We start from the raw sequence: 115,343 nt of genomic DNA, 5'->3' as shown, positions 1-115,343 counted from the left end.
AAAGGCAAATGACGCTTTACAAAGTGACCGCGTCAATCGTGGAGGAGCAGCATGAGTTTTTCATGAAGGGAATTACAGGATTAAAACCTATGACACTGAAGGATATTTCGGAAAAACTTCAGCTTCATGAATCAACGATCAGCAGGGCGACGAGCAATAAATATATCCAGACGCCGCATGGCCTCTTTAAACTAAGGAACTTCTTTACTAGAGGGTTACACCGCGTGAACAGCCCATCAACCGAATCAACGGCCACCATCAAAGAAAAAATAAAGGTCCTGATTGCCGATGAAGATAAAATAAAGCCTTTTTCAGATCAGAAACTTTGTCAAATATTCGAAAATGAAGGGACGAAGATTTCCCGCCGCACTATTGCAAAATACCGTGAAGACCTCGGTATACCGGGATCTTCAAAACGGCGCAGATTTTAAAATCAAACCGAATTTTTAAGAAGACTCTTACAAATGAGAATCTATTGTAAGAGTCTTCTATATTTTCCACCCCTGAACCAGGGGCTTAATAAACAGTTTTGGAATCATAATATATCGGTTTATTTATTCCCCCATTTATCCTCGAAAATAAGTTCATCCATCAGCCTTCTTTTTTCCCAATTAGCAAGTTCAAGAATGGGTTTATCCGGATATTGATCCGTATAGCCAATCGACAGGAGTGCAACAGGTTCTATATGCGGCGGAATCTCCAAAATATCACGAATATCATTTTTCTTATAAAAGCTTACCCATCCCATTGCCAATCCTTCCGCATAGGCAGCCAGCCACATATTTTGAATGGCGCAGGCAGTGGATAGGATATCGGTTTCCGGAATGGAGTTCCTCCCTAAAACATGGGAGCCCCCCCGTGTCGGGTCGCATGTAACACAAATTGTATACGGTGCTTCTTTTAACCCTTCCACTTTCAAACTAAGAAACTTATTTTCTTTACCTCCTTCATAATGAATGGCTAGGGCCCTTCTTTCTTTATCCGCTGCCCATGCCAAACTGTTCTTGGTTTCCTGAGACGAAATCACGATGAAACTCCAAGGCTGCATGAATCCTACAGACGGCGCATGATGTGCAGCATCCAAAATTCTGCGGAGTATATCCTTTGAAATGGGCTTTGGCAAAAAACTCCTGATATCCCTACGGTTATAAATGGCTTTATATACGGCAGCTTGTTCTTCATTAGTAAACATAGTTTCCCCCCTGTTTCCGGCTCCCCGGAAATTTATCTAAACATACAATATATTTTATAGGTAAACCCTTACAATTAAAATATCCGCTGGCTCAGCTCATTCCGTCCACAACAAGATCCGCTCTTTCTTGAGGCCTTTGCACACCCACATAGAGATCTTCATGAACCATCCAATTATCCTCCCACATTTGACGCGCATCTTCACCATCCCGCTCAAGGCCACGTTTCAAACGCTGATCACGGGGACATTCCACCCAAATCGTGAAATCATGGTACCCTGCCAATTCTTTACGGATGGAATACGTTCCTTCTATAATCACAAGGCCCCCAGCAGGAACTTCATGCCATTCGGCCATAGTGTCCGTTTCCCAATCATACCTTTGATATCTTGCTTCCTTCCCCTTTGTAAGCGGTTTTAGGATTTGGTTACAAACCCGTTCCCAATCATAATCCGCCCCGATAGGCTTTTGGGATGGAGGCAGTTGAGCCCTTTCCGATGACGGCAAATAAAAATCATCCATATGAACGGCCACGCTACCTGGACATTCTGCTTGGATACGGGCAGCGAGTGTACTTTTTCCAGATCCACCCCGGCCATCTATAGCCAATATATAGAGTGAGCGTTTTTTGGAAATTTCGTGAATTTCAGCTATAAGACTGCTGATCGTATACTGTCCATTAAGTGTTGGAAAGTTCATAAGCATTCCCCCCTATATACTTATTTCTATTAATCCTCCCTTAAACTCCTTCCTTGAGGGGGATAATTTAAAAAAATAAGAAGAAGGTGCTGATATTGAATAAAAACCAATTTGCCCCCAGCTTCATGTCTGATTAAAGAAACAGAGGAGGAAAAGGGCCCCTTTCCCTCCTCTTCATGGAGAAACTGTCTACGATCAAACGGCTAGACTTTCCATGTAATGGACTTGAAAACTTCTTGTTATAGACATATATATCGGAGAAAGGCCTTCGAATGTTCGAATGCCGACTTGATGCAATGTCATATAATGACCATCGATTTGAATACGCCATTCGGATCTGCGATTGAAACCTGATCAGATCAGCAAATAAAACGGCTTAGCGGCATTATGCTGCCAATTGGGGACTTGCCGAAGAAAATGATTTGGCTGATACCGACCTCTTTCTCGCAGATCCTGAACTTCAACTTAGCCTCCATGGATACTAATGGCCGCTTCCCAATAGGTTTTCCTGTTCTGCGAGCATTACGGCTATCTTATCCTGGATTGCCGTAATGCCTTTTTCTTCTACAAAATTATTCAAAATGATTGAAAATATGATTTTTTCCCCTCTTTTGGTCGTCACATAACCTGATAAGGAGCTCGTACCTGAAATTGTCCCTGTTTTCGCGCGGACATTCCCGGCTGCAAGTGTCCCTTTCATCCTCTTTCTAAGAGTACCGCCCACCATCCGATTTTCGTTGCCTGCAATCGGTAAAGCATTCAAGTAAGCAGGAAACCACGATTTTTCCTGAATGGCATACAGCAGCTTCGTTATTTCATTCGCTGGAATCATATTGACTTGGGAAATTCCAGACCCATCACGCATCATGATCGTTTGCATATCGAGACCCATACTCTTCAGCTGATTTCGAGCAACCTTCAAACCATCCTTCCAGCTTCCCTCCCCATCTGCCTCTTTGCCCATTTCCTTCACCAAAACCTCGGCATGGCTGTTATTGCTCAATTTCATGAAAGGAATAAGCAGCTGTGAAAGCTTCATGGACTGATGAGTGGCAATCATATGCGCTCCTACTGGCGTTTTCCCTTTTTTCCTTTTTCCCAACACTTTAATTCCATATTTCTTCATTGATTTTTCAAATAGGCTCAAGGCATATTCTGTGGGATCTTCCACCGAGACCCACTCTTTGGTCACCCCGGCATCTTCCGGAATGGTCCCGGTCACCGTAATGACTTGTGTGCCATGAGACCGTTCGATTTCAATCTTATTATTAGCATCTGCCGATACAGTTTTCGTTTTGTTGATGGCCTTCACGTAATCGGTTTCAGGCTCCAGCTTTACCGTTGCCCTCTTTCCAGCCTTTTCCCCAGGAGCTAACTCCACGATGATGGTACCGGTATCGTAATCTTCATTCGGGGAAGCAGTTAAAGCCGAAACGGCTGCACCGTAATATTCCTGTTCATCGCCCCAAACTAAGTCTTGAGAATAACGAACATCATCATACCAAGAATCGTCCCCTATAAGATCCCCGTGAACGAACTTGACTTGCCTTTGCTTCAGTGAAGCTGCCAGCTCATCAAAATCCTTTTCCAATAATGTGGGATCCCCTTTTCCCTTCAGGTATACATTCCCCTGCAGAACATGGCCAACCTGCACTCCTTTTATGTATAGTTCCGTTTGAAAAGTATGATCTTCCCCTAAAGTTTCAAGCGCGGCTGCTGCTGTCAAAAGCTTAAGATTCGAAGCAGGCCGCAATCTCGTTTGCGATCCCCGTTCATAAATCATTTCCCCCGTTTCAGCTGAACGGATGGAAATTCCCGTCAACGCCCCAGCCAATCCTGGCGATTGCTCCAATGTTCGTTGAATTTCCTGCCCTAGGTTTCCATCATCATTTGCAGCCTGCATCGATTCTCCATTAAAAAAACAAATCAAAAACAGGAAGAATATAAAACTCAACTTCCTTTTATACGTCAAACCTATCACTCCCACTCTAGAAACTAACCACTTCTATCTTGTCCATTATTCGGTCATATAAAAAGAAAAGATCCACTAGAAAACTCCTTATTTATACATACTCGGGAAACTGCAGGATTATTCGCCCGCCACTCCACGGTATGCGGCTGCATAGTTTCTATACATATACCTTTAATAGGGAACTTTTTTGCAAGATAATCCGTATAAGTATAAAGACATAGTAAGGAGTGAATATATGTATTCCAAGATACAGCCACCAACGAAGAAAATATCCAAAGAATCAGTGAAGGTGTGGCGGATAACTGAAGCCATTACCAATCTCATTATCCTCGCCGTCCTTGGCCTCCTATTATTTGTTGATGATTATTTCACTTGGAAAGAATGGATTGGATGGATTTTAAACGGACTTATCGTATTATCTTTTTTCCATGCTATCTGGTCCATCTTCATTGAACCGATACTTTTGCAAAAGTATTGGCGATACGACGTGAACGAAGAATTCATTCAAACAAAACGTGGAGCCTGGAATGAAACGCATGAACTCATTCCGATGACGAAGGTTCAATCCGTCAAATTGAACCAAGGACCGTTTTTGCGAAAATACAACCTTTATTCCCTAAGCATCGGAACAATGGGCGACTCTCATGACATACCGGCCATCCCCGAGAAAGAGGCGTATGAATTACGAGATAAAATTGCCCATTTCGCAAAAATTAAGGAAGTGGATTAATGATGGAAGAACACGCAAAACGATTACACCCTTTCAAAATCCCTTTCGAATTTTGGAAATTGCTGAAAGGAAATGTATTTTTCATAATCATGCTTTATGTCCTGAATTTCGGTTCTGAAAAGATGTATATGAAGGTACTCCAAATCGGCTTTCTAGTTTATTTGGTTTGGAAAGTCATTTCTGTCATCCTTAGATGGTATACATACAAATACCAAATCAAAGAAGGTACCTTATACATCACTTCAGGGCTTGTCTCGAAATCGTATCGAACTGTCCCGCTTCATAAGGTTCAGAATGTCCAGCAACGCACGACGTTATTTCATAAGATTTTCAGATTGACCTCTTTAACATTCGAAACGGGGATGACTGGTGATCAGGGTAGCGTACCTTTCGAGATGATTTCCCGAAAAGAAGCCGAACGGCTTGAGGGGGAATATGCCTCAAAACAGGAACTTCCGGTTATTGATATTTCCGAAGAACGAATTGCTGAGGATATGGAACCAGCCATTGAAAAAACGATCCATTTCACTCCTAGCAAACATGATGTGCTGAAAGCTTCCTTTACATCACTCAGTTTCCTGGCTCTTATCCCGATATTGGCTACGTTATATAATACACTCGATGATTTTATTGATTTGGAGAACACCGAAGGGTTTCTTGCCAAGTTATTGGATACATGGTGGATCATTACCATCGTTATTGCAGGCCTCATATGTGTCGCCGTTGCCTTCGGAATCGTTTCCACATTCGTTAAATATGGAAAATATGAAATTTCATCCGATCACGAGCGCATATATATCAAGAAAGGTGTACTGGACGAATCCGCTTTTTCCATTCGGAAAGAAAAAGTACAAGCAGTCGAAATCACCCAATCAATCATTAAAAGAGTGCTGGGGTTGGCAGAAGTGAAACTGATCAGTGCAGGAAGCACCGGTGATGAAGAGCTGGAAACGAACACCCTCTATCCCTTTTTATCAATTGAACGGGCATATGGGATGGTAGAAGAGATTTTACCCGCTTACAAAGTGGAACGATCAATGAGGTCACTATCGAAACAGGCCTTCAAAATCCGAATGCTGCGACCTAGCTTTTTCTGGATTCTCACAACATTGGCGATTTATTATTTCAAACCCTCCCTATGGTATATCTCGCTGATTCTACTCGTCCTCATTTATACATTGAGAATAATGGATTACAAAAATAGCCGTTACTTGTTAAATGATGAGTTCATTCAGTTCAAATCCGGAAGTTTGGAAACATCACTATTCATTACCAAAAGAAGCAAGGTCATTCAAATTGAGGTGGAACGTTCGAAGCTGCAAAAGTTTTTCGGGCTTGCCACAATTGAAACGATCAACCGCTCCAAGCCTGTACACCATACAAAGCTCCAAGATGTATCCGTTGAATATGCAGACGAGTTTTACACATGGTATATGAACAGGACAAAAAATATCCAATTCGAATAGTATTCAATGAATGAAAGAGTTGACAATGGCAGTCAGCTCTTTTTTAATCCACTATATTCCACCCCCTTCCCACCTTTGCACTTCACGACAAAATTAATATTGGAATTTTCTAACTTGTCCCTTCAAAAAAAGCGAAAGAAGACCGAAATATCAAATAGAAGTCAAAATTAATTAGAAGTATATAAGGAGAATTTTACAGATGATAAGACTGACAGACTGGTATTTTAATTCGCTAAAAAAACAAATATTGATTCCCTTTTTAGCTTTGATCATGATAAGCGGAATGGCCATTTCCTACATGAGCTATAAAAATAGTATCGAGTTGACGACCCAGGAAATTACCGGATCGACGGAAGAGCAAGTCAAGTCAATAAACGATTCTTTCGAGACCTTCTTTCAAAAAACGGAAAATCAATTGGATAGGATCAGTAAGTATCCTATCCTGAGTACTTATGATAAGAACCCCAAATCCATAATGGATGAGTTTTCCCATACACAGTCAAGCAGTTCTGAAATAAATGGTCTATACCTTGGCACCGAGAAAGATGGAAAAACATTAATATTCCCTAAAGCGGATTTGCCGGCTGACTTCGATCCGAGACAAAGGGATTGGTATCAATCCGCATTAAAACAAAAAAACAAGACCATTTGGACGGAACCTTATACTGATCAGGCTACGAATGAACTTGTCATTACGGCAGCAAAGGCCATATATGATGATCGTGATGAATTAATAGGCGTGCTAGGTGTCGACATCTCAATCGATACATTGATCTCGATGGTCAATCAAACGAAATTCGGCGAAACGGGCTATACGGTTTTGCTTAATCAGAAAGGGTCATTCGTTACACATCCAGACAAGGAAAAAATTCAACAGGATATATCAAAGGAAAATATTTTCAAAAAAATGAAAGGTGAATCCGGATCAATGATCGAGGAATTTGAAGGGAAGAGCCGGATCGTCGGATACGCCACAAATCCTACCACCGGATGGAGAATAGCAGGGGTAATGGAGGAAAATGAAGTGAAAGTCCGGGCAAGCCCGATGATAGTCGAAAATGTCATCACACTGTTGATTGTCTTTACCGTCACTGCACTATCTGCCATCTTCATCACCCGTTCTTTAACGAATCCCATTAAAAAGCTGCAGGAATCCATACGGAAAATGGCTGACGGCGATTTCACCTCCTGGAATTCCATTTCCAGAAAAGATGAGCTTGGCCAACTTGCAGAAGACATCAGCTTAATGACCAGGAATATGAGTCATATGTTAGGGGTTGTCAACAACCTTTCCGATAAAGTATCGGATTCCTCCATGACGCTAGTGGCCAGCGCCGATGAAAATTCAGCGGCAGCTAACGAAGTGGCCATGACGATGGAACAAATAGCAGCCGGTGCCATAGATCAAATCGAAGTCGGGCAGAATAACGAAATGGCCGTAAAGCTATTGGCTGACAAAATCAATGATCTTGAGGCGCAAACGGGAAAAATGGCCACGGAATCCGAAAATATGTTCAAGGCTTCCGAAAACGGAATCACTCAAGTACAAGGCCTGAAACAACAATTCAATGAAACGTCCCAGATATCCAATAAGATGAGCACGGCAGTCAAATCATTGGATGCACGATCCAATGATATCAGTGCGATCGTAAAAACCATAAGCGGGATTGCAGGACAAACGAATTTACTCGCCCTGAATGCTGCCATCGAAGCAGCGAGGGCTGGTGAACACGGAAAAGGGTTTGCTGTTGTTGCAGATGAAGTGAAGAAATTGGCCGAACAAACGGAAAAATCACTGAAAGAAATCTCTGAAATCATTCAAACCATGCAAACAGATACAACCAATACCGTTCATTTGATTGGTCAAGTCAATCAAAAAATCCATCTTCAGGATACTTCTGTAACGGATACGGAAAATGCTTTCAGTCACATTGCATCCATCATCACGACCACATTCAGCAATTTTGACGAAATAAAAGAGATGATGAACGATATGGTAAACGAGGTCACACGGATGGCGGGCAATGCAGAAAAATTAAATTCAATCAGTCAGGAAACTGCGGCAGGAACTGAAGAAGTATCAGCTTCCGCAGAACAAACGAATGCTTCCATGGAACAATTAAATGCCCTGGCTAGTGAATTGGATGCCCTATCCCAGGAAATGCACAAAGAAATAAAGAAATTCACATTCTAATCAAAAAAAGGACGGCCCCCTAAGGGAACCGTCCTTTTTAAAAGTACGACTTATAGAGTTCTTCTGCCATTCGTCAGCGTTTCATCGGTTTCGGTTATTCCCGAGTAAGAAGAACTGGATTTTCTAGCATCCGAATCGACTAACACAAGCAATTTGCCGCTCTTTACATCCGCTTCATAACGATTCGCTTCGTCTTCAGGTATGCCCATTCCGATTAATGTACCGGCCAATCCTCCTGTTCCAGCGCCTACAGCCGCTCCGGCTAATGTTGCAGCAAGCGGTCCAGCAGCCAGTACCGGCCCGATTCCCGGAATCGCCAACGCACCCACACCTGCCAATAATCCGGCAGCACCGCCCAAAATGCCTCCAGTCGCCGCACCAGCTGCGAGCCCCTCTTCAACTTTTGTACCCGTTTCTTCATTCACTGCATTTAATTCTTCTTTATCTTTAGCTACCACTGAAATATCTTCACGATTATACCCTTGGGCCTGTAATGACTCAACAGCCTTTATGGCTTCTTCTCCAGTTTCATATACACCAATTATACGTTTATCCATATCTATCATCCTCCTTAAAGAATGTAAATTGTCGCTCCCCCTTTACATACCCCAGGGGATGAAAATGCTAAACGTTATTTAACAGGAAAATATTTTCGAGTTAACCCTTACTCAGAAAGGGTATATATAATAGTAGTATGCATATTTTAGGAGGTTTTCTTTTTGCTCATCGAGTTACTTAAAGATTTAGTATCCATCGACAGTTCATCGAAAGAAGGAGCCAACCAAGCGGTAGATTACTGTGCGGACTGGCTTAAAGATCAAGGACTTACCGTGAATGTGATCGTAAATAACGGTTATAAAATGCTTGTTAGCGAGATTGGCAGCGGAGATAAAACCCTAATTTGGAATGGCCATGTCGATGTTGTCAGCGGTACGCCGGATCAATTTTTCCCTGAGGTTCATGAAGGAAATTTATATGGACGCGGAACAGCCGATATGAAAGCTGGGGTTGCAGGGATGATGTGTGCATTTACCGAACTGAAAGATAAGGACTTAGGTTTAAAAATCCAGCTACAGATCGTATCGGATGAAGAGATTGGCGGGTTGAACTGTTCCGGATATTTAGCGAAACATGGTTATCGGGGGGACTTTGTAATTTGTGCTGAACCGACGCAATTGGGAATCGGACTCCAGGCAAAGGGTGCCCTTCGTCTCGATATTGAAGTATCCGGCAAATCTGCACATGGAAGCCGTCCATGGGAAGGCGTGAATGCAATTGAAAAGGCCTATGATCTCTATCAAAAAATAAAGGAACTTCCATTCACCCGGGATCATACTCCCCTTTACTCTTCCCCTTCACTTAACCTAGCAAAAATAAAAGGCGGGGATGTCTATAATAAGGTACCGGATGCTTGTTTGCTAAGTCTTGATATTCGTTATCTTCCTACGCAAACAATGGAAGATATCATTGCTCAGATCGAAAGTGTGACAGGAAAAAATGTTCACCTTAATATGTACAGTAAACCTGTAAAAACCGAAGAATCAGACCCATTCATCACTTTGCTCCGACCGATTATCGAAAGAAACACCAAGCAAGACGCTGTCATTTTCGGACAACATGGCTCCGCAGATACCGTCTTTTTTGCGGCATATGATATCCCAGCGATTGAATTCGGACCAAAAGGCGAGAACTGGCATGGAGATAGGGAATGCGTCAATCTTGAATCAGTAGCAGTCTATCAAAAAATGCTGGTCGATTTCGCTTCTGAATTTGTTTTACATTAAGCCAAATCATGAAAAAAGCCTGCATATAGACAAAAAGAAGTCTATCTACATTTTAAAAACAAAGTTGATTGAAACAAAAGGTGCGAGACTCCTGCGGGAAAAGCGCGTCCAAGGAAGACCCCACAGCCGCAAAGGCGCCGAGGAGGCTCCCGGACCGCCCGAGGAAAGAGAGTGCCTGGAGTGGAAATCAATGTTCGAATTTTAACAAGCTCTCAACTTAGACAAACTCGATTTTCATCGATTTTGTCTACAGGTTTGAGCCGACATCACATAGATGTCGGCTTTTTCCATGTTCCGCATATCCTCTCCTACTAAAATAAACAGCATTCAATCGTCTAATATTACGTTGTTTTTTTACAAAATATACAGGACTTTAAAACCAGGGATTTCACATCCATATATTACCTAATTAAACAGGATACGCCATTACATCAACACTGTTTAACAAAAATACGCTTATACTGACATAATAAATAATATATTTACATTTAACAGATAAGTACTTTTGACCTAGTTTATATTACATTTATTTATCAAGGGAAACCTTTTTGTAACACAATTACTATTCCACCGAAACATTATTGTCATAAAGACCTGTTATTCTAAATCTACGATTTAAAACAAAGGAGACTATTCATTTTGAAAAAAATACTACTTCCACTATTCACTGCTTTCTTTTTGGTATTTAGTTTTTCCGGAGTTTCATCGGCTGCTACTACTACATACAAAGTTAAAAGCGGCGACACACTATGGGGTATCGCCAATAAACATAATATAACAGTCAATCAACTCAAAAGTTGGAACAACCTGAAAAAAGATAACATCCATCCAAAACAAGTTTTAAAGGTCAAGAAAACATCGACCTCTGCTAAACCTAAAGCTAAAGCAAAAACATCATCATCATCCAAGAAATATAAAACGATCACGGTGAAGGCAACAGCTTACACTGCGAACTGCAAAGGCTGCAGCGGGATTACAGCATCTGGTCTTAACTTAAAGAAAAACCCTAACGTAAAAGCCATCTCGGTCGACCCTAAGGTCATTCCACTAGGAACAAAAGTTCATGTAGAAGGATACGGGGATGCCATTGCGGCAGATAAAGGCGGCGCAATCAAAGGGAATAAAATTGACGTCTTCTACTCTTCTCACTCAAAAGCTATCAATTGGGGCAGAAAAACCGTTAAAGTAAAAATCTATAAATAATGATAAGCACCAGCCTGAAACCTTTCAGGCTGGTCTTTTGTTTTTCCCATTCTTACAAACATCTAAACAACCAGTTGACCTTCAAACGGAAATATTTACTGAAATTTCAGTCAATGTTATGATTAGTACATCTTAATCAAAAGAGAGGTGTACGCTTTGAATATTGTCATTATAGGGGCCGGGGCACTGGGCTCCTACTTTGGGGGCAGGTTGCAGCAGACCGGACAGGATGTTCAATACCTTGTCCGAAAAAACCGCGCCAAACAATTGAAGGAAAACGGGATCAGCATAACCAGCCCACATGGAAACTACCAATTCAACGACCTTCATATCACAGAGAATGTAAATGACATCGAAAAGGTCGACCTCGTGATTCTCGCCGTAAAAGGCCAGCATCTGCAAGGCACCCTTACAGATTTAAAGGTGCTTGTTGAAAAGGGCGCAAAGGTTCTCCCGCTTTTGAATGGATTGGAGCATATATCCATTTTACAGGAGGCGCTGGGCGATGAAGCCGTCTTAGGAGGAAGTGCCTTCATCATCGCCACCCTTAATGAAAAAGGGCATGTCATTCACTCCAATGAAAATCACGATTTAATCTATGGCCCGCTTCATCCGTCACAAAAAAAGATATGTGATGAATTCGGACAGGCGGCGGGATCAGCTATCATGAAGGTAAGCAGAACGGAAAACATATTGATCAGGATGTGGATCAAATACATGTTCATCACCGCGTTTTCCGGTGTGACAACAGCATCGAACCTCCCTATCGGCACGATACGGAGATACCCGGAAACCAATGGATTGCTAGAAAAGGTCCTTGTTGAAATGAAGGAGCTTGCAAATGCTTATGACGTCGGAATTACTGTGGAGAATATTGCTCAAGCGTTGGAAAACATGGCAGGCTTACCTGATGAATCCACCTCTTCGATGCACCAGGACCGCCGGAAGGGCCTAACCCTCGAAGTGGAACATTTACAGGGCGGTGCACTGCGCCTAGCCGACAAGGTCGGTTTGAAACTTCCTGTGATCGGAACCCTATATGCACTAATAAAACCATTTGAAAATTGATTTTCGCCAATACCGGTTCTCCACCGGTATTTTTTTTTACGGCTTAGTAATCTCTTTATATCCTAATCTTCACTTTTAATTCCTCTTCAGTTATTCAAAATCCCCAAGACCAAAAAGAACAAAAAGAAAACAATATCACCAAAAGAATATTCTGATTCTTTCTTCTGTTACACTATTATCAAGTTAAGAAAGCGTTATCATATAACAAAGGAGAATGCCCCTTGAAAATATTAAAAAATTTAACAGTTCAGGTCATCATCGGTATCATTCTGGGTATAACAGTCGGTTTCTTCTTCCCTGCTTTCGGTGAACAACTAAAGATATTGGCTGATTTATTTATTAAAATGATTAAAATGGTCATCGCACCAATCATCTTCTTAACCGTCGTAATCGGAATCGGCGGTATGGGTGATATGAAAAAGGTTGGCCGCATCGGCGGAAAGGCCCTGCTTTATTTTGAAATCGTTACCACTTTCGCACTTGCCATCGGAATCATCGTGGTCAATCTGCTGGGACCTGGTAAAGGCTTTAACATCGATTCAGTCGAGGGCGGAGATGTATCACAATATACGACAGCCGCTTCCGAAACGGAACATGGCGCCGTTGCTTTCATTTCTAATATCATTCCTGATAATGCCGTTGCCGCACTGGCTGGCGGAGACTTACTACCTATTCTATTCTTTGCCGTATTATTCGGATTATCGATGGCAGCAATGGGACCGAGAGTGCAGCCAGTCGTTTCTTTCTTTCAGCATATTGCCGACATTTTCTTCGGCATCGTCGGTATGATCATGAAAGTTTCTCCATTAGCCGCATTTGGAGCAATGGCTTATACAATCGGTAAGTTTGGCCTTGGTTCTTTATCCTCGTTAGGACAATTAATGGGCAGTGTTTATATCACAATGGCACTTTTCATCGTTCTTATCCTTGGCTCAATTGCAAAAATGTATGGCTTTAATATTTTCAAGTTCATTGCCTATATAAAAGAAGAGATCCTCTTAGTTTTAGGAACCTCCTCATCGGAATCCGCCCTGCCAAGCGTGATGAAAAAACTCGAAAAATACGGTTGCTCAAAATCGGTAGTCGGTTTGGTTGTCCCAACCGGTTATTCTTTCAACCTTGATGGCACTTCCATCTACTTATCCATGGCTGCGATTTTCATCGCCCAAGCCTATGGTGTCGATTTAAGCATCTGGCAGGAATTGACCCTTCTAGGGATCTTGATGTTAACATCCAAAGGTGCTGCCGGTGTAACGGGATCCGGTTTCATCACACTTGCTGCAACATTAGCTGCCTTCCCAATGATTCCAGTTGAAGGAATGGCATTACTGCTTGGAGTCGACCGCTTCATGTCAGAAGCACGCGCCATCACAAATCTAATCGGTAACAGTGTCGCTACGGTGGTCATTTCTAAATCAGAAGGTGAATTCAATCCAAACCAAGCCATCTCAGATGATATGAATGAAGTGGCTGTTTCATCGGAAAAATAATCGAACCTTGAATGAAGAGGTGTGCAGCTTGCACCTCTTTTTTTTGTGTATTCCTCCCTTTCTAGCAACGAATAGCCAATTTTCTATAAATAGCCAAACAAATAAATTTCAGAATCACTGAAAAGTGTTTATACTTTTATGTAACAGGTAAAAGTATAAAGTTAGAAGTTTAGTAGTTTGATGGATTTAACCAAATTAGGAGGTTTTATCATGAAGGATTACGGATTATTTATTAACGGTGAGTGGTCGGATTTTGGATTGGATAAAATTGAAGTGAGAAACCCGGCAACGGATGAAGTAGTTGCCACCGTTCCTAAAGGCGGTGCAATTGAAGCGGCGAAGGCTGCAGATGCCGCATATGAAGCCTTTACGGGCTGGGCTGCACTCTCAGTCTACGAACGTGCTGAACTAATTTGGAAATGGCATCGATTGATTGATGATCATAAAGAAGAACTGGCAAAAATCATGACTGAAGAGCAAGGAAAGCCCCTTAAAGAAGCTCTTGGTGAAATGACATATGCCAATGGCTTTTTATCTTGGTTTGCCGAAGAAGGAAAAAGGGTGTACGGCGAAACGATTCCTGCTTCCGTGTCCAATAAGCGGCTTTTCGTTACTAAACAGCCTGTCGGAGTTGTAGCTGTCATTACGCCTTGGAACTTTCCTGCAGCCATGATTACAAGAAAAGTGGCACCAGCGCTTGCCGTCGGCTGTACAGTCGTCATTAAACCGGCAAACCTGACTCCCATAACAGCTTTAAAAATGGCTGAATTAGCCGAAAAAGCTGGCATTCCAAAAGGGGTCATCAACGTCGTGACAGGAAAATCCTCAGAAATCGGCGAAACTTGGCTTCAAGATACGAGGGTTCGTAAATTGACGTTTACCGGTTCTACAGATGTCGGCAAAACCCTGATGAGGGGCTCCGCAGACACGGTAAAGAAAATCTCGCTAGAACTCGGAGGTCACGCACCAGCAATCGTTCTTGAGGATGCCGACCTTAATAAAGCGGTTGATGGCATCATCAGTTCAAAGTTCCGTAACGCAGGACAAACATGCGTCTGTTCAAATCGCATTTATGTCCACGAAGCCATTCAAGAGGCCTTCATCGAAAAGCTCGTTGCCAAGGTCAAGGAACTAAAGGTAGGAAATGGACTGGAAGATGGCGTCGATATCGGTCCGCTTATCGATCAAAATGCAGTGGATAAGGTTCAAAAACAAATTGATGAAGCAATCAGCAGCGGCGCTAAGCTCGAAGCTGGCGGTAAATCAATAAGCGGCCTTTTTCTTGAACCGACTGTATTGTCCAACATTGATGACAGCATGCTCTGCATGAAGGAAGAAACATTTGGTCCACTAGCTCCCATTGCCTCCTTTAAGACTGATGAAGAGGCAATCAAGAGGGCAAATGACTCCATCTTCGGTTTGGCAGCTTACGTCTTCACTGAAAACATCACAAAGGGCATCAAATTCACCGAGGCACTTGAATTCGGTATTGTTGGCTTGAACGATGGACTTCCTTCCGTTCCGCAAGCTCCATTCGGCGGATTCAAGCAAAGCGGACTCGGCCGTGAAGGCGGACACCAGGGCATCGAAGAATTCCTGGAAGTAAAATATATTTCCTTAGGTTTGTGACCTATTTACCCCAATAAGAAAACGGGCCCGACTCAATTGAGTCTGACCCGTTTTTTCATTCCAATATATCTTCTTCAAGCTTTTCCTCTTTTCGGATCCTGATGAATTTTACGATATTCAATACAATCGTTTTAACAACAGAGTAAGTAGGAACCGCCAAAATCATGCCGATGATACCGGCAATGTTTCCGGCGACAAGCAATAGGATGATGATGGTAAGCGGATGTGTGTTCAATTTCTTCCCGATGACTAACGGTGAAATGAAATTACCATCCAATTGCTGAATGACCGTTACAACCAGAATGACCAATAATGCCTCTGTCGGTGAATGGATCAACGCCACAATGACGGCAGGAGCGGCTCCGATAAACGGACCTACATATGGAATGATATTGGTTACAGCGCCAATCAGCGCGAATAAGAACGCATAAGGCAACCCAATGATTAGATATCCGATGAACGTTCCGATCCCGACAAACATGCAAACAAGCATCTGCCCTTGTATGTATGTAGTAAGCGTCCCGCCAGTTTCCTGAAGTACTGTTAAAGCTGGTTTTCTATAGCGAACCGGTACGAATTTCATAATGGCGGCCGGAAGCTTATCCCCATCCTTCAACATATAAAACAGGATGAAAGGAACCGTTACGACAACTAAAGTGATATTCGTCACCACGCTGAAAACGGAAGTTAAACTGTTCGTTATATTACTAGGTAAGTTCGTCAAATATTTTTGCAGCGAATCCCCTACTTCTTGCAGAGGTACATAATCTTGTTCCACCGTCCATAAAAACCATTTTGACTCCGCTGAGTCTTCAATGAACTTCCTTGTTTGATTGAAATAATCCGGAAGGTTATTGAGTAAATCCGTAACCTGTTTGGAAAGTGACGGGCCAACCAGACCGACCAGTAAACTAATCAACCCAAGGAAAAATACGTAAAGCAATAAAATCGCCAATCCCCTTGGCACTCTTCTTTTAACGAGGAAATCAACAGTGGGATTGAACAGGAAGTAGAGAAAACCCGAAATCAAGATTGGAAAGAACAATGTAGATGTAAAAATGACTATTGGTTCAAAAAGAAAAGAAATCTTTGTACCAACATAAAAAAGTAAAGACAATAGTAATAACTCTAACGTCCAAAAATGCAGTTTTTGCTTGAACAAATTATCTCCTCCACTATAAGCAATTCTATTTAACTCCCTATTTCTAAGGAAACAACATCATAAATGCGAAAAATCCTATGTATGATAATCATTCATTGTTAGCAGTTTACCATATTTCTATAACTTGGATGAATAATTATATATAAAAATAATAGAAAAAAGCCTAAAGATACAGTTCCCTAACTTTTTGATGGTTAAGCATCATTTTACACTTTAAATCTGTTATTTGTCGCAGGAAAAAGAATCAATAGGAAACACCATACAAATTACTTAGGAGAAATAATCTATTTACTTTTCAATATTCCATTGATGACGAAAGATTCATTGGTTTTCACCTATTCCGGACACGGACCCAATAAAAAAACCCCGCTTTTTATTGGCGGGGTTTTGAGTCTTATTTTTGATCTTGAAGAACCGCTTCAAGCATCGTACCGTTTTTAGCTAGGTTCGTATGCCATGAAAATGCTTTTTCAAGAATGTGCGGAGTTTGATGCCCGCCCGTTTGCGCAACAGCTTCAGTGAAGTATGCACGTAGCTGTGGTCGGTAATCAGGATGAGCACAGTTTTCTATGATTAACTCTACGCGCTCTTTTGGTGCCAAGCCACGTAAATCAGCGATCCCTTGCTCTGTCACTAATACGTCCACATCATGTTCAGTATGATCCACATGAGAAACGAAAGGAACGATACTGGAAATTTTGCCGCCTTTTGCATATGATTTCGTTACGAAAATTCCTAGGCGTGAATTACGGGCAAAATCTCCTGATCCGCCAATTCCATTCATCATTCTTGTCCCAGAAACATGTGTCGAGTTTACGTTACCATAGATATCACACTCTAACGCTGTATTGATTGAAATCAAGCCCAAACGACGGATGATTTCAGGATGATTAGATATTTCTTGTGGACGAAGAACTAGCTTATCACGGTATTTTTCAAGCTCACCGTAAACTTGTTTCCCTTTTTCTTCAGCTAATGTAATCGAACACCCTGAAGCGAATTTAACCTTTCCAGCATCAATCAGATCAAATACCGCATCTTGCAGCACTTCTGAATAAACTTCCAAATCTTTGAATTCAGAATCAAGGAAGCCAGCGAATACTGCATTTGCCACTGAACCTACACCCGACTGAAGCGGAGCAAGGCTTTCAGTTAAACGGCCAGCCTTTATTTCTCCACGAAGGAAGTTAATGAGGTGGTTGGCGATTGTTGCAGTTTCTTCATCCGGCGGCACGATTGTGGAAGGTGCATCAAGATCTGTAGAAACGACGATTCCCATTACTTTTTCGGGATCAACCGCAATGCCGATCGATCCTAGGCGATCACTTGCTTTAGTCATAGGAATCGGTTCGCGTTCCCCTTGTTTAGCCGGTGTATATATATCATGCATCCCTTCCAATCCTTCTGGATGGGATACGTTCAATTCAATGATCACATGTTTAGCTTCTTGAACGAATATGGCTGAGTTGCCTACAGAAGTTGTCGGGATGATCAATCCATCTTCCGTAATCGCCAATGCTTCGATGATTGCAAAATCGATTGGTCCGACAATGCCTTGACGAACTTGTTCAGCCGTATGAGACAAATGCTGATCCACATAAGTTACTTCATCAGCATTGATTTTATTACGAATGCCTTTATCCGCTTGGAACGGCAAACGTTTATTTATGATACCCGCTTCCGCCATATGTTGGTCGACTTCCGGTCCTAATGAGGCACCAGTATAAACGTCAACTTTGAATTTTTCAGTTTTAGCTCTTTCAACTAGAGCCATCGGAATAACTTTAGCATCACCAGCACGGGTAAATCCACTCATACCGAGTTTCATCCCACTTTTAATCCATGATGCTGCTTCTTCCGCTGTAACTACTTTCCCCTTAAATTGTTCGTTGCGAATTTTTTTGAAAACGCTTTCGTTCATACAAAAGACCCCCATTTTTCGCTTTTCTTACACTTAATTTTACCAATCATGTGTAATCGTCACATTCATTTTCGAATGAAAAGCCTTAAATTGGGCATAAACCAGCATTTCTTTCACACAAAGGAGAATCACTAAAACCCCAAAGCCCTCCTGAATTGACTTGCATATGTTTGACTGACCTGGATTTTTGAGTTGTCTTTCATTATCAATAAAAATGTAGAATGGAAATCAGGGAGGATCTCTTGTATATAGTTGATATTGACGATGTACGAACGGTGCACACGAATGAATAAATCACTAGGTAAAATGAATTCCAATTCACTTAAATTCATTTTATGAAATCCACTCACACGTTCGGACTGAATTTTAGTTTTCCTATTTTGAGCTTCCAAATACATAATTTCATCATATGGAAGCGGTATCCAGCGATCATCTGTTTTAATGGTCAGGAATGATGTCGGTAAAATCAATGGCTTTGACGGCAAGATGGCCGTTACCGCCCCTAAAGGGTTGCCCTCGTCCATGATAGGAACACTCAGCCCATAGTAAGGTACGCCAAATACATTACTTTCAACTTGCACCCCTATTTTTTTACGGATGCTCAGCGCTTTATATGTCGCCGTATTTTCACTGATTAAATCACCTGGTTTTATTCTTAAGTCCACTTGTTTGCTCGGTTGATAATAAATGTATTTTTCGGAATCAGCCACAGAAATTGAAGCATCCTTCGGTACAAACTCCCTGATGATATTTAAAACGGATTCGACCGTAAATTGATCCATTTCCTTTCACCCCTTAAAAGAACATATTAATAATTCCCCTATTTTTAAGCAGGGCATTCATGAAGTAATTCATAGTTTTTTGGTAAACTTACATTTTTTTGAATTCACTTTTCGGAAAATTAAAGAAAAATTGAAGTAACTAAGCAAAAAGCGTCGAAAAAAGCAAAAAAATCGTATTTAAATTTATGTCCTTATTCATTATAGTTGGAATGCTCCCCGATTTCCATGGGGGATTCAAGAAAAAAGTTTCCTTATTATACAAACATTTAAATATCAAAATCCAGCGGACATCAAACAAAAAAGCCGCTCTCCCCTAGGATAACGGCTGAAAGGTCATTTTTTTGAAGGGGGATTTTGAAACGGGGAATTTAATCGGAGTGATAACATCTCTTCTAAGTTTTTCAGTGGCAATTCCAATAAAAAGGGTCGGTCATCAGGTTGATATACATCCTCTGAAATGAGCGTATTAACGATCTTCTGTTTTTTTGCATTAACAATTCGGACCAGTCTCCCCATTTTCAGCTCCCTTTCTTTAATCTTCTGTATCCGGCGGAATTGATCACAGCATCAGATGTCATTCTTTAGCGCATCATGACCTTCTTTACCGGTACGGATATTCACAACATTCGCCAATTCATATATAAAGATTTTACCGTCACCCGGTTTACCGGTACTCAAGAATTTCCTTGCTACATCCACAACATCCTGAACTGGCACTTCACACACGACGATCTCGATTTTCATTCGATCATGCAATGACATTTCACGATTTCTGCCTCTATATGTTTCCACATAACTTTTCTGAAGACCCGTTCCTTTTACTTCCGATACTGTCATTCCACTTACCCCTATTTTCGCAAGTTCCGCTTTGAATTGTTCAAATTGGATAGGACGTGTAATGATTTCTATTTTCGTTAAAATCTCGGACATATGGGCACCCCCTTTTAGATTGATTCGTGATAAGCTTTTTCTCCATGAAGTGTAAGATCAAGCCCCATTGACTCATCTTCTTCACTGACACGCAACGGTACGAAAAGGTTAATGGCTTTAGCAACGATATAAGTGACTACGGCAACGAAGATATAGGTCGCAATGATCGCTACAAGCTGCTTCCACAACAAGTTGAAATCTCCATAGAATAAACCATTTGCACCGCTTTCGTTTACGGAAGTTGTCGCGAACAAACCTGTAGCGATGCCACCCCAAGTCCCGCCGATCCCATGTAATCCGAAAGCATCAAGCGCATCGTCGTAACCCAGTTTATTCTTCAGGAAGAATACGCCCCAGAAACAAACGGCACCGCCGATGACACCGATGATGATTGATGATGCGGGCGTTACGAATCCGCAAGCGGGTGTAATGGCCACCAAACCAGAAATGGCTCCGGATACTGCCCCCAGCAATGTTGCCTTTTTATTAGCCATATACTCGACGATCAGCCATCCAATGATACCAGCAGCTGCTGCAACAGCTGTATTAACGAATACATTCATCGCCACTCCATTGATTGTCAGTGCGCTTCCGACGTTGAAGCCGTACCAACCGAACCAAATTAATGATCCTCCAAGAAATGTTAAAGGAAGATTATGCGGCGCACTGTCCCCCGACTCTTTCCTTTTACCTAACATGATTGCCAATACCAAACCTGCAACCCCTGAAGATATATGAACAACGTTGCCACCTGCAAAGTCAAGTGTACCCAGTTCCGCTAACCAGCCTCCACCCCATACCCAGTGTGCAACGGGAGCATATACGAATAAAGACCATAGGATCGTAAAAATCAGGAATGCTGAAAACCTCATCCGTTCGGCAATGCCACCAGCTATGATAGAGACCGTTAAAACGGCAAAAGTCATTTGGAATAACATGAACAAACTATGGGGAATTGTTTCGCTGTAAGGTCCAGGTGCAAAACCCACATCCTTTAAACCAACCCAGTCCAGACCGCCCAGAAGTGAATTACCAGGTGAAAATGATAATGAATACCCAATCAGCACCCAAAGAATAGAAATGACAGCCAGAGGCATATAACTATGCATTGCCGTATTCAAGACATTTTTACTTTTTACCATCCCTCCATAAAATAGGGCAATCCCTGGTGTCATTAGCCAAACCATCATCGTCGCCAAAAACATGAATACCGAATCTGCCATTTGCATACTGTTTTTCCCCCTTTTTATATATGTTATGTTTATTAACACTATTATGTTATATTTTTTATCATATACTTAATTTTCTAATAATTCAACTTAATTTTTGTGTTTTTCAGAATAAATGTTAGATTAAATAACATCAATAAGAATAAAGGATCGGCAAATTTGATTTTATTGGTTTAATAGTTACTTTTCCGCATCTTCACGACTCCACGTCTGTCACATTTTACCCTCCACTTCACCCTCGAAAAAATCATTAAAAAAAGGGCCCTCCTATTGAGGACCCTTCAATAAATATTCATTAACAGCAACGAGACACTTTCCCACCCTTTGCGTTATACCGTTCATCCTGGGCTTCGCAGAAAAATTCTTTCCTGGTTTTCACGGGATCTTCAGGATGATGCTTTTTCATATGTGCCACATACGTATCATAACTTGGCACGCCGACGAGCAAACTGACGAATTGCTTTCTGTAGCTGAGAATTGTAATTATTCTTTTCAACATCGCTTTCCCTCCCTTATGACGACCTTGATACATAAGGCGCTTCATGTAAATCTATTTTCTGGTTCTTCAAGACTTTTATCCATAACCTAATGGCAGAAATCAGGACCGTGATCACCACGATCATGAAGATGGCACATAGGGCAGCATCCACATAATCATTGACGATAACCCGCTTCATCTCGGCCAGATTGGCTGCCGGAGCAAGAACTTCCCCACTATCATAAGCCGCTTTAAATTTATCCTTATGTGCTAAAAAGCCAATTGCCGGGTTTTCGTGGAACAGCTTTTGCCACCCTGCCGTCATGGTCACTATCAACAAGAATGTAGTGGGCACAAGAGTGACCCATGTGTACGCTTTTTTGCCCATTTTGAAAAGGACCGTCGTCCCAAGCAGCAACGCAATGGCGGAAAGCATCTGATTCGCGATTCCAAACAATGGCCAAAGGGTATTGATTCCGCCAAGAGGATCAATGACCCCTTGATAAAGGAAGTAGCCCCAACCGATTACACAAATGGCAGTCGCAATTATATTAGGCAGCCATCTATTCGTTTCGGCAAATGGTTTGTAAAAGGTGCCGATGATATCCTGTATCATAAAACGTCCCACCCTGGTTCCTGCATCAATGGTGGTCAATATGAACAATGCCTCGAACAGTATCGCGAAATGATACCAGAACGCCATCAGGGACGCCCCCCCAATCACTTGCGAGAAGATATGGGCCATGCCGATTGCAAATGTTGGAGCTCCTCCAGTACGGGATATAATGGTCTCTTCCCCAACATCGTCCGCAAGGCCGGTAATCATCTCAGGTGTCACAAGGAAACCCCAATCAGATATCGTAGCAGCCACTTGCGCTGGTTCCGTTCCCACAACGGCCCCCGGGCTGTTAATGGCAAAATAGATACCTGGCGTCAATACACAGGCGGCAATCATCGCCATGATGGCTACAAAGGATTCAGTCAACATCGCCCCGTATCCGATTGGACGTGCATGCGATTCACGTTCAATCATTTTAGGAGTCGTACCTGAGGAAACGAGTGCATGGAATCCCGATACCGCTCCACAAGCGATCGTAATGAATAGGAACGGGAATAAATTTCCGGAAAATACAGGTCCCGTTCCATCGATGAATTGAGTGACGGCAGGCATTTCAAGGCTCGGCATGACAATAAAGATACCAAGTGCAAGTCCGATGATCGTACCGATTTTCAAGAATGTACTTAAATAATCACGCGGTGCCAATAACATCCATACTGGCAAAACGGAGGCAACGAAACCATAGACAATCAACATGATGGCAATCGTTTCCCCGTCGAAAGTGAACATCGGCGCCAATGTTGCGCTCTCGGCTACAAAGCGGCCGAAATATAACGCGAGCATCAAAAGTATGATTCCGATAATCGACCCTTCACCAACCCGTCCCGGCCTTATATAACGCATGTAAATGCCCATAAGGACTGCAATCGGTATGGTCGAGGCAATCGTGAACATTCCCCACGGACTGCCCACCAGCGCTTTTACGACAACCAGGGCAAGTACCGCCAGTAAAATGATCATGATACCGAGGATACCGACCATCGCTATCAAGCCTGTAATCGGTCCAATCTCCTCTTTGATCATTTCTCCCAAAGATTTGCCGTTACGGCGCATCGAACCGAAAAGAATGATGAAATCCTGTACGGCACCAGCCAAAACAACTCCGACTACAAGCCATAGCGTCCCTGGCAAATATCCCATCTGAGCTGCAAGGATGGGGCCTACGAGAGGTCCGGCTCCGGCAATTGCTGCAAAGTGGTGGCCAAACAACACCCATTTGTTTGTAGGTACATAATCTTTCCCATCATTATTCGCTTCCGATGGAGTCTGGCGATTGTCATCTAGCTCAAACACTTTCCGTGCAATGAATTTACTATAAAAGCGGTATGCAATTGAATAAACACAGAGTGCCGCAGTAACAATCCACATGGCATTGATGCTTTCCCCCCGGTTTAGCGCAACGAAACCAAAACTCACCGCACCCAATGCAGATATGATCCCCCAAAGAATAATAGACTTAAGCGCTTTCATTTTTTTCCATCTCCTCTCTATCGATCTAGTGTACAACTATAAAAAACCTTCATTTATTAGGGGCCAGGGCTGTATTTCTCCCCGTACCCATTAAATTTAAAGAATTTTATATATATTCTGAATTATATGTTACCGTAAGGTTTTTTAGCAATAGCAATTTAGTCAATTTGTAAAGTATTTTCCATTATTTTGTCGATAATTCCCTCTTTTCCCACTTTGGTGGAATCAATGATTTTCATGCTTTATAAAAATCGTATTGTGTGAACGCATTTTTAGAAGGTTCATCATTAAATGAACGGGATGCGATCCGTTTATGATGCTCATTATGGGACCAACACAAAAAATGTGCGCCGGATGGCACACATTTTTTCTTTATCCTATCTGATTTTCCCTTAATGAGCTGCGGTTTAGATCGTAATAAAAACCCCTCTGCCGCAACAATTCATCATGGGATCCTTTTTCAATGATCCTTCCTTCATCAAGTACGAGGATTTGATCACTTTGCTGAATTGTATTCAATCTGTGGGCAATGACAAAACTTGTCCTTCCCTCCATCAAGCGGTGTAATGCTTCCTGAATTTTAAGCTCGGTTATCGTATCTATGCTACTTGTCGCTTCATCCAAAATCAATAAAACGGGATCCGCTAAAATAGCCCTGGCAATTGATAATAGCTGGCGCTGCCCCTGACTTATTCCACTGCCATCTTGATTCAAGATGGTATCGTATCGATCTGGCAGTTTCATGATAAAGGAATGGGCATTGGCAAGCTTGGCTGCATTCACCACTTCTCCATCTTCTGCCTCCAGCCGGCCGTAGCGGATATTTTCACGAATCGTACCTTGAAACAAGAAGGAATCCTGTAAAACGAAGCCCATATGCTTACGGAGACTGGACCTCGTCACCTGTTGGATATCCTGGCCGTCAATCAATATCCGGCCGCTGTTCGGCTCGTAAAAACGGGCAAGAAGATTAATGATCGTGGTCTTACCTGCCCCCGTGGGACCTACAAGCGCGATGGTCTCCCCTTTTTTTGCATGGAAACTAACATCATATATCGTTTGCTCTTCATCATTATACGAAAAGGAAACACCCTCAAAGTCCACCTCACCGCGGACTTCACGAAGTTCAGAAGCCTGTTTCTCATCCACTTCTTCTTCTTTTTCATCAAGTATGGCGAAAACCCGTTCAGCACCGGCAACAGCTGAGAGGAGTGTATTGAATTGGTTAGCCAGGTCATTGAGCGGACGGGTGAATTGCCTTGAGTACTCGGTGAAAATGACAATGACCCCGATGGAAACCGTACCTATGCCATTCAGCGCCAAAAACCCTCCGACAGCGGCTATTACCGTGAAACTTAAGTTGTTCAGTAAATTCATCAGTTTTGGAATCAGCCCTGAGTATGATTGTGATAGGAATCCGGCTTTCTTTAAATTTTCACTCCGGATGATAAAATCACGGATCACTTTATCTTCCTGTGAAAAAGCCTTTACGATCCGTTGTCCGGAAATCGTTTCTTCTATAAACCCATTCAGTTCTCCAAGGTTCTTCTGCTGTGCTTTAAACAGCTTTCCCGTCCTGTTCGTTATCCACCTCAGACCGAAGAACATGAGAGGAACGATGAATAAGGTTAGAATAGTTAATAAAGGGCTCAAATACAGCATGACTCCGATCGTCCCGACAAGTGTCAGCACACTTGAAAAGATCTGGATGACGGAACTATTCAAAGTGGAACTGACATTTTCAATATCATTCGTGACCCTGCTCATCAACTCCCCGTGCTGACGCCGATCAAAAAAGGGAATGGACAACTGGTGAAGCTTTTTGAATAGTTGATTGCGCATCGCATAAACCGTATCCTGTGCAATTCCAATCATCCAATAATTCTGAAGCCACATGGATAGGGAATAAAATATGTAGACTCCGAGAAGCCCTAAAAGAAGGCTGATCAGCCCCCCGCTATCTCTTGTGACAATATAATCATCAATGGCCATCCCAACAAGAAAGGGGCCAAGCAATCCCAAAACCGAGCTTATCAGTACCATGAAAAGGACACATAATAGCAGGCTTTTATTCGTTGCCAAGTAGGGAATGATCCTTTTTACCGTATTCCAGGAGTTGACCGGTTTAGACTTTGCCTTATCGGGAGATATTCTTCGACTCAAGCGAAATCTCCTCCTCCCCAAACTGTGAGCGAACGATTTTTCGATAAAGATCGCTTGTTTGCATCAAATCCTGATGTTTCCCCAGCGCAAGGACTTGACCGCTTTCCAGCAACAAGATTTTGTCAGCCTCCATGGCTGTACTGATTTTTTGTGTAATGATGAGCGTTGTGCATGTATAGTCCTTTAAAGCGGCAAGCAATTTACTTTCCGTCTTCAAATCCAGCGCACTTGTACTATCATCCAGAAGGAGAATCTTCGGTTTGCGCACCAATGCTCTTGCAATCGATAAGCGCTGTTTTTGCCCTCCAGACAGATTCACTCCTTTTTGCCCTAACTGGGTTTCATATTGCTTCGGAAGTTTCATTACGGTCTCATGGACCTGAGCATGCATGGCCGCAGCCATGATTTCCTCCATCGAGGCACCCTCTTTTCCCCAAGCGACATTATTTTTTATGGTCCCCGAAAAAAGCAGGGCCTCTTGCGGTACATAGCCAATCCTGTTCCGCAGCGAATTCAAGGGAATATCTTTCAGATCTTGGCCATCAATTTGAATGGAGCCGCTTTCAACTTCATATAATCTCGGAATCAGCTGAAACAGTGATGTCTTCCCTGATCCTGTCGCTCCTATGATGGCAAGCGATTCTCCTGGATCGATGGAGAAGGTCAGGTTTTTCAATATCGGGGTTTCGGTTCCAGGATAGCGGAAAGATACATCCAGAAACTTAATGCCTCCCCCATTGACGGCCCCACTCTTGCTTTCCGCCTTACCTTCATCAATATCTATCGGGGTTTCAAATATTTCCGTCACACGTTCCGCTGAAGCCTTTGCACGGGAAATGACCATGATCAGCCATGAAAAAACGGAAAGGGATGCCGCAATCCTCGTGGCATAGTTGACAATCGCCACAACTTCCCCTACCTGTATATCTCCCGTTGTTATAAATTCACTTCCAAGCCAGAGAATGATCAGAATCGCCACATTCATGACAAGCATCAGCACAGGCATCGTCGTTTCAATTAAACGAAGGGAAGACACAGTCTTTCTTTTCAACTCTTCATTCGCATCGTCAAATCGGCCGATTTCATGCTCCTTACGAAGAAAAGCCTTGATCAAGCGCATGCCTATCAGGTTTTCCCTCATGACTCCATTGACATTATCGAGTTTTTTCTGGACGAGCTTAAACAGCTTAGCCGCCCGTTTCATAACCCATCCCAAGAAGAAAACAAGAACCGGAATTGAAATGACCAATACGAGGGATAATTTCAAATCGACCGCAATAGCCATGATCGCTCCGCCGATTACGATCAACGGCGCCCTTGCCATGATACGCAAGCCCATAAAAACCGTATTTTGAAGTTGGGTCACATCATTCGTCATCCTTGTGATCAACGAGGAAGTCGGGATATTATTCAAGTTCGCAAAAGAAAACGCCTGTATTTTACCAAAAAGGCTTGTCCTGACATCATGTCCAAAGCTTTGACTTACATGTGATGCCGTAAATGAATTAACGATCCCGCCAAGAAATGAAAAAACGGAAAGTCCAACCATGACACTTCCCCATTTAATCACCACCGATAAATCTTTCTGCAAAATGCCATCATCAATGATTTTTGCTATAAATAGAGGTTGTAATAGCTCTACCCCGAGCTCGACAATCATTAAGGATAAAGCAAGAATGATCAAAAGCCAGTATGGCTTAAGAAATGAGGACAATTTTTTCATCTATGGCACCTTCGATTCTCCGTATGTAAATAGCATCTTTTCATCCTCTCATTATACATTTTTATACAGATTTTTTAAAAGATTTTAACTGTTTTAAAGCACTGGTAAATATCTTGATTTTTTTTGTAAATACCCTTGACAAATAACAGGAAATAAGCGAAAATTCTAATTGATAATGATTTTCAATTTCATTATCGATCTCTGAAATTTGATAAGCAATTACGATATTCTCTTATCGTACCCTTTTGATATTGTACATAGATACAATGTCGCCCCGGCTTCTCTGTGCCTAGTAAAATTATATGCTCATTAGCGAATGCAAGTCACTAGAATATTGCCCCCTCTTTATTCAAGTAATTTATTCACATTGGAAGCATATTAGGCAGCCGGGGATTATTTTTTTCAACTATTAAACTTACATATATGATTAAAGGAGCAGGATGATCATGAAACTAGAAGATATCATTAAAGAACGGCGCAGCATCAAACGATTTAAGGACATTCCTGTTCCTATTGATACCATCCAATCATTATTGGAAACTTCAACATGGGCACCGAACCATAAAATGACCCAGCCATGGCGCTTCGTCGTGGTGCATGGTGATAGCCGTTTAAAACTCGCAGAAGCAACACGTGCATTCATGGAAGGCAAAGAGAAGGACCCTGAAAAGAAAAAAGCAGCCGGACAGCGAGGATATAATAAACTCATAGGTGTACCGATGTTTGTCGCAGTGATCATGGAAGAGAATCCGAATCCCATGACACGTGAAGAAGATTATGCGGCTACAAGTGCCTTGATCCAGAATTTCAGCCTGCTTGCCTGGGAACAGGGAATCGGGATGATATGGGAAACATACGGCATGATACACAGCATGGAGTTTCGTGAAGCTTTGGGCGTGAAACCAGGCGAGAAGATTGTCGGCAGCCTTCACGTTGGCTATCCCGATATGATTCCTGCCCCTCGTCCAAGGAACGCGATCGATCAACTCCTGACCGTCATGGACTAACATAAAAGGAAGGCCTCCAATCTTCCAGTTGGAGGCTCAGACTGTAGACAAACTCGATGAAAACCGGGTTTTCTACAGTTTTTTTATGGCTTTTTTGAACGTCGATTTCCGCTCCAGGCACGCGCTTTTCCCGCAGGAGTCTCGTGCCTTACACTCCAATCACATATAGATATAACTTATTCCTACATTTTTTTGTATTATATAGAAGTATTTAACCAGGTAATAAGGATGCTTTTTAAACATGATTCTATTCAGCAAGATCAACTCGAAGTAATTACTTAAATCAATTGGTGCCAGTGAATCATTTAGCTCGTAAACTTGATGTGCCATTATTTGGTGCAAGATATGTATGAGGTTGAACGTCCCTTTTTATCCGTTTCAAGAGCGTCAACTCCGTTCTCCTCCAATTGCTTTAGCCACCTGAAAACAAACGCTCTGAACCCTACAGCGCGTCTGTTAGCTTGGAATGATTATCCCCACGGTCATTGCCACTACCATAAAGAACCAGATGAAAAAAATCCAGCGTATGTATAGTGATTAAAAGATCAATCACAAAAAACCCCCTTCTAAAAGGAGGTCCCTAAACGCTCATACTCAAAAGAACTCGTGATATAATGCCTGAATTGCCGTCTCTTCGTTGTGCCCTTTCACACCGAACATCATGCTTACCTCCGAAGAGCCTTGATTGATCATCTCAATATTCACCTTTGCTTCAGCCAAGGCTTTTGACGCTCTTGCCGTTGTACCGACATTATGGCGCATTCCTTCCCCTACAACCATGATCAAGGCAAGATCATGTTCCACATTCACTTCATCGGCATGAAGCTCTTTCTTGATTCGGGAAATGATTTTCTTTTCGGCATCCCCTTTCATCTGGTCCTGCCTTAGAATAAGCGTCACATCATCGATGCCTGATGGAATATGCTCATATGAAACTCCATAATCCTCGAGGATGTGCAGCAGTTTCCGGCCAAAACCAACTTCCCGGTTCATCAAATATTTGCTAATGTAAATACTGCAAAATCCTTTATCACTTGCAATCCCAATAACTGGCCCGTTCGTATTATCCCGTGTATTCACAATGCGGGTCCCTTGTGCCGCCGGATTGTTCGTATTCTGGATATGGACAGGTATTCCCGCCCGGAATGCAGGAATCAGCGCCTCATCATGAAATACCGAGAAACCTGCATAAGAAAGCTCACGCATCTCACGATAGGTTAGTTCCCGGATTCCCTTCGGATTGGAAACCACATTTGGATTCACCGCATAAACGGCATCCACGTCCGTAAAGTTCTCATACAAATCAGCTTTGACCCCATTAGCAAGAATCGAACCCGTAATATCGGAACCGCTTCTTGAGAAGGTTAACACATCACCATCTAACGTATATCCGAAGAATCCTGGGAATACAACGATTCCCGGCTCATCACGCAGAGCATATAACCGATCATAAGACTCTGGCAGCACCCTGGTGAATCCACCTTCATCCGTTACGATCAAGCCTGCCTTCTTCGGATTGATATACTGTGCCTCCACTCCAAGGCTTTGGAAATAACCTGCGACCAGCTTCGCATTATTATCCTCGCCACCTGCCTTCAAGGCATCCAGATAGCGCTTTGGGTTAGTTTGATCTGCATGCAGCAGCGCCATTAAATTTTCATGAATCCCTGTGATGACACTCTCGGATATATCCAACTCTTCCGCAATGCTCGCATAGCGGGATACAACATCTTCTATCAAATGCTCTCCGTTATCCCCGCGCAGCTGCTGTTCCGCAGCTTCAATCAATAAATCCGTCACCTTTATATCATCGGAATTGCGTTTACCTGGAGCGGAAACGACCACAATCTTCCTCTCTGGATCAGAAACAACAATTTCGAATACCTTCCTCAACTGATCACCTGACGCAAGTGAACTTCCACCAAACTTTGCAACTTTCATCTCGACATCCCCTATTTTCGTAAATATTCTGTCAAAATTAACACTCCCTATTATTACGCTTTTTCTCGAAACAATCAAGTGCAAATTCCATTATAGGAGGACATTTGTACTTTTAAAAAGGACAGAATGACAGGACCACTGATCGAAATTAGCTATAAACTAAAAAAAGACAACAGGCATATGCCCATTGTCCCTCCTATTCTTTAGCGATTATCCACGGTTTCCGGGTATAAGTCATGATTCATCAAGCGGTAATTCGCCATTTCCTCATACTTCGTACCTGGTTTCCCATAATTCGTGTAAGGGTCGATGGAAATTCCGCCCCTAGGTGTAAACTTGCCCCAGACTTCAATATATTTAGGGTCCATCAATTCGATTAAATCATTCATGATGATGTTCATGCAGTCTTCATGGAAATCACCATGATTGCGGAAGCTGAATAAGTAGAGTTTCAAAGACTTACTTTCCACCATTTTCACACTTGGAATATAGCTGATGTAAATGGTAGCAAAGTCCGGCTGGCCCGTGATTGGACATAAACTAGTGAATTCCGGGCAATTGAATTTGACGAAATAGTCCCGGTTCGGATGCTTGTTATCGAATGACTCAAGGATTTCAGGAGCATAGTCGAATGTATATTTTGTTCCTTGATTCCCAAGCAGTGTGATATCTTTTTTTAATTCTTCTTCTTTTCTTCCAGACATGAAAAGTCCTCCTAATCCCACATTTCAGGGAGATTCATAAAATGGGCCTCTATATAACAAAAACCATATCTCCTCAAAGATATGGTTGATTCGCAAAAAATATCAAAGCCATAGTTTTTTTAAGAGGGTGATGCTATGAACCTCTCCCGTTTATCGGGAAATATTTTAAAATTGTCATAGTAAATATAGAAAAAAATATCTAATCTGTCAATCATACATTTTAAATTTGGTTTGATTCCTAAGGGCATTCAGCTTAAAATGTAGAAGAAGTTTATCCTACATGAAGGAAGAGATTAAGTCAATGTGGATTTTTGCAGCACTCATCACGAGTTTATGTTTCGGAATCAATAACAGCATTTTTAAATGGAGCAGCGGAAAAGGGTATTCCAAGATACATATCCAATTTTTCTTTTATTTTTCAGCTTTTATTTTGTCCATTGTTTATGGAGTATTAATGGATGGTTTGCAGCTGAACTGGCTGTCCATCATGCTTGGTGCAGCAATTGGTGTACTGAACGCCAATGGTAACATCCAGATGGCAAGCGCCTTTGAAAAAGGTCCGGCAAGCTTGACATCTCCATTAATCGCAGCGAATGCCATATTCCCCATTCTCTGTGCAGCTTTAATTTTTCACGAACATATTTCTTCCTTGCAGTGGAGTGGAATCGCCTGCATGTTTATCGCTACATTAGTCATCCAATATACACCTAATGCAAAAGGTAATCATCAATATGTCCCATGGATGATGCACACATTACTCTCCATCTTATCTTTTGGTGTGCTCGGCATTCTTATGACGACATCAACACGTCTTCAATTAAACTCCCTTGATATCCTTGTATCAATGTATGGAGGCGGAATGCTTTATCTTCTTTCGGCTCTAGCCTTTAAAAAAGAAAAAATCAAGCTAAAGGAAGTCAAAATCGGTTCCTTAGTAGGCTTTTTAAGCATGATAGGCTATGGATGTTATTTCTTTGCGTTGAACACTGGCATAGCAAGCATCATTTTCCCAGTCGTCAGCCTGAACTGTTTGGTTGTCGTATTCGCTGGATGTTATATATTCAAGGAAAAACTAAAAAACTATCAAATTGCTGGTGTCCTTGCAGCATTAATCGGTATTATTTTAACTAAAATATGAATATAGTTCGTTTTAAAAAAACAACCTGGCTGTCATGTATACAAGCCAGGTCGTTTTTTAAAAAACCTGAAAATGGGGCATGTCAAAAAAAAGTGTTGACACTTCACATAAAATATCAGATAATTTTGAATATTAACTCTCACGATTTTAGCTTTTGAAATGTTTGATTATCCTTCTGCTACGGGTATAAAAGAAATAGGTACAACCACCTCATTTAATTCTGAATTAGGAAAGGAAAGATGCATAATGGTAAAAGTTACAGTAACAGTTGATTTCCAAGGAAAATCTTATCAAACTAACGTCCTTGCTAAACCGGGTACTGATCATGAAGTAATTTTACAACAAGCCCTCCATCAAGTTGAAAAACAATGGAAAGCATAAAAAAGCAGGCATCGCAATAGATACCTGCTTTTTTATTCCCTTAAATACTATCCCAAATACTTTTCATATGCACGATTAACGACCCTCTTGCAATCCCCTCCTACTTAATAACACTTTTAATTGTTTTTTTCAAAAGTCACTAAAATCAAGATGCCAGTTTGTGTACCAGAATTTTTATAATGAAAAAATATCTTTGAAATGGAGTTATATTAAAAGCCTTATAAAAAAGAAGGTATTTTTTAGGCGCGTCTCTGCTGTAGACAATTTAACCGTTAATTTCCACTCCAGGCACTCGCTTTCCGCGGGCGGTCCGGGAGCCTCCCCGGTGCCTTTGCGCCCGCGGTGTCTCCCTTGGACGCTTTTCCCGCAGGAGTCTCGCACACCCGCTCCAATCAACTATGTTTTAACCCTTTTGTTTACAAACTCAAAGACGGTCTTTTAAGGACCGTCTTTTTAATGTTCTATTAAACTAAATTTCTTATTAATGGCATGGAACGTTCTTGGAGGCTATCGGAAAACAGACTATAAGAAATGAGCTTCTTCTTGTACTGTTTAACTACATCCACGCGGTCGCTGTAAATATATACAAATAACCTAACATCCTTTTTGCCTCTTTTAGTATCAATGACCAATGGAGTCCCACTATTTTCTGGATGTAAAAACAATTCCTCATTCCCCGGGAATATATGATTTTTCTTCAAAAATTTAGCGCTATTAAAATAATTAATAACTTGAATTTTTTCTTCACCTTCCAAACGTTTTCCGTCAAAGGTTACGATCGCATTCCCGCCACTAATTTCTGAATGTATTTTAAATTTACTGATAATCCAATTAACTGCATCTGTTGGAAGACAGGAAACCAATATTTTTAACAAACTTAAGATGATTGTCACAATCAAAACCGGCAATGTCAATTCATCATCTCCGCTACATTTATTAATTAATTCTTATATAACTTATTATATCAAAAGTGGCTGATCGTTTTCTTAGTTGATGTGTCCGTTCTATTAGCGTTTTACCCCAGTAACACATTGCACTTAAACACACGGGAATGCTTCAAAAGTGAAAATCCCCATTTATAAATATAATGTTGTGAAATGGTTATACTAAACAAATGGATTCAGCCACATCCTTGTTACACAAACTTCCATGAATGAAATGGATAGGCCGGTATAAGAATTAACATACAAAAAAAACTGGACGTCATCAAGACGCCCAGCTTTTCCAGAATCGATTATTGGTATCCCCAAATCATTGTTAGCATTGTACCGAAAATTGTAACCAATGCAACGAACAATCCGTAATAAACGTTTGTGTAAATCGATGCTTTATCTTCAGACTCTCCTGCATGCATGAACATAACAAATTGAAGTGCTGCTTGCATGAAAGCTGTAACAAGTAGGATGATCACAGCCATTTTAAGTGAGAGATCAAACACAATAACTGATAATGCGACCAAAGTCAGAACTAGCGAAAAAGCAAATCCCATAACTTGGCCCCGTGGGAATAATTCTTTCATATTACATCATTCCTTTCAGGTAGACGAAACTGAAGATGAAAATCCAGACAACGTCCAAGAAATGCCAGTAAAGTGAAAAGATGAAAGCCTTGTTTGTTGTCTGTGGAGTCATACCTCGTTTTTTAATCTGCATGGTGATGAAGGTTCCCCAGAATAAACCAAGTGTAACGTGAGCTCCATGCGTACCTAGTAGTGTGAACAAACTAGATAAGAAAGCACTTGTTTGAATCGTTGCTCCTTCATGTACATATTCCACGAATTCATAAATTTCGACTCCTAAAAAGCCTAAACCAAGAATAAGGGTGATAATGAAGAAACCAATCGTCGCTTTCTGCCTGCCAAGTCTCATCGCATTGATTCCAAGACCTATGGTAAAACTACTAGTTAAAAGAAAGATTGTTTGAAACATTAGTGTTGGGACTTTAAAAAGATGTTCCCCTGTTGGACCATTTCCAGTACCACCAACTAAGACAAAATAAGTGGCGAACAGTGTAGCGAAAAGAGCTATTTCTGCTCCTAGGAAAATCCAGAATCCAAAAATCTTTAAGCGATTTTCTTCCGTGCTATATTCAAGTGGCAGCGAGTTATCTATTTTCATTACTTAGCACCTCGCAATTTATTTTCAGTTTCTTCGATCTCTTCAACAGAGATATAACGTCCGTGATCTTTTTCGAATGAACGGTGAATCATACAAGCAAAGATACCGATCGTTGCAATGATTGCAATGATCCACATGCTGAATACCAATGCAAAGCCCCAAACGAAGAAGATACAGCTCATGATAAACGGCACGCCACTGTTATTTGGCATATGAATCTTTTCTACTTTACCGCCAAATAATTTAAAGCCTTTTTTCTTTGCATCCCAGAATGCTTCTGTAGAAGCAACTGTTGGCACAATTGCAAAGTTATATTCAGGGATTGGTGTATGTGTAGCCCACTCTAGAGAACGTGCATCCCATGGATCGTTTGAGATATTTCTTGATGCATAACGAGTACTCCAATAGATATTGTACACAATAAGTGCAAAACCTATTGCTAAACCAATCGCTCCAACGAAAGAGAGCATATTCAATGGACCATATCCTGTTGATTCAGAGTACGTATACATACGACGTGCCTGCCCATCTAAACCAGTGATGAACATCGGGAAGAATGTTACATTAAAGCCGACTATAATGAACCAGAACGACCATTTTCCAATTTTTTCGCTCAACATGAAACCAAACATTTTTGGCCACCAGTACGTGAAACCGGCAAGTACGGCAAATACAGTACCAGGGATTAAAACGTAATGGAAGTGAGCTACTAAGAACATTGTATTATGGTATTGGTAGTCAGCACTTGCCATGGCAAGCATAACCCCTGTTACCCCACCGAGCGTGAAAATCGGAATGAAAGCTAAAGAGTATAGCATTGGAACGGTAAACACGATTTTACCTTTCCAAAGTGTGAACAACCAGTTGAAGATCTTAACACCAGTCGGCACGGCAATTGCCATCGTGGTAATCGAGAAGATTCCATTAACCATTGCACCGTGGCCCATTGTATAGAAATGGTGAGCCCATACAATGAAAGATAGTGTAGAAATAGCTACCATGGAGATAACCATCGAATTATACCCGTACAGGTTACGACGTGCAAATGTCGATATGATTTCACTGTAAATACCGAAAGCTGGAAGAATAACTATATAAACTTCAGGATGTCCCCAAACCCAGAACAAGTTTGCCCAAAGCATATCGCTACCGCCATTGGCCATCGTAAAGAATTGAGTTCCGAATAGACGATCCATTGTCATCAACGCAAGTGCCACTGTCAATACAGGGAAAGCGAAAACGATAATGAAGTTTGTAATCAAGATAGACCATGTGAACATTGGCATTTTCATTAAGTTCAGGCCAGGTGCTCTCATTTTCAAGATGGTCACGATAAAGTTGATACCAGTCATTAATGTACCAATACCTGCGATCTGAAGTGAAATCGCGTAATAGTTCGAACCGACTGATTCACTGAAATCGTTACTTGCCAGCGGGAAGTAAGATGTCCAACCTGCATCAGGAGAACCACCGACTACGAAAGAAATGTTAAATAGCATTGCCCCCATGAAGAATAACCAGAAGCTTACTGCGTTCAGACGTGGGAATGCTACGTCACGCGCTCCAATTTGTAATGGTGTAACAATGTTCATTAACCCAATGATAAATGGCATAGCCATGAACAGGATCATGACGACCCCGTGTGTTGTAAATACCTCATTATAATGCTGTCCATCCAAAAGACCGTTATCTGGAATAGCCGTTTGAGCACGCATCATAAGAGCATCGACGCCACCGCGGAAAAGCATAAGCAGTGCTGCCAAGATGTACATGATACCAATACGTTTATGGTCAACAGTTGTTAACCACTCACGCCATAAGTAACCCCATTTTTTAAAATAGGTAATTCCGGCAACAACCGCAATCATGGTTAAACCAATGGCAACCATGGATGCATAAATCGCAGGACTTGGATGAGGTACGGCAAATCGATCAAAGTAATCCATACTTTTGTGACTCCTTTCAGGAAAATATTCCTTATCTTGTAAACCTAGTTGTTTTATCGAACGAAATTAATTCTTAGTGATTCATGTTGCTGTGTTCTGAATGTTCCTCGTGTGAATCCTTGGAATCATGTTCTTCAGTATCAGAAGATCCGTGGTCATGACCAGCATTTTCCCCTTCAGGAGCTGGTGAAAACTCTAAGTGAGTTCCAGTGTATGTGGATTGTCCCACATGACCAGGTTTTAATAATTCATTGAATTTTTCCTCAGTAATCGGTTTAGCAGTAGCTTTAATTTCATCTACCCACTTATCGTAATCTTTTGCTGACAATGCATTAACGTTGAACGTTTGCTGAGCAAAACCTGAACCACTGAAGTTTGAATTTCGACCCATATACTCACCTGGTACATCAGCTGCTAAGTGCAACGTATTAACCATGTCCGACATCGCGTATTTTTGTCCTCCAAGTTGCGGAATCCAGAAACTTGAGATTGGACCGAATGAGTAAAGTTTAAATTCGATTGGTCGGTTAGTCGGTATAAACAGATAGTTGACCGTTTCGATATCTTCTTCCGGATAACTAAAATGCCACTTCCAGTTGGAAGATGAAGCGTAAATAACTAAAGGTTCTTGATCTCCGTATCCTTTAGGTGTTGCCTCAACTTCATTTGTTGTTTTAACAGTAACAACGGATAGGAAAGCGACGATTATAATTGGGATCGCAACCCAAATTATTTCAAGAACCTTACTTCCTTCAATATGAGGCGGTTCATAATCATCACGTTGTTTGGAAGCACGATATTTCATTATCATGAAGATATACAGTACCATAACGACAAGGACGACAAAGGCCATTGTCCATATCGAAATCATAATAACATCTGCTTGTGTTGCAGCTACTGGCCCTTTAGGGTCCAAGACCATTAATGGGTTATCGCAACCGGTTAGCACAGTGGCAATAGTAAAAAGTATAGTTAATAGAGCCCATTTTATTTTCATAGTACTACCCCTTTCTTACATAATAAAATTCCAATTGGTAATTATTCGGACAAAGTGTTACCATGTTCACAAACCCCGACATACCAATATTAATCCCAAGTCTAAAAAAAGACAATACAAAGTGACATCTGTCACATAAAGTTCAATAAAGAGCAGTAAGAAGATGGTAAATGAACGGAAATGTTCGAAAATCTTCAGCAAATGAAATATAATAATTGTTTAATAACATACCTATGGAATTCACTTATCATTCCAGGATTGCATATATTACCGGTCCACTATCCATTTATTATTACTCTAATATAATGAAATGAAAATTTCACATTATATTCTCCGTGTTTATTGCCTCAACCTCCCTCAAGAATATGAATGATATTACCTATCCTGTCAAGTAGGTATTTATCGTTGGAAAACATGATTTAAAACGGATTTTTTACACTCGGCCAGGGAAGTTGGTAAATGGTAGCCGCATTGGATATGATGTTGAATCCATGCTTCCAAACTCTATTGATCCAACACTGGTCAATATTATATGTATATAAGGAAACAACGAGTGGGTAAATTGGGCTCTTTCTCCTTGCAATACTTATTGCCCTTTCAGTATTCCTAACGAGCCGTTTACCAGTAGTCATAATTCATGGGTCGGCCAAACTTGTTGCAACTAGTGATGTTTATCGGTCAGCAGGACAGGTCTGAATTACAGAAAAGGACATTTGGTTGTTCATTAAACTTCGCCTTTGTAACCCACACTTCCTCATTGAATGAAACTTCAAGTAAAAATGCAAAAAAAACCACGAGAAAAGGACTTTTAAAAAATGTCCTTTTCTCGTGGATATAGTTCAAAGTTTAAAGTTAGAACTTCCTGCGTTCGGGCAGTTCGGTTTGGATATCCGAGCACATCGTGTGTATTCCATTAAATGAAAGGGTTGGTCATATTTTTGATACATAACGAGTGCAGTATATTGTATTGAATTAAAAAGTAGCCAACTGATAATTAATCCAAGTCCTCCACATAATGAAAGCGCATTCAATCATTCGGATCACTTTGACTCAAATTCTTTAGACAGGCGTTCATCCATGTTAGTAAATCTGATGATAGAATGCTCATTATGCTATATTCCTCGTTTTAGTTACTGAATTCTGTACTTCTTTTTGTTTGAGTGTTAGCCTTTGATTTCATTTTTATGATTTTAGTTGTTTCCGGTACAATTCTTTCACCTTTATGTGTTTTCATTACCATTTCTTCTGTCAGGACAAAAAATATACCAACTAGAAAAATTGCAGCTGCGCTTAGTGTGATGGCGATTCCAACGGAGGTAAATATATAATCTTTATTGTAATCGCTTACAATGAAACTTAAAGCAAAAATAATAATTCCGATTACACAACCTGTGCCCGATACCCATTTCACTGCATCTAACATCTTCTGATTAGCTTCCATAATTTCATCCCCTTTCTTTCTATTTTATGACATTTCACAAATTTGTCAAATCTTTTCTATATTTTAACATATTCACAATGGAAACCTTGACAAATAGAACACGCTACTATTAGCTTTTAGGTATTAAAGACTATATGAAGAATCTAAAAAACAGTGCAAATACACTATCTATTTTTCCGATATTAACCTTGTGTTTACTATTAAAAACTTCTAAATAAAAGGCCCCTGATGAATGATCAGGGGCCTTACCTCTTTCTATGGTTTTTGCAAGGTTATCGTTACCGTTTTCTCTTCAGTACCTCGGTATACTTTAATTTTTACTTTATCGCCGATTTTCTTATCTGTATATAAGTATTTCCTTAATGCTGCGGAAGTATTTATTTTCGTTCCATCAATCTCAACAATGATATCCTGTTGCTTTAGCCCTCCATTCGCCGCAGCCGATCCCGCTTCTATACTCGTCACCATTACACCGGACTTTACGGCTTCAGGAACATTTTGAATGTAATATTGCGGCAGTTCTTCCATACTGGCCAAGCTGACTCCTAAATATGGACGTGTGATTTTTCCATTTTCAATCAGTTCCGTAACAATCGGAATCACATCATTACTTGGTATGGCAAACCCTAAGCCTTCCACACCGTTTTCAGAAATCTTCAGACTGTTTATGCCGATCACTTCCCCAGCGGTGTTGATCAATGCACCGCCGCTATTGCCAGGGTTGATCGCTGCATCGGTTTGAAGGACATCAAGTGCCCACTCCCCGTCCGAGGTATCGACTGAAATGGTGCGTCCGTTGGCACTGACGATTCCTTGTGTAACCGATCTTGAAAAATCAAGTCCAAGTGGGTTGCCAATTGCCAATACTTCTTCACCTGGACGCATGCTATCAGAATTCCCGAATTTAATTCCCTCTGGTGCTTTCGAGGCATCAATTGTCAAAACCGCTAAATCCGTCAAAGCATCGGCCCCGACAACAGCTGCCGTTGCCTTTTGTCCGTCATACAATGAAATTTCGACTTCCTTAGCTCCTTCAATAACATGATTGTTCGTGATGATATAGGCTTTCCCATCAGCTTTTTTATAAATGACCCCTGAGCCAGTTCCGCTCTCAACCGTTTCGCTCTCCGTGCTTTGCCGCTGGTACGGGTTCTGGCTTTGCATCTCCTGTAAATTCACGACCCCTACAATCGATTTGGATGCTGATTCGACCATCTCTGCCCTATCATTTGAATCCGTACTTGTCGATAACTTTTCCGCCGTGACATTTTTATCCTTTTCAACACTGTCCGTTTGCTGTACACCTGCCGTTTCGGTTGACTCATTCACTGAACTTTTCCCTTGATCTATAAAGTCTCCGCCAAATAGAAATACAGATGATGTAACCATAGAAGCAACCGTTCCGGAAACAAGGCTAGTTATCCAGAGAGACTTACCCTTTTTCCGTTCTGCCTTGATTCTGACTTGCTCCTCACCATTATAATTCTCCATCTTTATCCCTCCTATGATTGTCCTTTTTTACTTGCCTCAATCATAAACAGGAATTATTAAAAAATCCTTAAGAAAATAAAGAATTCGGCTATCCTTTAACAAAAATCATAAAATTTTATCGAATCCTGTATGTTGCCGTACAACAAAATAAAATGGCCACAACAGGGGCCCCCCATTCGACCATTCATTTATCCTTACATGACTTCATAAACTTCTTTGGTCTCCTTATTCACACCATACCAGCCCCAAGTGGTTTTGTGTCCGCTTTTCTGACTAGGTTCATCTACCTCGAAAACATGAAAAATATAATCTCCCTTTTCGGCATCATGATCATATTCGATTTGCAATTGCGAAAAGTTTTCCATATCCACGTAATCCCTCACAAGCTTCTCCGCCTGAGATTTACTTAATGAACGATCCGAATCCTTGCTTCCTTCTTTGCCTTTTGTATCCGTTGCCGCCTTATCTTCTGCTTTGGATTCTTCCTCGGTTGTTTCCTCCGTGGACTTCACTTCATCATTGCCCACTACTGCTTCTATCGTGGCGGAGTCTGATACCGGGTGCATTTCCGCCGCCTTTGAAACCATTTGCTTACCTTCCCGGTATTTTGCTTTATATGCGGTTGCTTCTTCAAAATCTTTTTTGGCCGATTCAAAATCCTGTTCGTCGTATTTCTTCATTCCACTCGCCAGCAAACCTGAAAGATCCATTAACTCCCTTGATTTAGGTGTTTTTGCTTCTTTATAAGCTAATTCAAATGCCTCGTGGGCTTCTAAATAATTTTCCTCATTCAACTGACTTTTCCCTAAATCCATATTGGAATCATAATTCCTTGTTACGCAGCCTGAAGCAATCAACACAAAAAAAACAACCATGATTGACCTCTTCACTATATCACCACTCCATTTACCATATTATTCTGTAAATCCATCTTAAACCATTTGATAAGGAGTCCGATACCTTTATTTCCTATCTTTTTCATTAAGGAAATGTTTACTTCATGATTAACTTTTTACAAATAGTGGTACAGAATAGATAAATGCCGGAAAGGGTGATGTGCAGAATGATACAGGAAAAACATACCTACCATGTCGATTTGGTCAGCGGTGACGTACTCGGACAAAAACTTGAAGAGAATCCGAGCTTTACGGTGCACGCAACTGATGAGGAACTTGCAGAATTGAAACAATGCTTGGAGGAACACCGAAAAGATGACCTGGAGGCATATGCCCGATCACATGTGCCCTACCTTCTCTATCATCATGACCGGGCAAATGATAAATACGATGCAGCCATGAAAAGGCTTTATGCCTTAATTTATAAATTAGGGGATGAAACGGCACGAAATCATATTGAAGAAATTGGCATATTGAAAGATAACAAATTCGAGGGAAATGAAGAAGTGCAAAATTTCAAATAAAAAATAGAACAGAACCTGAAATTCAAAGGTTCTGTTCTTTTATGATCAGTTTTCCAAAAGGTTTTCATTCCCTTGTGAATCACTATGCATTTTTTGAGGAAAGTATTTTTAATCTACATATTTATCCTTCAAATAATCCGAACCGATACCGCCAATAACCATCAAAGCAAATGGTAAAAAACTCGCTAAAACTGGCATGCTCTTTAAAATGGTAATATCCGTGCCAGCAAATTTGTTAAGACCAAAAATAATTAATTTAGACACTAACAAAAATGCTCCTATTAGTAACAAGATATCAAAAAACATTTTCCAATTTGGAAATGCTAACTGCTTACTTTCCCGTATTATTTTTTCTTTCAATTCCTCGTCACTCCTTAATAATTCATCTACCGTAATCTGAAATAAATCACTCAGATTAATGAGTACTTCAATACTTGGATAATTTTTTCCCGTTTCCCATTTGGACACAGATTGGCGACTCACATGAATCTTCTCTGCAAGATCATTTTGTGACCAATTTCTTTTTTCCCGTTCTTTTTTTAAACGTTCGCTAAAAATCATAATGAGTTCATCGCCTTTCCTACGCCTAGTATTGTGAGATGAATCGTGCAAAGTAAAGATAGTAATAAGCGCAATACTATGCAACCTATGAGTGACACCGAGGAAAACCTTGATATATCAAGGGTATCCGTTTAACTTTATGGAACTGCTGCAGAAAGAAAAAATTTAAAAAAATAGCAGCCGTTAACAAGAAAGTGGCAGAAAAAAACCTTGTAAGATCGCTTCCTAATTTCACGAATCATTTTTTGTGGCTTTTGCAATTCCCAATTCTTCAGTATGATTCCGTTAGTAAAAAAACTTAACGGAAACTGTTCTTTATAGATATCTTTTCCTCATTATTTGCAGTTCAAATGAAGGTCATGTTCCTGCATCGTTTTAAAGATAGTTTTTACCTTACCTTGAATATATAATTCTGCAAAGGATCATACGTTAAGAAGGCCCCCGATGAGAGGCCTTCTTCTGGAACAAACTCTATTATTAGTTGTAGAAAATAGCTTTATAGGGTCCAATCGATAAGCAATCCAGCTTGAGCTAATCCACCGCCGAAACCATATAATAGAACCTTCTCACCACCACGGAGCTTCCCTTCTTTTATCCCTATTTCCAAAGATAAGGGAATTGTTGCTGAAGAAGTATTTCCATACTCCACTAAGCTATATAAAGTTCGTTCGATTGGAAAGCCGCTTCTTTCACATATTGACTCGATCATTCTTAAATTTGCACTATGCGGTACGAACCAATCAACATCATTCAATTGATATTCTGCATTTTTCACCACAGTTTGCATTCCTTTTGGAACGGTCGTGACAGCCCATTTATAAACCTCACGTCCGTTTTGTACAAGGTTGCCGCTATCATTTAAGTCTTCCCCATTTATGCGTGTCGACAGGTTTGTACTATATAAATGTTTTCCGCCTTCACCCTCCGAATATAAATGTGAAGAAAGAAAACTTGGCTGTTTTTCATCATATTCTACAAGAACTGCTCCTCCGCCATCTCCAAATAAAATACAAGTGGCTCGATCTTCATAGTCCATAAGTTTTGATAAAGTATCCGCTCCAATAACTAGGATTTTCTTATTTAATCCCGATGTTACTAATCCATTAGCTACATGGAGCCCATAAGTAAATCCTGCACAGGCAGCGTTTAAATCAATAGCTCCAGTATTCTTAATGCCTAGCTTTGCTTGGACTAAAGATGCTACACTTGGAGTGTTGAAATCAGAAGTAAAGGTACAGACAATGATCATATCAACATCTTCGACAGATTTATCATACCGTTCCATTAAATCCTTTACAGCTTTATAACCTATATCACTAGTAAACTCCTCTTCATGTGCAATTCTTCGTTCTTTAATACCGGTACGTTTAACAATCCATTCATCATTGGTTTCAACCATTTTTTCTAAGTCTTTATTTGTTAACCTTTTTTCAGGAACATACGAACCTATCGCAGTAATACGTGCTTTGGATTTGAACATAGAATAGCCACCTCGTGTGTATGAATTGCATCATTTTATAACTTGATATTAACACCTGGTACTAATTATAAAGCAAAAAAAATCTTATGCAACTAACCGTTACATTAAAAAAAGAGCGGGCGGGGCAAAGCAACTTTAAAGGAAAGCACCTGTTAGTTCAATACAATCTTTAGAGAGAATGCCAAAAGTCATCTTCAAGACATTTCCTCTAATAATATTAAATTCTGCTTGCCTTACTGAACTTATCAAAAAAGTCCATACTACTAGTTGATGCAGATCTTATTTATGATGACGACAGATTTGATCTTGCCTTTCGAGGTTTTGTTCGACTGCATATGTAGTGCCCCATTCACACATTGTATTTAATACAGGTACAAATGATTGACCTAACTCAGTTAAACTATATTCTACTTTTGGTGGTACTACTTTATATACTTCTCTTCGGACAAGCCCATCTCTTTCCAGCTGCTTTAATTGGTCGGTTAAGACTTTCTGGGTTATGGCCGGTATTAGAATATAAAACTCTTTTGTCCTCATTGGTTTTTGACTCAGAAAAAAGAGGATTAAGCATTTCCACTTTCCTCCTACAGTATTCATGAAAATATTTATTCCCGTATTTAGACTCTTCACTCCTCATTCCTCCTGAATAGGCACATAAAGGTGGCTATGCCACTTTATTGTGCGTTATTTTCTTCTACATCATGGGTCCATTATACTCTGATTATAAAGCAAATATAACATTGGGAGTGAACATGATGAGTGTAAGAGAGACTATAGAAAAAAGACGTTCCGTAAGGCAGTATGATCCCCATTATAAAATTAGTCCAGAAACGTTGGCGGCACTTATTGAAGGAGCCAGTAAATCGCCTAACGGAAACAATATTCAAGCAACACGATACCTGGTTATAGATGAACCATATTTAAAGAATTTGTTACTGCCCATCGCTTTTAATCAACAACAGGTAATTGAAGCCTCAGTACTGATTTTTATACTAGGTGATTATCAAGCATTCGAAAAGGAAAATATCATAATGATACATGAGGATGAGTTCCAAAAAGGTTATTTTGACGCATCAGTAAGGGATTATCTAACAAACGCGGCGATCAATTATTATCTAAATAAATCAAAAGAAGATTTAAAGGTTGAATTAATAAGAGACGCAAGCCTGGCGTCAATGTCATTAGTTTTATTGGCGAACGAGGCAGGTCTTGAAACCATTACAATGTCCGGGTATGATTCCGAACAATTAAAGTCAGCCTTAAACATTTCCGATAGGTATTTAGATGTTATGCTTATTGCCATGGGGAAAGGAATGAAAGAAGGTCACAAAACAGTAAGACACGACGTTAGCAAAGTCATTTATAAAAACAAAATATAGTGAGTGTATTGGAAAGAGGGCTAAAAAGAACCCTCTTCCTCTTTCTTCTTAATCTTTCGTAAAACTTTAATGTTTTTGCTTATAATAGGTTACAGCGAGTGCAAGGGCCAGCACTGTTCCTTTGACGATATCCATCGCATAATACGGAACGGACATCATGATCAGCCCATTTTGTAGGATTCCGATCAGGACTGCTCCGACAAAGGTTCCAAACGCATTCGGTTTTCCCGCTCCCAAAACGGAGGAACCAATGAAGGCTGCCGCGACGGCATCCATTAAATAGGGTGACCCTGAATTGATTTCCGATGTCATGACCCTTGAAGCAAGGACAATCCCCCCGATTGCAGCAAATAGAGCCGAAAGCAGATAGGCAAGGATTTTGTATTTATTAACCGATATCCCGGAAAGTCTCGCCGCTTCCTTATTCCCCCCAATAATGTACATATAACGACCGTGCTTCGTATAAGTCAAAAAGATATGGGTCGCTATCACAATGACGGCCATGATCAGGATTATCCACGGTACCTGGCCAATTTTGGCGAAAAACGGGCTGATCAGTCCTGTTGCGAACGTCCCGTCTGGCATGACCATATTTTGCGAAACCGTAGCCCCTTTTGTATAGGTAAGGGCAATTCCCTGGATAATGAACATGGTAGCCAAAGTCATCAGCATGTCGGGAATTCTCAATTTAACGATCATGAATGAATTCAAAGCCCCTACGAAAAGTGAGGCACCGACCGCAGCTAATATGGCGATGAATGTATCCTGGGAAAACCAGACAAACATCGAGATGACGATGGCATTGGCCAATGATGCGACGGAGCCGACGGAAAGGTCGAAGCCATCCACGGTCAGTGATATCGTAATGCCGATCGCAATGATGGTCACGATTGAAATGGAACGCAGGATGTTTATCAGGTTAGACGTTTGGATGAAAGATGGATTGGATACGGCGAAAATTCCAATCAGAATGATAATCGTCAATATTGTGCCGTATTTATAGAAAAAGTCGAATAGTTCCACCTTTTTCTTCGCTTTCGCTGTCTGTGTAACAGGAATGGGTATGCTCATCCTATTTACCTCCTGTTGAATAGAATAGTAGTTCTTCTTCATTCGTTTTGCTTGTTTCTAATTCGATGACAGTGCTCCCGTCATATAACACATAGGTCCGGTTGGTAAGGCCAATGATTTCGGTAAGCTCGGAGGATGCATAAATGATCGCTTTTCCATTCCTTGCAAGCTTTGCAATCAATTCGAATATATCCTTCTTGGCTCCGACATCGACCCCTTTCGTTGGTTCATCGAATATGTATACATCCGCATCTGCCATAAGCCATTTTCCAATCGCAACTTTTTGCTGGTTACCACCGGATAGGTTTTCGACCTTCACTTCCCCTGAAGGTGTTTTAATGCCGAGACTTGCGATCATTTCCTTCGCCTTTTCCTTTTCCGCCTTACGATCGACGACACTGAATGTTTTGCAGAATTTGCCGAGACTGGCTGCAGTCAAGTTTGCCGAGACTGATTCCTGTACAAGGACCCCTTCTTTCCTGCGTTCCTCAGGTACAAGTGCCAGCCCGCTTTTTACTGCTTCATGCGGTGATTTCAGAGAAAGCTTTCGACCATTCAGGATGACTTCACCCGCTGTGATGGACGTATGACCAAAAAGGGTTTTACACAGCTCCGTTTTCCCAGCCCCGACCAGCCCAGCCAAGCCGATTATCTCGCCTGCTTTAATATTCAGACTGACATTCTTAACTTTCTCGGCATCTGACAATCCGTTCACTTCCAGAATTACGTCTCCAATCGAAGCATTCACTTCAGGAAACTGTTCATCCATGGTTTTCCCGAGCATGTTCTCTACCACTTCGGTACGGGTTATGTCCTCGATTTTTCGACAAGTGACACGCTCCCCATTCCTCATGATCGTAATTTCCTCACAGATTTCAAAAATCTCAGGCAGACGATGTGAAATGAAAATGATTGCCACGCCTTTTTGCTTTAATTCATTTACAATTCGAAAAAGTTCTGTCGTCTCCGTATGACTTAACGGAGCAGTTGGCTCGTCGAGAATCAGGAATTTGCATTCTGTCGAAACGGCTCTTGCTATCAGGACCATCTGTTTTTCAGCCAAGGTCAGGTCTCTAACCAACTTTTTCGAAGGGACATGAATTTTCATATCTTCAAGAATAGAAGTGGCTTTGTTGTGCAGTTCTTTCCAATGTACCCTTTGTTTTTTTCCCATGTTTTGGACCATATCATTCAACATTACATTTTCCCCAACTGTTAAATAAGGGATAAGGGCGGTATCCACTTCCTGATGAACTATTTGAATGCCCTGTGCCTGAGCAGCTTTTGGCGAGCGGATATCCCGCTTCATCCCATCAATAAAAATGTCACCTGAATAATGAACATGGGCTCCCGATAAAACTTTCATTAACGTCGATTTCCCTGCTCCGTTTGCACCGACCAATGCGTGGGCTGTTCCTGATTGTACGGAAAAATCAACATCACTTAGCGCCTTCACCCCCGGAAATTCAATCGAAATCATCTTCATTTCTAGTTGCTTGCCCATGTCCATTCCCCCTTATAGAACAGACACTCCCTTCGCTGGAAAGAGAGTGTCTCTTTTTATTTTTTATAATGATCTTTCAAAACCTTCATCCAATCTTCTTCAAATTCCGTCGATACACCCCAGCCATCGACAATATCAGACAGGTTTGCCATGTTTACCGCTTCTTTTGAAGCTTGGATTTGCTTTTGCGAAATGAGTGATGCCTCCAAATCATATGTTTGCGGTGTTTCTTCACCCGCTAATTTTTTAGCCAATATCCTCATATTCACTGCACCGATCAACTTGGGATCGACTGCTGCCGTGTAGGACCAAGAGCTATCAGCCGATTGGATTTCCTGGAGATCTGCATTCGAAACATCAATTCCATATATCTTCACTTCATCGCGGCCCGCTTCTTTAATCGCCCGGGCTGCACCGATAGCAAAGGCATCCCATGTTGCGAAAATGGCATCCAATTTACCTTTAGGGTATTTATTCAGCATTGCGGCTACAGCATTTTGTGTCTGAACCGAAGTATCTGCGGATGCCACTCCGAATCTTTCGACTTCTTTAATCCCGGGATTTTCTTTTAGTTTTTCCTGATAGACTGCATTTCTTCTTACCATTGGAGGAAAACCATCCACCCAAAGATATGCAATTGCCGCTTCACCTTTCTGTTCTTTTATCAGTTTATCGAAAGCCAATGTTGCCAGCGCTTCATCATCTTGTGAAGTTAATGTCACGCCCTCTATTTTAGATAGATCGCTTATTGAATCGAATGTGACAACGCTTTTACCTGCATCAACCAACTTCTGAACGTCATTTACAGTTGCGGCATCATCACCATGTGAAATGATATAGCCGTCGTAATCTTCTTCCAAAGCCTGTGCTATCGCATCATGGTATTTAGCCGTATCACCATTGGCTGTGTACGTATCGACCTGAAACCCCAGTGCTTCTCCTTCTTCTTTCGCCCCCGCCAGGTATTGGGCAGTATGATCATCACCGCCAATTTTACGGATCACTTTGATTTTGGCTCCATCGCCATCAGCAAATCTCTCCGGGACATTTTCAAATGATACTTTTTCTTCTTTCTTCGATTCTGTGGAACTCTGCCCTGCAGAGCAACCCGTTAAAAGCAAAGCCGAAGCGATGGCAGAAATGAATATCCCTTTAATAGACCTTCTCATCTTGTTCCCCTCCATGTTTTCTAATTAGTCTTATCAGTTAAGTCGGTGTAAATCCCAAAATAAAAACCTCTCTAATATAGAGAGGTTTAATCGGCTGTTTTGCAGACTTGTCCCTCTCTTATCTGTCAAAACATTTCTGTTTTGCAGGATTTAGCACCAATTCCTAATGGAACGGTTGCTGGGCATCTTAGGGCCAGTCCCTCCGCCACTCTTGATAAGAGATATATTGTGTTACGTTTTCGTAATTATCACTTTATAGGGATATAGTCGTAAAGTCAATAGATTTTTGAATATTTGAAATGTTTCCTGTTATTTTTATTTTCTTTGGAGCTGGGCTAGACGCTTTTTCTCGATTTTTTCAAGCCTCTCCAACTGCCTTAATTTCACTTCGAACAACGTGATCGGATCACGGTAAACCTCAGGATTTTCTTTCATATGCTCCAATGCAGCCTGGTGGTCTTTTATTTCAGTCTGCGTCTGCTCTATCGTTTTTTGAAGTAAGGCAAATGAACTGCGATAGAAAAGTGAGATGTCCCGATCCAATGATTTTTCAAACAATCCAAATTGGGTTAGGAAACGTTCCGTGATCATTTCGGCAACATCCAGGTAATCTTCACTTTCCAGGTATTTCTTGTAACGATTGTACATATTGGCCTTATTTTGCGGTATCGCCCCAAATAGCTTACCTGCTCCTTTGAGCAGCAATTGTGATGGAGTCCTGCGCAAAAGGATATTAACGTTTTCGATGCGGATACTGCTTGTCATCCGGTCGGCATCACGGCGCCAGTCATCCAATACCCTGAAGTCACCTGCCAGTGTAATCCGTTCTTCTTTGTATAATTCATTGAATCCGGCACTCATCTCATCCATGAACTGCTGGCTTTGTGAGAACTCCATTTGGGAACTGGCAATCCAGTCTTGAAGAGAACGGTAATATTGAGGCATGATCTTGTCAGAAATGAAGTTTTGAATCCGCTCATTCATTTCCTGGTTTAACTGTACATGGACCTGACTGAAATCACTGCTTTCCGTTAACGATTTAGAGCAATCCCTCAGTAATTCAGGAATTTTTGAATAAAGCTGACTTTTCACTTCGTCCTTAAGCGAACGATACGACCTTATGATATTTTCACTTTTTTCTTTTTCCAGATCAGCCAGTTGATTGACCGCTCCATTCAGTTTCACTTCCATCTGCTCATTCCAAGAGATGGAATGCTCGCATTTCCGCTCATTGGCTGTCCGTTTTTCTAATAGATAAGATAAAGTTTTACGAATGAATGCCAGGATTTTTTCAGATCTTCTTTCCTTCCAATTATCATCTTGATAATTCGATTGAAGGAAGGCTGAAAGGTCCTTCAATTGCTGCCTGCTGTCATAATGTTTGGAGAAAGCGAACACTTTCGCATTCGGGAAATATGCATTCACTTTATCCCATGTTTCGTCTTCCATCCGGACTGCGACCTGATCACTGTATATCGTATCCATTTTATTTAATAGGAAATGGATCGGCAGTTTAGGTGCCATCATTTGAATTTCCAATAACAGATCCCTTTCGCTGCCGGTGAAAGGAGCCCGGGCGTCAAGAACGAACATCAGGCCATCACTGCCATGTAAATAGCCTTGGAAATCGGATTCCACGCTTTGTTCCCCATTGAAACCCGGTGTATCCAATAATCGCAAATGATTATTTCTTAGGTAGTCACTGATGATTGTCACATCGACTATAGTCCCGCGCTGACGGCGTGTTTCATCCAAATCAGTTAGCTCCTCGACAACTTTGCTATCTGTATCGGTAATTTCAAGGATTTCCAAATCATCCCCGTCTTTGACACTGACTAGGGAAGAATGGTCCTCAGCAGCAATGCTCTCTCCAACGATTGACTGAATAAAGGATGTCTTGCCATTTCCTGTACTTCCTGCAAGAAGGAGATTGAAATTGCTGGTATCTTTAAGCCCCTCCACCATCCATTTAAGCTTATTTCCAACCCTTAAATCATTATCTTCAGCCCACTGGATAATGGAATTGAACAGTTTCTCTCCCGCTTCCAGTCCGCCTCCCAATTTAGGCGATTTCGAAAGCAGGCTCTCCGCATCCTGAATGACCAGCGCATTAATCGTATCCGGGAAGATTTCATTCCAGGACAACGTGGATGCCGCCGCAAACAGCGAAAGCTCCCCGTCTGCGATTTTGAGCCAGTTTTCCAGCAACCTTGGCACGACAGGACCTAATTCTTTGATTAGATGCGTTCCTTCTAACAAACCTGCATATGCATCCCTGTAATAGACGGAAAGCTCATCCCATACATCCGCATGGTTCAATTCGATGGTATCTATCAAATTATTAATCACTCTTAACCATTCGAAATAAGCATCCGTATATTTATAATTTTTCCAAAGGGCAACCGTCATTTTCTCGAAACGTTCCTGGTCGAGTGTGTATAGCGAACCAAGGACAGTTGAGAAATAATCCGGCTCCATCGATTGGGCAACACCCTGCTGGATATACGTTTTCAGCACATCGAACCAGCCCATTGACTCTGTACGGATACTTTCATTCGCCGCTAATACCACCGCACTGTTCCAATCCTTTTGTTCTTCAAAAAAGGCGCGTGCAATTTCAGTGACATTCGGGTAGTCTGGTTGAAACTCGACTGCTTCTTTCACGACTTTGGAAGCCAAATCATTTCTCGATTCCACTATGTACAGGGAAAACAGCTGCAAAAGAACTTCTGTTTTCAAGACAGATTCATCCGTATCGACGGATTTATAGATATCCTCTGCGGTTGAATACATATCCAATTCAAAATACGCATCAGCGATGTTTTTCTTCGCCCATGAACCAAGTTCCCCTTCTATGTTTTCCCATTTAAAAATGGCTGCTTCATAGTCATGGTGCTGAAAATATACCTCTCCTTGTGCAAATCTAATTGCGGTTAAATCGGATCTTTCCTTTTTTTGTTCCACGAGGAACATTTCACCCAAAGCTTGAATGGGATGCTTCCTTGTATCCTCAAGCATCGTTTCATAATATTTTTTTCCGATCAGACGTTCGTCCATCTTTATTCCCCCGATATATTTCATATTTTCAATTAAAGGATAATCACTGATTCTATAAGACTCATAGCAGACCTAATATTCAATTTATAGGTTCCTTTAGTTAAAAAATCATTTACAAAACCTTAAAATGTTATTTTAACAAAACAATATGGTAACAACATGTCACCACTCTTACAATTTTAAAACAGAACCAACTAGAACTGTAATGTTTTTAATAAACCGATACAGAGATGTCATTTCCATTTTCGAGAAAATATGTTTTTCTAGTTTTACCACATATCAGCTAGAAGTGAGCGAACCATTCTCCATCCCTCTAAATGACCAGAAGCCCAGCCCTTCAACTTACCTATAAACGGTAAAAAACAAAGTCACTCTGGCTCGTCCATTACTTAATCCCCATTTTTGTATCATATAAAAAAGCAGTACCCTCATTCATAAAAGGTAACTGCTCACTGATAAGCTCCGAACAGTACTTGTCCTTTGACGAATTAGGATTATACCCCTGTACGCTTACGTTGGTTATTCGGCTTTTTGGTCAACTGGCTTTTTAGCTGTTTCGTTTTCTTCACAACGCCTGTTTCCAGTTTATCTTTACTTGATCCTGCTTGCTTTTGAGCCAGTTTTTGTTTGACTGCATCCGCCAGGCTTAATTTTTTATTTTCAGACATGTTGTTGTCTCCTTTAGTGTTCTGCCTTCTATTATAATATAGTTGCGATTAGAAAGATAATAGGGAGTAATATCCTATTCTTCTTCGAAAAACACTCTTGATAAAGTTGGTTTCGCCAAATGGGGACTAATTTCCTGCTCCTTTGAAAGGATTAATGATAAATTATGTTGACTTCATAATCAGAATTTGCTAAATTATCTTTATATTATAAAATCTATGAAGAGAAAGAGTAAGATGAGAACCCTGTTCCACAGAGAGTCGACATGTGGTGGAAGTCGATGTCCAAGGCCTATCCGAAAATCATCTCTGAGATGCAAAGCTGAAAATGCAGTAGGCTTTGACGGGTTTCCGCCGTTACAATGGATCACGTATGAATTCGTACGTTGACTGAGTGCCGCAGCTTCTTTGAAGTGCGGAATATGGGTGGTAACGCGAGCACAAACTCGCCCCTGATTTTTCAGGGGCGAGTTTTTTATTTGCACAAAACACTTTAATTAGCCTTTTTCAGGCCAGTCGGCGGGAGTTATCATTTTAAAAAAAGGAGAAATCACCATGAAAAAAACAGACACATTATTTATCGGCCTTATGCTTTTCTCAATGTTTTTCGGAGCCGGGAATCTCATATTCCCTCCATTTTTAGGAGCATCTTCTGGAACTTCTTTCTGGCCAGCCATCGCCGGTTTTGTCGCCACCGGAGTCGGCCTGCCAATTTTGGTGCTTCTTGCAGTCTCACTTGTTAAAGGCGGCGCACAAACCATCGGTGCCCGAGTACATCCCCTATTCAGCACGTTGTTCATGGTCGTAATCTATTTAAGCATCGGGCCGTTTCTGGCCATTCCGCGGAATGCGAATGTTGCCTATGAAATGGGCTTCAAGCCGTATCTTGGCGACTCTGTGGATCAACCACTATTTCTATTCATGTTCACAACCATATTTTTCATCATCGTTTATGCTATTTCATTGAATCCAGAAAAAATGGAAACCTTCATGGGACGCTGGATCACGCCCGTTCTACTTTTGTCCATGGTCATTCTCTGTGTCGTTGGGTTCGTAAAGCTTGATGCTCCTTTCCAAGCTCCAACCGAAGCATATGCTTCAGGAGCCTTTTCGAAAGGGTTCATCGAAGGCTACAATACGATGGATGCTTTAGCTGCCTTGGCCTTTGGGATCGTCATCCTTACTTCAATCCAGCAAAGGGGGATTTCCGAACGAAAACAATTGACGAGATATACAGTAAAAGCGGGTCTCATCGCTGGCGTTTTGCTTTCTTTAGTTTATATCTCCTTAGGTGTAATGGGAGCACGCATGGCGGCCGGTGGGTCATTCGAAAACGGAACGGATATCCTCACTGTCGCTTCCACTCTTTTACTAGGAACCGGCGGGAAGGCCCTTCTTGGCATCATTTTCACTTTGGCATGCTTCACCACCGTTGTCGGGTTGACGACTGCTTGCGGACAGTATTTCTCGAACCTTTTCCCCAAGCTGAACTATAAAACCGTCATTCTGATTGTAACAATCGTCGGTTTCATCCTTTCAAATATGGGTCTGAATCAAATTCTGAAAGTATCGGTACCATTCCTTGTGATGGCTTATCCGCTAACGATCGTCCTGATTGTCCTGACATTCTTCAGCCGTCATTTCAAAAATCCGAAGAAGGTTTATCGCAGTGCAATGACTTTCACAGGAGTCTTCGCCTTGATGGATGGGCTGAATGCTTTTGGCTTACAATTAGGACCCGTACAAACCTTGACTGATGTCCTTCCCCTTTCCGCTTACGGCATGGAATGGGTCATCCCTGCTCTCGTCGGTACAGCCCTTGGCATTCTGCTAAGTCAAATCGGACAAACAGCTTCCGCTGAGGAGTTGGAAGTCGAAACACTATAATAATGAAGTAAGCAGGTGATCTTTCCGGTCATCTGCTTATTTTGTACACACCTTCATTGCTTTATTTTGGAAATCAGCAACGGCTTTTTGTTATGATGGTGTCAAAGGAGATGATAAGTAATATGTCTAAGCAAACCCGTATTGGTAAAACAGATCTGTATGTAAACCCGATTGGCCTTGGCACGAATGCAATTGGCGGACATAACCTTTTCCCTAATCTAAGTGAGGATACAGGAAGGGATGTTTTGAGAACGGCATTGGAAGAAGGAATCAACTTTTGGGATACAGCTTACATTTACGGTCCTGAACGTTCAGAAGAACTTATCGGTGAAATCCTTAAAGAGAGCCGCAAACGCGAAGACATAGTCCTTGCCACTAAAGGGGCACACAAATTTGTCGATGGCAGCATCGTTTTTGATAACTCTCCCGCTTTTCTGAAAAATGCCGTGGACTCGAGTCTAAAAAGGCTCCAAACAGACTACATCGACTTATTCTATATCCATTTCCCTGATGGTGATACCCCTAAAGATGAAGCAGTAGGTGCCTTAAAGGAATTGAAGGATGCAGGCAAGATAAAGTCAATCGGCGTCTCTAACTTTTCGTTTGAACAATTGAAGGAAGCGAATAAAGACGGCTATGTCGATGTCCTGCAATCCGAGTACAATCTATTCAAACGGGAGGCAGAACAAGACCTGCTTCCCTATACAGCCGAAAATGATATTTCCTTCATTCCTTATTTCCCCCTTGCTTCCGGTTTGCTCGGCGGCAAATACAATCAGGATTCAACATTCGATGACGGCCGGGCAAAAAGTCCGCTTTTCCAAGGACAAGCCTTTGTAAGCAACCTGCAAAAAGTGGAAGAAGTACGGGCGATTGCCAACAGGAAGCATACCGATGTCGCCGATGTCGTACTAGCTTGGTATTTAACCAGGCACTCGATAGATGTACTGATTCCCGGAGCGAAAAAACCAGAACAGGTCACACGCAACCTACAAGCATTGGACGTCGATTTAACCATGGATGAAATCGCCGAAATCAGTGCCATTTTCGCTTAATATAGATGTGTGAAAAGGCTGTTCAGCTAAAGTTGAACGGCCTTTTTATCCTGTCCAAAATTGACTGATAAGGCCCCCTATATTGCTTAGGTACCCCTATTTTGCTATATTTAGTGAATATTCCATAAATTTAGGGAGAGGCAGTCTGATGAAAAAATCTATTGTTATTTTATTTCTTATCTTGGCAAATTTGTTCTGGGCCGGTAATTATATATTCGGAAAGTACGTTGTGACCGAACTTTCCCCGATCCAACTAACCTTTGCGCGATGGCTAATCGCCGTTTTCTTATTGTTTCCATTAGCGCAATGGATTGAAAAACCAGACTGGAAGAGTGTATGGAAAGCCTGGAAATTACTATTAGTCATGGGTGTACTCGGAATCATCAGTTATAATTTTTTCCTTTATTGGGCTCTGACCTATACAACTTCCATGAATGCAGCTCTTGTCAATTCCATGAACCCTGCATTAATTGTTCTTTTTTCCGCTTTGCTGTTAAAGGAGAAAATTTCATCCCTACATGCACTTGGACTTATCATATCTTTATTCGGCGTTTTATTGGTCTTGACAAAAGGACACCTTCTGGATATATTCCAGCTCAATTATAATAAAGGCGACCTATTGATGATCCTGGCGATTCTCGTTTGGACCTTCTATTCTATAATCGGTAAAAAACTGAAAAACATTCCGATCATCTCAGCTACTGCCGTTTCCGTATTTCTCGGTTTGTTTCTCATTGCTCCATTTGCCATTGGCTCGGGAATGAACCTTGATTTAAGCAGTAAAGCCATCACCGGTCTTTTATATATCGGGATTTTCCCTTCTGTCGGCTCATTTATTTTCTGGAATATTTCCCTTCGCCATATCAATGCCGGCCAGGCTGGGATTTATCTAAATCTGATTGCTGTATTTACCGCCATTCTTAGCCTTATTTTGGGTCATGCGATTACGACCATCCAAACCCTCGGTGGCCTCCTTGTTTTCCTCGGCGTCTACCTGACAAGCAAAAAGAAAAAAGCAGATCCGTCAGCTGTCACGAAGAACATGTAAAGGGCATCCTGTGATACACATCAACGAACGCTTTCTTATCTTTTCCCCTTGTCTATGCACCATGATTTACGTTATCCTTTAAAGAAGAAAATCTGAATGTAAAGGTGTGCTTTAGTTGAGGATCAATAAATTTATCAGTGAATCCGGAATTACCTCGCGACGAGGCGCAGACAAATGGATAGCCGAGGGCCGTGTGACGATTAATGGCACTGTAGCTGAGCTCGGCAGTCAAGCTGAATCCGGCGATGATGTCCGGGTGGACGGCAAGCCGATAAAAGTCGAACAGCAAAATGTCTATATTGCACTGAATAAACCGATAGGGATTACAAGTACGACCGAAAAACACATAAAAGGGAACATCGTTGATTTTGTAAATCATCCGCTTCGCATTTTTCATATCGGACGGCTGGACAAAGACTCAAGCGGTCTGATCCTTCTTACAAATGACGGAGATATCGTTAATGAAATCCTTCGTGCAGAAAACAAGCATGAAAAAGAATACATCGTAACCGTGGATAAGCCACTTACCGCTTCCTTCATCAAAGATATGTCATCCGGAGTGGAGATTTTGGATACAAAAACACTTCCTTGTAAAGTTGAGCAGTTGACCAAATACACATTTAACATCACTTTAATGCAAGGACTGAACAGACAAATCCGCCGTATGTGCTCCGCACTAGGTTATGAAGTCCGTGATTTACATCGAATCCGGATCATGAACATCCATCTGGACGGACTGGCGATCGGACAATGGCGCGACCTGACCGAGGATGAATTGACGGAACTATTTAAGGAATTGGATTATTCCCCTAGGAAAAGATGATAATGAAGATGCCCCCAGAATTCCGGGGGCATCGCTTTTTTAATTTCAGGATTATTTTCAGCAATCATTTTGCTTTTATTCGTAGTTTTGCAGATTTACTCGTGAGTTTTGCACTTTTACTCGTGAATTCCGCGGGGAGCTCCACGCATTTTATGATAATGAAAGGAATCTATTTTTAAAGACATTGATTACCAAAGCGGTTTTGTTTCTGAATCTACTCTTTTCCTGTCAATTACTATGGGCTTTATTCTTTTCATTTCCCCTTTCCGAATGACCACTACCCTTTTGCTGTAAATTCTTCTAAAGCAAGTATGGCAAATCCCATGATGGGATAATTGGCCGCCACCAATCACACCAATTTAGAAGGTTTCCATGATTTCATCGATGGTTGCCCCGGCATTTAAACAGACTTTCAAGTGATGCATTCATCGCATCGGCTGACTATGAAATGACCAATCCGATAATGGTGTACTTACCCGAACTGGCGTTTAAATACTTTACTGGCGAAGAAGTAAGCGATGACCATGATGCCGACACACCAGGCAAGCGAAATCCAGATATCGTTCCCAACAGACCCTTCATACAAAAGGGCACGAATCGCATTCACGATTGAAGTCACTGGCTGGTTCTCGGCGAACGCACGGACAACTTTAGGCATGGTTTCGGTGGGGACAAAGGCCGAACTGATAAACGGCAGGAAAATCAGCGGGTACGAGTAGGCTGTCGCCCCTTCCAAAGACCCCGCTGTCAATCCAGGAATGACCGCCAGCCATGTCAGCGCCAGCGTAAACAGCACGATTATCCCAGCTACCGCTAGCCAAGCCAGGATATCAGCGCTGGAACGGAAGCCCATCAAGAGTGCGACGAGGATAACCACGACGACAGTAAGCAAATTGGATATTAGCGAGGTCAACACGTGAGCCCACAATACCGACGAGCGCTTGATGGGCATGGTAATGAAACGCGCCATCAACCCGCTCTTTACATCCGAAAACAGCCTTACTGAAGTGTAAGCGACGCCGGATGCGATAGCCATCAGCAAGATTCCCGGCAATAAATAATTGACATAGTTGTCCGTGCCTGCCTCTATGGCGCCGCCAAATACGTAGACAAACAGCAACATCATCATAATTGGCGTAATCGCCACCGTGATAATCGTATCCGGGCTGCGCATGATGTTGCGCATTAAACGCCCTAGTAATACCCCTGTTTTGCTATTCATTTACATCTCCTCCTTTTTGCCGATGATTGCGAGGAAAATTCCCTCCAATGTCGGCTGCTTCTCGATGTACTCTACTTTCGCTGGCGGGAACATCTCCTTGAGTTCGGTAAGGGTCCCGGTCGAGATGATTTTTCCGCCATGCAGGATGGCGATACGGTCCGCCAGTTGTTCGGCTTCCTCCAGGTACTGGGTCGTCAGCAGAATTGTCGTGCCTCCGCCAGCTAGCTCCTTGACCGTATCCCAGACTTCAATCCGGGCTTCGGGGTCAAGCCCTGTCGTCGGTTCGTCGAGAAAAATGACTGCTGGCGTCCCGATCAGGCTCATGGCGATGTCAAGCCGGCGCTTCATCCCGCCGGAATATTTATCCGCCCGGCGGTTGGCCGCATCGGTCAGGCTGAATCTCGCAAGCAGATTGTCGGCGACTTGAGCGGGATTGGAAACTCCCCGCAATTTGGCGATCATCAGCAGGTTTTCCCGCCCGGTGAGCATGCCGTCCAAAGCTGCAAACTGTCCTGTCAGGCTGATGCTCTGGCGAACATGATCCGGTTCACGCTGAACGTCAAAGCCGCAAATACCTACTTCGCCGCCATCGGACTTCATCAGCGTCGAGAGGATGTTGACCGTCGTCGTCTTGCCCGCTCCATTTGAGCCCAGCAGGGCAAAAATTTCGCCACGCCGCACCTCAAAATCCACCCCCTTTAAAACTTCATTGTCTTTAAAGGATTTTTTTAACCCTTTTACAGTAATCACTGCATGGCTCATACTTTTTTTCCTCCTTTTAATTAAGCAGTAATGCCGCTTGTAAGATTTCGAATTTATCCTTCCGAGCGCCCAGCGGACTAGGTTGCCCATTCTCCTCTATTTAGTCTGACTGATAATCTGTATAACTTACTACCAGGTTAAAAATATAACTGAATAGCGAAGGTGGCATTTCACATTTGTAACCAGCTATTCAGTCGGAATTATTTATTGAATTTATTTTTTCCCAATCGCTTCATGATACTGTCATTCAAATCCTCACGATACTTGGCGAAATAGGTTCTAGCATTTGCCACTAGTTCGTCGGCAAAGGACGCCACATCGTCCCCAGTGATTTCTAGCACTTGCCTGCCTTCCGCAGCACCGGCTTCGAACAACTCGATTAATTCATACTGCATGTGCAGCATATCCATCCCGTTGCCCGCTGAGAAATTCCACATATAGTTTTGAATTTTCTTAAATACAAATTGGTAGTCCTCTGGCAGAGCTTCAACCCGTGCCATCATCATTTTATACTCTTTTTTATCACCAATCACTTTTTTGAATAATTCCATCATGTTATTTATCCTCCTTTTTTATAAACAAGACACTCCAAAAATAGCGTACGGAATATCTTATGAAGCTAGATTGACTTTAAGACATTGATTTTTGATGATACAAAATCCCATTTTTTCCAAAACAATTCAAGTTCCTGGCGTCCAGCCTCATTAAGTGAGTAAAACTTGCGGGGCGGCCCCATATCTGACGGTTTCTTCTCTATGTTCACCAGTTTTTTCTTTTCTAATCGCACGAGGATGGTGTAGACCGTCCCTTCCACGACTTCAGTAAACCCAAGCTCGTTCAGGCGGCGGGTAATCTCGTAGCCATAGGTTTCATGGCGGCTGATGATTTCCAGCACGCAGCCTTCCAGCGAACCCTTCAGCATTTCAGTTAAATTTTCCATGCTCAGCCTCCTCTATTTTGTGACTTATATTAAAACGTAGATCCGCGGGGAATTTTTATACTGAATAGCTTTTGGGAAATCACGCTATTTAGTATTACTTATTACAACTAAACTGTAACACCGAGTAGCAGAGGTGTCAACTTTCTTTCTTAAAAATATTTCTGCAACTTCACTACTCGGTGATATTGGTATCTTGCGTTACTTACTACAAGGTATGCTGTAACACGCAGTAGGGTGACTGTGATTTTTTAAAAAAACTAGCTCTCTCGATACAGCAGACGTAAATTATGCTGTTTTACTCGTTTTATCCGTGAGTTTCACGCTTTTACTCGTGAATTTTATGCTTTTACTCGTGAGTTTCGCACTTTTACTCGTGAATTATGCTGTTTTACTCGTGAATTATACTGTTTTACTCGTGAGTTTCACGCTTTTACTCGTAAATTTCACTTATCCACTTTTGCACGAGTGAGGGCGAAAATAAAAAGCAACCTGCATTAGGCTGCTCTTTTCGGCTCTAAATTATACCCACCATAAATCAGTTGGACTTTCGTTGATGAGTACAGTTTTCAGATTGGTTACGGCCCGTTGGAATCCTTCTTCAACTGACATCAGCGGATCTTCGTGTTCGATGCTGACGACGTAATCGTAACCGTATGTGCGAAGGGCGCTCATGATGTCGGACCACTCTTGCAGGCTGTGGCCGCATCCTACAGAGCGGAAGTTCCAGGCACGGCTCTGGATATTGCCATAAGGCTGCATGTCGGTCAATCCATACATATTGATGTTATCCTGATCCAGGTATGTGTCTTTTGCGTGGAAGTGGTAGATTGCTCCCGCTTTCCCTAGGATTTTGATGGCTCCGACTGGTTCGATGCCCTGCCACCAAAGATGGCTTGGATCAAGGTTGGCGCCTATTGCATCAGATGTAGCTTCCCGCAGTTTTAATAAGGTGTAGGGTGTGTGGACGAGAAAGCCCCCATGCAGTTCAAGGCCGATTTTTATATTGTGTTCATCGGCAATGGCGGCCACTTTCTTCCAATAGGGGATCAATTTTTCTTCCCATTGCCATTTCAGCACATCTGTATACTCATTCGGCCATGGGGCTACGGGCCAGTTTGGATATTTAGCTCCTTCGTGATCACCCGCTGTACCAGAAAAGGTATTGACGACCGGGACGTTCAGTAAGGATGCAAGTTTGATTGTTTTGATCAGTGTTTCATCACTTTCTTTAGCGAAGGTTTCATCAGGAGAGATTGGATTGCCATGGCAGCTGAATGCACTGATCGTTAACCCTCTTGTTTGAACGGCTTCGAGGTATTCTTGGCGCTTTTCTTCACTTTCGAGCAGTTCATCGAGTGGACAATGGATATTCCCTGGATACCCGCCTGTACCGATTTCAACTGTTTTTAATCCGGAATCCGCGACATAATCAAGCATATCCTCGAATGGTTTTTGAGCAAATAGCACTGTAAAGATCCCTAATTTCACATGCCCCACCTCACCTTTTCATTAATTTATGCTCATGACCTTCCCACTTGCCGAGCTTTGATAAATCGCTTCGATTATTTTCGAAACTTTCATGGCTTCCGATGGTTTTACCAATGGTTCCGCTAACCCCAGGCAGCTGTTGATAAAGTTCTCTGCCTGTTGCAGGTCTGGTGTATCCTCTCCTGGCATCCATACTGCCTCACTGTTTAAAAGCATGCCGTGCTTAGCCTGATTCAAGACCAGCGGAAATACATCAAGTCCGCCCTGCGTTCCGGATAAACTCAAAACAGTTGCTTCTTCACGGATATTCGCGGCCCAAGATGTTTCGAATAATAGAGATGCTCCGTTGGCAAATTTGATATATGCCGTGGCATGGTCATCCACTTCAAATACCGAGGCATCGAAATTGCCCCATAAATTGACCTGATCGACACCCTTACTGACATAATTATATGTCGAACCTACGATTTCAATCGGTTCTGGGTCATCCATCAGCCATAATGCCAAATCGAGCAAATGGCAGCCGTAATCGATCACGCTTCCCCCGCCTTGCAATTCCTTGCTTGTAAAAACTCCCCATCCAGGGACTTTGCGCCGCCTGATTGCCTGTACACGCGCTACATACGGTTCACCGATTTCTCCGGCCTGAATCATTTTCTTTGCAGCCTGGGCTTCCTTCATGAAGCGGTAATGATAGGCAGTCGATAACACTTTACCGGATATGTTTGCAGCCTCGGTTATCGCTAAACATTCCTCGGTTGTAATGGCCATCGGCTTTTCGCATAACACATGTACACCCGCTTGCAGGGCAGCAATGGAAATCTCAGCGTGAAACTTGTTTGGCGTTGCGATTGTAACAGCATCCACTTCAGCAAACATTTCTTCATAATTCGTGAAAACCTTTTCGATATGAAATTCCCGTGCCACTTCCCGCGCCTTCATTTCATCTATATCCTGAATGGCGTATAAAACCACTTTATCTTGAAATTTTTGAAAAGCTGGGATATGCCTTTTTTGGGCAATTCCGCCAGCACCGATAATACCCATTTTTAATTTGTACATGATGACTTTTAACCCCTTTATAAGCGGATGATTTTTCGGGATGCATTTGATTCCATCGCGCCAAGAATAACTTTTAATGACTTTAATCCTTCAACTCCTGAGACAAGAGGCTCCTCATTGTCCACCACACATTTTACAAAGTGGCTGATCACTTCGGAATCATGCTGTCCTTCTGAGTCATTAGTCTGGATGCTTCCTAATTGGATGGTTTCTGTCTTTCCATTATCATGATGGATGATCAGTGAGTATTTCGGATCGTCTTCAAGGCGCAATACCGCTTTTTCCGCATAAATGACCGTAGCATTGTCTTCTTTTGCATAAGACCAGCTGGCGGTAAGAGTTCCGATGATACCGTTCTCCGTCCGGAGGATACAGGCCGCACTGTCATCAACGTCCGTGTTTTTCTTGGCAGTCGTTTCCACAAAGGCTCCCACTTCAACAAATTCTTCTCCAAGGATATACCGTAATAAATCAGCTTTATGAACGCCTAAATCGCCCATTGCCCCAATGACCGCCTGATCCTTTTTAAAAAACCAGCTTTCCAGTCCGTCCACGCTCCAGGTTTCCGGCCCGGAATGTCCAAAAGCCGTCCGGAAGCTATAGATCTTCCCTAGCTCTCCGCTCTCAATAAGCTGTTTCGCTTTTTGATGAGAGGGAACAAATCGCTGATTATGGCCAATCATTAGTATTTTGCCGCTTTTCGCTGCTGCTTCATTCATTTTTTCAGCGTCTGCTAAAGAAGTAGCCATTGGTTTCTCACATAGGACATGCTTACCCGCTTCCAAGGCCGCAACCGTGATGCGCGCATGCAGGTAATTCGGTGTACATACACTGATCGCTTCAATCTCCTCATTCTTCAAAAGTTCTATATAATCAGTATATGCTTGCGCTCCATACCTTTGTGCTGCTGCATTCGCCCGGTCCGGCACAATATCACAAACGGCAATGATCTCCGTTTCCTGATGTGATTCATACTCCGGAAAATGCCTGTTTTTTGCGATACTCCCGCATCCAATGACTCCTACCTTCACTATGCCCATTTTGTTCTCTCCTTCACTTCATCTCTTTGGATGAGATGGATTCCAACGGTTCGGCTTTACCATAGTTCGTTGCGATTCCGAATTCCGGCTTGACCCAATCAACGGCATTTTTAATCACACGTTGAATCTCCGGATTATGGTAGGTAGGATATGTTTCATGTCCTGGACGGAAATAGAAAATCCTCCCTTTACCCCGCTGATACGTGCAACCGCTTCTGAATATCTCCCCGCCTTCAAACCAACTGACGAATATTAATTGATCTGGTGCAGGAATATCAAAATGTTCCCCGTACATCTCTTCCTTTTCAAGCTCGATATATTCTCCGATTCCATCAACGATAGGGTGACTCGGATCGACTACCCAAAGCCGTTCCCTTTCATCCGCCACCCGCCATTTCAAATCACAAGTCGTTCCCATCAATCGTTTGAAGATCTTTGAAAAATGACCAGAATGGAGGACGATGAGACCCATTCCCTCAAGTACTCGCTTGTGAACCCTTGCAATGATTTCATCCTGAACTTCATCATGTGCAACATGCCCCCACCAAAGCAGTACATCGGTTCGTTCCAGTACTTCCTCGGTTAATCCGTGCTCTTCTTCATCGAGAGTAGCGGTCCTCACTTCGACCTGTTCACTTTGTAAAAAGCCGGCAATTGCACCATGGATGCCATCCGGATATACTTTTGCTACTTCAGGCTTTGTTTTCTCGTGGCGAAACTCATTCCATACAAGGACTCTCATGAACAACCTCCTCCATTCAAGAATCATTTCACGGCAACTTGTTTTGATGTTTAACTATTACCTCTTTAGTTCAAAACGCAAACGTTTGCGTTAGGGATGATCAAAATATAAGAACATACTTATTGACTTAGAAAGTATGAATTTTCAAAAATAATAGTGATAATCTATATTGTAAATTTATGTTAGCAAAAATCAAGCTTTAATTGGTAAAACTTTTCTACAATTTTCATTTAATTTCCTTTTCAGCAACAAAATGTGACTCCCGCTTTATGATTTTGGTAGGAATGCTGATGCTCTTTTCCATCATTTCCGGATTCGCAATAAGATCGAACACGCATTTTGCGGCTTCATACCCTAACTGATACGTATGGATATCAACCGTTGTCAGCGGGGTACTTAAAAATTCTATGAATTCTGAGTGGTTAAAACAGACGACGCTTATTTGCTGCGGCACTTTCAAGTTCTTTTCGGCTAACACTCCAAGTAAGAGCACACCCAATAAAAGATCCATAACCAAAAAAGCGGTTGGTGCCTCCTTCAATTCCAGCAATTCGTCAATCGCCTTTATTCCATCCGTTCGATTTAAAGGAATCAATTTGATATATTCCTGTCGCACATCCACCCCGGCCTGTTCCATCGCTTGTTGAAAGCCTGTCAAGCGGTCCTGGATCACTTCAAACTCGGGGCTGCCTCCTAAAAAGGCGATTCGCTCATGTCCAAGATTGATTACAAACTCCGATACTTCCCTGGCCGCTTGAACATTATCGTTATCAATGAATGTGATACCGCTCATGTTCGTACTTGGCTTCCCGATCAAAACGAACGGGAAGCCCTGCTTCAATAAATACGGCACCACTTGATCGTCCTTTTTAGAGTACAAAACAATCATGCCATCCACTCTTCTGCCCTGGACCATTTTCACGACATCCTCAAAGATGGAATCCTCCGTCTCGCCGGTAGTCAGAGAAAGACTGTACCCTTCTTTATTACAGAAATCTCCGATGCCCCGGATCACTTCGGGAAAAAAGGGATTATAAAGTGATTCCCTTGCCGAACTTTTCATGACGATCCCAATGGCCTTAGTTGACTTCGTGACTAAGTTCCGGGCATTTTCATTCATATGATAGCCCATTTCCTTTAATACCTTACGTACCTTGCGCTTGGTCTTTTCACTGATTGTCGGGCTGTTATGGATTACACGCGATACCGTTGATGGAGCGACATTTGCTTTTTTGGCAACGTCTTTTATAGTAACAGACAAATTCATCAACACTCCCCGTTCACCGCACATGGTTTAATATTCCCTATATTTAAATAGTTATTTAACGGCTCCATCTGCAATTCCTTTAATAATTTGCCTCTGAGCAAAAAAGTACGCAATGATGACTGGAATGATGGATAAAGTAAGTCCAGCCAAGGCGAGATGCCATTGCTTCGTATATTGTCCGAAGAAGAAGAATAATTTAAGTGGAATGGTCTCCGATCCCGCGCCGCCAATAACAAGGGATGGCAGCAAATAGTCGTTCCATATCCAAATGACATTCAAGATCCCAACTGTAATGGACATCGGCTTTAATAGTGGAAATATGATATACCAAAATACTTGAAATCGGTTTGCACCATCAATCTTTGCTGCCTCATCTAGTGAGAGGGGAATCCCTTTTAAGGTACCATGATATAGGAATATGGATAGACTGCAGCCAAAACCTAAATACATGAAAATCAGTCCAGCCTTGTTCAGCATCCCAAGCTGTCCGAATTGGGCAACGAGCGGTATCATCACAGACTGAAATGGGATCAGCATGGCTGCTACAAACACAAAGAAAAGCAGGGAACTTATTTTACTTTTGTTTCGGGAAAGAGCGTATGCTGCCATCGCAGAAAAGATGATGATGATGACTACACTGACGCCCGATATCAATAAAGAATTGAATAAAGTCCGGAGGAAATCCAATTGCTCGAAAGCTTGAGTGAAGTTTTCCAATGTCCAGGTTTCAGGCAGTCCCAATGTATCGGCAAATATATCCCGTTTCATTTTAAAAGCATTGACAAGCATTAAATAAAACGGAGTGAGCCATAATATGGCCAAAATGAATCCGATGAATCCAATCAGCCACAATTTCCATTTTCCCCTCATTACAGCTCAACCTCCCGTTTTTTATTGAAATAGACTTGTGTCAGCGAAACGACCGCCACGATTACGAAAAAGATAACGGCTTTTGCCTGTGCATATGCCATATCGTTTTCGGTGAAGGCGGATTTTACAATGTTCATCGCAACCATTTCAGTTGAATTATAGGGAGCTCCATTCGTCAAAGAAAGGTTTTGATCATAGATCTTGAACGAGTGGGAAAGCGTCAAAAACAAACTGACGGTAAAAGCAGGTGCCACTAGCGGAAAAGTTATATGGCGAAAACGCTGGAAGCTGTTCGCTCCGTCAATTTTTGCCGCTTCGATCAAGTCTTCAGGAACTGCCTGAAGATAGGCGATATAAATGATCATGATATATCCGGCCATTTGCCAGGACGTTAAAATGATCAATCCCCAAAATCCGGTATCAGTCGTCGATAACCACCCATTAAATGCTTCGATCCCCGTCAAATCACCAATCGCACCGAAGACCTTAATAAAAATGAACTGCCAAATAAAGCCGAGTATCAAGCCGCCAATTAAATTGGGCATAAAGAAAACTGTCCGCAATATGTTGCTTGATTTAATTTTCGAAGTCACGATGAGAGCCAAACTTAATCCGATGATATTGATTACCACAATTGCCGCTACGGAAAATTTAATCGTGAACCAAAATGTATCAAGGAACCCTTTATCCGTAAACAAGTCTATATAATTCTTAAAACCGATGAAATCCGGTGTCCCTAAACCGTTCCAATTCGTAAAGGAATAATAAAATCCGTAGATAAGTGGCACGATCACAACCAAAATGAGTGCAGCAAGAACAGGTGTTAAAAACAGCCAATATGCGGCATCCCGATTTCTCAACGAAACCGACCTCCTTGAAATAATTTAATAGTTAATGGGTTAGATCATGACTGGGTTATTTGATGAATCCCTTTGCGACTTTTCTATAAGAAGGAACAACCAATCGACACGTTTTTCTTGCCGATTGGTCACTTGCATTTCCCAACTCTTATTTGCTATGAATCTTCTCCCAATTTTCAATGTTCTGTTGGACAAGTTCCTCCCAAGTCAATTTACCAGTTACGTATTTTTGGACACTTGCACCAAGATCATCATTCCAACCGACCGGATATCCATTAAATACCCACCCAATCGTATTTCCTTCTTGAGAGTATTTATAAATTTCTTTTGAAATTGGATCGGCAATTTTTTCTACATCATATCCTTCATAAGCAGGAATGAATTTAAAATCTTCCAAAACAGCTTTTTTCCCTGCTTCGGATGTATACATCCAGTCTAGGAACTTCTTGGCTGCTTCCTGTACCTTTTCATCCGATTTCTTGTTCACTGCCCAATAGTTCGGTACACCGACCGGCATGCCTGCATTGTCTCCATTTGGAATCGGGATGATGCCAATTCCCTTTTCAGCTAACTCAGGATCCATATCATAGACTGTGTTATACACCCAGTTACCTTGCTGAATGATCGCAACCTTTTCAAGCGAGAACAGCTCCTCCACTTGTTGGGAGTAATCAAGACTTGCAGTCGGCTGGACGGAATACTCATTTTGGATATCGACCAATTGTTTAAACTTGTCACCATCCGTGAATTTAACCGTTGGTGCCTTACTTGCTTCTAACACATTCCCATCAAACTCCGGTGATAAGAATACATTGGATAAATGGTTTCCTGTCACCCACTTCTCTTTGACCGGATAAGCGAAAACTGCATCGATTTTCAATTTGTCTTTTTGTGAATCGATTTTCTTAACTGCCGCCTCTAATGTTTCATAACTTGTAATGTCATCAGGATTAATTCCGGCTTCTTTAAATATCCGTTTGTTATAAATCAAGCCGTATCCTTCCTGGTTAAATGGAAGTCCAAGGACTTGCCCGTCCTCTTCCACGCCATCCAAAGTACCGTCAAGCGCTGCAGCAGCAGCCTTCGTGTCCTTTAAATCTGTTAATCTATCTTTATATTGTGCGACATCTACCGGTCCGCCAATGTTAAACACCGCTGGCTCCTCACCTGAAGCGAACTTTGCCGTAATGGCTGATTTATAATCATTTCCGCCGCCGACTGTCGATACCTTGATTTTCACATTTGGATTTTCTTTTTCATATTGTTTTGCCAATGTCTCGAATTGCGACTTGAATTCTACCTTGAATTGAAATATATCCAGCGTCACGACGTCCTTTGAGTCGCTGTTTCCGCCTGTTGAAGAAGAGCATCCAGCCAAAATCACACTAAAAATCAATAAAACAGTAAGAATTCCCCCGTACCATTTTTTACGCTTCATGCCTACCCACTCTCCCTTTTTCTCATAATATTCATGCAATTTTAAGAAAACGTTTGCATAAAATTAGTAAAATAAAAGCCATTCATTCTATAAAATTCATAGTCTATCGTACTTCTTTTACATCACCCCCTCACAAAAACATTGCAAACGTTTACATTTATGCGCTTTATATTACCACCAAATTCCATACTTTACAATAAAATTGTAGTATATTGTAAAAAAAGGATGTTAAGATCTCTCTTAATCTAATTATATGATTCAGAAACCTTTGATTATTCCTTTATCCAATTATTAATTGTACGGGCATTTTCATTCCCGGCATTATACGAAAAAGGGAAACCCGTCGGTCCCCCTCTTTTCACTTCAATATCATCTTCACATTGGAAGGACCGTATTCATCCTTCAATTCATAATATTTATCGCTTGCTTGTCCAAATTCCTTAAACACACCGCTAATGATCAATTCATTCGTTTCCTTATCAACGACACTGTACTTGATATTGCTTTTCCCAAACTTTCTGTCATCCACTTTTAAAAGGATCATCTTGGACACCTCCACATTTAATGGCTGCACTCCTCAGGGTGTGTGGTTTCTTACTTACATAATATAACAAATTATTCAGAATTTATAGACTTTTCGCCATACAAAATAAAAAAGCCTAATTAGGCCTTTTCATTTCGCTTATACATAATTACCATCAGGACTTCGATATATCCAGGAAACCTTCACCGAATACGTCCCGAACATCATGTATGGCTATAAAAGCATTGCTATCCGTTGACTGCACTATTCTCTTTAACTTCAGTACCTCTTGCTTACTTATAACGATATATAAAATATCCTTGGATTCTTTTGTATAGTATCCATGACCGCTAAAAACAGTGACCCCCCGGTCCATCAATTCGGTTACTTGTTTTGCAATCTGGTCCGCTTCTTTTGAAATGATGGTGATCGCTTTTTTCGGGTTCAATCCCTCAATGATGAATTCCATCGTTTTTGTTCCAATATAAAGCATTAGTATAGTGAGCATCAGACCTTCAGCGCCAATTATGAAATAAGATGAGAACGCAACGATTAAATCGAAAAACAGAAGTCCGTAGCTTAAGCTCCATCCCAAATACTTATTCGTAATTCGGGCAAGGATCGTCGTACCGGCAGTAGTGCCTCCAACACGAATGATCATGCCAATACCTGCACCGGCAAAAACCCCGCCAAATATCGCATTGATGACCAATTCATCTGAAGAAATCGTCCAGCTTTCAGTTAAATGAAGGAAAAGTGAATTAAAGGCAACGGCTACGATTGTATATACCGTTGTCATTTTCGACAAAAATTTATAACCGACAATGAGCAGGAAAGCGTTAATGATCAAACTTAACAGCCCTGGTGACCATTCAAAAAGATAAAACAGTATGATGGTTATCCCTGTGACCCCTCCCTCACCAAGCTCATTGGGAATGACGAAAAGATTTATTGCCAAAGCGAAAATAAAAGCTCCTATTAATATAAAGAAAACATCTAAAGAAATCTTTTTCATATTTATACCCTTCCTTTATGTAATGGTTAATGTGAATTCTGTTAAATTTCACTGCTCTATAGTAACATGGAATTCCATTTAATCCTTCAAAGATTTGAAGGTTTAACAAAAAGACTACCTTGGAAGTTAGATTATCTTCAATGAACGAGCTTAATACATATTTTTATACATTAGCTCAACAAAACCACCGCTGCCCGATTCTCCTTAAACTGATTTTTCTGGTTAGATTCATGTTCCTGGCTGGGACCTAAATAATCTACCAGCCTTTTCCGACCCTTGAATTCTCCCAGATTAATGGATCATTACTTTATTCTCATGCTCGTTTTCAAAGCTTGACAGTTTCATTGAGTCATGATTAGAATATTTTATGTGTTAACCTATATTAATTTTAGTTGACATATAAAAAGGAGAATGGCCATGCACAGTGAAAAACGTTTACTTTGTTGGGAAGAAAAAATAAAAAAAGAACTGGCTCATTTAGAAGAGATTTCGCAAAAGCGCGAACTCATATCTACCGTATGTGCCGAGCAGCCTTGGCTTACGATCAACGGGTGCAGGATGCTTAATCTAGCTTCCAATAACTATTTGGGATATGCAGGAGATGAGCGGCTGAAAACGGCTATGGTTGATGCCGTACATACATATGGTGCAGGAGCAACGGCTTCACGTTTAATTGTTGGCAATCATCCTCTTTACGAGCAGGCGGAACAAGCTCTTGTCAATTGGAAGAAGGCCGAAGCAGGACTCATCATCAACAGTGGTTATAACGCGAACCTTGGAATAATCTCCACCCTGCTGTCCCGTAACGATATTATTTATAGCGATAAATTGAATCATGCAAGCATTGTCGATGGAGCTCTTTTAAGCAAAGCAAAGCATGTACGCTATCGTCATAATGATTTAGATCATTTAGAAGCATTTTTGAAAAAATCACCGATTGAAGCACGTAAATTAATCGTGACGGATACGGTCTTCAGCATGGATGGTGACTTCGCTTACCTAGAAGACCTAGTTCGATTAAAGGAACGTTATAACGCAATGTTAATGACAGATGAAGCACATGGAAGCGGCATTTACGGTAAAAACGGTGAAGGCTATGCCGGTCATCTCCATCTTCAAAATAAAATAGATATCCATATGGGAACATTCAGTAAAGCGCTTGGTTCATTCGGGGCCTATGTTGTCGGGAAAGAATGGCTCATCGACTATTTAAAAAATCGCATGCGCGGATTCATCTATTCAACTGCACTTCCCCCTGCCATACTCGGTGCTATAAAAACAGCGATTGAACTTGTACAGCAAGAACCAGAACGCCGCTCACTGCTCCAAACACATTCAGAATACTTTAGAAAAGAACTCACAAATTACGGGTTTAACATTTGCGGAAGCCGATCACAAATTGTTCCTATCGTCATCGGGGAAAACGAAAAAGCGATGGAATTTGCTGCACGTTTGCAAAAAGAAGGAATTGCCGCTATTGCTGTCAGGCCGCCGACCGTTCCTGAAAATGAAGCGAGAATCCGGTTTACCGTAACGGCTCTCCACGATAAAAAAGATCTTGATTGGGCAGTTCAAAAAGTTTCGATCATTGGAAAAGAAATGGGTGTTGTTGAATGAAGCAGCCGAATTTAGTCGTGCTTCCTGGCTGGGGAATGGAAAAAGAGGCGTTTCAACCGTTAATCAAACCGCTGTCAGAACTATTTCACCTTTCATTTATAAATTGGAGAGATATGAAGGCACTAAATGACTTTGAAGAACGGGTCATAAACACAATCGCTTCCATCGATGGTCCTGTTTATTTATTGGGCTGGTCATTAGGATCACTAGTATCACTTGAACTCTCAAGTTCTTTTCGAGAAAGAATAAAAGGTTTTATCCTTTTTGGCGCAACAAGTCGGTTCACTACAGGGGAAAATTATTCAGTTGGCTGGGATCCGCGAATGGTCGAGCGCATGAAGAAACAACTGCCGCGCAATAAAGATAAGACTTTGACTTCCTTCTATGAAGCGATGTTTTCCGATGCTGAAAAAGAAGCAGGTTTTTATCATCAATTCACCAAGATCATTCAAAGCGAGTTTCATGGAGATGATGTGTTTTCGCTTCTGATTGGATTGGATTATTTACTTCAGAAAGATGCTCGAGCAAGACTCGACCGGATTGAAGTCCCCTTTTTAATGCTTCATGGGAGGGAAGACAAAATTTGTCCACTTGAAGCTTCATCTTTCATTAAAGAGAATTTGGGTGGGAAAGCCGAGGTTCGTATTATCGAAGGTACTGGTCATATTCCATTTTTCACAAAACCAGAGGAATGTATGGAGCATATAAAAACATTTATTCAAAAGGAGTACGTTCATGATAGATAAACGATTGTTAAGCAAGCGATTCAGTGAACACGCGCAAACATATGATGCGTATGCCAATGTTCAAAAAAACATGGCAAAGCAATTAGTGGATTTGCTTCCTCAAAAAAACACCAATCATAAAATCAATATTCTTGAAATCGGCTGCGGCACCGGTTACTTAACCAGGTTACTCGTCAAAACATTCCCTAATGCCGCCATTACGGCTGTTGATTTGGCACCCGGTATGGTTGAAGTGGCAAAAGAATTAACAAAGGAAGACCGTGTTACATTTTTATGTACGGACATCGAAGAAATGGCGCTAAATGAAAATTACGACTTGATTATTTCCAATGCAACGTTTCAATGGCTGAATGATCTTCCTGCAACCTTTGAAAAACTTTTTACACGATTGACGGTGGAAGGAAGCCTGATATTTTCAACGTTTGGAATAGATACCTTTCAAGAGCTTCATAGTTCATATGAACAAGCGAAAGAGAAGCTTCAACTTTCCATGGATAGTTCACCAGGTCAAACGTTTTACACTCTGGAAGAATTATCCCAAGTTTGCGAAGCAGCAATCCCCTATTCAGCAGCAGCTCCAATCGAGATTACAAAAATAGAAAAGCTTGAACTGGAGTACTTTCAGACAGTTCGTGAATTTTTCACTTCAATCAAAAAGATTGGCGCTGCTAACAGCAACAAAGAAAACTACTGCCAGCGCCCTTCCTTTTTTCGAGAGTTAATCAACATATACGACACAGAATTCCGAAATGATTCAGGTGTGAAAGCAACCTATCACTGCTTGTTCTTTAAAATAAAAAAACATGAATGATCCGAAGATAACCAACTGGGATAGAAGCAAAGTATTATACATAATCGCAAATCGTTTATATAAAGTAACGACTTGTATTCCATCCGCTTACTGTCGGTTAACCATCCCCTTCAAGCAATTCAGTCCGCCGCCACTCCTAATTCCTTTGGAGAGGCGGCGGACTTTTTACGTATAACTTCATCCAAATACCTTGCCATCCGTAATATTGACCACTCGATCACATAAATCCAACATTCTTTCATCATGCGTTACCATGATGGCCGCTTTATTTCTTGATTTCACCTCATGTGCAAGCATTTCAACAACATCCCTGCCTCTTTTGGAATCAAGACTTGCGGTTGGTTCATCCGCTAAAATGATTTCTGGATCATTCATCAGCGAACGGGCGATGGCTACACGCTGCCGCTCACCGCCCGACAGTGCTTCTGGCAGGTGATTTGTCCGATGTCCAAGTCCAAGGTGGCTAAGCAATTCGTCCGCTTTTTTCACAGTTGTTTTATCTCGCTTGCCGATCAATTCGGACAGCAGCAGAAGCTGATCTCGTACGGAGAGATATGGCACAAGATTCGACGATTGGAATACAAACCCGATCTTTTCAAGGCGCACCCGAGTCAATTCTTTTGGGGATAGTGTTGTAATATCCTCACCATTCAGCAGTAAGCGGCCTTTGCTCGGGGATAGTAACGCACCTGCTATCGAAAGAAAAGTACTTTTTCCTGAACCTGAAGGACCGACGATGGCGACGAATTCCCCCGCTCTCACATTCAGGGAAATATCATCAAGGGCTTTCACCTTATTATCGCCTTCCCCATAAACCTTACTGACGTTTTCAAATAATAGTTTATCCCCCATCATGATACCCTCCCTATTGCTTCGATCGCGTCTATCTTCGCTACTCGGTATAGGGATAGCAGCGAACCCAATACGGATACAGCCAAAAGTAATACGGAATATTTAATGACCAAATCGGCACTCAATTCAAATGGCATTCCTTCTGGCATGATTAAAGTGACGCCGAATGTCAGGGCAACACTGATGGCTATGCATGTCACGGCAAGCAGCATTACTTGACCAACGATGCTTTTTGCCAGGTAGCCCGTATTGGCCCCCAGTGCTTTAAGGACTCCAAATTGATTCGTCTTCTGCAAAGTAATCACATAAAAGAATACGGCCAAAACGAAAGCTGCAATGACAAACAAAAAGGCAATCATCATCGTCAATGTCCCCTGTTCCTCTTTGAACCCTGGTATACTCTGAAGTGATTCTTCTTTCGAAATGAGCGTTACACCTTCAGGCAATGATTCACGTACATTCTCTTCTGACTTCGAATCCATTTGCACGGCTATTGCGCTGATTGAGTCTTTACCTTGATTTTTCAATCCAGGATTAATCTCCTGCCACCCCTTAACATTCATGTAAACTGCCGGTGTATGGCTGTAAGACTGCTTTTCAGTAAAACCAACAATGGTGAAAACCTTACCTGATAGGTCATCTTTAAGTGAATCACCCAATTTATAACCGACTTCTTTTAAAGAACGATCTGCAACGACTTCACCTTGTTTCTTATTGTCATAGCTCGTTCCTTCTATGACCTTTGGTGCTAAAATCCCACTGGCATCGGTCGCAAAAATCGTGGCATCCGTTTTCTCCGATGATCCGATTTTATTCAATGTGATCATCATTTGCCCCAGCCCTTCGGCTGCTTTAACATCCGATATAGCCCGGATTTCATCAAGCTTTTCCATCGATATGATCGATCGATTCAATTTATTTTTAGAGTCATGCTCCATGACGAAATAGTCGGCTTTCATGTTTTGTATGGATGAAGCATTATCTGATGAAAGTCCATTAGCTAATCCTGAAATGATAAAAACAAGCAAAGCGACCAATACCATGATCAGTCCAATCAGCAGATAACGTAACTTTGAATGCTTTAGTTCACGCATTGCCAAAAACATCATTTCATCTCCCTTTTCTTTTGTTTACCAATCAAGTCCTGCTTCAATCGGTATGACTCGATTGTAAACACTCAATATGAATGGAAGATGAACAACTGATTACATAAGGGGCAGCCGTATATAAAAAGTGGTCCCTTTACCAAGTTCACTTTGGACTTCAATCGTTCCTCCATGAAGTTCAACCGTCTTCTTCGTGATCGAAAGTCCTAATCCGCTGCCTGTTTCACTTCTGTTCCTCACTTTGTCGACTTTATAAAAGCGATCAAGGATATAAGGGAGGTCTTCTTCTGGAATTCCAATGCCCGTATCCGCGATCATCACTTCAACAGTACTGCCTATACTTTTAATCCGAATATGGATTGAACTGCCGGTTTCCGAGTATTTAATGCTATTGGTTATCAAATTCGTCCAAACTTGATTTAAAAGTTTCTCATCTGCAGAAATGGCGGTGGACGGCAAATCCATTTCGATCACCATATCCTTTTCCCGCCAATTCCATTCCAGCATGAACAACACCTGCCGGATTTGCTGCGCTAAATCAAAATTTGACCTTTGCAGCGGATCTTCTTCTTTATCCAACGAAGCAAGCATGAGCAGCTGTTTGCTTAACGACGACATGCGCCTGCTTTCTTTTTCAATGATGGATAAGTACTGATTTCTTTGTTCTTTTGTTAATTCCTCCGATTGAAGGGTTTGAGAAAAACCTTGGATGGATGCAAGCGGAGATTGAATTTCATGAGATACATTCGATACGAATTCCTGCCTCATATCATCCAACCGCTGTATGCTTTGAGTCATTTTCGAGAAGTGCTGTGCCAAGTCCCCTATTTCATCGCTTCGGGTGACATTCAATTCACTACTATAATCCCCATCGGCGATTCTTTTTGTAGCTTCCGTTAATTTCGTAATCGGCTTAACGATGAAACGCGTATTAATGATCACAAATAAAAAACTAAGTAGGAGCGTCAGTACGAGCAAAACTGCAAGGAAAAAGCGAAATTCACCAAATTGCAGCTCTATATTGGGCCTTACAAACAATGCATGCTTTTCACCATTCACGTTCATCGGGACCCCAATGCTATTAATTAATACATCTTCAAAAAAACCCGTAATAAATAACCCATTATTATAATTGGCGATCCCTTGATAGGTATTCCCATTCAAAACTTCGGAAATCATGTCGCGGTCCAAATTCGTTTCACGAAACGGCTCACCATATAAAGTTCCTTCACCCTGCTCATTAAATAGATACATTTGATAGTGCAATCCTGCAATATGGGTTAAATACGCATCAATATCCTGATCAGGATTCTCCTCATATAAGGAGACGATCTCACTTGCGACTTTGCTTATCTTCTCACCATTGTTGGGTTTTTGAACCTGATGATAATAGACATTGGAAATTAAAAAAGCGATGACACTGGCAAGCACCATGATCAAAATGGTTTGAATAACTATCCTGAAATAAAGTGTTTTCACTTCTTGTTGACCTCCACTTTATAACCTAAGCCACGGACAGTCGTTATGACAAAGTCATCGGTCCGGCCTGCAAAACGTTCCCTCAACCGTTTAATATGGACATCAACCGTGCGATCATCCCCTGCAAAATCAGCACCCCAAACCAGTTCGATAAGCTGCTCACGCGTAAAGACCTGATCAGGAAAACTTCCCAGCTGAGCCAGCAGCTCAAATTCCTTAAGCGGCAGGAGCAGCGTATTCCCCTTTATTCGCACTTCGTAACTTTTACGGTCAATCACCGTTTGATTCAATGAGATGGATTCAGAATTCACCATACGGTATCTTCGCAATAGCGCTTTTATCCGAAATAGAAGTTCCCTTGGCTCAAATGGCTTCACGAGGTAATCATCCGTACCCGCAAAGTACCCCTTTTCCTTATCGATAAGTTGATCTTTAGCTGTCAATAAAATGACGGGCAGATCATATTGATCCCGGATTTCCTTACAAAGATCCAGTCCGTTTTTATACGGCATCATTATATCGACAACAGCCAGATGTATCCGTTCCTTCTCCAGTAATAAGGAAGCTTCATTACCGTCCTTCGCTTCCGATACCATGTACCCTTCCTTTTCCAAGTGAAATTTAAGCAACTCCCGAATATGCCGATCATCATCCGCAATTAATATATGTATCAAAGAAACCACATCTCCACTTCTTTTATAGCCCTGGCTAAACATACAATAGCAATAATTAAACCTGTAAAACAACAAATACTAATTCAATTTCCGGTTCCTTATAAACTAGTTTGCCACTAATATACAGCACTCTCTTATTTTTATTAAAAGATAAGTAAAAAAACGAACAGAATCTTAAAACCCTGTCCGCTTTTTTCCTATAGTGAACCGTCATATTCACACTAGTTCAGCCCTATTGATATTTTTATTGCCTAAAAGGGTTTTAAATATTCTGAATATAAATTATAATTGTTTTATTTTAAAACATCTAGGAGGTCACTATGGGAGTAGTAGAGAAAATCAGCGGATTTGCTGGTAAAACGTTTACCTTATGGGTCATTTTATTTGCAGTTATTGCGTATATCTTACCTAATCAGTTTATATGGATTGGAGACTATATTGTTCCATTACTAGGAATTGTCATGTTTGGCATGGGACTTACATTATCAGCAGCGGATTTTAAAGAAGTATTTCGACGGCCGAAAGAGGTCGCACTAGGGGTAGCAGGTCATTTTATCATTATGCCCTTATTGGCATTCGGATTAGCAATAGGGTTCGATTTGCCCAAAGAAGTCGCTGTTGGTGTTATTTTGGTAGGATGTTGCCCTAGTGGAACGGCTTCAAATGTCATGGTGTTTCTTGCGAGAGGAAATGTTGCGCTTGCAGTTGCCATTGCTTCTGTTTCCACTATTCTAGCGCCTATCGTAACGCCCCTGCTTATTCTGCTCTTGGCAAGTAAATGGGTCAACATCAGTATCGGGTCATTATTCATTTCGATCATTCAAGTGGTGATTATCCCACTGATACTAGGATTTCTTGTTAAAAAGTTTTTCGGAAAACAGGCAGAGGCCGGTGCAAAGGCTTTACCTCTAGTATCTGTCATTTCCATCGTTCTGATCGTATCTGCCGTAGTAGCTGGCAGCCAAGATCAGCTGGCTAAAACAGGTTTGCTGATTTTTGCAGTAGTCGTTCTTCATAATGTTCTTGGTTTTTTACTCGGCTTCTTCTTTGCTCGTTTATGCGGGATGGATTTAGCTAAACAGAAAGCTGTTGCAATGGAGGTCGGTATGCAGAACTCTGGTTTAGGTGTAGCCATAGCAACAGCCCACTTCTCGCCTTTGGCCGCTGTTCCTAGTGCCATTTTCAGTGTTTGGCATAACATATCAGGTTCCGTTCTGGCCTATATCTTCAGTCTCATGAAAGATAAAAAAAATGTAGGCACCGATAAAAATAATTCGATAAAAACAGACGCATCATAATAAGTTGGAGATGAATCAATAAAAAAAGCCGATTGAATAGATCGGTTTTTTTTTGTGAATTAACCATCAGAATATTGAACATTCAAGGGAAAATGACAATATTCAATGCCCAAAAATAATGAACTTACTGCCTTGTTGTGGTTATTTTTTTGTACTACCTGCTATACTACTAGATGAAAGTAAGTTATAAAATTTGCTAATGATTCGGGTTATAGTAATTGACTATCATTTTAAGGATGAGGGAATATAATGTCACCAAAAATAAAATCTTCAAGAAAAATAGCTAGATATTCACTAATTATCATGGGGGCGGGTTATATTGCAACCACTCCATTTCAAGGTACATTGCCTTTAGATTTATTACATGGAGGGTTTGAGGCTGGTTTAGTCGGCGGATTGGCAGATTGGTTTGCAGTCACTGCATTATTCCGCCATCCGCTTGGATTACCAATCCCCCATACAGCCCTTTTGCCCAACAATCGTAAAAGAATGACAAATGCACTTGTTTCGATGCTAAAAAACGACTGGCTTTCTAAGGAAAGCATTCAGGACAAAGTAAAACATATTCCTTTTACTGAAAAATTGATCCCTATTTTAGGAAAAGAGATTCAAAGTGATACCTTTAGAAAAGTCCTGATTAAACTAATCAAGCAAATGATTGGTTATATAGATATAGAAAAGATTACGCCTTTCGTTGCAAAAAAAATTAAAACATCACTTTCTGGCATAGACATGAGCAAGATTCTACATTTAGTAAGTTCGGAGTTACTTAACGAAGAGTTTGATAAGAAGGCTTTGGATCATGTTTTGAAAAAAGCTGAAGATTGGTTAGGAAAAAAAGAAACCAGTCACCGACTTGGCACTGTTTCCATGGATGTACTCAGCAAGATTGAACTGGAAGGTATGCTTCAGTTCGCCGTTAAGTCCATTCAAAGTCTACTTAACGAAGAGAAACTTGGGAATATCATCCAAAACCTGCTATTAAGTGTCGTAAATAATTTACAAAACGAGAAAGAACCAAATAGAGAGGCTTTAATCTTATATATCAGGAAAGAGATACAAGGCATTAACCATAACCGGGAACTGTTAGAAGGAGTTGAGAAATGGAAAAATCAACTTCTGACAAAATGGGAGCCTGAGGCGACAATAAAGGGAAGCCTAAAACAAATTCAACAAGAAGCATTGGATTTCGTCGAAGATGAACATTTCATGGATACTTACCTGACTCCAATGATTCATCATATACTGGACAATATTAAGGAAAATAGCACCCGCATCGATCAATGGATACAGAAACAAATTACTGTTCTCATTGAAAAAAATCATACGCAAATCGGCAATCTTGTACAAGAAAATTTAGATAAGCTAGACAACGAAACGCTGATTGATATGATGGAAAACGGTGTAGGAAAAGACTTGCAGTGGATTCGGGTGAACGGGGCGGTCTGCGGTTTTATCATAGGGCTTATCCTAACAGGTGCACAGGCTCTGCTTAGGCTATTATAATCCAGGCATAACGGCAGAATACTGTCGCTACCAAATCAACTGGGACTGATTCGTTTTTCTGAAAATGAAGAGATAAATAAAAAGCCAGCCAAGGTTTTCATGAAACACCTCGGCTAGCTTTTCCTTTTTCATATTAACATGTTTGCACAATAGACTTAGATTACAGGTACACATATAAATCAAAGCTCCACTTAAAGCAAGGCTTCAATTAACTAAGGGGTGGATTGCTTACCACTAAGCCAGCCATCAATATGATCTAAATTAAAAATCAACAAATTATCGATGGGTCTGAGATGAGGGATCTTTTTATTCAATATTAGATCATCGATTTCCTCTTCGGTAATTGGATAATTTACCGACTCAAGGTAAATCATCAAACTTTTTATACCATAGGCTTTCCTCATTTAATCACCTCCCACCAAATTCTCCTTATTCAACATAAAGAAAACTTAGTGCTAGATATTAAATGAAAGACCGCTTAATTCTTAATACCCACTTTTTGAAGAAATATCCGTTTTTACTTTATGTAGGCACTTTAAATCAGGAAATTAATCTAATGTATAGGGTTTCCTCTCCTCGAATATCTCCACTTCATCCCATTTTACAGATTTAGAGTACATATATTTATCTGTCCGTTCAAAACCCATCCTTTTAGCAAGTTCAGTGTTTGTTGTATCCAACAATACTTTTCCAGTTCTTCTTTCTTCAGATGCTGGAAACACCTCCCTTATATATTGCCTTTGAATTTATCTTAAATAAATCTACCTCTTCTACAGAAACATTTTTTATATAGATATTTTCATCTAAATGTTTGAAACCTTGAGTTAGATCAACATATTTATTACGAATTAACCTTATAGACTTATCTTCCAGTAGACTTAAACTATAATCGCTACCATTATGTATTGCATACTTTCCTTTTCTTATCATAGGTTCCTCCAGATAAGTATTTATCATCAAAATTAGATTGCATTCATTCATCTGGAAACAATCATTTCAACTTATGTTAAAGTCTTTTATTAGCGGGAAATACTCATGATAAAATTAAATGTCCCTTTTAAATTCTTTTAATAAAATATCTTTTATTCCATCTAATTCGTTATTAGCAACGATTCTCTTGTCATAGTTATCATCCCAAATAAAATAATCAGATAAACCCACTCTAGGTTTATCTATCTCACGATAGATGCTACTCAATTCCATCATAGTTTTACGATATTGCTCTGCTGATTCACAATCCAATAAGCATATTTCAATCAACTCAATTGAGGCTTTAGCTTATCGTATTATATGTTCTAAATCTTTTTTTCTTTTGTTAATATTTTCACCAAACGAACATAAGCATCTTTAATAACTAATAATGTTTGCTCCAAGTTTATCCCCCATAATACAGTCATTTTATTGGAACTTCATCCACCACTTTTAAATACTTACTTCCCAAGGTTCCGACACAAAAATTTGATTCTCTCCACCTGAATAGATTCCAGCTTGATAAGCCCGCTAGACCCTTATTTATATTAGTTCTTTAGGAATTTCCATTGTATAAACTATCCAGCTTCATTATAAAGTCTCTAGTTTCTCCCCTTGGTATAACCTTCCTACTTTCAGGTAAATCTTCAAATATTAATATTGGTTTTTTCATCTCAATAATCGCTTCTATGTCGTCAAGAGGCACGTCCTTTTTAAAAACAAATTGCTCTTGCTTTTCGAATCCATAGCAGTCTACATCATTACTATCCATACTAAATAACGAAATCTCATTTTCATCCAAGATATGCCTGCCCAATGAATATGGCTCAAACTCTTTACCTTTGTAAGCTACCAAAAACTTTAGTTCATAAACTAAATCAACTTCCTCTTTAGTCACATCCTTGATAAACAGATTTGTCATATTCCCTGTTTGATCAACAAGTTCACGAAATCCTTGTTCAGGTTCATGGGTTCTTAGTCTTAACCTGTCGTTACGGATATTCAAGAGGTAATCCTTATGATTATATATGGCATATTTCACCTTTAGCTTCACCTCGTCTAACTTGATCTTATTTAATATTTTATAATGTCACTTGTATTGAAGAATGAATATTAATTCAGAAGTTCCAAAACTGTTTTATAAAAATATTCACATGCATCATCTTCTGTATCAAATTTCTTTAAATTTGATTTCAACCCACGTTCACTATAATAGACTTCCAAAATATTATCTCTTTTATTTAAGCAAAGTACCTCATTAGGTAGTCCACCATTAAGGCTATATAGATTTTTTGGAACATTATCTTTAATTAATAATTTCTCCAATTCCAACTTTTTCAAATTAATTCCCTTCCCGTCTAATTATGTACATTTTCTTTTATATACTTAACCTCAAGAAATATATAATCCGAGTTATCTTCTTACACGATTCAGATATACACCTTTTTCTTTTTATCTTTTAAAATATAATATGCTTATTCCTGCATCACATGACCTTGGATCATACCATTGCGTAATCTTACCCCATTCAAATAGATTTTCAGACAATATACCTTCTGGATACCCAATTTGCTCTGTAAGCCATTCGCCATGCTGCGAAAGTTTTTCTTCATAGTCCCATTGGTTAATGGATGGATCACTAACTTTTAAGCGTATTCCTTGTATTATGTTTTTTTCGAAAGAAATTCTAACAGAAAATTTTTTGCTTCCCAATTGTATAGGCCTTAAAGATCCAACTGTTGCTGCTTCATCAGACTGCCTTTTCCTAACCTCAAAATTAGGATTTGTTACAAATGACTTCTCCAAAAAATCCAAATTTGTATCTTGTTTTACTTCAATTCCCTCTATTGTCAATATTCCATTATTCAAGTTATTCATTATCGAATCCCCATCTCAAAAATAAATCAACATTTCCTAACGCTTCAATATGTTCAGCTTTAGTTAATTTGAAATTGTTTAGTAACACTAGGAGCCTCTTTTTTCTCTATATATGTTTTATTGATTTATATATAATCTAATCTAACGAAAACGGTTTTCGTTCTTCTATTATTTCAACTTCATCTAAATTTACATTTTTAGAATAAAGATATTTATCTGTACGTTCAAATCCATACTTTTCGGCGAGTTTTAAATGAGGAGTTGCTAGAAGAATTATTCCATTCTCGCCATTAGAAGCTCCAAACAACTCTCCTTTATATTTTGCAAAAGAATGAATTAAAAATAGTTTTTCTACTTCATTTAAGGAAATAACTTTTGTATAAATATTATCTTTATAATGGGTAAATCCATAATTCATGTCTTCCTTATTATTGCTTTTTAGTACTATAAAGCCCTCGCTTTCAGTTCAATAAACCTATACTCTTTCCCATTATAGATAGTATGCTCGCCTTTTCTTATCATTCTCCACTCCAGTACTTAACTTTCTATCATCCAGACACAAAAAACTGTTTTCCTTTTTTTACTACTGGACTTATATTTGCATTTAGAATTATTTAAATGTTACTGCAACAAATCTCTTACGTCATCTTAACAACATGAGCTATTGATTCAAATATGAGACTTATTAAACATTAATTGTATAAAACATAAAAAACTTGAAAGACATATAAGACAATCAAGGTCTAGGTTAAGGCATAAAGCTAACTCTAGTTAATTTTTTATAACAACTATTTTTATCATAATTCTCTATTTAATTTTTCAGCTTTATGTAATTCTCCTAATAACGGATTTAGATAGTCTTTATAACTATCCATATAAGCCCTTACGCCGCCAATAATATTTAATTCTCTTATATCTTCATTATTTTCCAATACATCCAATGCGTCCTTATATCTTTTATATATAAGTTGTAACACGCCCCTTGTAATTTCATTATAATAATCATTTTCAAGATTATTTATCACAACTTTTATTTGATCGATTAACTGCTTTTTCTTATCCATTAATTTCATCTTCCTATCTGCTCGCCCTAATTAATTCAATAGCTTCCACTTTATCAGATTCTATGAATCTATACTCTCTGCCATTATAGATCGTATACTCACCTTTTCTTAGCATTTTCCCACTCACTCCATTATTTAATTTCCCATCACCCAATTCAAACTGCTTGCTTTCCGTTTAACATCGCATAAACTGGACTCTGGACATAAAAAAAACTCCTATAAAGGAATTTCACAGGAGTTTTTTTGTTCATATTGGGGATTTACATCAAGCCCCATACTTTTCTTTAATGGCTTTATCTGCACAAAAACTATGGAATTGGTTGATTAATTCATCAATATCTTCTTTTCTGATGATTTTCTCAAGCCATTCTTTAGGAATGTCGTCCATTTTATAGTACATACCTGCCATTGTCCCTGTAATGGCACCTACTGTATCCGTATCATCCCCTAGATTCACTGCTGTTAAAACGGCATCGCTAAACGAATTTGAATTTCCTAAACACCAAATGGCTGCTTCCAACGTATGAACGACATAACCATCTGACTGAATTTCTTCTTGTGGTAATGAAAAGAAATCTTCCTCAAAAATCCTTGAATAGGATTGCAGCTCTTTTTGGTATATATGATCTTTATCAAAATTCTCATCAAAAAGTTTTTTTGTTTGTCTTATTGCATCTTCAGGAGAATTATTATAATAAAGTCTAAGTAAAAACTCGACATAAATAATGGAACCTACCACAGAACGCGGATGTGCATGTGTTACTTCCGTATACTTTTTAATGGTTTGGATTTTTTCAATGAAATTAAAGTTATTAATAAGGATAAATGCTACTGGAGCGACCCTCATCAACGCCCCATTTCCATTATCAAACATGGCATTTCCGCCACATTCTGGAGCTGGGGCTCCATTTTTAAACTTAATTATGGCTTCACTGGTCGTTCTGCCAATATCGAACATTTCATGATGTGGTGTCCAATAGCCAGATTCCATATACTGAACGAATTTTTGCATGAGCTCCGCTGAATCGCCTTTTTCAATTAAGTTTTCAATTAAACATAACGTTAACGAAGTATCATCCGACCAGGTGCCTGGCGGCTGATTATAGGTTCCATATCCCGATATATCATTAATAGTGAAAGTCCCTCTTTTTTTAAATTCAACAGGAACACCCAGCATGTCTCCGATAATACTGCCATACATACTCGGTAATAATCTTTTCTTAATGGCTAAACTCATAAAAATCTTGTTATCGTCTTCCCATCTGTCTACCATTCTTCTGCCTGTCATTCTTTACACCTACTTTTTATTTAAGTCTAATACAAGATGCAGCTTACCATACGCATCCTCATTGGCTTCTTTGATAAGTAATTCTTGACCAGCATTTAAAAGCAACTCGGCCTCATCAGGAAATTCACTAATTTTCCCAACATAAGCAGCGTTCGCTCCTTTTGGAACATTTATAGTCCAAGAAACCTGTTTATAATCAAATGATGACTCTTTTACAATCGCAGTACTCACAAATGCTTCATCCTTAAAAGTCTTTCCTATTAATGAACCCAAATCTATATTACCATGGTCGTCTATTTTTAAAATACTTTCTAATGGCGTGAGGTCAGTTCCTCTAAAGACCTGCATATCATGTGGAACTGCTGCTTTATTCAGGCCAATTTTAATATCATTAATAACCTGCTTATCTATTCCATATAAAGAATTATCAATTCCTCTCAAATATTTATTAATATATTGGTAATCATTTCCTGTGTATTGTTTAATAGCTGCCTTTTCTCTTTCGGTCAAGGAATCTAACCACTTAGAGTAGTACGCTTCTCCCCATTCATGAGCTTCGGGTATATTACTAAATTTAGGGGGTGCTTCACTGGCCCCACCTCTAACACTAAATTTCTGCACGAGCTCCTTCACTTTTACTGAATCGGTTTCAAGTCCAACCATATTATGCCCAGCAGGTTGAAGGGATTGTCTGAGAACAGGCATTTTGATTTCACCAATAGCCCGGCCAGCGGCTTTCCCATGAGATACGGCAATTTCCTTAAAGTTTTTTGTTTCATTAGCAATGAAGCGGCCGGTTGTTTTAGCAACCTGCCCGGTGGCTTTGCCCACCTTTATCACATTTTCATATGTGGCTTTGCCCATACCGCTGATGATGGCTTGAACCTTCTGAACCTGCTTTTGCGCAAATTCCTTGCTGTAAGGGATGAACTTTGTACTACTCGCTACTTTATCAGCGACCTTCGCCGCACCTGCCACACCGCCGATTCCGAGTGCCATCAACAGGCCGTTCTGGCGCTGTTCCTCGGTTAGCTGGTTGCCGAACATGTCTTTGCCTGTGGCTGCTTCACCGAGGCCGTTGGCTGCGAGGAGCCCGTATATCCCGTATTCGGCTTTCTGGAGGAGGCTAAAGCCTTTTGTCGTTTTATAGGCATCGAGCGCGTGGTTCGCTGCATTGAGTCCTTTGGCCGTTTTGTAGATGGCGTTGCCGCCTTTGATGGCCCGTCCGGCCCAGCCGACGACGGGGATGAATCCAGCGGCGGCCATGGCACCGGCGGCGATTCGTTCGGCATCGGACAGCTTGCGGCCCGTTACTGGATCGACTCCGGTCGAGGCCCTGATTGAATCATAATATCCCGTGAATTCCCCTGTAAAGGTTTTTGTCGTATCCCAGGCCTTTTCGTACCATGGACGATTTTCGAGTTCTTCCATTTCCTGTTCGATTTTCCGGGCTTCTGCTTGTTCCTTTTTGAAGGACTGATAGTCTTTCATCTGACCGGCGACTTCATCCTTTACTTGATAGACGTCACTGCTCTTGAATGCCGATTGGTTGAATGTCATCGGCGAGATGTTGCCGTCCTGCTTGGTGGCATCAAGCAAGGCACGGAAGAGGCCAACGGCGACGTTTTCCTGTCCGATGGACACATCATATTCCTCGACCAATTGCCGGTCGACATTCTCGACCTTTGTCACGGTGTCATCCAGCCTGTGTCCGGCCAGCGTGATTTTTTCATTAAAGTCCTTTTGGTTGAACATATCAAGAGGCAGGATATCGTCAATGCTATTCAGGATCCTTTGAAGGTCGTTCGCTTGTTGATCAACAAGCGACTTCGCTTGGTTGATGCCGTTTGAGACTTCGCCATCTAAAAAGGGGACCTCGACCACCGTATTTCCGGAGAGGTCCGCTTCTTCCAGATTGGCCGGTATGCCTTCCAAAAAACTGATCTGGGTTGTGAATAATTCCATCCAGGCGTCCGCCACCTCGATTTGTGCTTCATAGAAGCTTTTGATGGCGGTAGCACCGGCTCCCTGGAACTCGTCATCCATGCCGACAATGCCCTGAAATTCCTTTTTCAGGGCTGTGACTTCCTTCTTTAGTTCTTCATATTGCTTGGCGCGCGACTTGGTTGCGGCCGTCAATGTCTCGGCTTCAAATATCTTCATCGCTGATACCCATGTGAAGACGTATGGGCGATGGCTTCATCCTGTTCTTTTAATAAGTCAATGTTGGCACGGGTATCTTCCACATTTTTCTGGACGATTTTGATATATTGCTCAAAGACCTTCTCCAGGTTCGTTTCGCGATCGATCCATTTCGAGGTGAATTCCAATTTATTGTTGCCAAGCTCGCCTGCCGGCAAATTTCCAAGCGCGACTGTACCAAGTGCCGTCTTCACTTGATCGACTTGCTTCGTTACGGCAGGATGATTCAGTTTGATTGTCGTCATTAAAACAACCACCCTTTTAAATATGATATTTTGCTTTCCAATTGATCTATGACGGCTTCTCCTTTGCCTAAAAGAACATCCGCTTCATGTGCTATCGTACCTGCTGCACTCAGAGCCTTTTTCTCTATATTAAGCATCATGATTTTACCGTCGATTTTCTCTTGATAGTCATCATAATCATCATGAATGATCGTTGACATTGCCTTGTATGCATCACTGCGGGCATCTTGAAAGTCTTCTGCCCGGTTTCCCGTCCAGCTTTTTGCCAAGTCCGGGTTTTTAATTTTAGCTATTTCCCCAAGACAAGCATTCTGTTCTTCTTTGATTTGTCTTTTTGCCTGCTCCAAACGATTGATTTTTTCATTCACATCGGAAGTTTTACTAGAGAGGGCAGAGTGAATTTCACTCAATGAATTTGCATACACCTAAAAAATCACCTCAAACATACTATTCTCATTATGTAGACTGTCATATTTTTCATAATTTTTATTATAAGGATTATAGTCTTAGAGTTAAATAGGGATAAATAAGCTATTTATGCTACGAAATTAGGAAATTCAGCCCGCACGCTCCAATTCCAAATTAGACTTTTTACCCTCGCATTTCCATTTTTAAACATAAAGAAAGGGTGCAGGCTGCACCCTCTGAATATTTACTGCATTATTTGAATTCCTTTTCGCCAAATAAATGCGGAACTTTCACCTTTTTCCCTTTTTTATGATTGAAATCAGGTTTTTTAGCTTCGATTTTTGCTTGGTCATAGACAGCTGTGCCGACAATTCCAGCAACATCTTGAAGCTTTTCTTTTGAGATTTTATCAATGGTATCATCAGGAGTATGATACCAAGGTTCTGATGGACTGTGGATGAATAAAGCAGCGGGTATTCCAGCCTCAGCAAATGACACATGGTCACTTCTGCCGCCTTGTCCATATGGAGTCGGCTCACCATTCAGTCTTGTACTTGATGACTGGGCCAGCTCGGTTACAAGGTTCGTTTCTCCATCATTAGTCAAAATGACCAAATCTCCGGCATCCTTGCTTCCTACCATATCGAGATTGAAATTGGAAATGGTCCGCTTGATATCATCATCAGGGAGATTGTCCACATAATGCTGCGAACCCAACAATCCATTTTCCTCTGCCCCAAAGGTGACGAAGCGAATTTCCGTATCTGTAGGAAGATTCTTCAGAACACGGGCAAGTTCGAGGGTGACGGATGTTCCAGATGCATCATCGTTCGCTCCGGGTGCCCCCGCGACGGAATCATGATGTCCGGTAATATAAATGATATCGCTCTTTTTTGCTTTATTGTTCTTTGTTGCTTTTTTCGTTGCCACTACATTATAAGAGGTTTTTTCTCCGGAATGGGCACCTTCAATTTTTAATGATGCTGTCAATTTGACTCCTTCATTCAATTTTTCCAAAAGGGCTTCTCCATCCTTTTTGGTGATCGTGACGGATGGTATAAACTTGTCATTATCCTCTCCGAGTGTCCCGTTTAATTCCCCATCTGCATTATTGAATAGGATGACTCCCGTTGCCCCTTTTTCCGCTGCATTCAATACTTTCTCTGCAAAAGTGAGGTTCCCTCTTTGTATAAGGGCAATCTTCCCTGCAACATCGGTTTGCTCAAGCTCTTCTTTTGTTCCTAAACCGGCATATACCACTTCACCGGACAGGTCCCCATTAACTGAATAGGTTAAATGATTCGCTTGGATTTCCCCATCAAATCCGGCAACGGATAGCTCGACCAGATTTGGGTCTGTATAAGATAAAAAACTGAACTCTTCGATATCGGCTTTATAGCCATAAGATTGGAATTGCTTTTTGATGAATTGGACGGCTTTATACTCAGATTCCGTACCGGCCACCCGAGGTGTTTGTGAGAGGTATTCAATATTCTTGTAGATTTTATCGGCATCGATTCTTTTAATGACTTGCTTGTCCGTGGATGGCTCAGATATCACCGGCGATGAATGCGGCGCTGCTAAAGCGGTGGTTGTCCCGGCTGTCCCGAGTGTCAATGCTGTGATTAATGTTAATGACAGAAATTGTTTTTTCATAGATTGCCTCCCAGTTTAATAGTTTCTACCATGATTTTACAATATATAGAAAATACTAACTAGGTAGGTTTATCCCTATTCATGCATGTCTAAAGTACCGAATTTACAAATACAAGAAATTATCAGGTGTTTTAACCTACATCAAAAGTCATTATCCATTCGATATTTTGTCATATTATATAAAAATACCTGTAATCCAAACAGGATTTTCGCACTTTTTCGGGAAAATAATACAGAAGATATTGAATTTTTACAGGGAGAAGGCGCAAAGATGTCGATAACTAAATTCGTGATGCCGGAAGTGATTTTCGGTAAAGGTTCGATTGAACAAGCTGGCGAGGCCTGCTTGCGGCTGGGTGCCAAAAAGGCGCTGATCGTAAGCGACTCCGGGGTGGCCAATGCTGGCTGGTTGGATAAAGTCATTGAATCCTGCCAAGATGCAGGCCTTGCTTTTGCTACCTTCATTGAAATGACGACCAATCCGAAGGACAGGGAGATCGAAGCTGGCTGTTTGACATTTAAAGAACAAGAATGTGATGCCATCATCGGCTTGGGCGGAGGCAGTGCTTTGGATGTTGCCAAAGGGGTAGCCCTTTTAGTAACGAATGGCGGCATCATCAGTGATTATGAAGGTGTTGATAAAGTCCACTCTCCCCTCCCACCCATGGTGATGATCATGACCACTGCAGGATCTGGTTCGGAAGTATCCCAGTTTTCGGTGATCGTCGATTCATTCCGCGAGAAAAAAATGACGATCATTTCAAAATCACTCGTTCCCGATATTGCAATAGTCGATCCTGCTACCTTAACCACCTTGGGACCGGATTTGACCGCAGCTACCGGAATGGATGTTTTAACCCACGCCATTGAATCCTATGTTTCAATCGCTGCGACACCTTTGACCGATGTACAAGCTAAAAACGCGCTTTCCATCGTTTCTCGCCACTTACGCCCCTCTGTTGCATCCAGGCATAATGAGGAAGCAAAAAAAGCGATGGCGATGGCGAGCCTGCAGGCTGGACTGGCTTTTTCCAATGCCATTTTGGGTGCTGCCCATGCCATTTCACATGCCATAGGCGGCAAGTACCTCCTTCCGCATGGTGAAATCAATGCGATACTCCTTCCCCATGTCATGGATTTCAATCGAATTGCCTCACCAAGGCGATTCAGCGAGATTGCAGACATCATGGGCGTCGATACACGGGCATTGACGGAGCAGCAAGCAGGAATGGCTGCCATTCACTTCGTAAGGGAATTATCCCGGGATATAGGGGCTCCCAAGAGTTTAAGTGATGTAGGCATTACGAAAGAAATGATAGATCCCATAGGGATGACCGCTCTTGAGGATGCCTGTATGATCACAAACCCCCGTGATATGTCATTAGAACAGATTAATCAGCTGCTTCTTACAGCCCTATAAGAGGTGAAAAGCATGAACAAACATGAATTGATAGATTTAATGACAGGCGTTAAATCTTCAAAAAAAACGTATTACACGGAACTTAAGAAAACCGTGGATCAGCTGAAGAAGAAGAATGTGCAGCTTGAAATCATGAATGACATCACAAAAAATATGAATATGGAAATCGACATCCAAGAGATTCTCCGAAATGTTATTGAAAAACTTAAGCAGCTCATTACCTTCGATGACAGTCATTTTGTCATATTGTATGAGGAAGAACCTGCCCTGCTTCACATCTGCCCTAATGGTCACTGCGATCTTGAAATGGATCCCAAAAACCTGTTACACCCTTTTCAGGAATTCTCATCGGCCTTGAAAGAAAAGCAGCCGATTCAGGTGGAAGTTAACCAGTTACCGGACTTCCCAGAAAAGGATCGTCTATTATCCCTTGAGATCGAATCACTTCTATTAGTCCCTTTATACGGAAAAAGTAAAAAAATCGGAATTTGGACTTTCGGCAGGAAGAAAAAGAAAACATGGCAGGAAGATGAACTCGAATTTCTTGAGCAACTATCCAATCAGCTTGCGTTAACTTTGGAGAATGCCCAGCTTTATAAGGAAGTTCTTCATTCCAAACAGGAGTGGGAGGATACATTCAAGGCAGTTGAAGATATGATCATCGTCTTCGATCACAAAGGAACGGTCTATCAATCCAATGATTCAGCCAGGGGCTTTTCCAACTTGGTTCCTTTAATTGAAAAATCTCAAAATCTGATTCAAGATACCTTTTCATTTAATAAGCCAGGGTTTCAGGAAATACTCCTTCAGCATGATACCATCTTGGAAATGCATGCTTACCCGATTCAGAATAAGGAGCATCAAGTATATGGGGTCATTGCTTATTATAAAAATGTCACCGAAAGAAGACAGATGGAAGTCCAGCTATTACATGCCGGTAAACTTGGGGCGATTGGTGAAATGGCAGCTGGGATTGCCCATGAGTTGAACAGCCCATTAACGGCCATTCTTGGTAACTCGCAAATTTTATTACGGAAAACCCCACAGGACAATCCGGATTATATGCTATTGGACGACATTAAGATTTGCGGGGACCGATGCAGGCAAATCGTGAAAAGCCTGCTTACCTTTTCTAGGCAGGATGAGTATAGGTTCCACTATTACTCTATTAACGAGGCCATTCACCAGGTTCTGAACCTATTGAAGTTCCAACTTGGGAAGAAGCAAATCTCCCTCCATCTTAGCCTTCAGGAAGACCTTCCTTTCATAAAGGGCAGCCAGCCGCAGATCGAACAGATCATCATCAACTTGCTATTGAATGCCAAGGACGCATTGGATGAGTCTGCGCAAACGGAAAAATCGATTTCGATCGCTACCTATTCAGAAAACAAGTTCATGGTGGTTCAGGTGACTGATAACGGAACGGGGATTGAACAAGAACGCCTTCCCTTCATATTCCATCCCTTTCATACGACTAAAGACCGTGAAAAGGGAACAGGTTTGGGGCTGTCTGTAAGCCTTGGCATCGCCAAGGACCATGGCGGAAAGATCGATGTTTTGAGCACACCAGGACATGGAAGCACTTTTTTTCTGAGGCTTCCTATACAAGGAGAGGAAAGGGGATGATAAGGTGATTCATTTACTTGTGGTAGACGATGAGAAAGAGGTTGGGACTTTTCTATCCCGCCTTTTTACGATGAAAGGTTACCTCGTACAAGTTGTGAATAGCGGGAAGGAGTTTCATGAAATCGACTGGAATCAGCAGCGTTTTGATGTCGCAATGATAGATTTGAAGCTTCCGGATTGCGATGGGCTTTCCCTCCTGCAGCATCTAAAACAACTTCAGCCGCGTTGCAAGGTACTGATCATGACCGGATACAGCACCGTCAAGACCGCTGTTGATGCCATGAAACTCGGCGCGAGTGATTACATGGAAAAACCCTTCGTGGATATTGAAGTACTGGAAAGGCAGATTGACAACCTATTGAATGAAAATGAAGCTTTGAACCAGCATTTCATCCATAAGCTTGCCGAGGATTCAGGACTCATTGTCGGTGAAAGTCCTTTAATGAAGAATTTGATTGAAACGGCCTTCAAGGTTGCCCAAAAATCCGTCAATGTATTAATCGAAGGAGAAACCGGAAGCGGGAAAGAAGTGCTTTCACGCTTCATCCACATAGCCAGCCCACGAAACCATGAACCTTTTATCGGCATCAATTGCGGAGCGATCTCTGAATCCCTGCTTGAAAGCGAATTATTCGGTCATGAAAAGGGCGCTTTCACCGGAGCGACCCAGCTGCGAAAGGGTTTTTTCGAAATTGCTGGGAACGGGACGCTTTTCCTTGATGAAATTGCGGATGCAAGTCCGGCCATTCAAGTCAAATTGCTTCGGGTTTTGGAAACGCGGGAATTCATGCGGGTTGGCAGCAGCGTGACATTACGGACGAACGCCCGGTTAGTGGCGGCCTCCAATGAAAACCTGCAAAAGGCAGTGGACAAGAATAAATTTCGGGAAGACCTATTTTACCGACTGAACGTCGTGACTCTGGATATCCCGCCATTAAGGAGCCGAAAAGAGGATATTCCGTTGCTTGTCCGACACTTGGTTGAGAGAAATGGTCATGGAGATATCTCATTTTCCAATGAAGCCATTGAAAAATTACAGCAATACAACTGGCCAGGCAACATACGCGAACTATCTAATGTGGTCTTGCGCACGCTAACTCTTGCAGACAATAAGTCAGTAATAACAGCCAATGATATCTCACTATCCAACAGCCAGATCACACCTGACAAAAATGTGTCACCAGAGATACAGTCAACAGAAAACCTTCTTGAAGAGTGGCGAAAAAGGCTGGTGGCTGATTTTAATGAGAAGGATGAACTGATGCTTGAAGAAATCCTTACGGAAATCAAACAGCTTCAATCAACAATTGGAAAGGAGCTCGTCATGCAGGCACTGCAAAAAACCTACGGCAACCGGAATGAAGCTGCCAAACGCTTGCAAATATCCATAAGGAAATTGCGCTATATATTAAATGAGAAGAGCCAGACATAATAAAAAGGAGGATGCCCCGTTCCAGGGCTTCCTCCTCTGTTCCTATTCTAGCGTCAATACGATGCGGCCGTTGATTTCTCCGTTTTCCATCATTGAAAACACGTCATTGATTTCATCAAGCTTTCTTGTTTCAATATTCGTTCTGACTTTACCCTCAGCCGCAAATTGAACAGCTTCCTGTAAATCTTTTCTCGTCCCGACGATGGACCCTTTTACAGTCACCCCATTTAACACTGTATCAAAAATCGGGATTGGAAGTTCATCATTCGGCAATCCGACTACGACAAGTGTGCCGCCTCTCTTGACTGAACTGTAAGCCTGTTCGAATGCTTTTTTCGTAACCGCCACAGAAATGGATGCCTGCACGCCGCCAACCTTATCCTTAATGGCCTGTACAGGATCGGTCTTAAGCCCATTAACCGTGTAATCCGCCCCAAGTTCCGTTGCCAGATCAAGCTTATCATCTTGAATATCGACAGCAATGACATTAAAGCCCATCGCTTTTGCGTATTGCAGGGCAACATGTCCCAATCCGCCAATTCCATAAATCGCTACCCAATCGCCAGGTTTTGCTTCTGATACCTTAAGCGCCTTATAAGTCGTTACACCTGCACAGAAAATCGGTGATACCTCCGCAAAGTCAAGCCCTTCAGGAACCTTCACCACATACTTGGCTGGTGCTTTACAATACTCCGCATACCCGCCGTCCACGGAATAGCCTGCATTCAATTGATCCAGGCAAAGCGTTTCCCTGCCGGTCAGACAATATTCACAATCGCCGCAGGCCGAATAAAGCCAAGGGATCCCAACACGGTCACCCACTTTCAAGGAAGTTACGCCTTCCGCCACCTTTTCTATAATGCCCACACCCTCATGTCCCGGGATAAGCGGAAGCTTGGGTTTTACTGGCCAATCACCATGTGCAGCATGTAAATCGGTATGACACACGCCACAGGCTTTAATTTTCACTAATATCTCACCATATTCCAATTCCGGAATCGGTACTTCCTTAATCTCAAGTTTTTGGTTAAATTCATTGACGACCGCCGCTTTCATTGTCTTGACCTGTTGTTTTGCATTTACAGTGCTTGCCCCTTGTTTTACATTCATGATTACTATTCCTCCCTTAATCTAGTGGATATTATTTCTTGCTACTACTTATACAAGATGCAAGTGCCATGCCACTGCAAAAAGGCCAAGACGACAGCATTCACAAAAAAAAGTGCCGAAAGATCGGCCCATTTGGACGAATTAACGGCTCAAGTTGGACGAAATCCGGTTTGTATATTGCAAGAAAAATGGTTCACCCTATAAATAGGAGGTGCCTAAACCATGGACCAATTTGAAGAAGCCTATGAGTCATATAAACAGCAGGGAACACCGCAAGCAAACCAAAGTGATTCAGCAGCAGGAAAAGAAGAAATCATCGCCGTAAGGAAAAATGAAGAGGACAATATTATCGCCATCAAGACGAACTCCGGCCGCGAACTCGACTACCCCTCAGCCCTTGCGGAAGCCAAAGCTGGCAACCTGGCCAACGTTGACGTCTTTCATAAATATGGACGTGACATATTACGGAGTGAGCCCGATGGGATAAAAGAAAATAACCTGGATCAACTGCCGGAGTTTTGAATTTTTCGGGGAGACTGCCTGATACGGGCAGTTTTTTTCTATCTGGATGCGCAAAAAAAAGAACCAGCATGATTAGCCGGATCTTATTTTTCATAAGGATAGGATTCAGAGATTTCGAGCAGTCGGCCGCAGGACTCGACAACCTCGATGATTTCCATCCATGACATGTCCAGACCCAGTTCATTAGCATGGGAAATCTTATCCCGTAATTTTCGGATGGCATTCGCATCCTTCTTCCCTTTACTTTTCGAAGGGATTTGGAAGAAGTGCCTCAATTCTTTATCTTTATGTATAATATCGAATTTATCACTGATTTGCAGGCACTCTATTATATTGATATCCTCATTTTTATCGATTCTCCTTTTATATAATTCGGTTGCCTTTTCTAAACGGTCTTCGCTGATCATTGGATACCAGCTGACATCGCCGAATCTATCCAGGATGATATCGCTCATCCTCATTTCCAATAAGGTAATATATCCAAATATCAGCATCCTGATCGGAGGCTTTTGGAGGTCGGCATGGGTAATCAACATTTTAATTGAATTATTCTCTAATACGAACACCCTTGTCTTATTCTTAAAAATATGGAGAAGCTGGATCAAAGGGGTTGAATTCGAAACCATTTCCCTTGGTGAGAAGTTTCTCATATATTCAGAAATACTTCCCTCACCTAGTTCTTGCCTTTCTATATATCCGATGATTTCCCCTTGATCTTGGACTGCCAATATATCAAAATTCTTTTTTTTCATTGCTTTCTGGATATCCAGCGCCAGATCGTTTTTATGGCAAAACTCAAGTTCCTGGGCAATGCTCTTAACCGTTATATTTTCTTCATAAAGAGTTTTAAGACTCAGATAGCTGCTATTGCTTTTTCTTTCGCTTCCATTTAACATCTTTCAACCTCCGATCTGGAACACTTTCTGCCCGTTTTCCGCTTTAATAAAGAAATGAATGCGGCCCCAAATAAAGTTCACTTTAGTGGACTCCATCCCATTCATCAAATGCCATCAACTGCATTTCCTGCCGCCGTTTCCACATTCCCCTTTTCTTCCCACCCCTTACAAACATCCACCCAATCCTTGGCACCTGAATATTCAAATAATTCAGCGAGTGTAAGTTCTATTGCAGAGTTTGAACTGCCGCAAGCCGGAAACAATGACTCGAAGCGCTTCATCGATACATCAAGAAAAACAGCTAAATCGTTTGCCAGGCCAAACGGGCAAACGCCTCCGATTGCATGGCCGGTCTGTGCAAGCACTTCATCAGGTGAAAGCATTCGTGCCTTGAAACCGAACGTCTGACGAAATTTCTTATTATCCACTTTCGCGTCCCCTGCGGCAACGACCAAAATCGCGTGTTCACCTTCCCCTTTAAAGGAAAGGGTCTTGGCAATCCGCGCTGGGATAACACCGATGGTTTCCGCTGCCTCAATCACCGTGGCACTAGATGTTTCGAACTCCTTTACGTCACCTTCCCGATTCCATTGTTTAAAATGGCTTTTGACACTTTCGATCGACATATTAATATTCACTCCTTTTTATGTACATATTGAAATAATATCATCCTTCATTGCAATAATTCAAAATCCAATTGTGCTGCTTCATCTGATTGGAAACCTATAAATTAAAACCATTCTTTACAAATTGACGAAACAAGTTTACATGGGCTACTATTAATCATCGGGTAAACGCCTGCACGTGGTTCGTAACCATCCCACGATAAAAAACTAGGGAGAGAGTAAAATGAATGTTCGTACACTCGTGATAAACGGGTTATTGGCTGCCTTGTATGTGGCGGTCTCATTGGTGTTTAAACCAATAGCTTTTGAGATGTTCCAATTCCGTGTACCGGAAATGTTGAATCATCTGATTGTATTCAATAAAAAGTATATCTACGGTATCGTTGGAGGAGTCTTCATATCGAATCTGCTCTTTTCGCCGATGGTGCCATATGATTTGATTTTTGGGGTGGGCCAATCCCTGCTCGCCTTATTGCTTGTCATTTATGTTTCTCGTTTCATAAAAGGCATTAAAGGACGTATGGTCGCTACGATTATCTTTTTCACGTTCACAATGTTTTTAATTGCAATTGAACTGAACCTTGCCTTTGGCTTGCCATTCTGGCTAACCTGGATGACTACAGCTGTCGGTGAGTTCGTTGTCCTTTTGATTGGAGCGCCAATCATTTATGGAATGAACAAAAGAATTCAGTTTGAAAAGTGGCTTTAAAAGGAATCTTCGCGCCGTTAAGCCACTATAATGGAAAAGAGCTGTCTGCATGATGCGGCAGCTCTTTTTTTTCACCATCGAACTTGAAAATGATAAACTATTAGTAAGAATGGTGGTGGCCCTTTGAAAAAAGTCCTGACCATAATCGGTCTACTTGTAATCGCAATTTTTATATACTCTAATGCAGAACTGTTCACTTTGGTTTGGAAAAGTGATTTGGATTCTGTTATTGGCATATTGAAGGAAAATCTTTTGCTTACATTTATTGTGACATTCGTATTGATGTTTGTACAAAATTCTTTTACAATCATCCCCTTAATTTTGCTCCTAACCATCAATGTCACGATATTCGGATTCATATATGGCTATCTATGGAGTTGGTTTACAAGTGTTGTTGCCTCAGGATTCATTTTTTATGCAGCAAGAAACTGGCTTCAGGAGCTTCTTTTAAAGAAGATTGGTGAAAAGTGGCAAGAGTCTGTAGTGGAGCATGGCTTCATGTACGTGTTTACAGGCAGGATTTTCCCGCTTATCCCAACAAGCTTAATTAACTTGGCAGCCGGAGTCAGCACCGTCACTTTCAAAGACTTTTTATTGGCAACGGCACTTGGCAACCTTATATACTTTTTCTTCCTAGCACTGATTCCCTATGGACTGCTATCTGTTGAAATGAACCAATATACGCTAGCTGCTCTTGCCCTCCTTTTCTTACTATTCTTCATGATCTATAAGCGTGCAAAAAAGAAGAAGAAACTAACTTTCTTCAGAAAAAACAGGTGACCACATTGGCCCCTGTTTTTTTATTTAGAGATTCTGCATATATTTTTTTCCGATAGTTTGTTAAAATGTGTATGTAATTTTACCTTTGAAATGTCTTAAAATCAGGGAGAATCTCCATGTCCAAACGCTCCATCTTAGCAATATATATCCTATCCGGGATTCTTACATTAGTCGTATTCGACTATTTTTTAACTACAAATATCCATAATAAAGAGGTCTTCATTCAACTCCAAAGGGCGGAAGGCATTGTTTTCCTTTTATCAATAGGCTTAATTCTATATCTTTATTTAGCTAAAAAGGAAGAATTCAAACGATTAAAAGAGGCGGAACAACGTCGGCGCACACTCATCAATTCAATGGTGGATTTCGTCAATTTCAAGGATGGGGATGGCCGATGGCTTGAATCCAATACCTTCGGGCTGCAATTATTTCAATTGGAGCATGTAGATTATAAGGGAAAAAGAGACAGTGAGCTCGCGGAATACTCCGAATTTTATAAAGAATCGCTGATCTACTGTGAAGTTTCCGATGAAGAAACGTGGGTAAAGGGGGAAATTACTAGGTGCGAGGAAATCATCCCTCTTCCCGATGGCAATCACAAGACCTTTGATACGATTAAAGTTCCCCTGTTCAATGAAGATGGTTCACGTAAGGGCTTAGTCGTCATTGGCAGGGATATATCTGAAAGAGTTGTCGCGGAGAATCAATTATTCGATAGCGAACAACGCTATAAATCATTGTTTGAGCACAACCCTTATCCGATGCTGATGCTTGATTTAAATGGAATGATCACGACCGTGAATCCAAGGTTTGAAACGGTAACAGGCTTTCAACAGGAAGAAATACATGGCGCCTCATTCATTAATTTGAATTTTTCAGCAGAAGACGCGGAATTGATCCGCACATCATGCCAATATGTCATGGAAAACCAAAAGGGGATCAAAAAAGGGAAAGATATTGAATTCCTGACAAAGTACGGGAAGTCCATCTTACTTTCTTGTACGTTTGTCCCGATGATGGTTGGCGAGGATTTAGTCGGAATCATTACTTATGCTAAAGAAGTCACTCAAATTCGAGAAACCGAAGCACGCTTAAGAAGAACCGAAAAATTATCGATAGTCGGCGAACTTGCCGCAAGTGTAGCCCACGAGGTACGAAATCCGCTGACTTCTTTAAAAGGTTTCGTCCAACTGCTTAAAAAGAGCGACCATCCCTTTGAACAATACTACACGATCATGTTAAGTGAATTGGACCGGATCAATCTTATTGTAAGCGAGTTACTCGTTCTGGCAAAACCACAGGAACTTCCATTCAGCAAACATCAAATCATCGACCTGATGAATGATGTCAAAACCTTGTTGAAACCAGAGGCGGACTCGTACCCCACCAAAATATCAATATCTGTCAAAAATGAAATACCTCTTCTATTATGTGAGGGAAATCAATTAAAACAAGTTTTCATAAACATGCTCAAGAATTCCATGGAGGCATCCGCCGACCACATTTGGATTGATTTTGAACGAATGAACAATAACCTTTCCATCACCATCAAAGATAACGGTAGCGGAATAGAAAAAAAACGCATAAAACATCTTGGAGAGCCTTTCTATTCTTCAAAAGAAAAAGGAACCGGATTAGGACTGACAGTCAGTTGCCGAATCATTGAGGCGCATCGGGGAAAGGTCCGGTTTAACAGTGAACTGAACCAAGGAACCGAGGTCCAAATCATTTTGCCCATATAAATATGAACTTCGAGGACAAGCCTGAACCTTGTCCTTTTTTTGCAGGATTCAAAACCATCCTATTTTACCAGAGAGTGAAGAATTCCTTTATATTCCCAAAGAATGAAACCGTCTCAACAGGTTGTTTCCCATTAGTCTGGCCTCCTGGATCATTGGATGTTTCGCTCTCCGTCATACCAGCTGTACTCGTTTGCGCTGCCTCAACTTCCACCTCTTTTGTTTTGACATCATCCACGGTTTCTTCCTTATCCATTTCAACATCCATGTCCTTTTCGAAAACAAGGACGTAAGTACGACGCTCCCCATCCTTTGAAACGGTAACGGAAATGGCCGTTTTTGCTTTATCCTTGATCTTCACTTTCGCACTGCTCGCACCGTCATATTCAATCGTTGCTCCGCTGGCATTTGTCGTTGCATTCAATTTGACTGAAGAAATATCATTATCCACCTCTATATGATAGGTATGCTCATTAGATTCAAAAGATTTGTTCCATACGCCGGATGATACCGTCAGGCTGTTCAACACTGGTCCATTATTGCCTTCCTCGCCTAAAGAATCTGCGGACGTTACTTTCTCAATAGAATCCGTTTTCACTTTTTGTGCTGAAATACTTTCAATTTGCTGTGCATTCGTTACTTCACTGACACCACTGCTTGGCTTTTGATTATTAGAGGATTCCGCTGATGTTAAAGATGTTTTACTCCCCTTATCCGAGGATTCTGCTGATGATAAAGAAGATTTATTCCCCTTATCCGAGGAAGGTTGGGCTTTACTCGTTCCTGTTGAGGGGGCCTTTTGAACTTCATCCTCTTTTGGAGCAGCTTTCGATTCCGTTTCCTTTGCTACGGCTGCAGCCCGTGTAATCGTGAGTGTATATGTTTTTTCATCACCATTTTCCGCTGTAACGGTTATCTTCACCGTTGTCTTACCGACTGGAAGGGTAACCTTTACACCTGCACTGGTTGCATCCTTTCCATTTACCTTTACAATTGCCTTACTGTCACTCAATGTCGGAGTTACCGTAACCGACTGGACTTCATTTTCAACTGAAGCATGATAAGCTGTCACCTTAGAATCGAATGTTAATGAGCCTTTTGATAATCCAATCGATGTTAAAAGGTTATCATCACTTTCATGTTTTTCGACCTTGAGAGTATAGGTAACGGTTTCATTTTCCCCATCGCTGACGGTGATTACAAACGTATTCATGCCAGTTTGAAGAGTTAAATCCTTCAATGTACCATCCGTCATTTTGACACCATTCACATATATGGCTGCATCCTCGTTAGGGCTTGCTGCAAGCAAGGTGATCTTTTCCACATCATTCCCCACTGTTGAACTATAGTCGTGTACATCTTCTGTAAACTTTTGATCCAGTGCTATACCCTCTATCTCTAGCTTTGAAAGACTATTTACCGTTTGTGCCTCTTCCAAAATGACAGAAGTGCCTTCCGCAGCTTCTGTCGCTGGCATATAAGTGGATGTTCCGATCCCCACAAGGGAACCAACCAAGATCACCTTCACACTTGTTTCTTTTAATCCCTTCTTCATCAAAACCTATCCCTCCAAATTCCTTAAACATGATAGGCTCAGATTACTAAAGGAACCTTAATTATTTCTTAATGGAGTTTATATCAAAAGGAGGATGTCTATTTGGTATAAACTTTATGCAAAGTGGAATTCCCACCACTTATTTATGGCTATACTGGAATGGAAGGCAAAACTAAAACTTATTGTTCTCATTTTCTAGCGAACCTCTTAAACTGCCTTTAGATAACTAAATTATTTTCACTGTTTTTTCACATTTTCCTTTTATAATGGGCTTACATAATCGGATGAAAGGATGATGGCACACCAAGATGAAAAAATATTTATGGCTGTTAGTCAGCCTATTCAGTTTGCTTTTATACCCGGCAATGGCTTCTGGGCATGCTACAGTAATCAGCTCTAATCCTAGCCCGAATGAAGCGATGGATACTCTTCCTGAAAAGATCACCATTCAATTCAGCGAGAATATACAACCAGCTTTTCATTCGCTTGAGGTATTCAGCCAAGATGGAGACAAAATTCAAACTCAAGACAGTACAATCTCTGAACAGAGTGGAAAAATACTGGAAGCTAAGTGGAAGGGCACGATCGGTGAAGGGATTTACTATATTAAATGGAGAGTGGTTTCGAGTGATGGCCATCCTATTGAAGGAACTATCCCCTTTCAATTCGGAGATTCGGCAGGCCTATCAGATCAAAATAAATCCGAAGTGAATGAAAGTTTTCCGAATTCCATCAACGTTTTTCTGCTAAGTCTACAATACATATGCTTCGCTGCCCTTACCGGAATCCTTTTTTTCAGATTATCGCTAATGAAGGATTCCCGACTTTTTGAAGCCAGCAGAAGAACCCGTCTATACCTTTGGCTTTCATATGCTGGTTTAGCATTTTCCATCTTCTGCAGCCTGCCTTTAAGAGTTACGATCGATGCTGGCGTAGGTTGGACCGATGCATTTAATGTTAGTTATATAAAGGAAGTATTGAATGCTACAAACTTTGGGACGATCTGGATCATGGAAATTCTAATATTGCTCCTTCTATTTTTAGTAATTTATTTCATGCTCGAGAACTCATTGAATAAATCACTACCTTTCATTTCATTCATCATAATTGCCAGCTTGATGATTTGTAAGGCATTCACCGGACATACAGCAGCCGTTCCCAATCAGGCTCTGGCCGTTTTGATGGATTTCCTTCATTTATTGTCCATGGCTTTATGGCTCGGCGGCCTTATGGCCTTATTGGTGATTTTGCCTGGGCTTGCAGATCGGCAGGCAGTCCAACAAGATAAGAAAACCTTTTACTGGTCGATCATTCAAAGGTTTTCCAAATGGGCATTTCTGTTTGTAATCATCCTGATTATTAGCGGAATATATAGCAGTTTACAGCATGTGCCAACTATCCATTCAATGTTTAACACAACATATGGCCAATTGTTACTAGCGAAAATCGGTCTCATGTTAATCATGATCGTTTTAGGCGGCTTTCATTTTCTCAGAGGGAAAAAGCAAACGAAAAAACTTGGTTATAGTGTGGGAATGGAGTTTGGTTTAGGAATCGTCATCCTTCTCGTTGCAGCTTTATTAACAAATGTCCAAACTGCCATGTCTTCTCCCGGCCCCATTGAAAAAACGTTACGGACTGATGAAAATAACGAGGTTACATTAATGGTGACGCCCAATGAAGTCGGGGATAACATGATTCAAGTAAATCTATCCAATGAAGGCAAGCCAATTGCTGAAATAGAGCAGCTTACGATCACGATGCAGCCATTGGATACGCCACGCGGTGAAATAAAGCTGCAAATGAAGGAGAAAAACACAGGGACATTTACATCAAAGTCTATATTAACCATGCCAGGAAAGTGGAATATCCATGTTCATGGATTGACTGAAAGCCTGGATTCAATCAATGCTGATTTTATAATTTTCATAGGGAATTCATAATAGGAGGGATTTATAAAAATGAAAAACATTTCAAAGCTACTTATTTTTACATTTGCTGCATTATTCATTTTTTCCGGTTCAGCATATGCTCACGTTACGGTCAAGCCTAGTTCATCTGCACCTGAGGCGTGGGAAACTTATACAATTAAAGTACCCGTAGAAAAAGAAACTGCCACTACAAAGGTGACTTTAAAAGTACCTGAAGGGGTTACTTTTGAAAGCTATCAGCCTGTACCGGGATGGAAAGTAACGACAGAAGGTGACAAAGATGGGCATGTAAAAACGGTAACTTGGGCAGCAACTGACAAAGGAATAGCTGCTGGACAATTCCAGCAATTCTCTTTCGTAGCACAAAATCCTAAAGAAGAAACGAAAGTTGCCTGGGATGCATTTCAATATTACGAAGATGGTGAAATTGTTGAATGGAGCGGTGAAGAAGGCTCAGACCTACCGCATTCTGTAACGGAAATCACGGTTGCACCCAAGGCTGATGCTGAACCTGCGGACCATGGTCACGAAGATGAAGCTGACACTAATGATTCCACGACACCTGACAATTCAAAGGATGCAGCAACAACAGAAGGTGATGGCAACCAAACGCTGATCATTACCCTGGCTGTCATATCATTAATTCTTTCCATTGTAGCCCTTTTTGCAGCTCTAAGGAAAAATAAAAAATAATCATTATGGAAGGTGCCCCAAAAATTTCCTGGGGCACCTTTTTCTCTACTATTCCATGACCACCGATTTACTCGGTAACTTTAGATTTTCTGATTCTATCGTAATCTCAATCGATTTTTCAGCTCTTTGTTCCGTAATCGTTAAGTTAAGCAGTCCATTTCCCTGCGCTTTTTTGCTTATTCCCAGATCTTCCGTACTTTTCACCAGCTGTGCATATAATTCCGCTTCAGTTAAATTGCGCTCAAATTCTTTTTCAGCAATCACTTTCAAAAGAGCTGCCGCACCGCTTACATGAGGCGTAGCCATTGAAGTTCCGCTCAACCTGGCATATTTATTTCCTGGATACGTAGAGAGAATATCAACCCCTGGCGCCACCAAGTCAATTTCATCATTCGTATTTGAAAAATCCGCTAAATTTCTGCTTAAATCCACAGCCCCCACTTCCACTACCTCGGGATATGCTCCTGGATAATCCAATTCATCCGTTTCATGACGCCCATCACCGCTATTTCCAGCTGCACAAACAACAAGGATATCGTTCTGAAGGGCCTTTTGAATGAGTTTGTGTTCAGTCTCATCGGGAGGTCCGCCAAGCGAAAGTGAAATAACCGAAACCTTTTCTTCATTTGGCCCCCTCCAATTGATGGCATACTCTAGAGCACCATTAATCCAATCAATGTCGCCTTGTCCTTGACCATTCAGGGCCTTTAACGCTAATATGCTTGCCTTCGGAGCCACTCCCACTACACCAGCATTATTAATGGCAGCAACAACCGTACCGCTAACATGTGTCCCATGTCCGTTATCATCTTGATAATCCCCGGTATTGGTAAAATCCTTCCCGCCAATGATTCTTTCCTTGAGGTCTGGATGTCCCTTGTCTATGCCTGTATCAATGACGGCAACTACCACGCCCTCACCATAACTGCTTTTTTCCCAAATTGCCGGTGCTTTCACAAGTTCGACCCCCTCAGGAATCTTCTCTTTCACCGTTTCCATCACTTCAAGAACTTTGTAAGGTATTAATCTTTTTTCTCTTGTCATTTGATTACCCCTTCCTTCGTTCAATAAGTTAAACTGCCATCAGTGTAGGGATTTTCATCCCGTCTGGTTGCCGTCTACCGTTGAAAGAGATGAGATCAAAAAACTCTTCTCTCTTATATATACCAGATTTATGAAAATAAAAAAGAAGTTTTCGGAAAATTCCGTCTAAATAACTAGTTTTTATTTCTTTTTGTGTTATTATCTGGTACTCTTATTATAGAACAAGTGTTCGTTTTATGCTACACTTTTTTCTCATTTTTTTCCCAAGCACGCACTTTTCCAATAAAAAAGAAGCGACTCCGAATCGAGTCAGCTTCCAAGATGTTAAGCTGCACCGCAGCATTTTTTGTATTTTTTCCCGCTTCCGCAAGGACAAGGCTCATTTCTGCCAATGACCGGTTCTGCATGAACATGCGGCATTTTAGCTGCCTTTGCACTTTCCGTGATAATTTGCGTGCCTTTTTCCTTCATTTGCTGATACCGCTGTTTAAATAACTCCATTACATCTTTACTGTACTTCAGCGTATCTTCCGCGATATCCATCGCCTTTTGCTTTGAAATATTATAATCCTCCAGGACGAATTGATTATCCCCGAAAGAAACCCTCACTCCAAAATGCTGTCCCGCCTGTTTATTGCCTTTAAGCTCCTCAACGAATTCAAGGTATACTTCCTGGCAATCACAAGTCTGATGCATGCAATAATAATCATATATCCAATACGATTTATCTTCGTATTTACTTTTTAAAGCAATGCCATCCTCAACGCCAAATACATCCAAATATTTTATCGCTTTTCCATCGAGTATCTCAAATGGATCAATCGTTCTCATCTATAGACACATCCTAATTCATCAAAATTTATTCTTCCTTTGTATTGTACAACCTAATTCACCAATCGTCACTTGAAACGAAGCCTGCCAAAGTTAAATCCCTTTCAGTAAAAGCATAATTAAAGAAGCCTTATTGAAGGCAATAAAAAAAGCTGCATCAGTGTCTATAAACTGATGCAGCCCCTAATCCTAATCCTCATCCGATCCATGTGGTCAATTCGTCAATCGGTGTTTTCTTAGCAGGTTTCGGCTCCATGTCAGGATAACCCAAGTATATGAAAGCCAATACCTCTCCCTTAGAGGATAAATTGAAAAATTCACGGACTTTGTCATGATAAGTTATTTTCCCCGTTCTCCATACTGCTCCCAAACCTAGAGAATGTGCTGCAAGAAGCATATTTTGGATGGCACTGTTCACAGCCGCATATTCTTCTGCAACGAGGACATTATTCTTATCACTAGGCTCCATGCCCACTGCGATGATGACTGGAGCCCTTAATGGATTCTTTTTTTGCCTTTCGAGCTTGCTGATTAAACTTTCAGGGGTATCATCAGCATTTTCGATTCTTGTTATTTCTTCGAATACCTGCCCAAGTTTATTTCTTCCTTCCCCTGTCAAAACAAAAAAACGCCAAGGCTCCGTCCGATGATGATTAGGTGCATATGTTCCGGCTTCAATGATTTGCTCGATCATTTCTTTAGGAACCGGATCTTGCTTAACGATTCCAATGCTTCTTCTCGTTTTTATAGCCTCGATAGTCTCCATGTTATCTCCCCTTATCCCTTTATCTCTAATAGTTTCTGTTTCAGTTCATTTTCCATTGACGCCAATTCCTGTTCAGCTTGACGGCGTTTATGCCTGCCTTCTTCTTGAATCCGCATGGTCTCCTCAAGCGTGGATATCAAGTTAGCTTGAGTTTTCTTTAATGTTTCAATATCGACAAGTCCGCGCTCATTTTCTTTTGCGGTTTCAATGGTATTCGTTTTCAGCATCTCGGAGTTCTTCAATAACAAGTCATTTGTAGTCTTGGAAACCTGTTTTTGGGCTTCTACAGCATGCCTTTGCCTGATTAGGGTCAGTGCAATCGCAACCTGGTTTTTCCAAAGTGGGATGGCTGTCATGATCGAAGATTGGATTTTTTCGACTAGTGCCTGATTCGTGTTTTGGATCAGCCTGATCTGCGGTGCGCTTTGAATCGTGATTTCACGGCTCAACTTCAAATCATGAAGCCTTTTATCCAACCGTTCAGCAAATTGCAGCATATCATTTACTTCTTGAAACTTCATTTGATCATTACTTGATTCAGCGGACTTCCTTAGCTCCGGAATCGTTTTCTCATGGATTTCTTCGAGCTTGATTTCCCCAGCTGCAATATAGACATTCAATGCCTGGAAATATTCCTTATTCGTTTCATATAGCTTTTCGAGAATTACGATATCCGATAACAGGATATTCTTGCTCCGATCGAGTTTTACGCTGATTCGGTCGATTTGGGCACCGGTTTTTTGATACTTGGATAGCACCTCCTGTACAGATCCCGAGAGCTTCCCGAACATACGCGCAAAAAATGAGGGCTTATCCGGTTTTAACTCATCCGGGCTGAGTTCGTTTAACTTTTTCATTAAATCATTGATAATGCTCCCCACTTCACCCACATCTTTTTTCTGGACATGCTCAAGCATGGAATTAGAAAAGGTCAGGAGCTTTGATTGGGCGGGTGTACCATAGGATATCATTGCCTGATGATTCGTTGGGTCGATTTGTTCGGCAAGCTGATAAGCTTTGGCCCTGTTCTCTTCAGGAATGACATCAATCAGTTTAACCGGTTTCGCTTCCTGGGAAGATACTTTCTCAAGCTCCTGCACCCCATCAAATGGATTGGCTAAAAGATCATCGATCAAACTGGCGTTATTCGTTTTATTCAACAGGTTTGGATCATTGTTATTCATTTTAACCTCCTGCTTTCATCAATTACTTGTGACTCTTTTCTAGTTTTAATGGATTGCTTAGCAACATCCAATTCGAAGTTAAGGTCATCGATATCATCGGCAATCACTTTATATAAATCCTTTTCTATCGTATTAGTAAGTTCCTTTAAAGTTTTACGAGTCTCCGTTAAGGAAAGTTCAAGTTCCCTATTCTTTTTTGGCTGCTGTGCTAGAAAAACATATTTCTCCGCAAGCTCCATGGCAGAATCCAGATGCGAGTAATAAAACTGTTCCGCTTGATAAAACCGCTTCGGTTCTTTTTTTGTCAGACTGTATATTTTCCTGATCATTTTAATCATCTCTTTCCTCTGTTTAAAAGAAGAGATATGCCTGACCGAGATTAGTGCTTTTTGCACCCTCCATATCTTCGGTTTTGCTTCAATTAAATTTTTCTTTATATATTGATATTCTTTTCTCGTCAATTCATGTTTTTTTAGGTATCTTGATGAAAAATATACGGAACTCAGCCAGTATGCAAGTACCCCTCCTGCTAAAGATATGACAACGGACAGGGCAAACGGTTGATTCAATACGAAATAGCTAATCATCCAAACCGGCAAAACCATTGGAAATGCAATCAATATCGGAACAAAATCAGCAATAAATCGATTCATTATCATTACACTCCTGACTTACACTCTTTTCTTTATATACGGATTATCCTTGGAATTGGTTTCAAGATGAAAAAAAGAATTTCTCCTAACCTAAACGATATAGGAACCGGATGGTTTCTGCAAATTTATTGAAATTATTTCTGTGAATTCCCTCTTCTTCCCATTCATATGGGCTAACGCCTAGTCACTTCACCGGAACTGACATAAGTTATAGGGTATCCATCCTGATTTTAAAAAGGAGAGTTGACCATGAATTCATACGGATTTTATCCTTATCCACAACAAAACGGAAATCATCAGTACTTTGAACCAAATTTTAACCCATACTTCCAACAGCCTGAACGATTTGATTATATGCCACAGCAAGATTGGAACTTTCAGCAGGTACAAGAAAATCCATATAGCCAGGTGCCAGACCAATTCGATATTGAAAGGCAGCCTCAACAACTTGAAAGAAGAATCCGGGAACTTGAGCGTCAAAACGAGCGTCAAACGAGGGAACTCAATCGGCAGAACCAAGAAATCACGCGGATAAATCGTGAAGTGAACCGCATTAACCAGGAAATCACCAGGCTAAGTCAAGCGGACCAGCGACATACGAATAGGTTAAACAGACTGAATCAAAGACTTCGGGCCGTGGAAAGAAACCTTAACATCCCCTTCACCGCAACAGATGATGGTTTTTAATGAAGGAAATAGCAGGAGCTCATTGTGAGCTCCCGCTTTTTGCTTTGAGATTTAATCAAACGATTGATTAATCTTTAAAGGTTCACCAAACCCTTGTCCAGGGTTACATAGCTTTACGATTTTCACTATTTGTCATATACACAATTGTTTTCGCCGCCTTAAATATGAATCCTGCTACTTGCTTTAAAAAAGTAGTTACACAATACTGATCTGCAGAATAAAAAATAGGAATCTGCCATATTCCCGCGGAATTCATCAAGTTATTTATAATAAAATGGATGTTTTTACATACTTTATTACTATTTACTAAGTAGTGAGGTGTGGTTTATTTCCCCTCCAAATGCTCGCTTTCCGCGGGCGTAAACGCCTGTGGGGTCTCACCTGTCCCGCCGCTCCCGCAGGAGTCTCGCACTTCCGCTCCAAACAACCTTAGATAGTTTCGTTTTAAAAACAACAACCTTTACGAAAAGAGCCAAGAAAATAAAAGAGCAGGAGTCATATTTACACTCCTGCTCTTTCTAATTTACAACATGATCCGTTTCAACTTTTCGTTTCTAGATTCCTGTTCCACCTGGGTAGACAAGTCATACTTCTTCAATAGATGAAAAAGTTCATTCAATGTTTCCTGCGAATTCCCTTTTTCAAGATATCGATCTAATGTTTGACTCAATTGTGTTGGTAAAAATTCCTTTTGGCTCTCAAATTTCACCCTGACATCTTGCTGCGAATGATTAAGATTGCATACACCCATTTAAAAATTCACCTCTTACTTGATTTTACCATTGTATTATAGATATTACCTTGTCAATTCTTCATCCTGCTTATAGTAATCTTCCAACTTGATGAACTCCGGCGAGGTATGTGTGGCCATGATGCCATGATAACTGATATCCAACCCAAGTTCTTCTTCTTCTTCAGTCGATCTTATCGGCAGCCATACATTTATAACTTTAAAAACAAGCCAAGTCACTGAAAAGCCCCAGATGCATAACACCACTAATCCTAATATTTGAACTCCGAGCAAATGCCATCCCCCGCCGGCAAACAATCCATTTTCAGTGGAGAAAAGCCCTACCGCTAGCGTCCCCCACATTCCTGATGCCGCATGAACAGGAAAGGCACCGACCGGATCATCGATTTTCCGGGCTTCCAACCAATTTGTTGCAGCTAACATCAACATTCCAGAAACTGCTCCAATCAGCAACGCCGCCAGATCACTAACGAATGCACATCCAGCTGTAATCCCGACAAGACCAGCAAGTGAGCCATTGATGACGGAAGGTGCATCCGAGCGTCCATATCTAAACAGTGTATAAAGCAGGGTAACCGCTCCCCCTGATGCAGCTGAGAGCATCGTGACAATGGCAATATGTCCAATTCGGACATCTGTAGCTTGCAAGGTGCTTCCTGCATTAAATCCAAACCAGCCAAACCATAAAAGGAATGCCCCGACAGATGCCAAGGGGAGATTACTCGGCAGCGAAATGGAGCTGGTCCCCCTTGAAGTGAATTTACCTGCTCTCGGCCCGATAACAATGGCAGCCGCAAGTGCTGAAAAACCGCCTAGTGCATGAATGACAGCAGACCCTGCGAAGTCCTGCATGCCCATCCTACTTAACCATCCGCCACCCCATACCCAGTGACCGGCAATCGGATAGATGAATGCTGTCATCATTACGACAAAAATAAGATACGCCCGAAAATTGATCCTTTCCGCAACTGCTCCCGAAACGATGGAAATGACGGCGATGACGAATGCCCCTTGAAATAACCAATATGCATCCATGGAAATCGTAAGGTCGATGTGCGACAAATCACCTTTCAGCAGAAAGCCACTTGCCCCGATGATTCCAAATACATCCTTTCCATACATTAAGCCAAAACCAACGACGAAATAGCAAAGCGTTCCGATCGTAATATCGGCAAAAACCTTCATGATGATGTTCACATTATTTTTCGTACGGACGAACCCTGCCTCCAATAAGGCAAACCCGCCCTCCATCAATAGTATCATGGCTGCTGTAAGAACCACCCAAATCGTATCCAAGCCTGCGTTTAACGTTTCTAGAGTCATCTCGGCGTTCCCTCCGCTTTCTGCCAGGCCATTATTTCTTTAATGATGTCTGATGGTAAATTCATTTCCCTTTTTTCTGGTTCAGCCTCAAGTAAACCGATCACCTCATCTAAAAAAGCGACCCGCTGTTTTATTTTCTCGATTTGTTTATATCTATCTTTCACATTCACCAAATGTTCAACCGCCTGGTGATGACTTGGGGCACGCCCTGTAAAAAAACGTTTAAATGGTGACAGTGATTGATACCAAGCTTCCTCAGCTCGTCGTTTTTGCTCATATTTATGAATTTTACCTTTGATCGATTCAATTTCCGACTCCTGTTTGCTTTTGTGGAATAGCAGTCCTTTCATCACTTCTTCAGATGAAATTTCAATAACAACCCTACTATATAAATCGTCCATAATATAAATGTCATATCACCTCACGTAACAACGTTATGTTTTCTACAATTATATTTAAAATTCTGAATTCGGTCAATGATTAAACAATAAAAACGAGTCGCACAACGAAAAAGGAGGATTAAAACAATGAATTCTGCCTGTTTCCATTCCATTAATCAAACGTTTGATTAATGGAAGAAGCTAAGTGATTTCAATCATGGATATATTTAGAAGGTATGTATATTCAATTTTTCCTCACTCTAATAAGGCAGTTAAAAACTAGGGGGTTCATATATGACAGTTATAAACGATGTCAAAACAACTATAGCAGGGTTAAAAAGCGCTCAAGCGAGCTTTGAAACTTTCGCCCTTTCAACAGATAATGAGCAAGCCAAACAATTGTACCAACAAGCTGCCCAACAAACACAAACGATTGTCGACAGCATCACTCCTCGCATAGAAGAGATTCAAAACGAGGAACCTCAATATAAACAATGATCATCCATATAAAAAAGGTTGGTTAAAGCAACCAGCCTTTTTTATATCTTTCCATAACCAAGAACAAAATCTTTAAGCCAATCACAAACTACCAAAGGGTTACATACCTGACTTGAACTGCGGAAAGAGCTGTAATTCTTAAATTATGATCGACTACAACTTCAGAATCATCGTAGAAGATCGTTTTGAGAATTACGATTGTCCTGAACTTCAGAAAGACTTTTAACGCCGAATGATGTGATACAAGGATGTTAAATGATAAAAAGTAAAAGCAGACTGCTTTATCTCCGGATTTTGTTTGATCGAATTGGCCGCTTTGTTACTTTCAGGTTGCGGTGACCATTGAACACCGAGCCAAAGGTTTCCTTTAGGTAATGGCTGTACTATATTCAAATCGACTGAAGGATTTTTATGTTATTCCTTTGTTTAATCTTACTGACAATACTCATACAATGGGGTGGTTTAATAATGCTTACAGGGCATCGCACATGGGTGTTTGATCAAAAGCCTGTCATCGTCTCCACAGGAACCGTTGGCGGTCCATTTGAAGCAGACGGTTTGCTTGCAGATGATTTCGATCTTCTCCATTCCGATTTATGGATCAACCAAGATACCTATGAAAAAGCACATAAAGTCTTATTGGAGGAAGCGAGTACAAAAGCAATTGAGAAGGCGGGTCTACAAAAGGAACAGATACAATTTTTCCTAGGAGGCGACCTAATCAATCAAATAACCCCTACCAGTTTTGCCTGTCGAACACTAGGAACACCTTATCTCGGCTTATTTGGTGCCTGCTCCACCTCCATGGAGGGACTGGCTCTTGGTGCATACCTTGTCAACACCAAAGGGGCAAAGTACTTATTGACAGGAGCATCAAGCCATAACGCTGCAGTGGAAAAGCAATTTCGCTATCCAACTGAATACGGAGGGCAAAAACCCCCGACAGCCCAATGGACCGTTACGGGGGCAGGAGTG

The 115,343-nt window shown here is 41.2% G+C and carries 108 protein-coding genes, 1 pseudogene, 3 riboswitches and 1 other annotated feature (2 of these 113 cut by a window edge); of the genes and pseudogenes, 35 read left to right on the top strand and 74 right to left on the bottom strand.

Annotated elements, in window-relative coordinates; all coding sequences use genetic code 11:
- On the top strand, positions 1–431 hold the end of the coding sequence (gene rpoN, locus AC0VX1_RS02870; RefSeq protein ID WP_475469794.1) for an RNA polymerase factor sigma-54. 928 nt of this gene lie to the left of the window's left edge; the window shows 431 of its 1,359 coding nt (coding positions 929–1,359); its start codon lies beyond the left edge, outside the window; it ends in the stop codon at positions 429–431.
- Between the two features lie 119 nt (positions 432–550).
- Here rpoN and bluB read toward each other — a convergent pair whose 3' ends face one another.
- The 3 genes from bluB to dacB form a co-directional block, all read right to left on the bottom strand.
- Entirely contained in the window at positions 551–1,192 is a 642-nt protein-coding gene (bluB, locus tag AC0VX1_RS02865) for a 5,6-dimethylbenzimidazole synthase (RefSeq protein ID WP_063577443.1), read from the bottom strand.
- A gap of 91 nt (positions 1,193–1,283) precedes the next feature.
- The gene (locus AC0VX1_RS02860; RefSeq protein WP_475469791.1) at positions 1,284–1,889 is read right to left on the bottom strand and encodes a uridine kinase family protein; all 606 of its coding nucleotides are present in this window, start codon (positions 1,887–1,889) and stop codon (positions 1,284–1,286) included.
- Positions 1,890–2,370: 481 nt separating this feature from the next.
- Positions 2,371–3,792, bottom strand: coding sequence for a D-alanyl-D-alanine carboxypeptidase/D-alanyl-D-alanine endopeptidase (dacB, locus tag AC0VX1_RS02855; protein WP_475471690.1), 1,422 nt, complete (start codon positions 3,790–3,792; stop codon positions 2,371–2,373).
- Positions 3,793–4,096: 304 nt separating this feature from the next.
- Between dacB and AC0VX1_RS02850 the strand changes: the two genes are divergently transcribed.
- The 3 genes from AC0VX1_RS02850 to AC0VX1_RS02840 all read left to right on the top strand — a co-directional run bounded on the left by AC0VX1_RS02850 (position 4,097) and on the right by AC0VX1_RS02840 (position 8,251).
- Positions 4,097–4,591, top strand: a complete 495-nt coding sequence (locus AC0VX1_RS02850) for a PH domain-containing protein (RefSeq protein ID WP_063577446.1) — start codon at positions 4,097–4,099, stop codon at positions 4,589–4,591.
- Entirely contained in the window at positions 4,591–6,057 is a 1,467-nt protein-coding gene (locus AC0VX1_RS02845) for a PH domain-containing protein (RefSeq protein WP_475469789.1), read from the top strand. The genes AC0VX1_RS02850 and AC0VX1_RS02845 overlap by 1 nt, the downstream gene beginning before the upstream one ends.
- Before the next feature lie 199 nt (positions 6,058–6,256).
- Complete coding sequence (locus AC0VX1_RS02840) at positions 6,257–8,251, top strand: methyl-accepting chemotaxis protein (RefSeq protein WP_475469787.1); 1,995 nt, start codon at positions 6,257–6,259, stop codon at positions 8,249–8,251.
- Between the two features lie 50 nt (positions 8,252–8,301).
- On the opposite strand, the gene AC0VX1_RS02835 is transcribed toward AC0VX1_RS02840, so the two are convergent.
- Complete coding sequence (locus AC0VX1_RS02835) at positions 8,302–8,808, bottom strand: general stress protein (protein ID WP_048685038.1); 507 nt, start codon at positions 8,806–8,808, stop codon at positions 8,302–8,304.
- A 162-nt stretch (positions 8,809–8,970) separates the two neighbouring features.
- Between AC0VX1_RS02835 and AC0VX1_RS02830 the strand changes: the two genes are divergently transcribed.
- The 5 genes from AC0VX1_RS02830 to AC0VX1_RS02810 all read left to right on the top strand — a co-directional run bounded on the left by AC0VX1_RS02830 (position 8,971) and on the right by AC0VX1_RS02810 (position 15,425).
- Positions 8,971–10,035 (top strand): M20 family metallopeptidase, encoded by a 1,065-nt coding sequence (locus AC0VX1_RS02830; RefSeq protein WP_106027531.1) that lies wholly within the window; start codon positions 8,971–8,973, stop codon positions 10,033–10,035.
- A 639-nt stretch (positions 10,036–10,674) separates the two neighbouring features.
- A complete protein-coding gene (locus tag AC0VX1_RS02825) occupies positions 10,675–11,238 on the top strand; it encodes a 3D domain-containing protein (protein ID WP_063577450.1) in 564 nt (187 codons plus the stop codon).
- Positions 11,239–11,385: 147 nt separating this feature from the next.
- Positions 11,386–12,306: a ketopantoate reductase family protein gene (locus AC0VX1_RS02820; RefSeq protein WP_475469784.1), complete on the top strand. Its 921-nt coding sequence runs from the start codon at positions 11,386–11,388 to the stop codon at positions 12,304–12,306.
- Between the two features lie 221 nt (positions 12,307–12,527).
- Positions 12,528–13,796, top strand: a complete 1,269-nt coding sequence (locus tag AC0VX1_RS02815; protein WP_057278594.1) for a dicarboxylate/amino acid:cation symporter — start codon at positions 12,528–12,530, stop codon at positions 13,794–13,796.
- A gap of 210 nt (positions 13,797–14,006) precedes the next feature.
- Complete coding sequence (locus AC0VX1_RS02810) at positions 14,007–15,425, top strand: NAD-dependent succinate-semialdehyde dehydrogenase (protein WP_475469782.1); 1,419 nt, start codon at positions 14,007–14,009, stop codon at positions 15,423–15,425.
- A gap of 55 nt (positions 15,426–15,480) precedes the next feature.
- Here the strand turns inward: AC0VX1_RS02810 and AC0VX1_RS02805 are convergent, their stop codons facing one another.
- The 9 genes from AC0VX1_RS02805 to AC0VX1_RS02765 all read right to left on the bottom strand — a co-directional run bounded on the left by AC0VX1_RS02805 (position 15,481) and on the right by AC0VX1_RS02765 (position 27,902).
- A complete protein-coding gene (locus AC0VX1_RS02805; RefSeq protein ID WP_063577452.1) occupies positions 15,481–16,587 on the bottom strand; it encodes an AI-2E family transporter in 1,107 nt (368 codons plus the stop codon).
- Positions 16,588–16,981: 394 nt separating this feature from the next.
- Positions 16,982–18,508, bottom strand: coding sequence for an acetyl-CoA hydrolase/transferase family protein (locus tag AC0VX1_RS02800; protein WP_413009576.1), 1,527 nt, complete (start codon positions 18,506–18,508; stop codon positions 16,982–16,984).
- A gap of 131 nt (positions 18,509–18,639) precedes the next feature.
- Positions 18,640–19,290 (bottom strand): LytTR family DNA-binding domain-containing protein, encoded by a 651-nt coding sequence (locus tag AC0VX1_RS02795; protein ID WP_057278591.1) that lies wholly within the window; start codon positions 19,288–19,290, stop codon positions 18,640–18,642.
- Positions 19,291–19,857: 567 nt separating this feature from the next.
- The gene (locus tag AC0VX1_RS02790; RefSeq protein ID WP_048685015.1) at positions 19,858–20,220 is read right to left on the bottom strand and encodes a P-II family nitrogen regulator; all 363 of its coding nucleotides are present in this window, start codon (positions 20,218–20,220) and stop codon (positions 19,858–19,860) included.
- Between the two features lie 14 nt (positions 20,221–20,234).
- The gene (locus AC0VX1_RS02785; protein WP_063577454.1) at positions 20,235–21,449 is read right to left on the bottom strand and encodes an ammonium transporter; all 1,215 of its coding nucleotides are present in this window, start codon (positions 21,447–21,449) and stop codon (positions 20,235–20,237) included.
- 295 nt (positions 21,450–21,744) lie between these two features.
- Positions 21,745–21,948: a YbdD/YjiX family protein gene (locus AC0VX1_RS02780; protein WP_063577455.1), complete on the bottom strand. Its 204-nt coding sequence runs from the start codon at positions 21,946–21,948 to the stop codon at positions 21,745–21,747.
- 13 nt (positions 21,949–21,961) lie between these two features.
- Positions 21,962–24,016, bottom strand: a complete 2,055-nt coding sequence (locus AC0VX1_RS02775; RefSeq protein ID WP_475469777.1) for a carbon starvation CstA family protein — start codon at positions 24,014–24,016, stop codon at positions 21,962–21,964.
- Positions 24,017–24,388: 372 nt separating this feature from the next.
- The gene (locus AC0VX1_RS02770; RefSeq protein WP_413009574.1) at positions 24,389–26,179 is read right to left on the bottom strand and encodes an ABC transporter ATP-binding protein; all 1,791 of its coding nucleotides are present in this window, start codon (positions 26,177–26,179) and stop codon (positions 24,389–24,391) included.
- Positions 26,154–27,902: an ABC transporter ATP-binding protein gene (locus tag AC0VX1_RS02765; protein ID WP_475469774.1), complete on the bottom strand. Its 1,749-nt coding sequence runs from the start codon at positions 27,900–27,902 to the stop codon at positions 26,154–26,156. Before AC0VX1_RS02765 ends, AC0VX1_RS02770 begins: the two co-directional genes overlap by 26 nt.
- A gap of 446 nt (positions 27,903–28,348) precedes the next feature.
- Between AC0VX1_RS02765 and AC0VX1_RS02760 the strand changes: the two genes are divergently transcribed.
- Complete coding sequence (locus tag AC0VX1_RS02760; protein ID WP_054397999.1) at positions 28,349–28,909, top strand: nitroreductase family protein; 561 nt, start codon at positions 28,349–28,351, stop codon at positions 28,907–28,909.
- Between the two features lie 594 nt (positions 28,910–29,503).
- Here AC0VX1_RS02760 and AC0VX1_RS02755 read toward each other — a convergent pair.
- Together AC0VX1_RS02755 and queF are read right to left on the bottom strand one after the other, a co-directional pair.
- The gene (locus tag AC0VX1_RS02755; RefSeq protein ID WP_096338882.1) at positions 29,504–30,850 is read right to left on the bottom strand and encodes an aspartate kinase; all 1,347 of its coding nucleotides are present in this window, start codon (positions 30,848–30,850) and stop codon (positions 29,504–29,506) included.
- Positions 30,851–31,053: 203 nt separating this feature from the next.
- Positions 31,054–31,554: a preQ(1) synthase gene (queF, locus tag AC0VX1_RS02750; protein ID WP_034305880.1), complete on the bottom strand. Its 501-nt coding sequence runs from the start codon at positions 31,552–31,554 to the stop codon at positions 31,054–31,056.
- A 104-nt stretch (positions 31,555–31,658) separates the two neighbouring features.
- Positions 31,659–31,704: riboswitch (PreQ1 riboswitch) on the bottom strand.
- 130 nt (positions 31,705–31,834) lie between these two features.
- On the opposite strand from queF, the gene AC0VX1_RS02745 reads away from it, so the two are divergent.
- Both AC0VX1_RS02745 and AC0VX1_RS02740 read left to right on the top strand, forming a co-directional pair.
- The gene (locus AC0VX1_RS02745) at positions 31,835–32,692 is read left to right on the top strand and encodes an EamA family transporter (RefSeq protein WP_230134444.1); all 858 of its coding nucleotides are present in this window, start codon (positions 31,835–31,837) and stop codon (positions 32,690–32,692) included.
- A 246-nt stretch (positions 32,693–32,938) separates the two neighbouring features.
- Complete coding sequence (locus tag AC0VX1_RS02740) at positions 32,939–33,073, top strand: BA3454 family stress response protein (protein ID WP_034305885.1); 135 nt, start codon at positions 32,939–32,941, stop codon at positions 33,071–33,073.
- A gap of 464 nt (positions 33,074–33,537) precedes the next feature.
- On the opposite strand, the gene AC0VX1_RS02735 is transcribed toward AC0VX1_RS02740, so the two are convergent.
- The 8 genes from AC0VX1_RS02735 to AC0VX1_RS02700 all read right to left on the bottom strand — a co-directional run bounded on the left by AC0VX1_RS02735 (position 33,538) and on the right by AC0VX1_RS02700 (position 41,940).
- Entirely contained in the window at positions 33,538–33,987 is a 450-nt protein-coding gene (locus AC0VX1_RS02735) for a YfmQ family protein (protein ID WP_413009565.1), read from the bottom strand.
- 320 nt (positions 33,988–34,307) lie between these two features.
- On the bottom strand, positions 34,308–34,592 hold the full coding sequence (gene qoxD / locus AC0VX1_RS02730) for a cytochrome aa3 quinol oxidase subunit IV (RefSeq protein WP_096338881.1): 285 nt from the start codon (positions 34,590–34,592) through the stop codon (positions 34,308–34,310).
- Position 34,593: 1 nt separating this feature from the next.
- On the bottom strand, positions 34,594–35,190 hold the full coding sequence (gene qoxC / locus AC0VX1_RS02725; protein ID WP_057278578.1) for a cytochrome aa3 quinol oxidase subunit III: 597 nt from the start codon (positions 35,188–35,190) through the stop codon (positions 34,594–34,596).
- Entirely contained in the window at positions 35,190–37,136 is a 1,947-nt protein-coding gene (qoxB, locus tag AC0VX1_RS02720) for a cytochrome aa3 quinol oxidase subunit I (RefSeq protein WP_057278577.1), read from the bottom strand. Before qoxB ends, qoxC begins: the two co-directional genes overlap by 1 nt.
- A gap of 73 nt (positions 37,137–37,209) precedes the next feature.
- The gene (gene qoxA / locus AC0VX1_RS02715) at positions 37,210–38,133 is read right to left on the bottom strand and encodes a cytochrome aa3 quinol oxidase subunit II (protein WP_034305893.1); all 924 of its coding nucleotides are present in this window, start codon (positions 38,131–38,133) and stop codon (positions 37,210–37,212) included.
- Between the two features lie 1,126 nt (positions 38,134–39,259).
- On the bottom strand, positions 39,260–39,574 hold the full coding sequence (locus AC0VX1_RS02710; protein WP_057278575.1) for a hypothetical protein: 315 nt from the start codon (positions 39,572–39,574) through the stop codon (positions 39,260–39,262).
- 255 nt (positions 39,575–39,829) lie between these two features.
- Positions 39,830–41,065, bottom strand: a complete 1,236-nt coding sequence (locus tag AC0VX1_RS02705; protein WP_063592238.1) for a S1C family serine protease — start codon at positions 41,063–41,065, stop codon at positions 39,830–39,832.
- Positions 41,066–41,259: 194 nt separating this feature from the next.
- Positions 41,260–41,940 carry a hypothetical protein gene (locus tag AC0VX1_RS02700; protein ID WP_475469769.1) on the bottom strand — a complete coding sequence of 227 codons (681 nt, stop codon included), beginning with the start codon at positions 41,938–41,940 and terminating at the stop codon, positions 41,260–41,262.
- Between the two features lie 188 nt (positions 41,941–42,128).
- On the opposite strand from AC0VX1_RS02700, the gene AC0VX1_RS02695 reads away from it, so the two are divergent.
- Positions 42,129–42,485 carry a hypothetical protein gene (locus AC0VX1_RS02695; RefSeq protein ID WP_063577463.1) on the top strand — a complete coding sequence of 119 codons (357 nt, stop codon included), beginning with the start codon at positions 42,129–42,131 and terminating at the stop codon, positions 42,483–42,485.
- A gap of 108 nt (positions 42,486–42,593) precedes the next feature.
- Here AC0VX1_RS02695 and AC0VX1_RS02690 read toward each other — a convergent pair whose 3' ends face one another.
- The 3 genes from AC0VX1_RS02690 to AC0VX1_RS02680 all read right to left on the bottom strand — a co-directional run bounded on the left by AC0VX1_RS02690 (position 42,594) and on the right by AC0VX1_RS02680 (position 45,156).
- Complete coding sequence (locus AC0VX1_RS02690; RefSeq protein ID WP_095678679.1) at positions 42,594–43,046, bottom strand: helix-turn-helix domain-containing protein; 453 nt, start codon at positions 43,044–43,046, stop codon at positions 42,594–42,596.
- A 496-nt stretch (positions 43,047–43,542) separates the two neighbouring features.
- Positions 43,543–44,526, bottom strand: coding sequence for a beta-ketoacyl-ACP synthase 3 (locus AC0VX1_RS02685; RefSeq protein ID WP_475469766.1), 984 nt, complete (start codon positions 44,524–44,526; stop codon positions 43,543–43,545).
- A gap of 279 nt (positions 44,527–44,805) precedes the next feature.
- Positions 44,806–45,156 (bottom strand): winged helix-turn-helix transcriptional regulator, encoded by a 351-nt coding sequence (locus AC0VX1_RS02680; RefSeq protein WP_034305903.1) that lies wholly within the window; start codon positions 45,154–45,156, stop codon positions 44,806–44,808.
- A gap of 125 nt (positions 45,157–45,281) precedes the next feature.
- Here AC0VX1_RS02680 and AC0VX1_RS02675 point away from each other — a divergent pair, with 125 nt between their 5' ends.
- Positions 45,282–45,905, top strand: coding sequence for a nitroreductase family protein (locus tag AC0VX1_RS02675; protein WP_475469764.1), 624 nt, complete (start codon positions 45,282–45,284; stop codon positions 45,903–45,905).
- Between the two features lie 66 nt (positions 45,906–45,971).
- Here AC0VX1_RS02675 and AC0VX1_RS02670 read toward each other — a convergent pair whose 3' ends face one another.
- The 5 genes from AC0VX1_RS02670 to AC0VX1_RS02650 all read right to left on the bottom strand — a co-directional run bounded on the left by AC0VX1_RS02670 (position 45,972) and on the right by AC0VX1_RS02650 (position 53,374).
- Positions 45,972–46,976: an ABC transporter permease gene (locus AC0VX1_RS02670; RefSeq protein ID WP_063592242.1), complete on the bottom strand. Its 1,005-nt coding sequence runs from the start codon at positions 46,974–46,976 to the stop codon at positions 45,972–45,974.
- Between the two features lies 1 nt (position 46,977).
- The gene (locus AC0VX1_RS02665) at positions 46,978–48,480 is read right to left on the bottom strand and encodes a sugar ABC transporter ATP-binding protein (protein WP_475469761.1); all 1,503 of its coding nucleotides are present in this window, start codon (positions 48,478–48,480) and stop codon (positions 46,978–46,980) included.
- Between the two features lie 56 nt (positions 48,481–48,536).
- Positions 48,537–49,649, bottom strand: a complete 1,113-nt coding sequence (locus AC0VX1_RS02660) for a sugar ABC transporter substrate-binding protein (RefSeq protein ID WP_475469759.1) — start codon at positions 49,647–49,649, stop codon at positions 48,537–48,539.
- Positions 49,650–49,764: 115 nt separating this feature from the next.
- Positions 49,765–49,870, bottom strand: a riboswitch (SAM riboswitch).
- 94 nt (positions 49,871–49,964) lie between these two features.
- Entirely contained in the window at positions 49,965–52,706 is a 2,742-nt protein-coding gene (locus AC0VX1_RS02655) for a GTP-binding protein (protein WP_475469757.1), read from the bottom strand.
- A gap of 494 nt (positions 52,707–53,200) precedes the next feature.
- The gene (locus AC0VX1_RS02650; RefSeq protein ID WP_164468807.1) at positions 53,201–53,374 is read right to left on the bottom strand and encodes a hypothetical protein; all 174 of its coding nucleotides are present in this window, start codon (positions 53,372–53,374) and stop codon (positions 53,201–53,203) included.
- 207 nt (positions 53,375–53,581) lie between these two features.
- Positions 53,582–53,828, top strand: a binding site (T-box leader).
- A gap of 98 nt (positions 53,829–53,926) precedes the next feature.
- Here AC0VX1_RS02650 and brnQ point away from each other — a divergent pair.
- The 4 genes from brnQ (at position 53,927) to rluF (ending at position 58,184) form a co-directional block, all read left to right on the top strand.
- Positions 53,927–55,258 carry a branched-chain amino acid transport system II carrier protein gene (brnQ, locus tag AC0VX1_RS02645; protein WP_475469755.1) on the top strand — a complete coding sequence of 444 codons (1,332 nt, stop codon included), beginning with the start codon at positions 53,927–53,929 and terminating at the stop codon, positions 55,256–55,258.
- A gap of 122 nt (positions 55,259–55,380) precedes the next feature.
- Entirely contained in the window at positions 55,381–56,313 is a 933-nt protein-coding gene (locus AC0VX1_RS02640; RefSeq protein ID WP_098184936.1) for an aldo/keto reductase, read from the top strand.
- A gap of 148 nt (positions 56,314–56,461) precedes the next feature.
- Entirely contained in the window at positions 56,462–57,361 is a 900-nt protein-coding gene (locus tag AC0VX1_RS02635; RefSeq protein WP_106027516.1) for a DMT family transporter, read from the top strand.
- Between the two features lie 115 nt (positions 57,362–57,476).
- A complete protein-coding gene (rluF, locus tag AC0VX1_RS02630; protein ID WP_095678686.1) occupies positions 57,477–58,184 on the top strand; it encodes a 23S rRNA pseudouridine(2604) synthase RluF in 708 nt (235 codons plus the stop codon).
- A gap of 472 nt (positions 58,185–58,656) precedes the next feature.
- On the opposite strand, the gene AC0VX1_RS02625 is transcribed toward rluF, so the two are convergent.
- The 14 genes from AC0VX1_RS02625 to AC0VX1_RS02560 all read right to left on the bottom strand — a co-directional run bounded on the left by AC0VX1_RS02625 (position 58,657) and on the right by AC0VX1_RS02560 (position 71,413).
- Positions 58,657–59,406 carry an ABC transporter permease gene (locus AC0VX1_RS02625; RefSeq protein ID WP_413022639.1) on the bottom strand — a complete coding sequence of 250 codons (750 nt, stop codon included), beginning with the start codon at positions 59,404–59,406 and terminating at the stop codon, positions 58,657–58,659.
- On the bottom strand, positions 59,407–60,168 hold the full coding sequence (locus AC0VX1_RS02620; RefSeq protein WP_475469751.1) for an ABC transporter ATP-binding protein: 762 nt from the start codon (positions 60,166–60,168) through the stop codon (positions 59,407–59,409).
- A gap of 200 nt (positions 60,169–60,368) precedes the next feature.
- The gene (locus AC0VX1_RS02615) at positions 60,369–60,722 is read right to left on the bottom strand and encodes a DUF1048 domain-containing protein (protein WP_475469749.1); all 354 of its coding nucleotides are present in this window, start codon (positions 60,720–60,722) and stop codon (positions 60,369–60,371) included.
- A 65-nt stretch (positions 60,723–60,787) separates the two neighbouring features.
- Positions 60,788–61,108 carry a PadR family transcriptional regulator gene (locus tag AC0VX1_RS02610; protein ID WP_016131412.1) on the bottom strand — a complete coding sequence of 107 codons (321 nt, stop codon included), beginning with the start codon at positions 61,106–61,108 and terminating at the stop codon, positions 60,788–60,790.
- Positions 61,109–61,627: 519 nt separating this feature from the next.
- Positions 61,628–62,596: a sugar phosphate isomerase/epimerase family protein gene (locus AC0VX1_RS02605; protein WP_413022641.1), complete on the bottom strand. Its 969-nt coding sequence runs from the start codon at positions 62,594–62,596 to the stop codon at positions 61,628–61,630.
- Between the two features lie 21 nt (positions 62,597–62,617).
- Positions 62,618–63,658, bottom strand: a complete 1,041-nt coding sequence (locus tag AC0VX1_RS02600; protein WP_034305944.1) for a Gfo/Idh/MocA family protein — start codon at positions 63,656–63,658, stop codon at positions 62,618–62,620.
- Positions 63,659–63,675: 17 nt separating this feature from the next.
- A complete protein-coding gene (locus AC0VX1_RS02595) occupies positions 63,676–64,698 on the bottom strand; it encodes a Gfo/Idh/MocA family protein (protein ID WP_063592249.1) in 1,023 nt (340 codons plus the stop codon).
- A 13-nt stretch (positions 64,699–64,711) separates the two neighbouring features.
- Complete coding sequence (locus AC0VX1_RS02590; RefSeq protein WP_098184942.1) at positions 64,712–65,440, bottom strand: ThuA domain-containing protein; 729 nt, start codon at positions 65,438–65,440, stop codon at positions 64,712–64,714.
- Between the two features lie 226 nt (positions 65,441–65,666).
- On the bottom strand, positions 65,667–66,701 hold the full coding sequence (locus AC0VX1_RS02585) for a LacI family DNA-binding transcriptional regulator (RefSeq protein ID WP_098184992.1): 1,035 nt from the start codon (positions 66,699–66,701) through the stop codon (positions 65,667–65,669).
- Between the two features lie 57 nt (positions 66,702–66,758).
- Positions 66,759–67,577 carry a carbohydrate ABC transporter permease gene (locus tag AC0VX1_RS02580; RefSeq protein ID WP_057278543.1) on the bottom strand — a complete coding sequence of 273 codons (819 nt, stop codon included), beginning with the start codon at positions 67,575–67,577 and terminating at the stop codon, positions 66,759–66,761.
- A complete protein-coding gene (locus AC0VX1_RS02575; RefSeq protein ID WP_034305954.1) occupies positions 67,577–68,437 on the bottom strand; it encodes a carbohydrate ABC transporter permease in 861 nt (286 codons plus the stop codon). The genes AC0VX1_RS02580 and AC0VX1_RS02575 overlap by 1 nt, the downstream gene beginning before the upstream one ends.
- Before the next feature lie 148 nt (positions 68,438–68,585).
- Positions 68,586–69,875, bottom strand: coding sequence for an ABC transporter substrate-binding protein (locus AC0VX1_RS02570; RefSeq protein ID WP_098184943.1), 1,290 nt, complete (start codon positions 69,873–69,875; stop codon positions 68,586–68,588).
- A gap of 358 nt (positions 69,876–70,233) precedes the next feature.
- Complete coding sequence (locus AC0VX1_RS02565) at positions 70,234–70,419, bottom strand: hypothetical protein (protein WP_034305959.1); 186 nt, start codon at positions 70,417–70,419, stop codon at positions 70,234–70,236.
- Positions 70,420–70,573: 154 nt separating this feature from the next.
- Entirely contained in the window at positions 70,574–71,413 is an 840-nt protein-coding gene (locus AC0VX1_RS02560; RefSeq protein ID WP_328130088.1) for a YitT family protein, read from the bottom strand.
- Between the two features lie 417 nt (positions 71,414–71,830).
- Here AC0VX1_RS02560 and bioF point away from each other — a divergent pair, with 417 nt between their 5' ends.
- The 3 genes from bioF to bioC are packed head-to-tail and all read left to right on the top strand — an operon-like array spanning position 71,831 to position 74,587.
- Positions 71,831–73,030, top strand: a complete 1,200-nt coding sequence (gene bioF / locus AC0VX1_RS02555; RefSeq protein WP_475469744.1) for an 8-amino-7-oxononanoate synthase — start codon at positions 71,831–71,833, stop codon at positions 73,028–73,030.
- The gene (locus AC0VX1_RS02550) at positions 73,027–73,776 is read left to right on the top strand and encodes an alpha/beta hydrolase (protein ID WP_475469742.1); all 750 of its coding nucleotides are present in this window, start codon (positions 73,027–73,029) and stop codon (positions 73,774–73,776) included. Before bioF ends, AC0VX1_RS02550 begins: the two co-directional genes overlap by 4 nt.
- Entirely contained in the window at positions 73,766–74,587 is an 822-nt protein-coding gene (bioC, locus tag AC0VX1_RS02545) for a malonyl-ACP O-methyltransferase BioC (protein WP_475469740.1), read from the top strand. Before AC0VX1_RS02550 ends, bioC begins: the two co-directional genes overlap by 11 nt.
- Before the next feature lie 177 nt (positions 74,588–74,764).
- Here bioC and AC0VX1_RS02540 read toward each other — a convergent pair whose 3' ends face one another.
- From AC0VX1_RS02540 to AC0VX1_RS02525, 4 genes are all read right to left on the bottom strand, one after another.
- A complete protein-coding gene (locus AC0VX1_RS02540) occupies positions 74,765–75,442 on the bottom strand; it encodes an ABC transporter ATP-binding protein (protein WP_475469738.1) in 678 nt (225 codons plus the stop codon).
- Positions 75,439–76,545, bottom strand: coding sequence for an ABC transporter permease (locus AC0VX1_RS02535; protein WP_106027508.1), 1,107 nt, complete (start codon positions 76,543–76,545; stop codon positions 75,439–75,441). The genes AC0VX1_RS02540 and AC0VX1_RS02535 overlap by 4 nt, the downstream gene beginning before the upstream one ends.
- Before the next feature lie 99 nt (positions 76,546–76,644).
- Positions 76,645–78,024: a sensor histidine kinase gene (locus AC0VX1_RS02530; protein WP_475469736.1), complete on the bottom strand. Its 1,380-nt coding sequence runs from the start codon at positions 78,022–78,024 to the stop codon at positions 76,645–76,647.
- A complete protein-coding gene (locus tag AC0VX1_RS02525; protein WP_413022648.1) occupies positions 78,021–78,698 on the bottom strand; it encodes a response regulator transcription factor in 678 nt (225 codons plus the stop codon). Before AC0VX1_RS02525 ends, AC0VX1_RS02530 begins: the two co-directional genes overlap by 4 nt.
- A 320-nt stretch (positions 78,699–79,018) precedes the next feature.
- Between AC0VX1_RS02525 and AC0VX1_RS02520 the strand changes: the two genes are divergently transcribed.
- Both AC0VX1_RS02520 and AC0VX1_RS02515 read left to right on the top strand, forming a co-directional pair.
- Positions 79,019–79,996, top strand: coding sequence for a bile acid:sodium symporter family protein (locus AC0VX1_RS02520; protein WP_034305980.1), 978 nt, complete (start codon positions 79,019–79,021; stop codon positions 79,994–79,996).
- 249 nt (positions 79,997–80,245) lie between these two features.
- Positions 80,246–81,502, top strand: coding sequence for a DUF445 domain-containing protein (locus tag AC0VX1_RS02515; RefSeq protein ID WP_475469733.1), 1,257 nt, complete (start codon positions 80,246–80,248; stop codon positions 81,500–81,502).
- A 212-nt stretch (positions 81,503–81,714) separates the two neighbouring features.
- Here the strand turns inward: AC0VX1_RS02515 and AC0VX1_RS02510 are convergent, their stop codons facing one another.
- The 13 genes from AC0VX1_RS02510 to AC0VX1_RS02450 form a co-directional block, all read right to left on the bottom strand.
- Positions 81,715–81,906: a hypothetical protein gene (locus AC0VX1_RS02510; protein ID WP_413022650.1), complete on the bottom strand. Its 192-nt coding sequence runs from the start codon at positions 81,904–81,906 to the stop codon at positions 81,715–81,717.
- A gap of 144 nt (positions 81,907–82,050) precedes the next feature.
- On the bottom strand, positions 82,051–82,182 hold the full coding sequence (locus AC0VX1_RS02505) for a hypothetical protein (protein ID WP_475469731.1): 132 nt from the start codon (positions 82,180–82,182) through the stop codon (positions 82,051–82,053).
- Between the two features lie 25 nt (positions 82,183–82,207).
- Positions 82,208–82,432 carry a hypothetical protein gene (locus tag AC0VX1_RS02500; protein WP_475469729.1) on the bottom strand — a complete coding sequence of 75 codons (225 nt, stop codon included), beginning with the start codon at positions 82,430–82,432 and terminating at the stop codon, positions 82,208–82,210.
- 595 nt (positions 82,433–83,027) lie between these two features.
- The gene (locus AC0VX1_RS02495; protein ID WP_063235277.1) at positions 83,028–83,513 is read right to left on the bottom strand and encodes a hypothetical protein; all 486 of its coding nucleotides are present in this window, start codon (positions 83,511–83,513) and stop codon (positions 83,028–83,030) included.
- A gap of 71 nt (positions 83,514–83,584) precedes the next feature.
- The gene (locus tag AC0VX1_RS02490; RefSeq protein ID WP_230134370.1) at positions 83,585–83,812 is read right to left on the bottom strand and encodes a hypothetical protein; all 228 of its coding nucleotides are present in this window, start codon (positions 83,810–83,812) and stop codon (positions 83,585–83,587) included.
- A 111-nt stretch (positions 83,813–83,923) separates the two neighbouring features.
- A complete protein-coding gene (locus AC0VX1_RS02485) occupies positions 83,924–84,349 on the bottom strand; it encodes a hypothetical protein (protein WP_475469727.1) in 426 nt (141 codons plus the stop codon).
- A 136-nt stretch (positions 84,350–84,485) separates the two neighbouring features.
- On the bottom strand, positions 84,486–84,767 hold the full coding sequence (locus AC0VX1_RS02480) for a hypothetical protein (RefSeq protein WP_475469726.1): 282 nt from the start codon (positions 84,765–84,767) through the stop codon (positions 84,486–84,488).
- Between the two features lie 379 nt (positions 84,768–85,146).
- The gene (locus AC0VX1_RS02475; RefSeq protein WP_475469724.1) at positions 85,147–85,413 is read right to left on the bottom strand and encodes a hypothetical protein; all 267 of its coding nucleotides are present in this window, start codon (positions 85,411–85,413) and stop codon (positions 85,147–85,149) included.
- A 265-nt stretch (positions 85,414–85,678) separates the two neighbouring features.
- The gene (locus tag AC0VX1_RS02470) at positions 85,679–86,701 is read right to left on the bottom strand and encodes an ADP-ribosylglycohydrolase family protein (protein WP_475469722.1); all 1,023 of its coding nucleotides are present in this window, start codon (positions 86,699–86,701) and stop codon (positions 85,679–85,681) included.
- 9 nt (positions 86,702–86,710) lie between these two features.
- Entirely contained in the window at positions 86,711–88,864 is a 2,154-nt protein-coding gene (locus tag AC0VX1_RS02465) for a T7SS effector LXG polymorphic toxin (RefSeq protein WP_475469720.1), read from the bottom strand.
- Complete coding sequence (locus AC0VX1_RS02460) at positions 88,861–89,148, bottom strand: YwqI/YxiC family protein (RefSeq protein ID WP_475469718.1); 288 nt, start codon at positions 89,146–89,148, stop codon at positions 88,861–88,863. The genes AC0VX1_RS02465 and AC0VX1_RS02460 overlap by 4 nt, the downstream gene beginning before the upstream one ends.
- On the bottom strand, positions 89,148–89,573 hold the full coding sequence (locus tag AC0VX1_RS02455; RefSeq protein ID WP_063577498.1) for a YwqH-like family protein: 426 nt from the start codon (positions 89,571–89,573) through the stop codon (positions 89,148–89,150). The genes AC0VX1_RS02460 and AC0VX1_RS02455 overlap by 1 nt, the downstream gene beginning before the upstream one ends.
- 235 nt (positions 89,574–89,808) lie before the next feature.
- Positions 89,809–91,212: a M28 family peptidase gene (locus tag AC0VX1_RS02450; protein ID WP_475469716.1), complete on the bottom strand. Its 1,404-nt coding sequence runs from the start codon at positions 91,210–91,212 to the stop codon at positions 89,809–89,811.
- A 271-nt stretch (positions 91,213–91,483) separates the two neighbouring features.
- Between AC0VX1_RS02450 and AC0VX1_RS02445 the strand changes: the two genes are divergently transcribed.
- From AC0VX1_RS02445 to AC0VX1_RS02435, 3 genes are read left to right on the top strand one after another with little or no spacing between them, the layout of a single operon-like run.
- Positions 91,484–92,632, top strand: coding sequence for an iron-containing alcohol dehydrogenase (locus AC0VX1_RS02445; protein ID WP_413009523.1), 1,149 nt, complete (start codon positions 91,484–91,486; stop codon positions 92,630–92,632).
- A gap of 12 nt (positions 92,633–92,644) precedes the next feature.
- The gene (locus AC0VX1_RS02440) at positions 92,645–94,258 is read left to right on the top strand and encodes a GAF domain-containing sensor histidine kinase (RefSeq protein ID WP_475469714.1); all 1,614 of its coding nucleotides are present in this window, start codon (positions 92,645–92,647) and stop codon (positions 94,256–94,258) included.
- A gap of 4 nt (positions 94,259–94,262) precedes the next feature.
- Complete coding sequence (locus AC0VX1_RS02435; RefSeq protein WP_034306018.1) at positions 94,263–95,690, top strand: sigma-54-dependent transcriptional regulator; 1,428 nt, start codon at positions 94,263–94,265, stop codon at positions 95,688–95,690.
- A gap of 42 nt (positions 95,691–95,732) precedes the next feature.
- Here AC0VX1_RS02435 and adhP read toward each other — a convergent pair whose 3' ends face one another.
- Positions 95,733–96,746, bottom strand: a complete 1,014-nt coding sequence (gene adhP / locus AC0VX1_RS02430; protein ID WP_034306567.1) for an alcohol dehydrogenase AdhP — start codon at positions 96,744–96,746, stop codon at positions 95,733–95,735.
- A 276-nt stretch (positions 96,747–97,022) separates the two neighbouring features.
- On the opposite strand from adhP, the gene AC0VX1_RS02425 reads away from it, so the two are divergent.
- Positions 97,023–97,322 carry a DUF3892 domain-containing protein gene (locus tag AC0VX1_RS02425; protein WP_057278519.1) on the top strand — a complete coding sequence of 100 codons (300 nt, stop codon included), beginning with the start codon at positions 97,023–97,025 and terminating at the stop codon, positions 97,320–97,322.
- A gap of 83 nt (positions 97,323–97,405) precedes the next feature.
- On the opposite strand, the gene AC0VX1_RS02420 is transcribed toward AC0VX1_RS02425, so the two are convergent.
- On the bottom strand, positions 97,406–98,218 hold the full coding sequence (locus tag AC0VX1_RS02420) for a CBS domain-containing protein (protein ID WP_413022660.1): 813 nt from the start codon (positions 98,216–98,218) through the stop codon (positions 97,406–97,408).
- Between the two features lie 104 nt (positions 98,219–98,322).
- Positions 98,323–98,844 carry a YbaK/EbsC family protein gene (locus AC0VX1_RS02415; protein ID WP_063595345.1) on the bottom strand — a complete coding sequence of 174 codons (522 nt, stop codon included), beginning with the start codon at positions 98,842–98,844 and terminating at the stop codon, positions 98,323–98,325.
- Positions 98,845–99,016: 172 nt separating this feature from the next.
- A riboswitch (PreQ1 riboswitch) is annotated at positions 99,017–99,061 on the top strand.
- Positions 99,062–99,067: 6 nt separating this feature from the next.
- Here AC0VX1_RS02415 and AC0VX1_RS02410 point away from each other — a divergent pair.
- The 3 genes from AC0VX1_RS02410 to AC0VX1_RS02400 all read left to right on the top strand — a co-directional run bounded on the left by AC0VX1_RS02410 (position 99,068) and on the right by AC0VX1_RS02400 (position 102,075).
- Entirely contained in the window at positions 99,068–99,553 is a 486-nt protein-coding gene (locus tag AC0VX1_RS02410) for a QueT transporter family protein (RefSeq protein WP_413022661.1), read from the top strand.
- Positions 99,554–99,676: 123 nt separating this feature from the next.
- Positions 99,677–100,333 (top strand): TVP38/TMEM64 family protein, encoded by a 657-nt coding sequence (locus tag AC0VX1_RS02405; RefSeq protein ID WP_475469710.1) that lies wholly within the window; start codon positions 99,677–99,679, stop codon positions 100,331–100,333.
- A gap of 116 nt (positions 100,334–100,449) precedes the next feature.
- The gene (locus tag AC0VX1_RS02400) at positions 100,450–102,075 is read left to right on the top strand and encodes a PAS domain S-box protein (RefSeq protein ID WP_475469708.1); all 1,626 of its coding nucleotides are present in this window, start codon (positions 100,450–100,452) and stop codon (positions 102,073–102,075) included.
- A 64-nt stretch (positions 102,076–102,139) separates the two neighbouring features.
- Here AC0VX1_RS02400 and AC0VX1_RS02395 read toward each other — a convergent pair whose 3' ends face one another.
- Complete coding sequence (locus AC0VX1_RS02395; RefSeq protein ID WP_475469706.1) at positions 102,140–103,627, bottom strand: cadherin-like beta sandwich domain-containing protein; 1,488 nt, start codon at positions 103,625–103,627, stop codon at positions 102,140–102,142.
- Positions 103,628–103,935: 308 nt separating this feature from the next.
- On the opposite strand from AC0VX1_RS02395, the gene AC0VX1_RS02390 reads away from it, so the two are divergent.
- Positions 103,936–105,570, top strand: coding sequence for a copper resistance CopC/CopD family protein (locus AC0VX1_RS02390; RefSeq protein WP_475469704.1), 1,635 nt, complete (start codon positions 103,936–103,938; stop codon positions 105,568–105,570).
- A gap of 18 nt (positions 105,571–105,588) precedes the next feature.
- Positions 105,589–106,251, top strand: a complete 663-nt coding sequence (locus AC0VX1_RS02385; RefSeq protein ID WP_053533603.1) for a YcnI family copper-binding membrane protein — start codon at positions 105,589–105,591, stop codon at positions 106,249–106,251.
- A 48-nt stretch (positions 106,252–106,299) separates the two neighbouring features.
- Here the strand turns inward: AC0VX1_RS02385 and AC0VX1_RS02380 are convergent, their stop codons facing one another.
- The 5 genes and pseudogenes from AC0VX1_RS02380 to AC0VX1_RS02360 form a co-directional block, all read right to left on the bottom strand.
- Complete coding sequence (locus AC0VX1_RS02380) at positions 106,300–107,295, bottom strand: S8 family peptidase (protein ID WP_413009512.1); 996 nt, start codon at positions 107,293–107,295, stop codon at positions 106,300–106,302.
- A gap of 324 nt (positions 107,296–107,619) precedes the next feature.
- Positions 107,620–107,697: pseudogene (locus AC0VX1_RS02375) on the bottom strand (SEC-C metal-binding domain-containing protein); the annotation flags it as partial.
- 625 nt (positions 107,698–108,322) lie between these two features.
- The gene (locus tag AC0VX1_RS02370) at positions 108,323–108,892 is read right to left on the bottom strand and encodes a nitroreductase family protein (RefSeq protein ID WP_054398091.1); all 570 of its coding nucleotides are present in this window, start codon (positions 108,890–108,892) and stop codon (positions 108,323–108,325) included.
- Between the two features lie 11 nt (positions 108,893–108,903).
- Entirely contained in the window at positions 108,904–110,076 is a 1,173-nt protein-coding gene (locus tag AC0VX1_RS02365) for a toxic anion resistance protein (RefSeq protein ID WP_048686182.1), read from the bottom strand.
- Complete coding sequence (locus AC0VX1_RS02360; RefSeq protein ID WP_413022666.1) at positions 110,073–110,729, bottom strand: 5-bromo-4-chloroindolyl phosphate hydrolysis family protein; 657 nt, start codon at positions 110,727–110,729, stop codon at positions 110,073–110,075. Before AC0VX1_RS02360 ends, AC0VX1_RS02365 begins: the two co-directional genes overlap by 4 nt.
- 354 nt (positions 110,730–111,083) lie before the next feature.
- Between AC0VX1_RS02360 and AC0VX1_RS02355 the strand changes: the two genes are divergently transcribed.
- Positions 111,084–111,416: a coiled-coil domain-containing protein gene (locus AC0VX1_RS02355; RefSeq protein ID WP_034306570.1), complete on the top strand. Its 333-nt coding sequence runs from the start codon at positions 111,084–111,086 to the stop codon at positions 111,414–111,416.
- A gap of 523 nt (positions 111,417–111,939) precedes the next feature.
- Here the strand turns inward: AC0VX1_RS02355 and AC0VX1_RS02350 are convergent.
- The 3 genes from AC0VX1_RS02350 to AC0VX1_RS02340 are packed head-to-tail and all read right to left on the bottom strand — an operon-like array spanning position 111,940 to position 113,891.
- Positions 111,940–112,167 carry a hypothetical protein gene (locus AC0VX1_RS02350; RefSeq protein ID WP_475469702.1) on the bottom strand — a complete coding sequence of 76 codons (228 nt, stop codon included), beginning with the start codon at positions 112,165–112,167 and terminating at the stop codon, positions 111,940–111,942.
- Positions 112,168–112,212: 45 nt separating this feature from the next.
- Complete coding sequence (locus AC0VX1_RS02345; protein ID WP_413009508.1) at positions 112,213–113,490, bottom strand: ammonium transporter; 1,278 nt, start codon at positions 113,488–113,490, stop codon at positions 112,213–112,215.
- Positions 113,487–113,891, bottom strand: coding sequence for a hypothetical protein (locus AC0VX1_RS02340; RefSeq protein WP_194719493.1), 405 nt, complete (start codon positions 113,889–113,891; stop codon positions 113,487–113,489). The genes AC0VX1_RS02345 and AC0VX1_RS02340 overlap by 4 nt, the downstream gene beginning before the upstream one ends.
- A 273-nt stretch (positions 113,892–114,164) precedes the next feature.
- Here AC0VX1_RS02340 and AC0VX1_RS02335 point away from each other — a divergent pair, with 273 nt between their 5' ends.
- Together AC0VX1_RS02335 and spoVAD are read left to right on the top strand one after the other, a co-directional pair.
- Positions 114,165–114,368 (top strand): DUF1657 domain-containing protein, encoded by a 204-nt coding sequence (locus tag AC0VX1_RS02335; protein ID WP_057278507.1) that lies wholly within the window; start codon positions 114,165–114,167, stop codon positions 114,366–114,368.
- Between the two features lie 468 nt (positions 114,369–114,836).
- Positions 114,837–115,343: the start of a stage V sporulation protein AD gene (spoVAD, locus tag AC0VX1_RS02330; protein ID WP_264640142.1), read on the top strand. The gene runs 513 nt beyond the window's last position; the window shows 507 of its 1,020 coding nt (coding positions 1–507); its start codon is at positions 114,837–114,839; the stop codon falls past the right edge of the window.

The sequence above is a fragment of the Peribacillus sp. QJM3NY_7 genome (assembly GCF_056173225.1).
This window is presented reverse-complemented; position numbering and strand designations above follow the sequence as displayed.

Excerpts from the sequence above, each read along its gene's own strand:
- AC0VX1_RS02410 (WP_413022661.1), top strand. The coding sequence starts at position 99,068 with ATGAATGTTCGTACACTCGTGATAAACGGGTTATTGGCTGCCTTGTAT.
- qoxC (WP_057278578.1), bottom strand. The coding sequence starts at position 35,190 with ATGAAAATAGATAACTCGCTGCCACTTGAATATAGCACGGAAGAAAAT.
- AC0VX1_RS02765 (WP_475469774.1), bottom strand. The coding sequence starts at position 27,902 with ATGAAAAAATTGTCCTCATTTCTTAAGCCATACTGGCTTTTGATCATT.
- AC0VX1_RS02755 (WP_096338882.1), bottom strand. The coding sequence starts at position 30,850 with ATGAAAGTTGCAAAGTTTGGTGGAAGTTCACTTGCGTCAGGTGATCAG.
- AC0VX1_RS02835 (WP_048685038.1), bottom strand. The coding sequence starts at position 8,808 with ATGGATAAACGTATAATTGGTGTATATGAAACTGGAGAAGAAGCCATA.
- AC0VX1_RS02625 (WP_413022639.1), bottom strand. The coding sequence starts at position 59,406 with ATGAATAGCAAAACAGGGGTATTACTAGGGCGTTTAATGCGCAACATC.
- AC0VX1_RS02465 (WP_475469720.1), bottom strand. The coding sequence starts at position 88,864 with ATGAAGATATTTGAAGCCGAGACATTGACGGCCGCAACCAAGTCGCGC.
- AC0VX1_RS02780 (WP_063577455.1), bottom strand. The coding sequence starts at position 21,948 with ATGTTGAAAAGAATAATTACAATTCTCAGCTACAGAAAGCAATTCGTC.
- AC0VX1_RS02785 (WP_063577454.1), bottom strand. The coding sequence starts at position 21,449 with ATGCAAATGGCAGATTCGGTATTCATGTTTTTGGCGACGATGATGGTT.
- AC0VX1_RS02705 (WP_063592238.1), bottom strand. The coding sequence starts at position 41,065 with ATGGAGAATTATAATGGTGAGGAGCAAGTCAGAATCAAGGCAGAACGG.
- AC0VX1_RS02395 (WP_475469706.1), bottom strand. The coding sequence starts at position 103,627 with ATGAAGAAGGGATTAAAAGAAACAAGTGTGAAGGTGATCTTGGTTGGT.
- AC0VX1_RS02775 (WP_475469777.1), bottom strand. The coding sequence starts at position 24,016 with ATGAAAGCGCTTAAGTCTATTATTCTTTGGGGGATCATATCTGCATTG.
- AC0VX1_RS02660 (WP_475469759.1), bottom strand. The coding sequence starts at position 49,649 with ATGAGAAGGTCTATTAAAGGGATATTCATTTCTGCCATCGCTTCGGCT.
- AC0VX1_RS02515 (WP_475469733.1), top strand. The coding sequence starts at position 80,246 with ATGTCACCAAAAATAAAATCTTCAAGAAAAATAGCTAGATATTCACTA.
- AC0VX1_RS02650 (WP_164468807.1), bottom strand. The coding sequence starts at position 53,374 with ATGTCTGAAAATAAAAAATTAAGCCTGGCGGATGCAGTCAAACAAAAA.
- AC0VX1_RS02365 (WP_048686182.1), bottom strand. The coding sequence starts at position 110,076 with ATGAATAACAATGATCCAAACCTGTTGAATAAAACGAATAACGCCAGT.
- AC0VX1_RS02540 (WP_475469738.1), bottom strand. The coding sequence starts at position 75,442 with ATGATGGGGGATAAACTATTATTTGAAAACGTCAGTAAGGTTTATGGG.
- dacB (WP_475471690.1), bottom strand. The coding sequence starts at position 3,792 with ATGCAGGCTGCAAATGATGATGGAAACCTAGGGCAGGAAATTCAACGA.
- AC0VX1_RS02845 (WP_475469789.1), top strand. The coding sequence starts at position 4,591 with ATGATGGAAGAACACGCAAAACGATTACACCCTTTCAAAATCCCTTTC.
- AC0VX1_RS02425 (WP_057278519.1), top strand. The coding sequence starts at position 97,023 with ATGGACCAATTTGAAGAAGCCTATGAGTCATATAAACAGCAGGGAACA.
- AC0VX1_RS02840 (WP_475469787.1), top strand. The coding sequence starts at position 6,257 with ATGATAAGACTGACAGACTGGTATTTTAATTCGCTAAAAAAACAAATA.
- AC0VX1_RS02740 (WP_034305885.1), top strand. The coding sequence starts at position 32,939 with ATGGTAAAAGTTACAGTAACAGTTGATTTCCAAGGAAAATCTTATCAA.
- qoxA (WP_034305893.1), bottom strand. The coding sequence starts at position 38,133 with ATGAAAATAAAATGGGCTCTATTAACTATACTTTTTACTATTGCCACT.
- AC0VX1_RS02635 (WP_106027516.1), top strand. The coding sequence starts at position 56,462 with ATGAAAAAATCTATTGTTATTTTATTTCTTATCTTGGCAAATTTGTTC.
- AC0VX1_RS02595 (WP_063592249.1), bottom strand. The coding sequence starts at position 64,698 with ATGGGCATAGTGAAGGTAGGAGTCATTGGATGCGGGAGTATCGCAAAA.
- queF (WP_034305880.1), bottom strand. The coding sequence starts at position 31,554 with ATGTCTGGAAGAAAAGAAGAAGAATTAAAAAAAGATATCACACTGCTT.
- AC0VX1_RS02800 (WP_413009576.1), bottom strand. The coding sequence starts at position 18,508 with ATGAACGAAAGCGTTTTCAAAAAAATTCGCAACGAACAATTTAAGGGG.
- AC0VX1_RS02345 (WP_413009508.1), bottom strand. The coding sequence starts at position 113,490 with ATGACTCTAGAAACGTTAAACGCAGGCTTGGATACGATTTGGGTGGTT.
- AC0VX1_RS02460 (WP_475469718.1), bottom strand. The coding sequence starts at position 89,148 with ATGACGACAATCAAACTGAATCATCCTGCCGTAACGAAGCAAGTCGAT.
- AC0VX1_RS02335 (WP_057278507.1), top strand. The coding sequence starts at position 114,165 with ATGACAGTTATAAACGATGTCAAAACAACTATAGCAGGGTTAAAAAGC.
- adhP (WP_034306567.1), bottom strand. The coding sequence starts at position 96,746 with ATGAAAGCGGCGGTCGTCAATGAATTTAACCAAAAACTTGAGATTAAG.
- AC0VX1_RS02675 (WP_475469764.1), top strand. The coding sequence starts at position 45,282 with ATGAGTGTAAGAGAGACTATAGAAAAAAGACGTTCCGTAAGGCAGTAT.
- AC0VX1_RS02385 (WP_053533603.1), top strand. The coding sequence starts at position 105,589 with ATGAAAAACATTTCAAAGCTACTTATTTTTACATTTGCTGCATTATTC.
- AC0VX1_RS02615 (WP_475469749.1), bottom strand. The coding sequence starts at position 60,722 with ATGATGGAATTATTCAAAAAAGTGATTGGTGATAAAAAAGAGTATAAA.
- AC0VX1_RS02355 (WP_034306570.1), top strand. The coding sequence starts at position 111,084 with ATGCCACAGCAAGATTGGAACTTTCAGCAGGTACAAGAAAATCCATAT.
- AC0VX1_RS02580 (WP_057278543.1), bottom strand. The coding sequence starts at position 67,577 with ATGAGGGGAAAATGGAAATTGTGGCTGATTGGATTCATCGGATTCATT.
- AC0VX1_RS02500 (WP_475469729.1), bottom strand. The coding sequence starts at position 82,432 with ATGATAAGAAAAGGAAAGTATGCAATACATAATGGTAGCGATTATAGT.
- bluB (WP_063577443.1), bottom strand. The coding sequence starts at position 1,192 with ATGTTTACTAATGAAGAACAAGCTGCCGTATATAAAGCCATTTATAAC.
- AC0VX1_RS02610 (WP_016131412.1), bottom strand. The coding sequence starts at position 61,108 with ATGGAAAATTTAACTGAAATGCTGAAGGGTTCGCTGGAAGGCTGCGTG.
- AC0VX1_RS02790 (WP_048685015.1), bottom strand. The coding sequence starts at position 20,220 with ATGTCCGAGATTTTAACGAAAATAGAAATCATTACACGTCCTATCCAA.
- AC0VX1_RS02590 (WP_098184942.1), bottom strand. The coding sequence starts at position 65,440 with ATGAGAGTCCTTGTATGGAATGAGTTTCGCCACGAGAAAACAAAGCCT.
- AC0VX1_RS02695 (WP_063577463.1), top strand. The coding sequence starts at position 42,129 with ATGATACAGGAAAAACATACCTACCATGTCGATTTGGTCAGCGGTGAC.
- AC0VX1_RS02640 (WP_098184936.1), top strand. The coding sequence starts at position 55,381 with ATGTCTAAGCAAACCCGTATTGGTAAAACAGATCTGTATGTAAACCCG.
- AC0VX1_RS02445 (WP_413009523.1), top strand. The coding sequence starts at position 91,484 with ATGTCGATAACTAAATTCGTGATGCCGGAAGTGATTTTCGGTAAAGGT.
- AC0VX1_RS02700 (WP_475469769.1), bottom strand. The coding sequence starts at position 41,940 with ATGGTTGTTTTTTTTGTGTTGATTGCTTCAGGCTGCGTAACAAGGAAT.
- AC0VX1_RS02420 (WP_413022660.1), bottom strand. The coding sequence starts at position 98,218 with ATGTTAAATGGAAGCGAAAGAAAAAGCAATAGCAGCTATCTGAGTCTT.
- AC0VX1_RS02550 (WP_475469742.1), top strand. The coding sequence starts at position 73,027 with ATGAAGCAGCCGAATTTAGTCGTGCTTCCTGGCTGGGGAATGGAAAAA.
- AC0VX1_RS02480 (WP_475469726.1), bottom strand. The coding sequence starts at position 84,767 with ATGAATTATGGATTTACCCATTATAAAGATAATATTTATACAAAAGTT.
- AC0VX1_RS02850 (WP_063577446.1), top strand. The coding sequence starts at position 4,097 with ATGTATTCCAAGATACAGCCACCAACGAAGAAAATATCCAAAGAATCA.
- AC0VX1_RS02570 (WP_098184943.1), bottom strand. The coding sequence starts at position 69,875 with ATGAAGCGTAAAAAATGGTACGGGGGAATTCTTACTGTTTTATTGATT.
- AC0VX1_RS02535 (WP_106027508.1), bottom strand. The coding sequence starts at position 76,545 with ATGTTTTTGGCAATGCGTGAACTAAAGCATTCAAAGTTACGTTATCTG.
- AC0VX1_RS02520 (WP_034305980.1), top strand. The coding sequence starts at position 79,019 with ATGGGAGTAGTAGAGAAAATCAGCGGATTTGCTGGTAAAACGTTTACC.
- AC0VX1_RS02485 (WP_475469727.1), bottom strand. The coding sequence starts at position 84,349 with ATGAATAACTTGAATAATGGAATATTGACAATAGAGGGAATTGAAGTA.
- AC0VX1_RS02400 (WP_475469708.1), top strand. The coding sequence starts at position 100,450 with ATGTCCAAACGCTCCATCTTAGCAATATATATCCTATCCGGGATTCTT.
- AC0VX1_RS02690 (WP_095678679.1), bottom strand. The coding sequence starts at position 43,046 with ATGATTTTTAGCGAACGTTTAAAAAAAGAACGGGAAAAAAGAAATTGG.
- AC0VX1_RS02415 (WP_063595345.1), bottom strand. The coding sequence starts at position 98,844 with ATGTCGATCGAAAGTGTCAAAAGCCATTTTAAACAATGGAATCGGGAA.
- AC0VX1_RS02860 (WP_475469791.1), bottom strand. The coding sequence starts at position 1,889 with ATGAACTTTCCAACACTTAATGGACAGTATACGATCAGCAGTCTTATA.
- AC0VX1_RS02470 (WP_475469722.1), bottom strand. The coding sequence starts at position 86,701 with ATGACAGGCAGAAGAATGGTAGACAGATGGGAAGACGATAACAAGATT.
- AC0VX1_RS02450 (WP_475469716.1), bottom strand. The coding sequence starts at position 91,212 with ATGAAAAAACAATTTCTGTCATTAACATTAATCACAGCATTGACACTC.
- AC0VX1_RS02620 (WP_475469751.1), bottom strand. The coding sequence starts at position 60,168 with ATGAGCCATGCAGTGATTACTGTAAAAGGGTTAAAAAAATCCTTTAAA.
- brnQ (WP_475469755.1), top strand. The coding sequence starts at position 53,927 with ATGAAAAAAACAGACACATTATTTATCGGCCTTATGCTTTTCTCAATG.
- AC0VX1_RS02390 (WP_475469704.1), top strand. The coding sequence starts at position 103,936 with ATGAAAAAATATTTATGGCTGTTAGTCAGCCTATTCAGTTTGCTTTTA.
- AC0VX1_RS02565 (WP_034305959.1), bottom strand. The coding sequence starts at position 70,419 with ATGATCCTTTTAAAAGTGGATGACAGAAAGTTTGGGAAAAGCAATATC.
- AC0VX1_RS02810 (WP_475469782.1), top strand. The coding sequence starts at position 14,007 with ATGAAGGATTACGGATTATTTATTAACGGTGAGTGGTCGGATTTTGGA.
- AC0VX1_RS02655 (WP_475469757.1), bottom strand. The coding sequence starts at position 52,706 with ATGGACGAACGTCTGATCGGAAAAAAATATTATGAAACGATGCTTGAG.
- AC0VX1_RS02340 (WP_194719493.1), bottom strand. The coding sequence starts at position 113,891 with ATGGACGATTTATATAGTAGGGTTGTTATTGAAATTTCATCTGAAGAA.
- AC0VX1_RS02370 (WP_054398091.1), bottom strand. The coding sequence starts at position 108,892 with ATGGAGACTATCGAGGCTATAAAAACGAGAAGAAGCATTGGAATCGTT.
- qoxB (WP_057278577.1), bottom strand. The coding sequence starts at position 37,136 with ATGGATTACTTTGATCGATTTGCCGTACCTCATCCAAGTCCTGCGATT.
- AC0VX1_RS02795 (WP_057278591.1), bottom strand. The coding sequence starts at position 19,290 with ATGGATCAATTTACGGTCGAATCCGTTTTAAATATCATCAGGGAGTTT.
- qoxD (WP_096338881.1), bottom strand. The coding sequence starts at position 34,592 with ATGAAAGAATTATTCCCACGGGGCCAAGTTATGGGATTTGCTTTTTCG.
- AC0VX1_RS02380 (WP_413009512.1), bottom strand. The coding sequence starts at position 107,295 with ATGACAAGAGAAAAAAGATTAATACCTTACAAAGTTCTTGAAGTGATG.
- AC0VX1_RS02745 (WP_230134444.1), top strand. The coding sequence starts at position 31,835 with ATGAAGGAAGAGATTAAGTCAATGTGGATTTTTGCAGCACTCATCACG.
- AC0VX1_RS02440 (WP_475469714.1), top strand. The coding sequence starts at position 92,645 with ATGAACAAACATGAATTGATAGATTTAATGACAGGCGTTAAATCTTCA.
- AC0VX1_RS02665 (WP_475469761.1), bottom strand. The coding sequence starts at position 48,480 with ATGGGCAAGCAACTAGAAATGAAGATGATTTCGATTGAATTTCCGGGG.
- AC0VX1_RS02510 (WP_413022650.1), bottom strand. The coding sequence starts at position 81,906 with ATGAGGAAAGCCTATGGTATAAAAAGTTTGATGATTTACCTTGAGTCG.
- bioF (WP_475469744.1), top strand. The coding sequence starts at position 71,831 with ATGCACAGTGAAAAACGTTTACTTTGTTGGGAAGAAAAAATAAAAAAA.
- AC0VX1_RS02685 (WP_475469766.1), bottom strand. The coding sequence starts at position 44,526 with ATGTTCAAATCCAAAGCACGTATTACTGCGATAGGTTCGTATGTTCCT.
- AC0VX1_RS02670 (WP_063592242.1), bottom strand. The coding sequence starts at position 46,976 with ATGAGCATACCCATTCCTGTTACACAGACAGCGAAAGCGAAGAAAAAG.
- AC0VX1_RS02475 (WP_475469724.1), bottom strand. The coding sequence starts at position 85,413 with ATGGATAAGAAAAAGCAGTTAATCGATCAAATAAAAGTTGTGATAAAT.
- AC0VX1_RS02560 (WP_328130088.1), bottom strand. The coding sequence starts at position 71,413 with ATGAAAAAGATTTCTTTAGATGTTTTCTTTATATTAATAGGAGCTTTT.
- bioC (WP_475469740.1), top strand. The coding sequence starts at position 73,766 with ATGATAGATAAACGATTGTTAAGCAAGCGATTCAGTGAACACGCGCAA.
- AC0VX1_RS02710 (WP_057278575.1), bottom strand. The coding sequence starts at position 39,574 with ATGGAAGCTAATCAGAAGATGTTAGATGCAGTGAAATGGGTATCGGGC.
- AC0VX1_RS02350 (WP_475469702.1), bottom strand. The coding sequence starts at position 112,167 with ATGGGTGTATGCAATCTTAATCATTCGCAGCAAGATGTCAGGGTGAAA.
- AC0VX1_RS02760 (WP_054397999.1), top strand. The coding sequence starts at position 28,349 with ATGAAACTAGAAGATATCATTAAAGAACGGCGCAGCATCAAACGATTT.
- AC0VX1_RS02600 (WP_034305944.1), bottom strand. The coding sequence starts at position 63,658 with ATGTACAAATTAAAAATGGGTATTATCGGTGCTGGCGGAATTGCCCAA.
- AC0VX1_RS02360 (WP_413022666.1), bottom strand. The coding sequence starts at position 110,729 with ATGAATCGATTTATTGCTGATTTTGTTCCGATATTGATTGCATTTCCA.